This is a genomic window from Paenibacillus sp. EZ-K15, from assembly GCF_002573715.1.
GTDB lineage: Bacteria > Bacillota > Bacilli > Paenibacillales > Paenibacillaceae > Paenibacillus_AQ.
In genome coordinates this window covers 204,911-320,253 of record NZ_PDHM01000008.1, presented here as the reverse complement: position 1 = coordinate 320,253, position 115,343 = coordinate 204,911, and the positions used below count along the sequence as shown (strand labels likewise).

Genomic DNA, 115,343 nt, shown 5'->3' with positions numbered 1-115,343 from the left:
AGCCTTTATATTTGTAATAAACGCTATAAACATAGGTTTTGTCTTCCATTGCTCACATGCTGTTCCACTGACGGTTCTGTTAACGACAACTTATGACCATTTACCTACACGCGGGACTTTATTCCTTTGTCGAAGCGGAAGTCCTTTGAACAGCTTGGACTTTTCACGCTTCCGTTGTTCCAGCAGGTTCTTTACCCCTCGCATCAACATTCGGTACCGCATCTCATCTTCGTGTCCGTATTTTCGCATTTCGTCAAAATACTCGTCTGTCATCCTATCACTCCAGCTGTATAAGTCTATAGAACTAGAGTATAGGACCGAACTATACAATTTCTAAACAAGACTCGGTTGCATGCTAAGCCGTCGGCTCTGACATGGCTGAGCTGCCGGCAGCCTCCACCTGCCGTCTTCGCCGAAGGAGAAGAGCCAAAGGGATGGCCAATGCCACCAGCCCGCTTGCCATCAAGAAACACATCATCGATGCTCCGTGTGTAAACCATCCGATGCAGCCACTCAGCGGTTTCCCCGGAAGTGCCGCTACTGAAAATCCACTGCCACGCTCTGAGTCCATCTTTCCAATGAGTATAGTCGGAATTAAGTTGTTGATTACTCTATCACCCAGCATTCTCTTCTACAAGACCATATAGAGAAGTTCTATCCTCGCTTCTTGATTCTCTATTAGAGCCCTTACCCCTCGGTAATCATGGCAGCGCAAAAACCACGATCCACGGATTCGGATCGTGGCTGCTGCATCCCAAGATCGCCGTTTGTCTTGGAAAATTAGGCGTCAGACCGCTTGCCCCTGCCGCTCCGCCGGCACAGCCGAATATCGGGCCAGCTCTGCCTGCAGCTCGTTTAGCGCGTCATCCAGGCGTTCTCTCAGCTGCTCCGTGATGTCGTAACCGCCCAGTTCGAGGCGGGTGATCCACTGATCTACGGCAAACACCCCGCTGAGAATATTGGTTCCTCCGAGTGCGGATACCACCGGCTTCAACGCATAATCCACTGCGAGCAAATGCGCGATGGTGCCGCCGATGAATAGCGGGAGCACGACTTTGCCTTGCAGACCTTTTTGGGGAAGAAGATCCAAAATCGTTTTCAACGCCCCTGAATAAGAAGCTTTATACACCGGGCTGGCAATGATCACGGCAGCGGCTCCTTCAACCGCCGCTATGGCCTGCTTGATGGCCGGACTATTGAAATCGGCCCGCAGCAAATCCTTAGCCGGTAGATCCGCTGCCGAGATGAATTCGATCTCGTAGCCAGCAATGATCAGGCGATCCTCTACATATTGCGTTAATCCGAACAAACGGGACCCTCGCGTCGGGCTTCCTGCTATAAAAGCGATTTTCGTCATTGGTTTTCCTCCTTATTCGTAAACGTCATGTAGGGCTAGACGCACCCATATTCGAGTCCCATGCACCAGGACATCTTCATCCAAATCGAATCGGGGCTGGTGAATCGCATGCACAATCCCCCGATCCGGATTCCCGCAGCCGATGAAACCAAAAGCGCCCGGGACCTGATCCAGATACCAACCGAAATCCTCGCCAGCCAAGCTGGGTGGATGGAGCACATGTACCTTCTCCTTGCCCAGCACTTGCCCTGCGGCTTGCGTTATACGACGCAGCGCGGCTCCGTCGTTGACCACGGCCATCCATTCACGAAGCTCCAGCTTATAGCTGCCGCCTGCTTGGTCCGCAATGGACGCGGCCAGACGCCTTAAGCCCTCCGTAATCACAGCCACGATGTCCTTCTGAAACGCCCGGAAGGTTCCCGCAAGCTCGCTTTGCGCAGCGATGGCATTAATGGCGCTGCCTGCCTGAAGTGTGCCGAATGCCAACACTCCATCATCTGATCCAGTTCCACAGCCGCCGTCATGCCCACCGCTCCCTTTTAGGAACGGACAGCAACTGCCTGATCTTTGCTGTGCCGGTTCTCGGGAACGGGCAATCCCAAATTGCCGCGCAGCGTGTCGCTCTCGTACTCGGTTCTGTAGATGCCTCTCTCCTGCAGAAGCGGGACGACATGGTCCACAAAATCCTCCAGCCCGTTCGGCACCGCCGCAGTAATCATGAAGCCGTCGGCTGCGCCTGCTTCGAACCAAGCCTGGATCTTGTCTGCCACCTGCTCCGGCGTGCCGATAAACCCGCCACGAGGTGTGGCCGACTGCAGCGCCACTTGCCGGAGCGTGAGCCCTTTCTCCTTGGCGTCCCTTTTGATTTTGTCGGTACCGCTCTGGAAGCTGTTCTTGCCCAGGTCGCCGAGCTCAGGGAACGGCTCATCCAGCGGATACTGGGAGAAATCGTGATGCTCGAAGAAGCGGCCGAGATAATCCAGGGCATTCTCGATGGTCACCAGACTGGCTATCTCCTCATATTTGCGCTCGGCCTCTTCGGCCGTGCTGCCGATAATCGGGCTGATGCCGGGGAAGATCAGCACTTCATCCGGATTCCGGCCGAATCCGGCCGCCCGCGCCTTCACGTCCTGATAAAAGGCTGCCGCATCCTCCACAGACTCATGACCGGTGAATACCGCATCAGCTTCTTTGGAGGCATAGTTCTTGCCGACCTCAGACGATCCCGCTTGAAAGATAACCGGCTGTCCCTGCTTGGAACGGGCGATGTTCAGCGGCCCCTTTACGGAGAAGAACTCGCCTTCGTGATTCAGCGTGTGCATTTTCTCGGGATCGAAAAAAACGCCCGTCTCCTTATTCCGCACGAAGGCATCATCCTCCCAGGAATCCCATAATCCCCGGGTAACCTCCAAATACTCCGTTGCAATCCGGTATCGCTTATCGTGTTCCGGATGCTCCTTCTTGCCGTAATTCAGGGCTGAGCCCTCCAGCGGAGAGGTGACGATGTTCCAGCCTGCGCGTCCGTTGCTGATCTTGTCGAGCGACGCGAACTGACGGGCCACGGTGAACGGCTCGCTGTACGAGGTGGATAACGTACCGACAAGACCGATGTTTTGGCTGACGGCAGCCAGTGCACTCAGTATGGTGATCGGCTCAAAGCGGTTCAGAAAATGCGGGATCGATTTTTCGTTGATATACAAGCCGTCCGCAATGAAGATCAGATCGAACTTGCCCTCCTCGGCTTTTTGAACCCACTGCTTATACAGCTCAAAATTAACGCTTGCGTCAGGCTGCGCATCCGGATGCCGCCACATGGAGGTTCCTCCGCCCACACCGTGCAGGAGCGCCCCCAATCTCAATTGTTTTTGCTTTGCCATATTCCATTCCTCCTTATCGATCTTAGCGCCATCTGCTCACACGGGAGCTGCAGCCAGTTTAATGCGTTCGATCTGTCCGAGATGATTCTGTACGTGGCGGGTAAACCCGCTGACGATATCCGAGACGCTGACGGTCTCCCCTTTGAAATTGATGCCGGTTTTGGCCGTATCGGCCCCGCTCAAGCGGCGAAGCAGCAAGCTGTTGTAGTGCAGCAGCGCCCGGAATGCTTCCAAAATATCCGCGGCTCTGCCTTCGTTCGAATATTGGCCGTTGACCCAGGCATCCTGATTGAACGCAGGCAGTTGGACCGTTGTCCCGGCCAGAATGTCCCGAATCCGGAACGAGATCACGATGCTGTGATCCACCAGATGGGAGAGCACCTCCTGTACGCTCCATATATGCGGTGCCTGCTTCCATTGGAGTTGATCCTCGCTAAGGCCGGCAACGGCGGCCAGCAGCTGATCATGCGTATTAACAAAGGCTTCGATAGGGAACTCACTCATTCGATCTCCTCCAATACAAACTCGATAATGACTCTCCCGATATAAACAACAACAAGAAGCTGCCCTTCACATCGCGCTGCGGTTCATGTTCGGGGCCTCATAACGGTAATGCTTGAAACATGAATCGGTGCTTCCTTTCGAATAACAGCGACAGAAGGAACTCCTTAAGGCGATGGTGCTGGTGATGGCGATGCCTCCTCACCGGAGCGGTAATGCCCGAGCGCCCGCTCCGCCAGCCTCGTGAAGAAATCGATGCTGACCGGAATCGCCCGTTCATCCAGATCAAACGCCGGATGGTGCCACTCCTGCGTGCCTGCCGTCCCCATGAAAACAAACAACCCGGGAACCTCACGCTGGTACACCGCAAAATCCTCTCCGGCCGGCGAAGGAACCGGTATCACCGCCTCATATCCCGCTTCGGCAGCAGCGACATAACCGAGCTCCGCCAGCTTGCGGTCATTATGGACCGGCGGCGGTCCCTCGATCCAGCGTACGGCAGCCGTCGTTCCGAAAGCTGCGGCCACGCCTTGAACCACCTGGCTGAATCGTTCAAGCACCTGCAGTCTGACGTCGTCATCGAAGGTGCGTATGGTCCCTTCCAGCAGCGCTTTATCCGGGATCACATTCCAGGCGGTCCCGCTGTGCAGCTTCGTGACACTGATGACGGCGCTCTTCAGGGGGCTCACATTCCGGCTTATGATCGACTGGAGCGCCGTAATGATATGCGATGCGGTCACGATCGGGTCAAGGCCCGCTTCCGGCACGGCCGCATGGGACCCCTTGCCCGCCACTTCAACCACGAAGCCGTCGGCGGCGGCCATCAGCGGGCCCTCCTTAATGCCGATGGTCCCGACAGGCAGGTCCGGCTTGTTATGCATGCCGAAGATCGCCTGCACGCCTTCGAGTGCCCCGCTGTCGATGACCTGCCTCGCTCCCTTGGCTTTCTCCTCGGCCGGCTGAAAGATCAGCCGCACGGTTCCTCTCAGCTCCTGCTCCCGCTGCTTCAGGGCATATGCCGTCCCGATCAGGGCAGCCGTATGAAAATCGTGCCCGCAGGCATGCATTTTGCCGGGAATCGTCGAGGCGTACGGAAGCCCTGTCTCTTCCTGGACCGGCAGGGCGTCGATATCCGCCCGCAGCGCAATGATCGGCCCCTCTTGAAGTCCGCCGACTTCTGCGATTACGCCTGTGGCTAGCGGATACTCCGTAACCCGTATCCCGGCTTCCTCGAGCCAGCCCCTAATCAGCCGCGTCGTTTCGCACTCCTCGTTCGACAGCTCCGGGTACCGGTGCAGATGGCGCCGGATCTCAATAATTCGATGGATGTCTATATCGGTGGATAAAACATGGCTTGGCATTCGTAAAACCTCCTAAATAGTCACGTACCTATGACCGATTCCATTACGCTTCGGCAGGAACCTCAGCCAACGCCTCGCTCAGCAGCTCGAATGAGCGGATTCGCTTGGCAAAGGGCTGGATATTGCTGGTGACGATGATTTCATCAACGCCCGAAGCCTGTTGAAGCCGGAGCAGCTGTTCACGCACGGTCTCCTTCGTACCTTTGGTGATGAACGGCTCCTGTTCCTCGATCGTGTACGGCTCACCTGCCTGGCGTCCGAATTCTTCCGCCTGTTCCCTCGTTCCCAGTGCCAGCGTCCGGCCGCTGGCTAAATGAATCTTCACCAGCTTCAGCGCCCCTGCCAGCTCCGCCGATTCCGCCTCCGTATCGGCCACGATCACGGACAGTGCAACAAGAATTTCCGGTTCCCTGCCGTGGGAGTAGTCAAACGTGCTTCGGTAAACACGAATGGCTTCCAACGCCGCGGATTCCTCCCCGTTGATGAAGAGGGAGAACACATAGGGCAGGCCGAGTCCAGCCGCAATTTCCGCGCTGCCTGCGCTGGCCCCCAGCACGTACAGCTCGGGGGCGGTCTCCGGCAGCGGAGCGGCACGCAGCCCGGCGAGCGGATGATCCTCTTCCAGCGTGTTATGCACAAATTGGCTAAGCTCGACGATCTTATCGGTTAACGACTCCTGCTCCTGCACGCCCCGCTGCAGCGCCTGCGTGCTGCGCGGCAACCCGCCAGGCGCGCGCCCGATGCCCAGATCCACGCGTCCCGGCGCGAGCGCGGCCAGCACGTTGAAATTCTCCGCTACCTTATAAGGACTGTAATGCTGCAGCATGACGCCGCCGGAACCCACGCGAATGGTTTGGGTTTTAGCTAACAAGTAAGAAATGAGCACTTCCGGCGAAGACCCTGCTACTTGGTCCGAATCGTGATGCTCGGATACCCAGAAGCGCCGGAAACCGAGCTCCTCTGACTTTTGAGCAAGCTGCACGGTATGCGTGAACGCCTCCGCTGCCGTTTCGCCCGGATATATTGGACTTTGGTCAAGCACGCTTATCGTGATCCCCATATTGGTTGACCTCCTAAATGCTGTAGTTAAGCTCAGGCGTGATCCGCTTCAGGAACTGCTTGGTTCGTTCTTCCCGCGGATGATGGAACAGCTCGGACGGAGTCCCCTGCTCCACAATCACGCCTTCGTCCATGAACACAACGTGGTTCGCCACATCCCTCGCGAAGCCCATCTCATGCGTCACCACGATCATGGTGATCCCTTCCTTCGCGATTTTGCGAATGACCGCAAGCACCTCGCCCACAAGCTCCGGGTCGAGCGCCGACGTCGGCTCATCGAACAGGATCACCTCCGGCTCCAGGGCCAATGCCCTGGCAATGCCCACCCGCTGCTGCTGCCCGCCCGAGAGCTGACTCGGATAGGCATCCAGCTTATCGGCCAGACCGACCTTTTCGAGCAGGGTGATACTCCTCTCCCTCGCCTCGGCCTTTGGCATTTTTTTGACAACGACCAAGCCTTCCATCACGTTCTCGATCGCGGTCTTGTGTTTGAACAGATTGTACTGCTGAAACACCATGGCCGATCGCTGGCGGAGTTCATGAATTTCCTTCTTCGTGGCCCGCTTGCGATCGAGGCGGTAATCGCCGATGGCAATCTCGCCGCCATTCGGCTTCTCAAGATAATTCACGCAGCGCAGCAGCGTGGTTTTGCCCGAACCGCTCGGCCCCAGGATCACCACCACTTCCCCTTTGTTTACCGTCAGATCAATCGATTTCAGCACCGTGTTCTTGCCGTAGGACTTTGAAATATCGGTCAGTTGAATCATGCGACGCCCCCCCGATTGTAGAGATTGATTCGTTTCTCAATGACTGCGGTCAGTCTTTCGATGAGGAGTGTAAGCCCCCAGAAAATAGCTGCCGCGGCCAGGTAGGATTCGAAAAACTTCCAATTGGTCGATGCCACGATCTGCGCCTGCGCGTTAATGTCCACAACCGACACGGTAAATGCCAAGGTCGAGCCGTGAAGCATGCCGATGACCGAATTGGACAGGTTTGGTAGGCTGACGGCCAAGGCTTGGGGGAATACGATCCTGCGCAGCGCCTGCCACGTCGTCATGCCGATTGAATAAGCTGCCTCCAGCTGCCCCCGGTTTACCGCGAGCAGGCCCGAGCGGATCACTTCCGACATATACGCGCCTGCCGTAATCGAGAACGATAGGAACGCGAACCAGATCATCGGGATGGAGGATGACTTAAAGCCCCAGCCCATCTGAGCGGACAGCGCATCCACCAGCACCGGCAGCCCGAAATAGATCAGCAGCAGATGCGTCAGCATGGGAGTGCCCCGGATAAAGGTCACGTAGGCGGCAGCGATCTGGCTGAGTACTGGCACTTTATAGATCCGGGCAAACGCCGCGATCAGCCCGATCATAAATCCGGCCGTAACCGATACGACGGTGATCAACAGCGTTGTCGGGATCGCGGACAGCAAGTTTACGAATGCCGTCCATATGAAGGATGGATCGATTTTCATAGCTCCGCTCCTCCTTTTTCAGGTCTCATTCCGGCGATGATGCGGCGGTAGGCCCCTTTCTTTTGTATACGGAATCTTTCACGGGCTGCCGACTCCGGTACCTCATGGCGCATCAGACGCCGCTTCGCACGCAGCAGCAGCTTCTCCAGCGTAAAGCTGATGACAAGATAGATGGAAGCCAGCGCCAGATAAGCTTCGATAAAGTGCTGGGTGATATTGCCCAGGGTTTGCGCTTTTCCTGTCATCTCCATAAGCCCGAGGGTGAAGGCCAGCGAAGTATCCTTCAGCAAGGCAATCACCATATTCGAAAATACCGGAACGGCGATTGCGAGCGCCTGGGGGAGGACGATCCGAAGAAAGGCTTGATGTCCCTTCATCCCCATGGCATACGCCGCCTCTACCTGACCTCTGTCCACCGCCGTTACCGAGGCCCGGATCATCTCCGACATGAAGGCTCCGGTATGAAGCCCGTAGGTCAGGATCACGAATACCATGACAGGCGCCCGGGACATGTCGATATGAACAAGCTTCAGGATCTCCGGCAGACCATAATAAAACAAGAAGAGCTGGATCAGGATCGGCGTTCCCCTAAAGAACGAAATGTACACCTTGGCGAACGCGTTCAGCACCGGAATCCGGTACAGGCGGGGAAGGGCAACCAGAAATCCGACAACGATCCCCACCAGCAGAGACCCTGCCACGATCAGCATCGTGACGCCTAAGGTCGACAAGAGTTTAGGCAAAAAGCTAAGCACATACGAGAAATCGAACGGTGCACCCATGAATCCTTCTCCCTTCTTGCATGGTCATCTCATCATGGATTCGACGACGTAAAGTCGTCTCCCAGCCATTCCTTGCTCAGCTTGGTCAGCGTTCCATCCGATTTAAGCTCCCTGATCGCATCGTCAACCGCATCCGACAGCTTCTGGCTGTCCGGGTCGTCTTTGCGGAATACGAACAGGATGTCAGCCTCCGACAGGTGATCACCCGTTGTTTTCAGCTTTCCTTGCGGATCGATCAGCGGCAGCGTAAAGTCCGCACCAACGGTTGCATCCACCCGGCTTGTCGTAATCTGGCTTACGGTATCATTCGCCGCACCGTTCTGATAGACAATATGGATCGCATCGTTATTGTCCTTGTTGTAGTTTTCCAGAATCTGAGCAGCCGCACTGGTTGCACCGGTTAGCACCTTTTTCCCCTTCAAATCATCCAGCGATTGAATGGAGTCGTTCTCCTTAGCGACGATGATTTTATTTCGCCAATAGGCGTAAGGCTCTTTATTAAACAGGTACTTTTCCGTTCGCTCCGGATTCTTCTCCATCTGGTGAGCTACAAAATCAATTTTCCTCGTTTCCAGGCTCAGCAGCAGATTGGAGAACTCCTGGGTCTGCAGCTCGAACTCATATTCCGGCAAACGTTTATCGATCTCCCGCACCAGCTCAACGTCAAAGCCGGTCAGCTTGCCATTCTCGTCAATAAAGCAAATTCTCGGGAAGGCCGTGCCCGTGCCGACAACAATCTTCGTTACTTTTCCTTCCGTTGCGTTCACCGTGCTGTCCTTCTTCGCTTCTCCGCTCTTCGTGTCTGCTCCGCATCCGACGATCACCCCTGCCAATGCGATGACAACAGCTGCTAAGATTGATTTCTTCACGACCTCATCCCCTTTCGATCTTGTCCCCATCCACAAATTAATAATTCCTATAGATTTAGTGAGGTTTATGTTGTCACTAACTTTACCGCGATTTGGGGAACGCGTCTAATAGAGTTTTTCTATTCATCCATGCAAATCATCAATAGGACAATTCCCGACCGAGCTCCAGCAAAGAATCCAGAAACTCATTATTCTGTCCGTTCAAGGAGATGAGATGGGTTTGCAGGGAAATGCCTGCCGTTTCGGCTATATCCACGGGAATCAGGCTTCCCTCGGCTACCTCCTGCTGAGCGCAAAGACCCGGTAGAAAACAGATCCCCGCCCGCCCCAGCACGAGCTTCTTCGCCGTCTCGGAATTATCCACCTGAAACACGATGTTCGGCGGCTGTTCCAGACTCTCGAATACCCGGTGAATCCGCAACCAGTCCAGCGAACCGCACTCGAAGAAGACCAGCGTCTCGCGCCGGATATCCCGAATGGAGGCTCTCCCGGCAGCAGCGAGCGGATGATCCTTATATACATACAAGCGGATGGGGTCCTCGAAAAAGGGATAGGATTGAAACGCCGGATTCATCAGCTTGCGGACGAAAGCCAGATCGATGTCCTTGGACGAGAGCTTGCCGGCCAGCTCTTCCGTCGGACCTGTTGTCAGCTTGAAGTTCATCTCGGGAAACCGGCGGTTGAGCACCATAAGCAGATAAGGCATTAAGTAATTGGATACCGAAACGGTGCTTCCGATTCTGAGCTCATTGGGCATGGAAGCTTTCGATTGAAGGTGGTGCTTTCCTTTTTGAAAGGTTTGGAGGATCTGCTGGGCATAGGGGAGGAATTGTTTGCCTTTGTCGGTCAGATGAATCTGTTTACCCAAACGGTCGAACAGCCTGCAGTCGAGCTCTCTCTCCAGCGACTGGATGCGTGCGGTCACCGTAGGCTGGGACAGAAAAAGGACGTCTGCCGCCTTATTGAAGCTGCCGTAATGATTGATGTAGACAAAGGCCTCGATATTTTCGATGTTCAAGCTGACACCTCCGGACATCATTATATTATACTTACTATTCCAATGAATATAGATGGTTTTAGAGCCGCAATTTCCTTATAAATTATCCTTATCTTAGGCAGTTGGCAAATTATTGTCAATCCAAATATGCTTATAGATTTTTTTAATGACAGCATTAATATTTTTGTTTTCCAATGTGTTTAATGGGAATAAGCTGCTATACTAATCTCACCTTATCAGGATATGACCGTATCCTCTGAAATTATAATGACCTAAAAAAGGAGTGGTAGCGATGAATTCAATGCAGGAAGTGATCATACGGGATGCTCATGAGTGGGAACGAGAGGCTGTTGCTGCTGTAATGCTGGAATCCTATCAGCAGTATGCCTTCGATCTGTCTACGCAACGATGGGAGGAATATCGGGATTCCATCAGGAATTCCGCGTACAGCCATGCGCCGCATGCCCGGATCGTCGCCGAGCTCGGCGGGGAAATCGTCGGCAGCGTCCAGCTCTTCCTCTCCTCGGAGGATGCGTACGGAAAACCGGAAATGGGGATCCACTCGCCCATTATCCGTCTTCTTGCCGTATCTCCGGGTTCCCGGGGACGCGGCATCGCCACGCTTCTGATTCAAGAAGCTGCCCGCAGATCGATCCAGCTCGGCGCAACCACGCTGAACCTTCATACCTCCGACATGATGGCCTCTGCGGTGAAACTCTATGAGCGGCTTGGCTTTGAGCGGGCATATGATACGGATACGTTCAACGGCGAACATCTTGTCAAAGGATACCGGATCGAACTGCCCGGCTCCCTGCTCCTACAAAGCGCCGTGTGAAATAACAGGCCAAATACGAATAACCGGACATCTTCTCCTGCATTGGGAGGATGAGTCCGGTTATTTTTTATATGTACATTTATGCGCCTGCGCCATCGTACTCGCTCGATTAAGTTCCAATTGTTGTACAGCGAATATTCGTTTCGCATCGGATCGACAGGTATTATACAATAACAAAAAAGGGGGCGTCGCTCATGTGGAGTAAATTCAGGTTGAACAGTCCGGTTTGGGCAGGCCTCGCCGCCGGTATCATCCTCGGACTTTTCCTGAAAATCGTAGAGCATTTCACCTCATTGAAGGTTTACACGCTGCTCCTAAACATTGACTACGTACCTGTCCTGAATGAGCTGAAGCTCTCCGAAATTATCGAGTTTGCGCTGCACCTCATCATCTCCGTCCTGCTGAGCATCGCTCTGACCATCTTTTTGAAGCAGAAGAATTGGACCCGCTGGCGAAGCTTGTCTTGGGTTTCCTTGGTCTGTTTGGCCGTAGGGCTTCTCCTATATCCGACCACCGTTTTGTCTGACCGTACACCGGAGTTATCCGACCTCGCTGCTCTTCTGTTCTGGCTGGCCGGTCATCTACTGTATGGTGTTGCATTAGGCTGGCTGCTGACGGGTTCACGCGGAGCCTCTGACTAGATCGGGAAAGCAGTCTTGCGAAAACGTCGGTTATGGATTAACGCAAAATGACCGCCCCACTGAAATAGGAGCGGTCACGCTATGAAACCGAATGCGCAAATGCCGCACTCATGCTATTGGATCCTTCACTTTGGCAATGCTTCGCTCTCGGATTCCTCATCCTCGACGTTTGCGTCGTCACCGGATGCCGCTACGCCATCCATGAAGTCTTGAATCTGACCGCTGTTGCGGGTCAACGTAGCAACGGAAACCTCATGCTTCTTCGCGATATCGGACTTCGTTGTTGAAATGTTCAGCGATGAAGTTACTATATATTCTAACGCACTTGCATATCCGCCCTGTTTACGGTACTTCGGATTGGCTTCTCTGGAGAAGCTGTTCCAGACCATCAGGAGGCTGAACACTTGAAACAGCTGCTGATCATCCTGCAGCTCATAATCCCGGCAGATCTGAGGAAACACAGACTCGGCAAGCTCGCGATGCTCATCAGCGTTCCAGTCCATCCATCCCAGCTTGTCGTTAATCATCTGACGCAATTGATCGACCTGTAGCTTAGGCTCTTCTGCTCTCGCACCAGGGAACTGGATGACTTTACCGTATACCGTGCGTTCATCTTTTTCAAGACAACATCTTTTGTACTTTTTCCCGCTTCCGCAGTGACATAGATCGTTTCTTCCTAGCTTTTTCATTTCCTAGCTCCTATTTGAATGATTTCTTCTATTATACATGGAAAATATGAAAATGCGCATCTCAAGCCTGTAAACCCTTAAGGCATGCCGGCCTTCCGCGTCATAACACTCTCTTACAGGGGGGGCTTCCGATAAGAAGGTGTCCAGGCAAGTTAGATAGCAAAAAAGCGCGGGTCCCCTCTATGAAAGCCGCGCCCCTTCATATTATTCTATATTATCGTCATAACGCAAGTAGGATGTAACAAATTTGTTAGAACCTATAATAGACTTGTACCATTTTTGGTAAAGATTCCATAGATCCGCGCCATAAGGCTCATTGACTTGGCCCAAACGTCACAGATAGCGACTTCATTCCGTAACCGTACTACACCCATACGCCAACATTGGAACCTGTTAACTTTTGGATCGCCCTGCTGCAGCGGCTCTATCGCCAATCACTTGCCTTAGCACAGGCTCAAGCCCATCCGCCATCAGCTTAAAACCGAGGTCCGTCGGATGAACCCCATCTACGGTGGCTTCCCCAGGATCATCACCTAACAAATCCGATCCATCCACAAACGTTAAGCTCTGATCTCCGGCCTCGGTCAGTTCCCGGATGAGTTCCATCTGGAACTTCTTCCGCGCGAGCCGCCCTTCGAGAATCTCCGGCTTAAACGACTCGGCTCCATGGCGGATGCGGGATATCAAAATGATAGGGACCTCCGGGTGAACCTTGCGGTAGGTCTCGATATACCGCGGCAAGGTCTGCCGATAAGACTCGGTGCCCCCGGAGTTCCCCTCGTAATCAATGATGAGACATGCGGGTTCCGAAATTTGGGCTGCCAGTACAGCAAGCTCCGACTCCCCTTTTCCATTGCCTGAGAATCCCAGATTGATAAACTCCAGATGGAGCCTGCGGCTTAAGATGTTCGTATACGACATGCCGGGCCGTGACGCACATCCGCCTTGCGTAATGGATGTTCCGTATACAATCACCTTTTTGGAAGAATCATAGGCTTCCGGTGCCCAGACCTCCGCTCCTGGTTCAAGTCCAATCCATATTTCCTCGACGCCCTGGTATAAGGGCATATTCAGGAGGAACGATCGTGCCTCGCTTGTCTCGGAATCAAAGATGCTGCTCTCATACTTCACCTGGCCGGCCTGAAAACGAGCCGTTCCCGCATGCAGCCACTGACCAGGGCCGCCGATATACGCATCGACGCCGCACTCCCCCGTTGGCGGCATGTGGTACATGCCGGATCCTGCGGTCAGACGCACGCGGACCGACACGCTCCTCGAATTCGTGCGGAAGCGGATCTGACCACCCGATGTGCAGTTCGCTAACACATCCACCTCCGGTCGGATGGGAACATCAGGTACCGCAGGCAGCCTGCGATATTTATGTTCAACGTCAAGCCAGGCAAAGCCCGATACTTGGAAAGGCTCTTCTTGGGGGGAATACCATAATCGTTCACCTGCTCCATCGTTCTCGATCTTCATGTTCTGGTCCAACTGATAAGGGGATACCTTCTCCGTTTCAGGGGTATTGTTCTGCACAGCTCTAGCCTCCCTATGTAGTTAGGAATGAATAGGATTCGAAACTGCTTAACTTCTTCTCAAGAGCTATATAGCCTCAACCCCTCCGGTTGCAGAGGCATCGAGCCCTACCAAGCCTTCTTACCGGTTCCAAGCCGTGACGACCTCTTCCTTCAGCTCCTTCAGCAGCTCTTCCTTGTCATCCCGGTAGAACATGTTATAGGTGTCGAACGGGATCATCCGTCCGTCGGGGTGCATGATGTGGACGCAGGATTTCTTAACAGAGCGGACGTCGAAGTTATGGGCGTCCAGGAACTGCATGATAATGACCCGGAAGACGTTGTCATAGGTTATCTGCTCCGGCACGGCGGCTAGCGGCAGACAGCAGAGCAGGCTCTTCAGGGAAAGCGCCGAGGATTGCGGCGAGTGTCCCGTCGACAGCAGCTCAAACATTTTGCCGCGGATCACGGGATCCTGCTCAAACACAATCGTGTTGCTGTCGCCCTCGAGTAGGATTTCCGGGTCGATCATTCGTGTCAACGGCAGCACTTCCCCGCCCAGCTTCAAGGCGTAACCCATGGCCAGGCAATCCGGGTGGCACGGCACCGGCAGAATGTCCGCATCCGTAAATACCTCGGACTGGTCGATGATCATCCGCCGCACTTCGCTCACGGTCAGCCGGTCGGTTGCCGGATCATACCCCTCCAGCCGGCCCGCAGCCTGAATCGGCTGAATGGTGACGCCGCGCACCGCTTTTTGCTGAAGTCCATACTGAATGATATCTCCGATCTCGCCGTCATTGAGGCCTTTCTTCAGCGTGACGACCAGCGTCGTGGATATGTTGAATTCATTCAGATGGTCGATGGCTTGCTGGCGGATGCGTCGCAGATCGGCCCCTCTCAACTCCTTCAGCACATGCGCCTCAAAGCTGTCGAATTGCAGGTAAATTTCGAATCCAGGCATGTATTCGGCCAGCCTCCGCGCAAAATCCCGGTCCTGGGCAATGCGGATGCCGTTCGTGTTCACCATTATATGCTTGATGGGACGGCTTTTGCACATGTCCAAGATGTCAAAGAAATCCGGATGCGTCGTCGGCTCGCCGCCGCTGATCTGCACGATGTCAGGCTCCCCCTCGTTCTCCACGATCCGGTCGAGCATGAATTCGATCTGCGCAAGCGACCTGTAGGAAGTACGATGCGGCGACGATTCCGCGAAGCAGATCGGGCACTGCAAATTGCAGTGGTCCGTGATCTCCAGCAGCGTGAGGCAGCTATGCTGCTCATGGTCCGGGCAGAGTCCACAATCATAAGGACAACCGTACCGGATCGGCGTATTCCAGACAAGCGGCATTTCGGAAGGCTTGATAAACTTTCGCGTCTGATGGTAATAATCGGCCTCCGTTGCGATCAGCACTTTCTCCGGACCGTGTACGAGGCATCTTTTGAGCATATAGATCATGCCGTTCTCCTCGATGATCTTGGCTTCCACTTTGCGGTAACAGGTCGTGCATATGCTATTCGTCAGTTCATGATACAGATAAGGGCGGTTTTTTGGCATAATCAAGACTCCTTTGGTCAGCTTGGAAAATGGGAACCCGGTATCGATCGGCGAAGCCGATTTCTGCCGCCGATCAGCCACGCATAATAGATGAGGCCTGCGATGCAGGCTAATTGGATATTGTTCAGTCCCAGGTAAGGATGCGGCGTCGGTTTGATCCAGTCGATCACCAGGCGGAAGAGCAAATACCCGGCCATGAACCATTGAAACATCCGCCCGGACACGTAGCCCTCGCGAGTGGATCTGCCGCGGCTTTGGCGGTACAGCGGAATCAGCAGTAAGGCCAGTACGATGAGAAACAGGATCTCATACAGCTGAGTCGGATGGCGATAAACCCCGTCGCCGAAGTCCACGCCTGTGAACCAGGTCGTCGGCGTACCATAGGTATGGTCATCGAGGCCAGTCAGAAAGCAGCCAATTCGTCCGAGTCCCAGGCCCAGCATCAGCGGGTATACAAAATCATCGCCCGTAGAATGCTTCCATCCTACCCAGCGCTTTGTCAGCTCCACGCCGATCAATCCGCCTAGAAGACCGCCGACAATCGTCTTGCCACCCCATAGCAGATGGAATTGGCGCAGCTGTTCCCAGGTGGCAGCCGGATCCTCCAACCAGAATAGCAGCTTGGAACCAATGGCCGCGCCGGCGATGATGCCAGCCAGAATCTGCAGGCTCATCAGCTTTGTCATGCCGCTCGGCCTGCGGGTCCATAAATACACGCGGAAGCCGATAAAGTAGGCCAGCGATTCAAACAGCACGTGTGGATGAATCCGCCAGGAACCCAGGTACACATAAACAGGAAACTCCATCTGTCCACTCCTTGATATCAAAACTTGAATTGGAAATGCGATTTAGCCGGAAATAGGAAAACGTTATTTTAATAAGAAAACAAGATTGCCCCGCAAATCGTCAGCAGCAGCAGCGCAAGACCACCCAAGATTGCCAGTATGGAGACGATCACGGTCACCCATACGTTCCTAGGCTGTCTCGGCGCGCCGGGACCGGTATTCATTTCACCGCAGCGGTAGCGGCAGCGACCTGTTTCCGGATTATGACATTCATCGCATACCGGCTTCCCGCAGCGCGTACACTGAGCGACGGCCGACCTTTCAGGATGATTCATGCAACGGTAGACTTCCATCCAATCACCTCACTTGGCATTCAATCCCTATATTCCCATTGTAAACGTTGCCGCAGAATTAGACTACCACTTACATTACGACACTTATCCAGTGATTATGAGTAACATTAGGCACGCACACCCAGCTGCGAAGATGCGTCAGGCGCGTTAACAATAAAAAAAGGCAAGCCATCTTCCTAATGAAAGCCAGCGTTTGCCTATCACTTTTGATCGGTTCGTTTCTATCCCCTTTTGATGCAGCTTACTACCCTAACTCCTCAACGTCCGTTGCTTCGAACGTGAGTACTATGGGATAGCGGCAATTCCTCTTTCATGAGGATAGATCCTCCCACCGCGCCCACATCTCTTGCGGATTGAGCTCATACACCCCGTTGTCCCTGAACATGAAATGATGCATGATGAACTCCCGGCGAAGAGTTGCAAAGTCCTCATGGTAACCCAGAATAAACTCGTTGATTTCCTTCTCGGTATACTTACGTCCCTTCTCAAGCCGGGATACCATATGCGTAAGCACGATGAGTTTCTTCTTCAGCTGGGCAGGGATGCTCTTCAACTTCCCGTCGGATGTGAAAAAATGGTTCAGAACAGCGTCCCTCGTCCGCTGATCTTCTTCCTCCAAGCGCTCGGGGACACCATCGGGCCTTACTCTTTGGTAGATTAGATTTTCCGTAGCAGTTGCACTATTTTTGATGAAATAATGGTTTAACGAGAAATAGATCGTGTTCTTATCCCTACGCTCTTTGATCAGGCTCGCCTCCCGCAGCTTCGCTGCATGGTGCGTGATCGTTGCCGGCGTGACGCCGATCTTCTCGGCCAGTACCTGTCCGTTCAATTCACCTTCGGCTAGCAGGATCAGCATTTTGATTCGCGTCGGATCCGCAAGCGCCTTATGATAACTAACCACCTTATTCAATTGCATGGATATGTTCACTCCCTACACAATTTGACGAACATCTAATTTACATTTTGTTAAATCAGATATTATCCCATCCGAAATTCAAAGTAAACCTCAATAGTACTTTAAATTCAGCAAGTAGGTGGCGGAGGCCAAGTCGGAGGAAAGTCCCCATACCATTTTCCGAATCCATTATAGGGATGTCAGCGTGAATTACGACGAATATGACAGCCTGGACCATAAAAGGCGGCAAGTAACGCCTGTACTTCATTCACAGGACATGAAATAGCCCGCTCCATTGTTGTAAAGGAGCGGGCTGCTGCATGACTATCGTTTCTCAAGTTTCGTATTCACATCCAGTTAACCTACGAACCGCATCTTACACGACAGCTGCGTCGACTCTGGACTGATCGGCATTCTGGCATCTCTTGCATACCTTCAGCGCCGTGCCGTCCGACTTATTGGCGACGTAGAGAAGCTTGATGCGAGAAGTGCTGCATACCGGGCATGTGCCGCGGCCACGTGATGGCATACTCCATAGTGCGCGGCCCCGTTTTGTTTTGGCCATGTTTCATATCCCCTTTATTTCATAATCTCTTTAATGTTGTTGCGAACCCCTGCACACAGCTTGTACAAGATTCGATTTCTCTTTGTTATACGAATCGTAGGAAATACAGCCTGGATATCTGTGCAACTCCATTATAGGGGACGGCCTGCCGTCAAATATAGGGAATAAACGCTTATGAACTCTTTTTTACATACGGTACATCACATCGTGCCCAGTGCTTCATGAGGTCCATTTCCGCTGTATCACGGGTACATTCGAATGGAAACTGAGCTGATACACGTCGGGATTGGTTAACACCTCCCACTCGTCGAAGCCGATCCGGTTATCGTAATACTTCAGCAGAAGCGAGATCAGGTTGCCATGCGACACGATGACAGCATTCTGGCTAGAGTTCTGCAGGACCTCCTCCACCACAAGAACGGCGCGATGCATGGCTGTACGACTTGATTCCCCGCCTTCATAACACAAATCCAAATCATCATAAGTTTGGCGAAGCATCTCCCGCCAAGTAGGCTCATTGCGACCCGATAGAACCCTCTCCGTTAATCTCTCATCCATCACAACTTCCACACCAATGAGATTCGCCAAGGGTTTTATCGTATCGCAGGCTCTACGGTAAGGACTCGAAACAATATGATCAACCCCTTTATCAGATAAAGACTCCGCAAGTTCAAGCGCTTGCTGAATACCCTGCACGGTTAACGGAGCGTCGGCGGCTTGTCCCTCAGCCTTGCAGTGTCGCACAATAAATACGTTTTTCATGAAATCAGCACCTCCTTTATAACCCAATATTACTCTTGAGCCCTTGATAGCTTCCTGACTCCGGAAATCCGTGCTGAACGATCGTCATAAACTTCTCGGAGAACCCGTGACTTGCTAAATCTGCGATTGGGACCAGGACCACATCACCTATGGGATTTAAATCGAACTCGTTCGACGGAAGTCGGATCTCACCCTCCAAGCGTTCCAGCAAAAAAGTAATATGTAACAGTGAGGGCGATGAATCCGGCTTATCGCATAGATATAGGAGTTTCTTCACTTTTGTGGTCAGTCCAGTTTCCTCTTCCATTTCCCGAACGATGGCTTCTTCCAGGGTTTCCCCTTGCTCTACCCTTCCTCCGGGAAGCGACCAGCCACGTTCTGATGAAACGCTCTGTTTGACGAGCAAAATACGTTCGTTTTCAATCAAGATTCCGGTCACTCTGACCTGCAACAGGTTGCTCATTACCACACCGCCAATTCGTTGGATTCTTCTTTCCATGAAAAATACTTAGGTCAGCTTGCAACGGACATTCTCCGCTCTTTGCACACTCTCCTTCGTCCACGGCGGTGCCTTCGGGTGATTCATGATCTCGGACAGCGTCATCCACTGCACTGACTCGACCTCGTCCGGGCTCTTGCTGTAAGGCGTCCCCTTATCATACTCGCACAAGAATACCATGTTGATGACAGGACGGTTATCGTTCGTTACAAAAGAAGAGCTGTAGACATACGTGACGTTCTCCTTCACCTCGACGCCAACTTCTTCGTAAAGCTCCCGCTTCACCGTGCGCTCCAGAATATCCAGCGTGTGCCCCTCCCTGTCGACTTTGCCTCCCGCTAACGAGAGTGTTCCGCCCGCATGCTCTTCCTTCATGCTGCGCGTAATCATCAGCCACTTCCCGTTCTTGCAGACGGCCCCTTCCACGTTGACGATAAACATGACACCCCTCCTCTAACAGGCTATTTTCTTACTTTACACGATACGGACCGTTGTTGATAAGGTGGAACGACGCTGCCTAAATGAATCAGCTCTATTTACACGGGTATTCCATAATTGTTCTCGGCATGTAACAAGACAACTTTTGTTATTTCTAACCTATTGACTCTCACCTTACAGGAGACCGCAAAATAGGTTCCAGCATTGATTCAGTAAGGAGGAATATCACCATGCCAAGCTCTATCCGTTTGCTCCACAACGGCTTCGTCCGAGCGATCCTGATTTCCAATGTATGCTCTCAACTCGGAATATGGATCCGAAATTTTGCGGTTCTGCTGTATGTCATGGAAATGACAGGCGGGAATGCTTTTGCCATTTCCATGATTTCCGTCGCGGAATATGGACCGATCTTTCTGTTTTCGTTCATTGGGGGTGTGTTCGCCGACCGTTGGCGTCCCAAAGCAACCATCGTATGGTGCGAGATACTCAGTGCCTGCTCCGTCCTCATCGTGTTTCTGATGCTGGAATCCGGCTCGTGGGGCGCTGTATTCTTCGCGACCTTATGCTCTTCCATCCTGTCGCAGTTCGCCCAGCCCTCCGGCATGAAGCTGTTCAAAATCCATGTACGGGACGAGGATGCTTCAATTGGCATGTCGCTGCTGCAAACGCTGTTCTCTCTCTTCATGATCATCGGTCCGATTCTGGGCACATGGGTATTTCAGCAATGGGGCATGTCGGCTGCTCTCGTGCTAACGAGCGGATTGTTCATGTTATCTGCGCTAGCCATGCTGTTTGTGCCTAAAGACCAAGAGGCGTCTATAAACACGACAACAGCAGTTCCCTCCGTTCTTCATGATATGGCGGATGGCATTCGTTATGTTTTATTCAAAAGAGACCTGCTGCGGCTAAGCCTATGCTTCATGGTTGTGGGACTTGGGGTGGGATTGATCTCCCCGCTCAGCGTATTTCTGGTAACCGAACGCTTAGGCTTGTCCGCTCAGGACTTGCAGTGGATTACCATCCCTTACGGTGTAGGCGAAATCCTGGGTGGAATCATAACGTTTATGCTCGCATCCCGAATCGCTCCCGGACGGTTACTGATGATGGGACTGATCGTGAACGGCGCAGGCATTCTCCTGCTGGGTCTGTCGACGGTCCTCTGGCTGACCATGCTCTCGCAATTCCTGATTGCGCTGCTGCAACCGGCTATTTTTATCGGGAACTATACCTTGGTCATGCAGCAAACGGAACAAGCCTACATCGGTCGAGTCACCGGAGTCCGTACGCCGCTCATGACCGGAGCCATGCTGATCACAATGGGATGCTCGGGTCTATTAAAGCAGACCATGTCACTAACCTACGTATACGTTTTAGCTGGCGCATGTTTTCTCGCCGGATTCTTGATGATTCTTCCACTTCTTCGTCATGGGAATCACATGATGTCAGGACGTGGTGAAGCAACCGAAACCTAACATCCCCCACAGATAAAAAACCGAGCGAAACGAAGGCTTCTCCAGACTCGGTTATTTGCTTTTTCCAGCCTAATACACCTTAATCCGCGTCGTCTTCTTCCTCAACCTTTAAGATTCTTCCCGATTTTGCAAGAATTTCGACTTCAAACAATCTGTTGTCGGACGTCAGAATAAATATTTCATAGACCAACACGCCATGCTCCAGATCCATATCGACATGAACAATTTGGCCCGGAACACGGGCAAGTGCAATTTCTTGAGCTTGCTGCATAGAGATTCTCTGCCTGGTCATCGGCCCAGGTACATGATAGTAATTTCCGTACATTCGGAAGTAACCCCCTCAATAAAAATGTCCGCTCATGTACCTTATGAGAGGGGCTACTCCTTGGTGCCTATTGACGCCGTTTAACATTCACATTTTTCGTATCATAAAGGACGTTCTACCGCTATTCGATTATGAATCGTTCCCCAATTACACATCGCATCGAGCACAGGCAGCAGCGTGATTCCATATTCGCTCAGAGCATACTCCACCTTTGGCGGAACCGAAGGATGGATGGTCCGAACAACAAGCCCGTCACTTTCCAATTCCCGCAGATGCTGGGTCAGCATCTTCTGCGTAACCTCGGGTATGTCCTTCTCCAAATCACTAAAGCGCTTGGTGGATTCCATTAGATGCCATAAGATCAAGGGCTTCCACTTCCCCCCTATGACATGCATGACCGTTTCAATGGGGCATTGACTAATGTCAGCTTTAGCAGATGTTCTCATATTAGCCCTCCTCTATGGCTTACTTTAAAGTAAGCTCCTTACTCGAAAGTGGGTTCTTATCACGATTCTATGTTGCATGTTAGTCTAAAGTCAATTCAACCGGAGCATGACAGGTAACGTTATTCAGCAGCCTAGATGCTTTCGAAAAATTTAAGGAGGATTATTGTATGAATCCATATGGTTCCAGCACATCATGGCAATCCAAGGATTGGGGGCCGCGCGCTTACTCTTACTGGCTGGTCGCCTCACTCTCGCTGTTTCTGCTGTACCTCGGTGTGAACACGTTTATTCAGCCGGAGGCCGCCATTCAAGGCTTTGGTTTAACTCTTTTTCATTCTTCAGATGCAGCCATCATCTACATCAAGGCCAATCGAGATTTATACATCGGGCTGGTGATCGCCGCCTTATTGCTCTTTCGTCTGCGTAAAGCATCCCTTATCCTACTCATTCTCAGCATAGAAATGCCTATTGTAGATGCCATATTAGTTCTGCGTAGTGACGGAGCCGCTCCAGCCAGCGCGTGGATTCATATCGGCACCGTTATTTATATATTAATCGTGGCCTGGGTATTATTCCGGGAGGAACGATCCGTTATAATGAATCATAAGAGTAAACATCCCCAGTATTTTCCAAAATAACGGATCGAGGTGAGTTGTGTGACAGGAAAGACCCTTGTTCATCATGGGTACCTCGCGGGACCGCCCCGGATTTTGCAGACGGTTGTTTTAGGTGGATTAGCACGGCTAGCTGATCTTCTGAAATACTCGAGTATAAGGATGATTCCAAGCAGGAGGTGCCTATGAGCTATCACGGATCTGATTTTTATGACAACGACACGAACTTTGAGAAGTACATGGAGCGGCGGCAAGGGCAGGAGAATGCCAACGATACACTAGAGAAGCCGGTCATCTGGCAGCTGCTTGAGGATATCTCGGATCGGCATGTATTGGACCTAGGGTGCGGCGATGCAGGCTTTGGTATGGAATTGCTCAACAAAGGTTGTGCTGCGTATGTAGGGATTGAAGGCTCTCGTAATATGGTGAAAGCCGCCTCAAGCAACCTGGCTGATTACAACAATGGAACCGTTGTGCACATGAGGATCGAGGAATTTACATATCCCCGCGATTCTTATGATTTAGTGCTCTCCAGGCTCGCCATTCATTATCTGCAGGATATCGAGCGTGTCTTTCAATGCATTCATCAGTGCTTGAAGCCAAGCGGCAGGTTTGTCTTCTCCGTCGAGCATCCCGTCATTACCTCTACGCTACAGCCGTCCGGCACAAGAACGAACTGGGTCGTGGACCATTACTTCAGCGAAGGCTACCGGGAACAGCAATGGCTCGGAGGCACCGTTCAGAAGTACCATCGAACCGTCGAGGATTACTTCAGGGCGATGCAGGAAGCAGGCTTTATCGTGGAGCAGCTTAGGGAATCCAGACCCGTGCGAGAACATTTCTTGAACGAGGAAACCTATGAGCGCAGGCGCAGAATTCCACTGTTCCTGTTTCTAGCGGGGAGAAAGAGCACGTAACTCTCATTCCATTTCGAAAAAAAGCACCCTTTCTTCCACTTCACAAGTGGGAGAGGGTGCTTTCTGAGTCACTATCGTTATTTCTGCTTACGAGGATCTACCGGTCTTGCTTCCCTTATTGAATCCCTCGGACTTGCGCTTACGTGCTTGGCCATCCTTGGGTTTCTCGGCAGCTTCCGATTTGAACTTACGTGCCATCTCTGAATACGGATTACTGACGGCTTCCGCTTTCGGCTTACGTGACGAATTCGCGTTCGAATGGCGAGCCGCATCTGTTTTCGGTTTACGAGCCGTGTCGGTCTTTGGCTTGCGGGTGGTATCGGCCTTCGGTTTAGCAGGTCTAACTGCTGCTGATTTGGCTTTGCCGGACTTGCCCGAGCCCGATTTCGGCGATCGGTCTACCTTGGCTGCTCTTAATGATCCCGACATCGGGAAAGCATGGTCCTTCACTTCGGGTATGGACTTTCCGATTAACTTCTCAATATCGCGGAGAAAAGGCACCTCGTCCACTTCGCAGAACGATATCGCCGTTCCGCTCAGTCCCGCACGCCCCGTCCGGCCAATCCGGTGAACGTACGTTTCCGGAATGTTCGGAAGATTAAAGTTAATGACATGCGACAGCTCGTCGATATCGATGCCTCGGGCGGCAATATCTGTAGCCACCAGAACCCGGGTCTCCCCGCTTTTGAAATTTTTGAGTGCAGTCTGGCGGCTGACCTGCGATTTATTCCCGTGAATGGCTTGAGCCGAGATGTTCACCTTCGTCAGGTCGCGCACAACCCGGTCAGCGCCGCGCTTTGTACGGGTAAAGACCAAGGCCGACACGATGGATGGGTCCTTCATCAGCTCATTCAATTGCTTCTGTTTGTTTCCTGTTTCCAGCAGGTACACCGATTGCTTGATTCGTTCGGCTGTAGAGGAAACCGGCGTGATTTCCACTTTTACAGGGTTTTGCAATAATGTTTTGACAAGTTGGGTGATCTCCGCAGGCATGGTAGCTGAGAAGAACAGCGTTTGTCTTTTGCTCGGCATTTTGGCGATAATTCGTTTTACGTCATGAATAAAGCCCATATCGAGCATCCGGTCAGCCTCATCCAGCACCAGGATCTCCACATGCTGCAGATCGACACGCTTCTGATTCATAAGATCCAGGAGTCTGCCTGGGGTAGCAATGAGGATGTCCGCTCCTTGCTGTAGCGCCCGCTCCTGCGTTTTTTGCGAAACGCCGCCAACAATGGCCGTCGAACGCAGCTTCGTGAACTGACTGTAGGCTTTCACGTTATCTGAAATTTGCAGGGCAAGTTCCCGGGTCGGTGACAACACCAACGCGCGAATACGGCGCGACATGCCCGGTTTAGGGGGTTGTTCGTTCAACAACTGGATCATTGGTACCGAAAAAGCGGCGGTCTTCCCTGTTCCGGTCTGCGCGCAGCCCAGCAAATCTCTGCCGGCCAACACAGCCGGGATCGCCTGAGCCTGAATAGGCGTTGGCGTCTTGTAATTCTCCTTCGCTAAAGCTTTGAGAATCACGGGGGATATATTTAAATCTTGAAATGTCATGGGGTCTCCTTTAAGGTGAATACCTATATTGTCTCATCACGTAACATAGGGCATCTCATGATCGAGTTTCCACAAGCCGTTCCTTTACGTCATAACACATAACGATACCATACATCGGTATAAAAAAAGAAGCGGAATTTTTCTCCGCCTCTTGTTTAAGCCCCAAACCGCTGCCGATACCCGCATTTTCTGCATAGCTCCTCAACGGCTTCCCGGCGCGAAAATCCCTCCACGAGATTGTTTGCCCGCTCCCCGTCAACGATGTCCGAGAAGGACTTCTGATGGATATTGCCCAAATTGATGACCCCTTCCCCATCCAGACAGCACGGCACGACCGTCCCGTCTACGAGAATGGCCGCCTGGCTGCGAAGCGCATGGCAGAAGCCTTTGCCTTCATCCTCCGGCGCTGTCAGACTTGGCCACTGGAACTCATAATCCTGGTTCAGATAGACACGGTCGGCGACCTTCACGCCACCGCCGGGTTCAACCTTTTCCTCGATTCGGTAATCCAGATTAAATTCCTGCTCCAAAATTTCGAGTGTCTGGCGGTTGCGGCTTTTCTCCAGGTTCGTTTGGTTGTCCTGCGTCAGATTCCACAATCGGAACGAGAAGATGACTTTATGCTCCTCCGCGGCACGAACAAAGGATAGGATTTCCCGTAAATATCCCTCGCGATTTGTTGAACCTTCGTGACCGTCGAAGCTGTGGAGCGAGAAGTTCATCTGTCTTAAGGCTGGCTTGCCCAGCAGCTTATGCCGGTTCTTCGCGATCAACGTACCGTTGGTCGTAATGTTGACCTTGAACCCTTTTTCATGGCTAATATCCAGCAGCTCATCGATCTTCGGATGGAGCAGCGGCTCCCCCTTCACATGCAGATAAATGTAACTCGTATGCGGCTTGATCTCGTCCAATCTTCTCGCAAAGTCTTCGACCTTAATGAAGTTGGCCTTACGCTCTGTCGGCGGGCAGAACGTGCAGGCTAGATTACAAATACTCGTAATCTCTATGTAAACTTTCTTAAACGTCTTCAAGATGTTATCCCCAATCCCGATGTCTATGATGGCATGGCGATTTGCTAGCTAAGTCGCTTGCCAATCCTTCATATCGTACCATAGGCGGGCCCTTTACAGCTACAATTACAGATGCTATCTGATGCCATTGTATTAAGCGAAACGAGGGAGATCACCTTCTTTGCTCTAATTAACGTTCATCGTTTATGTTTAAATTCATCACTCATCTGCATCAACCCATCTTTTTGAAAAGTAGAGGTGCAATTTTTTTCTTGCTCTGACCATCGTTTGAGCTAAAGCTTGTTCCGTTGTTTCTAGCTCCTGTGCAATTTCTTTATATGGTTTTTCTTCGATGTAATATAGAAACAAAGCTTGACGATACTCGGGGCTTAGCTCATTTAGAGCTTCAAGTAGTATCTCTTTCCGAATCTGATCTTCCACTTGCTCGGCTACCGTAGGGCGTAAAAAAGGGGCCTTCATATCAATAACGACTTGAGGATCTCTAAGATGATGATATTTTTTATTTTTTTTTAACAAATCATAGGCATAATTCCTAGCTATTTTAATCATCCAGGCTTTCAAATGCTTAGTGTCTTGCAGTTGAGGGGCTTTAACCACCACTTTATAGAACGTCTCCTGTACAACATCTTCTGCCAGTTCATGACTTCGTGTCAGAAAATAAATGTCCCGATAGACCAAATTCCGATAAGCTTCATAGGCTAATTTTTGGGTGTCGTGGTCTAAATCATAGAAATTAGTGCGTAAGAAATATAACCATTGTTCTTGCTCCACGTGTACCCTCCTCCGTTTTATTTTATTCATTAGCTGCTTGACGAAATTTTAAATCAAGCAGTTTACCATTACAGTAAAATATTAGCATATATTTACATGTTTTTCCTTATATATGATCGTCGAAAAAATTATATTTTTAAAAAAAGCGTCATATGTTGCTAGGATAAATCGTTTTAGTAGTAGATTAGCTCTATTGGATACATACATCGTTCAAGCTACCTTACTTATCTCAAGCAAGGTAACGAACAAGAAGCTTTGAACCTACTAGATACTTGCCATAGAAAAGAGGGGTAGCTCATATAGAGGAGGCGGAGGTGAGTTCTTTTATATGGTTGTTTGAATAGCTAATCTAGTAATTAAAAAAATATTAAATTTAAGGAGGATCATTCTCTAATGAAAAAACTTTTTTCACTTGTCCTTACAATGGTTCTGATGTTGTCACTTTCGGTATCCGCTTTTGCAACCTCAGAAGGAGAAGAAGCAATCTTTCCTTCTGGAACATCCATTACGGTCAGACCCATGACTCCGGAAGAGATCGTCCTGTTTGAGCAAAGAGCGAATGGAAACCAGGACGTAGGTCTCTTTGACGTTGGTATCTTGTCTGATAGCTGGAGTGGAAATGTGAGTGTCCCTATTAATACGGATGGAACCCAAGGAGCAAATGTGGGCCATGCATTTATTCCCTCTCCGGACAGATATGTTTCGATAGCTGTAGGGAATTTGCCAGGCACTATGCCATCCGTTAATTTAAGCATAAAAAGTCAAACCAATAGCAGTGTCAGTTGGTGGCAACCAAATATAGCTGGAAATTCGATTGTTACCATTGACACAGGCAGCTATAGTAACCATACGTTCCAAATTAAAACAAGCACGAACGAGGCTAATTCAAGAAGTGCAGCTTTTTCATGGTCGACCCATTCTGAATAACCCCAAAAAAAGCACTGCCCTAAAGGCAGTGCTTTTTTCAAAAATGGCGGTTTCTTATTTATCAAAATCATACTCAGCGAGTTCTTCTGGCGTCAATGTTGCTCTTAATTCCTCTTCAGTTTCCTTCATTGAAGCTCTTTCTTCAGGTGTCATGGATCTGACCGTAATGGAAGTGCCCGGGGGAATCTCATTTGGATGAGAATATTCATGATCATACTCAGCAAGCTCCTCGGGCTTCAACGTGGCTCTTAATTCCTCTTCAAGCTCCTCCATTGAAGCTCTTTCTTGAGGTGTCATGGATCTGACCGTCATAGAAGTTCCCGGTGGGATTTCATTTGGGTGGGACTTCCTATAACCATCGTCTACAGGTAGAGCTGGTTCTACATTTGCTTGAGATTCAGCACCACTTTTTTCATTTGCACCTATGTTTTTAGGTGCAGCCACGGTTTCATTGCCTTGGGAATCAGTGATTGTTTTATTTTCTGCTACAACTGCAGGACGAGCTTCTTCTGGCTGAGTTTCAACATTATTTCCTTCATTCTCAACTACAGCTACAGGACGAGCTTCTTCTGGATAAGTTACAACATCGTTTGCTTCATTTTCAACGACGGCCTCAGAAGGTACCGCTTCAGGAGCCGCTTCTGTTGGTTGAGCTTCAGCATGACTCTCCTTATTCCCAATGACTTTGGGCGTATTGCTAGAAGCCCATGCCGCTGCTGTTGTGCTAATTACAGCAACCAAAAACACCGCTGTTATCGTGAGATACAGTGTTTTCTTTTTTTGTTTCTTTACATTAAGCATCATCATTAATCTCCTTTTCAATTGTTTCCCGTCACCGGATAAGGAGGCACAAAATTGCACGGGTAAGTTCCTTGATCCTACCATAACGTTTAAGATCGTCTCCCCATAGCGTTTTCGCTCGGCATAAGACATCTCTTTTACGACTTCTTCATCACAAGACAGCTCGCTCCATGTGTGAATGTCCTTGCGCAGAATGTGCACCAAGGGGTTAAACCAATGTAAGGCGCTGGCTCCGAGCGTGAACGCTTTGACCCATAAATCTTTCCGTTTCAGATGGATCAACTCATGACGGATCACCATGTCCATGTTAACTGTATTCTCTATAGGGAGATAAATAGTTGGTTTCCATAGGCCGACAAGAACAGGACTCCGAATGATGGAGCTGTAGGCAAGCCGGACGTTGCTTTTCAGACCAAGGGCTTCCTTGATGAAAGGAAGCTGTTTAGCTGCTTCGCTGCTAATCGGAACGGTGGTACGCGTATGTTCTAGTTTCTTTAAAAATCTGCGATAACAATACATCTGCCATGCAGCAAAAGCTATAGCGCCGATTGCCCATAAGATAATAAGGGGAAGGGCTACGTTTGCTGAAATGGTCTGTGTTGGGACGAGCTGCTCCGAATGAATCCCTGAATATGGACCGGACACCGCATGTTGCACAGTAGAAGGTAACTCGTTCACGGAGGGGATGGTTGCTGTTCCATTGAATACAAAAAACGGTGAAATCCACTGCATACCAAGGACTACGGGTAAAAGATAAAAGCCTACTGCCATTTTGCTAATCCCATAGCGCCACTTTGTAGGAAAGGCATTGATGGGTATGATCCGCAGTACAAGAATGCAGGCTACGACGGCACTTCCAGCAACGGTAAGGGTAAACAGCAATTCAAGAATAGTATTCATAAGCCCCCTACTTTTGCGAAAACCATTGCTTCAGCTCTGCAATATCTTCATCTGAAAGCTTTTCGCCGTCATACAAAGCTGAAATTAGATTTTTAACCGAGCCTTGATATAATCCGTCCAAGACGTGCTGTGTTTCCATGAGCTTATAATCTTCAGGCGAAATGCGAGGCATATATTTATTTGTCCGTCCATGCCTCGTAACCGTAAGCGCCCCTTTGTCCACTAAGCGTGATAGGAAGGTGGAAATGGTTTGCGCTTTCCATTCTCTTCCTCTCTGGGCAAACAGACTTAGCAGTTCGGTGGATGTGACAGGCGGTGTACACTCCCAAATCACCTCCATTAGCTCCATTTCAGTATCCGATAATTTTTGAACTTGATTCACGGTGAACACCTCTTTACGTCGTTATGCGTCCATAACGAACTTAATCACTACACGGTGTAGTGATTATAAACTACTACATCATGTAGTGATATGTCAAGCGAAGATGAGTTTAAATTTACTACTGCATAGAACTTATACGAAAAATCAAAGAACCGCGCGGGAGCGCGGTTCTTTTAAACATGCAGCTACAAATAATCGAAGGCACGGGAATCCCCGGGTCCCCTTATTTTTACTCGCACAGATGGTTGTGCTAACGCAGCTTATTTTGAATCGTTGTCGTCATTCTCTGCAGCATCGCCAGCTTTGTTACCCAATGCTGCGCCTGCGATACCACCTGCAATCGTGCCGATTGGACCCAATATGGAACCTACAGCAGCACCTACGACACCACCACCTGCAGTCCCTAAGGCTTCTCCAGCGTCAATATCCATTTTGGCGTTGTCGCGGTCAGAATCAACCTTTTGATTACGATCATTTTTATTAGCCATCCATCTCACTCCCTCGACATTGTGATAGGAACAGCTCCATCTTGCCAGACGTTGTTCCAAACCATATCTTGCCCTAACGGATCTGAAAGAATTCTTTAAAAGTATACCTGCCCAGATCTCTTTCCACTCCAAAATAGGTTGCGTATTTTAGACGATGTTTGCGGATTATGGGATTATGTAAACGGTACCAACCTTGCTACAATGAACATGCAATTACGAAATGAACTTTTGTTCAAGGGGGATTATACATGAAAAAGCTATCGATTTTACTGTTAACCTGCGTGTTGATTATGGGTGCGCTTAGCGGTTGCGCAAGCGGCGAGTCCGATTCGGGATCGTCCAATAAACTCGTCATCTACAGTCCGAATAGCGAGGAGATCATCAAGACCATTATTCCGATGTTCGAGAAGCAGACCGGGATTACGGTTGAGCTTGTAACGGCTGGTACCGGCGAAATTATTAAGCGCTTACAGTCCGAGAAGCAGAACCCTTACGCTGACGTGATGTTCGGTGGTTCTATGGCCGGTTTCCGCGAAAATGAAGCTTTATACGAACCTTACGTATCACCTGAAGACAAGAACCTGATTGAAGGTCACCGTAATACGTCGGGCTTTGCTACTCCTTATATCTCGGATGGCAGCGTGCTGCTCGTAAACAAAAACCTGATCGGCGATATCAAAATCGAAGGCTATGCGGATTTGCTGAATCCGCAGCTCAAAGGGAAGATTGCTTCCGCTGACCCGGCAAGCTCAAGCTCCGCTTTCGCCCAGCTAACCAATATGCTGAAAGCCATGGGCGGCGATTATGAGAATGAGCAAGGATGGAACTACGTTGGTCAACTGATCGAGAACCTGGACGGCAAAATTGCAAGCGGTTCCGGTGCCGTTCACAAAAGCGTGGCGGACGGTGAATATGTAGTCGGCCTTACCTATGAAGACCCTTCCAGCACCTATGTAAAGAACGGCGCTCCGGTAGAAATCGTATATCCAAAAGAAGGCGCCGTTTTCCTGGATGCCGGATCCGCCATTATCAAAGATGCACCGCATATGGACAACGCCAAGAAATTCATCGACTTCATTCTGTCACAAGAAGCGCAGGATGCGTTCGGTACGCAATTAACGAACCGTCCACTTCGCCTAGATACGAAGCTTGGCGACCACATGAAGCCCTATGAAGAGATCCACATGATTGATGAAGACACGGACTATGTAAGTGAGCATAAATCCGAGATCGTTGAGCGTTATGTCGATTTGTTCACTAGCGTTAAATAAACTATAGAATCAGGTGACAACCATGAGCGTAACCATAACCATTAAAGACTTAATCAAAAAATACGACGACACAACCGTCATTCCCGAGCTCTCCCTGGAGATTAAAAAGGGTGAATTCTTCACCCTTCTCGGGCCTTCCGGGTGCGGCAAGACGACACTGCTGCGCATGATCGCCGGCTTCAACAGCATTGAAGGCGGAACCATTCATTTTAACGAGCGTGTCATTAACCAGGTGGAACCGGGCAAGCGGAATATCGGGATGGTCTTTCAGAGCTATGCGATCTTCCCTCACTTAAACGTTAGAGGAAACATCGCGTTCGGACTGGAGAATCGGAAATTATCCAAGGCAGAGATTAACGCCAAGGTGGATAACATCTTAAAGGTCGTTCAGATCGAGCCCTATAAAGATCGCATGCCGAAGAACCTGTCCGGCGGCCAGCAGCAGCGCGTTGCGCTTGCCAGAGCCATCGTCATCCGCCCGGATGTCCTGCTGATGGATGAACCTCTATCCAACCTGGATGCCAAGCTTCGGGTCGACATGCGTAACGCGATTAAAGACATTCAGAGAGAAGTCGGGATTACCACCGTCTACGTCACGCACGATCAAGAGGAAGCCATGGCGGTATCCGACCGCATCGCGGTCATGAAATCCGGCGTGATTCAACATCTCGGAACGCCACAGGAGATTTACCAGCGTCCTGCGAACGTATTCGTTGCAACCTTTATCGGTCGAACCAACATTCTCGAGGGTACTTTAACAAAATTGGCAGACAGCTATGTCCTGCACTTCGGCTCCGGCTATATGGAAGAGCTGTCTAACATCGAGGTTCCGAAATCCGATGCCAAGGCAGATACGCTAAACGTTCAGATCTCGGTTCGGCCGGAAGAGTTCATTCTGACCGAGGACCAAACCGGCATGAAAGCGACGATCGTACACAGCGTATTTCTGGGGCAGAACACCCATTATTTTGTAGACTTGGCGTCCGGTCAACGCGTGGAGATCACACAAGAATCGAAAACGTCATATATCCTCGAGCCTGGTCAAGTTATCTATCTCAAGGCCAAAAAAGAGAAGATTAATGTCTATGATGCGGCAGGGGAACTGAACTATACAAGGGGCGCTCGGCTATGAGAGAGACGCGCAAACGATTTGATGTCTGGACCAACATTTCGTTACTGATCTTTGTGTTCTACATTCTGTTTCTGGCCCTGCCTTTATTTACGATGCTGTTTAAGAGTGTGTACAACGGTACGACTGGCGATTTTTCCCTCGCCTATTTCACGAAGTTTTTCAGTAAGCCCTACTATTTAAACGCTCTGTTCAACAGCGTTAAAGTCACCGTCAGCGTAACCTTGCTAGCCGCCATTATCGCAACGCCGCTGGCCTACATCATGGCAACGGTGAAGATTAAAGGCAGTTCGGCCATTCGGGTCATGATCCTGATCTCCTCGATGTCGGCTCCTTTCATTGGAGCTTACTCCTGGATCCTGCTGCTGGGCAGAAGCGGTGTCATTACGAAATTCGTTAGCAACACATTCGGCATTACGATGCCGGATATATACGGATTTACGGGGATCTTAGTCGTCTTGACCTTGCAGATGGTCCCTCTTATCTTCATGTATGTATCAGGCGCACTGAAGAATATGGACCAGTCGCTAATGGAAGCAGCCGAAAGCATGGGTTATTCAGGCTTTGGCAAAATGCGCAAAGTGCTCCTCCCGCTCATTACGCCAACCTTGCTGGCGGGCGGCCTGCTCGTCTTCATGCGTGCGCTTGCCGATTTTGGTACGCCGATGCTGATCGGTGAGGGATACAAGACCGTTCCCGTGCTGATCTTTAACGAGTTCATCAGTGAGGTCGGCGGCGATGACGGTTTCGCGGCGGCGATCAGCGTCATTGTCGTTCTGTTCGCCACAACGATATTCCTGCTGCAAAAATTCGTAGCCAATCGTAAATCCTTTACGATGAGCGCATTGCATCCGATTGAAGCCAAGAAGAAGAAGGGCATCGGCAATATCGCGGCTCATGCCGTTATCTATCTGTATACGTTAATCGCACTGCTGCCGCAGCTCTATGTCATTTATACTTCGTTCCTGAAATCCAACGGCAGAATCTTCGTCGAAGGGTTCTCGCTCCAAAGCTATCGGGATGCCTTCAGTAATATTGGCGGCGTCATTCTGAACACGTTCTTCCTGGCGATCGTGTCGCTGGTCGTCATTATCCTGTTAGCGATACTGATTGCTTACGTAACCGTTCGAAGAAAGAATGCGCTAACGAATACGCTGGATATCTTCACGATGTTCCCGTATATCGTTCCCGGCTCCATTCTGGGGATCGCTCTATTAATCACTTTCAATAATAAGCCGCTGGCCTTGAGCGGAACAGCCGTCATCATGATCATCTCGTTTGTTATCCGGCGCCTGCCCTATACGATTCGATCCAGCGCGGCCATTCTGCATCAGATTAACGATGGGATTGAGGAAGCAGCCATCAGTCTGGGGGCTTCCCAGATGAAGACGTTCTTCAAGATTACGCTTCCGATGATGGTGGCAGGCGTAGTCTCCGGCGCGATCCTGAGCTGGATTACCATCATTACCGAATTAAGCACTTCGATCATTCTTTATACAGGCAAGACCAAGACCGTAACGGTTGCCATATACACCGAGGTCATCCGCGGTAACTACGGCGTGGCGGCAGCTCTATCCACGATTCTTACCGTCATTACGGTAGTGTCGCTGCTCGTCTTCCTGAAGCTCTCCGGACAAAAAGAAGTTTCCATGTAAATGTGATGAATTCATAACGTAGACTACATCCAAGTCGGCACCTGCAGCATGAGGGGGCGGCTTGGATGTATTTGGATGATCTGCGGATACTGCCAGTCAGTATAATAGATTTGAAGGCCTTATCGCAGATGGAGGGCAGCATGAAACCTACACATTATCGCAACTTCAAGGAATCGACCCGGCATTTATTTCGCATCTATACGATGATCCCGTTCTCCATCTTAATCGTATTGTTTTTGGCGTTCACGATTATTAATGGCAGAATGAACCTAACCCAAAAAACGACCGAAGCCGCCCAGTCTATCAGTCAGTCCATATCCGGTGTGTATCAACAGTACTATGAGGAGATTAATCGGATGGCCGTCTCTCCTACCGTGATCAATTACGTAAGCTCGCATCTGGGCAGCGAACAAGTGTATTCCGCCTTTTATGATTTCAACAACCAGCAGAAGGTCAAGAGCATTTTTCATATCGTCAATACGGATGGGGTCTTCCTGGCAAGCTCCGCTCCAGCAGATGCGCTGTATTCCAATTTCGCCTTCGGCAATCTCATTCATAGGATCGATCAGCGGCCCGGCGACACGCTAACCGAAATGAACAGCTTTCGTTATTCGCATGATCGCGATACGAGTTATACGTTTGGCAAAGCCATCGTTAAGGACAAGCGGACGATAGGTTATATCATCTACCAGCTGTACGAATCCGACATTCAGAAGATGATTTTCGAACAAAATAATGAGATCGCCATGATCACCGATGAACATAACACCATTATTGCCACGACCAGCAATGTGACCAAAGGCGTTCTCAACAAATTCAGCCCCAAGCTCGATAACAAGGGACATGTTCTGCTAAACGAAGGCAAGTACTACATGTATGCCAAGCGGATCCCTGATACACCGATTCAAGTCATTACGCTGAACTCCTATAAATCGGAGCAATACACCTACTATACGGTCTCTTTCTTTGTTCTTGCTGCCAGCCTGCTGCTGTGGGTGTTGATCCAGTTCCTGGCGAACAAAATGTCGACGCGCAATTCCGAATCGATCGATAAATTAATTCATGCCTTGGCACAGCTGCGCGAAGGAAACTTCAATGGCTATGTCGACATTCAGACGAATGACGAGTTTCAAATTCTGGGCGATGAGTACAATGTGATGCTGGATCGGTTGAAAGAGTTGATCGAGAAAAATAAAGAGCTGTCCGAGCTCAGCACGATTATTGAGGTGAAGCAGCTGCAATCGCAATTCCACCCGCATTTTATATTCAATGTACTTGAAACCCTGCGTTATGCGATTAAAATTGACGCGAATCAAGCGCAGGATATCGTGCTGATCCTATCCAGGCTGCTTCGTTACAGCATCGGACCTGATCGCAGCGTCCAACTGAAGAATGACATGAGTTATGTACGGGATTACCTGAAGCTGCAGCAAATTCGGTTCAATGATCGGCTGGAATATCGGATTATCGTAGCGGAGGAAACACTGGATGTATACGTCCCCAAGCTTCTGCTGCAGCCAATTATCGAAAACGCTATCAAATATGGCTATCAGGATCAGAGCCATGTGCTTATCGAGATCCATATCTACACTTCCACAGACAAGCTGATTCTGGAAGTCCGCGATAACGGGCAAGGCATGAGTAAAGAGAGACTGCAGGAAGTGAATCAGATCCTGCAAAGCCAGACAAACACGACGCAGCATATCGGGCTGTACAACGTTCACCGACGTTTAGTGCTTCTATATGGCGAAGGATCCGGTATTCACATTGACAGCGCACAAGGAAGAGGCACCTGCGTGGCACTTACGATTCCTTACGAATGGAGTGGATATCATGTTTAAAGTTCTGCTGGTCGAAGATGAGGATATGATTCGCAGGGGGATACGCTTCAGCATCGATTGGCTTCAATACGATTGCATCGTCATTGAAGAAGGGCTGAATGGACAGGATGGCTATGAGAAGATCTGCGAGCTAAAGCCGGATATCGTCATAACCGACATCACCATGCCGATCATGGATGGCATTTCGATGATTCGGGAAGGATTGCAGCAGCATACCTTCAGCAGCATTATTATTTCCGGATATAATGAATTCCACCTTGCGCAGCAGGCACTCCAGTTAGGCGTGACCGAATTTCTAGTGAAGCCCTTAGAGGATGAGCAGCTGGTAGCGGCACTGGAATCGGCCAAAGCCAAGGTGGATTTAATCCGCAAATATGAAGTGATCTCCAATCATCCGCAGGAAAAGGAAGAGATTCTAAACAGCAAATTTCTGGAGAAAGAAACCAAAACCTCGAAATACGTGGCCAAAATGATCGCCTATGTACAGGAGAACTATGCCAAAAAGATCAGCATTCATGACCTCGTGGAGGAGATCGGTTTAAGCGCCTATTACCTGAACCAGAAATTCAAGGCTGAGACCAGCTATACCTTCAACGAGTTTCTCAATCGCTACCGCATTCAGAAATCGATCGATTTACTGAAGTCAGGAGATAACAAAGTCTACACCATCGCGCAGGATATCGGATTTAGTGATTACAAGTATTTTATAAGTATCTTCAAAAAATACGCCCACGTCACGCCGAGTCAGTATCAGGAGTATTTCGAGGAGAAGAATGGATAGCATGAGAATAACCTGTGTCGATTGGTTCCCCGAGATTATCTAGTTAGCTATTAGAAAAACCCTGATCTTATCAGAATATCCTGATGCATAGTCTGGATGAACAATAATCACGCAATCTCATTAACGATTGCGTGATTATTGATCTAATGGGGTATTGTAGCAGAGGATGCTTCAGCTCTACTTCTGGCTCCGCGCGATCTTCAATCAGCGAGACTTTTCGGTTTTGGTTTTGGTTTCGGGTTTGGCTTTTGCTTTGATTCGATTACAATCGATACGGTTGCAATATTCGAAACTTGACTTCCATCGCGCACGCGGAATGTAAAATGGTCTTCGCCTGCTGCATCAGCAGCTGCCGCATATTCGAAGCGCCCCGCCGCCGCATCAATCAACTTCACAACCCCTTTTTTGCTCCGATCCACAATTTCGAATTGCAGTTTGGCGCCCTCTGGATACTCAGCCTGCAGGTTGCCTTTCTTTCGTTTGCCTGCCGTCACCATGAATGAAGCGTCTGCTGCAATTGGAGGCGTCTGCTGCTTGTCAAAGATCCACTGCATAGAGCGAAACAGGCTTGGGCGCTTTTCATTCCCGATCCCGGATGCCCATTCCACCCAGCCGCGCCGGCCGTTGCCGTCATTGTCATTAACCAGCAACGAGAAGCTGATAACCTCGCCCCGATCAGGCTTGATTGGCGTAAGCTCCGACCATGGCAGCGCAAGCCTGTAAGTGGTCAGCTTCTGTTCTTCATCCCGGATCACTTCGGCCTTCGCCCGCTGCACGGCCTCCGCTATTTTCCCTTCCAGGTTGCTCCAGCGGTATACCTGCGCGCCATCCGGCGTATCCGCAATGCCGAATTCATAAAACCCTTGGCTCTCGCCAGGAATGCCCGGCGCGATTGCAAATTGAATACTATCATTATTCCAAATATTGGCCTGCCCTTCAGGAGCGGCATGAACGTCGTCCTCGACTTCGGCCAGCAAATAAAGATTGTCCTTATCGTGCTGCAGTGAGATATGGCCGGTTAAATCGATACTTCCGCTATGACCGGATAACAGAACCTTTTTCCCATTAGACAAATCAATCGTGGGAGGGACTTCGGCTTGGCCTGATTCAGTCTCTGTGTCAACCGCCGTCCCATTGCCTTGCAGGATAGGATTAAAGCTGATATTTCCTGCAAACTCGAACGGTAAACCCGACCCGAACTCGACTTTGACAGCAGTCTGCAAATCCGTTCCCATCGGGGCAGCCTCAAGCGGAATAATGAAACGGCGCTTTTCCCCCGGCTTTACCTGCTCATTCCATTGCTGCTGACCGGACTGATCGCCTGCCGACCACACGGCTCCGTTGACGGATAGATTTTTTGTTTTGCTGAAATTCTCAATTTCCAGGTCTAAGGATCGGTCCAAACTGCCGTCTTCCTCCAACGTCAATGTCGGCCTGACTTTTACTTCATTTGCTTCTAAAACGGTAATAGAGTGGCGCAATCTGCCAATTGTTTGTTCCCCGTCCTTGATAGAAACAACTACTGAACGGAAAGAAGCGTCTCTCGCCGGCAAAAGGGTAATGCGCTCCTGAGACTTACTGCCATGAGAAGCTGCAATTGGCTGACTGACGCCTTCTGCTTCCAAGTCAACTTTGAACTCACCTACTGAGTCCTGGTTAAACAATTGAACGGTGAAACCTGCTTCATCTCCAATAAAGGTCTCTTCTCCAGTAATCGAGAAGGTATGATCCTCGACGATTCCACTCAAATTTCCTTTTATATATAAAATTTCTCCATTCAGCGTTAAATAGATTTTTCCGTTATGCGGCACAAATTGCTCGGAATGTCCGGTTATATCCGTAATCAGCAGCGGCTCGTTCGTTAAGACGGCAACATTCGTATCCTCAACTGCCCACACCGCTCTGAGCGCTTTGCCGTCCTGGTCAAACAAATAGCTTTTGATATCGCCTCCGTAGGTCTCCTCCTCCACAAATGCAGCATTCGTCAGTTCTCTTGCCATCGCGGCATACGCCACGTAAGCCGGCTTAGGTGTATGTGCGCCAAGTGGATCGTCTTTAAAGCGGATCAGCCCGAAGTTATGCTCGTTATAATCGGCTTGCAGACCGTCATTCATCAAGTTGTACCACACGATGCGTTCAACCCCTTGAGATAAGGCGATGACATAAGCCCGTGCCAGAAAATCGGCCTGCGTTTTCTCGTCTACGCCAATAGCAGCCTGGTGGGTCGGCCAGCCAAACTCGGAAATCCAGATCGGCTTCAGCTCTCCCCCGTTATATTCACGAATAAGCAACTTCAATTGCTCCAGCTCAGCCGCCATTCCCTCTGGCGCGCGATCCTTCACCACAGCGCGTCCATAGCGGTAAGGGTGGACAGCAATATTGTCGAGGTAGTCTATACCTCCAAGCTTTAATACTTCCTCTATCCACTCCAGATCAATACCGGCCGTAACCATGCCGCTGACTGTAAAATCAGGATGGTTTGCTTTCACGGTCTCATAGGTCTTTTTCAGCAGCTCGTAATAATACTCCGGCTTGGAGTCAGCAGGACTGTTGCCTCTTTTGCCGAAGCCGCCGTTAAATTCGTTGTACACCTGCACGCCAACCAAATGATCCTTGTATTGATTAATATAAGCGTTTACATAATTGGCAAACCCCTCACGTCCTGCATCGGTATAAGGCGTCGCATTATTATCGTAGAACGGATTATTGTATCCGCTTACAAACATACTCTTCAAACCTTCCGCTTGCACATGGGACATAAACCGTTCCGGCTGCGGAGTAAAAGTATACTGCCCCGGCGACTTTTCGATCGACCATTCATAGCCTCCGCGCGCAGTCCTTGCTCCTGCATATTTGATTAACCGGGCCAGCTCGCCGCTCCAGCCAAACGACTCTCGATGCAAATGCGCAGCAATACCGAAGGGCGAGTCGCCAACAGCGTCCCAATCATAGTCAGAAAGAAGGGCAAACGTCGTCTTCAATCTTACCGGCCCTTCACTCCCTGACAATGCAGACAAATCAAGCGAATAATATCCCAGCTCCAGGTCAGGTAAATTAATTTGCCCGCCTCCGTTCGGAGTCAGTACGATGCCTTCACGAACCAGCTGGCCGTTCAAATCGTAAACCTGCCATGCCACTTCCGGAAATCTGGTGGCTACGGTAAAAGTTACAGGTCCATTATCCAAATAAATATTGCCCAGCACGGACTGCTTGATTTTCAAATCCGGTAGGTTAAGCTTGGCTGTCATCTTATCAACCAGCATGCTCGCCGTCAGCTTCCCGTCCTTAATATCATTGCGGTCTATCATGATCGCTATTTTTTTTGCGGGGGCATTCCATTTGCCGTTAGCTGCGCCGCCCCAATACTGGCCGGAAGTTACTGAGTTGACAACTACCTGCTGCCAGTCTGCCGTATCTTGCAAATTAATCTTTTGCTGAAAGGTCTGACCTGTTGCATCGGTCGTACGGATGCGCACCGCCGTGAGCTCCGATGTTCTCACCCAAAACGCATATTGCTCTAATTCCAGTCCTTCAAACTCTTTGCGCATCGCTGTATAGGCAGCCTTATCCTTGCTGCTCTGCCTAAAATCAGCATTCAGCTTCCCCGCATGCTGGCCTGTGTACGCATCCTCAAGCTCAATAACCTCAAAGCTTCCTTGTATATTCGGCTGCTCGCCAAATGTATAATCCCACTGGTCATCGGCCATTTCAAAATCACTGATTGTATAAACAAAATCAGTCACGGCAGGGGGTTCTACAGCTCCATCGGCTTTAGCCGCAGAGCCCTCTCCCAGCATAAATAAATTCATCAATAAGGCAAGCACTACTACAGATGATACAGTTTTATAGGAAAACATAGTTATCCTCCTGTTCATTTATTGGACTCCCGCTCCTGAACTGTCAACGGATACTTATTGAGGGTATAGCTTTGTGGCTACCGGCAGCTCAATTCGCTCCACCTCCCCTTCCACAAATTGACCGCGCAATTGCAGCACAAAACGGATCTGCTCAGCACGCGCCTCCCGAACGTCCTGTAGTTTCTGCATGACGCAGATTGCAGCCGCTGTTCCGGCTGCCTCGCCGATTGCGCTGATCGAGGCCATAATCCGGTAGGAGCTGTGCGCCTCATGCGTGCCGCTTATGCAGCGCGAGCTAAGCAGCAAATTGCTGCAACCGCGCGGGATAAGACTGCGGTATGGAATGTGATAATAGCCGGGAGCAGGGATGCTCTCCAGTCTTGTCGGCCCGCCCTCCGGATTGTGAATGTCCAGCGCGTAGGCACAAGCGGCAACCATATCGTCAAACTGTCTCGTTCCGAGACAATCCTCCCCCGTCAACTCATATTCACCTACAATGCGTCTGCCTTCCCGTACACCCAGCTTAGGCGCAACATAATCCAGCCTGGCAGCGCAAAATGCCGGATGCCCGGTAATCGCAGCAAAGAGCTCCCGTGCCTGCCTGCCCCCTTCTTCCATTCCCCGAACGACTGAATCCGGCTCCGTCGGGTCTACATCCAGCACCGAGGTTGAATTGAACAGCAGTGCGTCCTCGTTCGGATACGGAAAACAAGTTACCGATTGCCTGGGATTGCTCGTACGATTCTCTGCTTTCAGCGCCAAATAATAGGGCAGCAATTCACTGCGCAAGGAATGGATTCCTGCCCATGACCGGTAATTTTGCTCTTTCAATAATGCTGGAGCAAAGCCGCTCACTTTAAAGGTAGCGGTCGCAGACTGCAGCTTGCCATCGCCTTCCCGGCCAAGCCGGTATTCAAGCCCGGCCAAATAAGATAAATTGCCATCCGCAGTGGCATCAAGATACACTTTTGCCTCAATGACCGCTTGCCGCTCTCCCTCAATATGCAAACGGGCAATTCTTCCCTGCTCCATATCTGCCTTAACGACTGAACTTCCCGTCCAGACAGACAATGTCGGCTCTGCCGCCAACAGCGACACATAAGTTGCTTTCAGCTCCCGCTCATCATAGGTAGGAACCATCTGTTCGCTATAATGCGTGTAGGCAGCGGGAAACAGCTCCCGATGGATGCCACTCGTCACCGGCCTTCCTCCCGAATCGCGAAAATTGCATATAAGCGACACGCTAGAGAACACCCCAGTACCGCCTACTTCCGCCCGCTGCTCAATCAATAGGACACGGCATTGCAGCCGCGCCGCTGCCAGGGCGGCACTAATGCCGCCCACTCCTGCCCCTGCAATGACAATATCAAACTGCTGTACTTCACCATTCATCTTTAGTAATACTCCTCTCTGTCAGCAAGCTTAGTTCCCCTGCTTGGCAAGCAATTCCGTATAGTCGCGAATAATTTGTTCGCCGCCTTGCGTACGCCAACGTTCTATCTCTTTGTTATATCCGGCTTCATCGATCGCTCCCGTAATGAATTTGACGCGGGCGTCTGTAATGATTTTGTTCAGCTCCGTTCCTTTTTCTACTGCGGTCTGGGAAATAAGCGGCTCTGCCGGATTGGTTACCGCAATCGCTTCGTTGTCCTTCATCATGGTGCGAAACTTGTTATCCGCCTCGCCCTTGCCCTTCCAAATCATGAGCGCTCCATCATAAGTAGGCAGCTGCTTCAGCGGTGATACTTCATTGCTATATGCGGTCTGATCGGAGATCGTCGGTTCGCCGGTACTGTCCTTCGTATGATGAACGCCCTCAATTCCCCAAGTCCAATTAAATATCATTTCGTCATCCACGATCTTATCGAAGAAAGCAAGCAGTTGCTTTAGCTCTGCCTCTGTTTTCACCGTCGCTTTTGGGAAGAGGAAGACGCCGAAATAGCCGGTAGTAGCAAAAACACGCTCGCCTTTCGGCCCTTTGATCCGGCTGACAATGTCTACCTTCGCATCCGGATTGGCCTTCTTCATCTCATTTCCGCCCGTAATGATAAAATCCAATGTCGTAAACATCATGCCGGCTTTGCCTTGATAGAACTGCTCACCCTGCTTGCCCGCTTTGGTCGCAGCAAAATCTTGATTCAAAAGCTTCTCATCATACAGCCGCTTATAGAACTTGAGCGCCTCCATATTTTCCTCCGTCATAAATTCAGGCACAGCCTGGCCGTCCCGCACTTCCCACTGGTTCGGGGCACCAAAGAAGGAAGCGATCGTTCGGAAGCCCGATAGACCGGCCGCCCCCATTCCGCTATTGGAATCTTCAGCCTCTACAAGACCGAATGTATCCTTCATGCCATTTTTATCAGGATCATCCAGCGTAAAAGCTTTAATCACGTTATACAGCTCATCGATCGTCTGCGGCTGCTTGAGACCGAGATTGTCCAGCCAATCCTGCCTAAAAGCGATCCCTTGGCGCGCCAATGCTCTGGCTCGATAAAGGCCGTATACTTTACCATCAACAGAGATATTGTTCAGTACGAGCGGGTTGGCATTATATTTGCTTAAATTAGGATAATCCTTAAGGTAAGGCCCTACCTCCCAAAACATGCCTGAACGCTGAGCGTTTATGATCGAGGAAGACTTGGGATCCTGTACCATCAACACTTGCGGCAAATCGTTGGAGGCGATCGATACATTGACTTTATCGTTGTAAGCCGAACCGGGAATCCATGTAATATCCAGCTTTGTGTTGGTGTATTCCTCGATTTTTTTCACGAACGGATTGTCTGCGCGCGGCGGCTCCGGCGACGAATATTGATTCATCATCGTAATATGCAGCACATCCCCCGCTCCCGAAGTACCTGAATTGCTGCTGCACCCTACTAACATGGATACAGCCAAGCTTGCTGCAAGACCAGCCATTGCGAGCTTATACCTCTGTTTTCCCACTTTCGTTTCCCCCTTCAAATTAGATCCTAGTTTATTAAAAGATGAGCATGCTCATCCTTTAACCGAGCCGAGCAGCACCCCTTTGGCGAAGTGCTTTTGCAAAAATGGATAGACGGCCAGAATCGGAGCAGTCGAAAACACGATGACGGCCATATTAATAATCTTTGACGGCGGCGGCGGAGCTTCGCTCAGATCGGACAACCCTTTTTCCGAGAGAATAACGATTTGCCGCAGCAGCACTTGTATCGGCCATTTGCTAGAATCATTGATGTACAATATGGCACTCAAAAACGTATTCCAATGATTGACCGCATAGAAAAGCGCAAATGTCGCAATTGCCGGCATCGAGAGCGGGATCACGATCCGAAACAAAATCCCCGGGTCGCTGCAGCCGTCAATTTTGGCCGATTCCTCCAAGCCGTCCGGCAGCTGCTGGAAAAAGTTCTTTATAATAATTAAATTGAACGCGCTAATTGCACCGGGCATGATGAGCGCCCAATACGTATTGGTCAAGTGTAGTCCTTTGACGATGAGAAAGGTCGGCACAATGCCGGCATTAAAAACCATTGTAAAAATAATCATCAGCATGATCGGTTGCCTGCCATACAAATCTTTACGTGCCAGCGGGTAAGCCATCAGTACTGTCATGAGCAAATTGACTAACGTTCCGATCACGGTAACCCCGATTGTAACCCCTAGGCTGCGGAGCAGAATGGGTGTTGACAAAATATACCGGTAGCCTGTCAAAGAAAACTTAGTCGGAAATAGCAGAAAGCTTTTGGCCAATACCTCCTCTTCCGTTGCAAAAGAAATCAAAATAATGTACAGAAAAGGAATGATCATCATAGCGGCGATCAGGACGAGCAGCGTCATGTTCACCGCATTAAACAGCCGGCTGGCTAAATTACGGTCATAGGTCAATGCTAGTACACCCCTTCCTCGCCAAACTTTTTCACAACCCAATTCGAACCAACGATCAGCACAAAACCAACCACCGACTTGAACAGACCAACCGCTGTACTAAAGCTGAATTGTCCCTGCGTAATGCCTGCCGTATAAACAAAGGTGTCGAACACTTCTCCAACTTCCCTATTGATCGCGTTCAGCATGAGAAAGATTTGTTCGAATCCGGTATCCAGGAATGTACCCAGCCTGAGAATAAATAAAATGACTATCGTTGAGCGGATCGCTGGCAGCGTCACATGCCATAGCTGACGCATTCGCCCTGCGCCATCCATTCTTGCTGCTTCGTACAGCTGCGGGTCAACGCCAGATAAGGCGGCGAGAAAAATAATGGTTCCCCAGCCCGTTTCCTTCCAGATCACCTCAAGCGTAATCATCGAGCGAAACCATTCGGCGCTGACGAGAAAATTGATTTTGTTGCCTCCCATCGCAGCGATTCCTTCATTAATCAGCCCGCCATCCACTGTAAAGAACGTATAGGCAATGCCGACTACGACAACCCATGACACAAAATGCGGCACATAAATAATCGTCTGAATGCTCCGCTTGAACGCTTCACGCCTTACTTCATTCAACATTAAGGCAAGCACAATCGGTGCCGGAAAAAAGAAAAGAATATTGTAGCAAGCCAAAATCAACGTATTTTTGAGCAGCATCCAAAATAGCGGATCTGCATACAGCCGTTCAAAATGCTTCAAACCCACCCACTCGCTTCCAAAAAATCCGAGAAACGGCTGATAATCTTTGAACGCCAGCAGCAGCCCCCACATCGGCGCATACTTAAATAAAATGAAATACAGCAAGCCTGGTAGCAGCATCACATACAGCCATTTGTCACGCAGCAGCCGCAGCTGCCATCCTTTCGAAAAGAAGACCACCCCAAGGCCCTCCTGATTATGATTCATCTCTACTCCACCTTTGCCTCATATCGTGTTTATTTGTGCTAATCTCACGATAATCGGCGAAAGCGGCAAGCGTCTATAATCGGGATATAATCCATAGACAGGGAGGTTGCTGTACGGCACTGAGTAATCATTAGAACGTCATCGATAATCATCGGCAATGCGCACATACAAAGAACCTCCGGCCAGCAGCGGAGAAATACATCCGGCTAGTCGGAGGTTACGGTCAGTTATGCGGTTGATGCAATTGCCGATATTGTCCAGGCGTCATGTTCTCCATCTTGCGAAAGAACCGGATAAAATTTTGCGGGTTCGTATACGTAAGTTTTTCGGCTATCTCCCCGATCTTCATATCGGTTTCTATCAGCCACCGTTTCGCCTTCTCCAGGCGGTAATGCTGCAAATATTCACTAAAGCTGATCCCTTGCTCACGGCTGAAAAGCGGCCCAAGATGGTTAGGGTGATAATTAAGCTGCGCTGCGCAAGCTTCCAACGTCAATTCTGTATCAAAACGAAGATGAATCATCTCCAACACTTGATCGGACACATGCCTGGCGTGCGATTTTCGCTGCTGCTCCAATTGCAGCATAATCGGATGTGTTACTGTTTCCCGCAACCACAGCTTGATTTCCTCCTGAGTCTTCAATGCGAGCAGCGTTTCAAACAGCTGCTTTTCTTGATCCAACGGCACCGGCGCCGCTGACGTCTCGCTATCCGATTGCCCTAGCTCTGTCAGCATGGCATACAACCGAACAAGTGATAGCTGATATTGCCGCCAATCCGCACGCTCCTGAAAAATCGCTCCGACACATTGCTCCAGCAAAGCATCAGCCTGCTCACGCTCTAACAGCTTTACCGAATTGTACAGCTCCTTGGCGACACGCTGAGGGAACACGCTGGCAACCGGATCGCCATATGTAACATCATCAATAAATAAAATCGACTCCATCCCATTACGAATCCGATAATGAAGCGCTTCAATTGCTTGCTCGCTGGAATCAGCCGCCTCGATTAACCGCTTCTGCGGACGGCTAATGCCGATACTTACTTGCAAGCCCAAATACTCGCGTACCGCTTGCTGAATGCCTTCTGCCCAACCAAAAAGCTGCACCTTTTGTTGTGCTTGTGAACCGTCAAGCCCTCCAACTATCGTAATTTGCGACTGCTCCAATAGTACGGGATCAAGCCGCTCTTTGTCCGGAATCAGTTCTCCCGCAATATTAGCAATGGCGAACAACAGCAAATCACGATCTCTCTCTTCGTAACGGGAATCTTCGAGTGAGTCAATCTGAATGGCAAGCGCAGCATGCCACGACCAATCGAGCGGATAATGATATTCCTCCAAATAATCCCGCAACTGCGCTTCACGCACTTCACCGTGAATCAGCTTAATAACAAAAAACCGCCTCAACTCACGCATCTGACCAACGACCTGTGCCGACAGCTTCGATTCCGATTGCAGCATCGCCTGTACCCGGCTGCCAATCAGTGCAAATTCATCTCCCTTGTCTTCTTGGGGTGCATCACCAATACGCTCGGCAACAGCACGGACTAGCTGGCGAACCGGCCGGTAAAACGACTTGGAGCTGAATAAAGAAAAGGCAGCAGTCAGCAGCACTAGCAGACCACAAACTGCCAGTGTCATCCAACCTATCGAACGTGAATCACGTGTAATGTCTTTAATCGAAATGGCCGAAATATACGTCCAGCCATTATAATTGGATTTGCGCATAATAACACTCGTATCATCGCCTGCCAGCTTAACATTATAATGCCCTTCCTCTTCATGCTGCTTACGAAGCAAAGGAACAAGCTCCTCAAACTTCGATGACGACGGATGACTTTGAGTCAAGACCTGGTACTCTTGATTAAATACGACCATACTGCCAATCCGATTGTCGGCCTCCAGAAGACGAGCCAGCTCTGACTCGGCGATTGTCACAATGAGCAGCCCCTCCGCCTTCAGCGAGTTAAGCGGAATCTTTTTGACCAAGCTGATGCTCGGCGATGAATCCGTCGTCGTATCATTTGTCACCCAGGCAGAGAACGATGGCAGCGTCTCATAACGAAGTAGTTTCTCCATCTCTTTGACATCATCAAATGTAAAAATATTGTTGTTATCAATCCCCCATCTCCCATTCAAATTAAGCACGGTCATATTGCTAACAGCCAGTTCGAACGTTTGACTGCGAATCATACTTTGATACATCTCACGGTACAATTGATAATCCCCGCCTGAATAGGGCAATGACATCGCATTCACGACAATTGGTAAACTAATATATTGCGTAACAGAATGGTCGATCGTTTTTAAAACCTGTTCCATCCGAAGCTGCATTTGCTGCAGTGTTTCCATTCTGCTCTGATTGACCTTTTCCTGCACGATGGACGATGATTTGTAGTAAGAGACCGTCCCTACAATGATGACTGGAAGCGTTCCGATCAGCAGACTAAACATTAGCAGCCGAAAATAATATTTGCGTGAACGTAGTTTCATCATTTCTCCTTCACTAACTCGCCAGATCTTCATTACATTATAGAAAACGGACTGTACGGAGTCTATAATCAACATATAATCTTTAAGAAGGGTGATGCTGGAACATGGCTTGTTCAACTTCAGAAGCCATAGAAGTAGCACAAAAGGATAATTCAGACGCTAAAAAGGATAATAAGTAAAAAGAGGATCGATAACACCGATCCTCTTTTCATTCAAATGCATTTATGTACAACGTCCCTTGTCGAAATAGAATTCATTTAGCCGTGCACGCCCGGGGTAGAGTTTCACCTATTATTCCTGTCGTTCATAAAGCCGGTACATGGATAGCTCACCACTCATCGTTACAGCTTGCGCAAAGGCTTCCTTCACGTCCCGTCCCTGCTGAACGATCTCATAGAACAACCGCAGAACGAACATCAGTGCATCGTTGCCGTCCGGATAGTCATCCGGCCCGATATACATCTTGCAGCCCCGCTCCAGGAAAGCGTCAGCCAGTGCTGGATCCCCCAGCGAGCAGCCGTTCGCGATCACCGTCTTCCCGTCCAGCTTCGCGTAACGCAGAATCTCGCCCGCTCCGAAACCGCCCTTCGGCTCATCATCCTGGTATACCTCTTCGCCAAGCTCCGGCATGATCAAGCTGCCTTCATCCCCGTGAAAGTTCAATAGGATCATATCGGTGCCTTCATATAATTCATCACCCGACAAGACAGAGATCAGATCATTCGGCCTCCCGATCCAATATGTAAAAACGCGCACCCCGAAATACTCCAGAGCCGCCCTTACGGCTTGGCTCTCCATATCGCAATCCGGTCCGACGACCAGAGCGACCTGCATAACCGGCTTACTCACTACTACATCAACTCCTGACAATTATACTTGAATTCGGATGTATTTATTGAAACTATGTTGTTACAAGAATTTAAACTATGATTATACTTTTCTCAATATCATCCACCATTGTTTATCATACGATTCGACTTCAATCTCTTCCAGACCTAGATTTGCTTCGCTAATCCAGCTTCTAGCCAGTTGGATATAGTTGCTGTGAAATTCAGAGGAATAACCCATTTCATCATATCCAGAATAAGTAATATTATCGAATATCATGTATCCTCCTCTTCTTAACTGCTTATGGCTTGTGTCAATGATTTGGATAAACTCATGATAGGCTGCATCCTTCAACATGCCTTTTCTATGATAATCCATAACAGCTTGCAACATTAGAGGTTCTATTGTCCACCAATCATTATTTACTGTATCAATGCCCTCACGATTGGCGATAATCGTCTGGATGATATCGTTAATAGCGTGATGAAAAGCAACAACGTGAAAAGAAGACGCTGGATAATATAAACCAATATTTGCGGCATCGTCCTCAACAACCTGTATGTTTATGTCCATTCCTTTCGTTTTCTCCTGAAAATTTTGTGTCAGCTCCCTGTTGAGATTGGCCGTCACATAGGTGCCCATGTTTTTGGAATAAGCGTCTAAAGCCTTTGGAATGTAAACAATATCACCTGCACCAACTTCCAAAAGACTTAAAGCACGGGGCATATTCAGCTCCATGAAGAGATTCTGCCAAGAGGCTGAATAATACAATTGAAGATATTCGAATACCCTCTGCTTGGATATACCTATCGGTACGGCTAATATGTCTTTCAATTTATTTTCCATTTGGACCGCGTTCATCTGTTCTAACTCAGAAATCATGTCCTGTGAAAAGTCACGTTTTAGAATATCGTTAAACACGCCGGCACTTATTTTCTCTGCTAGTGTCTGCATATTCATTAGCGTATCCCTCTCTTCGTATAGTTTCTAGAGTATATTCGAATTCATGATGTTTTTTCCTCTTTTTATTATTAAAAAGGAGAATCGTGCATGATGATCGCTGTCTGTATGAGGAAAATAAAAGACGCCGTCAAGTTCCAATAACCGGAAGATTTCATCGTTCTTGAGTTTCTTTGGAAACAAACAGTGACTTTAATTCATATGAGAATTATAAAATTCCCATAATCCCAAAAATAAAAGACCCTGCACTATATAATGTGCAGGGTCTTACTTTTCAAATTACTTACTACATTTTAATCAATTTCTGTATCCATTTGATCGTTATTTCATCTTTTACCTCTGTACTCAAATCGGAAGGAAACTGTAAATATTGTTCTACCTCAGGCATTTTATGCAACTGACTATGCACAATAGGATCAGCATTACTGTCAGCAGAATAATATTGAGGAAAGCGGTAATCTTGTCCTTCAAGTGATCGATAAACATAAAAATTGTACTCGATACCATCAACTACACAAAAGGCATGACCTTGAATTCGCGGATCGCACCAGACATGAGTCCCTTTTAGCTTTTTTAAAGAAAGTAAAAAACCGTTCTTCTGAGCTTCCGTAATATGATAATCATCCAAATAATACTTAGATGATATTCGATCAAAGTTCGTATCGATGATCTGGTAGTTCAAAATCACTTCGGCCCCCTTTTGTAGAATGGGGTTAAAATAATCCTCTTGGATCCCGCCCTTATACTTTGATAATCGGCTCTTTACCAAGTAGTCGATATTACTGTGGTCTAAATTACGACCAAACGTTAATAAAAATCGTCGTTTATCCAATTTTACTCTGAACCCCATTTTGGAAGTGAATTATGGTATAAATCAACATTACCTTTATGGTCAGGCCAATTATCTTTTGTATGAAAATGCCACCGAGTATGATTTCTAGATTGGGAAGTGAAAACATCTAGTCTCAAATATTTTATACCATCTTGTCCAAAGAAAGAAATTATATGTTCTCCTTGATTAATCCCATTCCTAAAATCGCAAAGAACCCGAGAGAGGCACTTTTTTCAAAGTATCCCTCTCTCGGGCCATGTTCAAAAAAGTAAATATAGCGGTTCTGGCGTTTCACTTGCCAACAGCTTGAGCGTTAGCTCACAATATGCGTTCCAGCCTGTTTCTTGATGGCATCGCTTAAGCTTTCCGGATTCGTAATGATGACTCTGCGTCCGGGTTTCTTTAGAAAATTAAGACTCGCCTCAATTTTAGGAAGCATGCTGCCTTTCGGAAAATGCCCCTCTTTCATATACTGTTTAATCTCTTCAACGGTGACCTCTTCCAGTGCCTTCTGATCCGGGGTACCGAAATTCACGAATACTTGGGGCACGCCCGTTGTAATAATCAGCGTTTCGGCATCTACCTGCTCTGCCAATAAACTTGTGGCAAAGTCCTTATCGATCACCGCATCGATGCCTTCATAGGTATGGTCCTTCGTCTTGATAACAGGAATACCTCCTCCGCCGACGGCAATCACGATACAGCCGGACTCGATCAGCGAACGGATGGCCTCCTTCTCGACAATATCAATGGGAGCAGGTGAAGGAACAACCCTTCGATATCCGCGGCCCGAATCCTCAATCATCACCCACTCGGGATGCTCGCGCTTCAATTCCTCGGCTTGCTCCTGGGAGAAGAAGGAGCCGACCGGTTTGGAAGGATCTCGGAAATTATGGTCGGCTTCGCTGACCTCAACCTGTGTGATGATGGTCGCTACCTTTTTCGTTATGTTGCGGTGGATAAACTCATTCGTTAACGCCTGTTGAATTTGGTAACCGATGCCGCCCTGCGTGTCCGCCACGCAATTCACGAGCGGAACGGCATTCATGCCGATGACCTCTGAAGCAACCTCGCTCCTTCTCAGCTCGAATCCAACCTGCGGCCCGTTACCGTGAGTAACGACCACGTTGACGCCTGCTTGCACCATGTCTGCAATGTTGGCTGCAATTTCACATACTGCCTCGTATTGATCCTTAATCGACTCGCGGCCATTATCCTTGACTAACGAATTACCGCCAATGGCTACAACTACAAATTTATCCATGACTAACCTCCTGGTCGATCAGCCGATAATTCTGGCTGAGTGATCCTCTATAAACGAGCCGTAAGGCGCGCCGTAAATAACGAGTCCAAGAATTCCATCTTTCCTGGCACGCCAGAGACCGTAGTTGTTCCGTAAAGATGTGTTTACATTCGAATGGAATTATCGTTTTGCAGCAGCTGTTATGGTTTCTTTCAAACTTTTGGCTCTACTATGGTCCGGATGAATAGCCTGTGCTTGTTCAATCCACGTCATGGCCTGATCCGGCTGATTAAGCGCTAACAGGCTGCTGGCTTTCTCGCAGTAATAATCCGCATGATCGGGGCCGCATTGCATGGCCTGATCCATCTCCTCGATCGCTGCCGCATAGTTACCAAGCAAATTTAAGGATTGGCCCTTATGGTAATGATATAACCCATTGGTGCGATCATGCGTGATTGCATTGTCTATCGCATCGGCAGCCTCTTGGTGCTTACCGAGCGATCTCAGGCTGTTCGCCTTGTGAAAGGAAAAATCATAACGCCAAGGTTGCTGCGCTAACAGCTGATCCATCACGATGACGGCTTCCTCGTGCCTGCCCAATTCCCTTAAATAATTGGATTTATGATAGCGGTAGAACGTCTCCTCCGGCTTCCGCTCAATCGCTTTGTCATATTCGGCAATGGCTTCTTCCGGACGTTTCATCATCCGATAAGCATTGGCGGTATAGAAATAAAAGTCGAGATCGCCGGGATCAAGCGACAGCGCTTGATTGTAAGCAACCAGAGCCTCGTCATAATGTCCTAATTCTCCGGAACAATAACCTTTGTAGTAATAGAGGTCGGCAGGATTACCCTCTTCCCCCAGCGCGTTGTCTATGATCGAGAGAGCTTCCTCGTACTTCTCTGCCTTAGCCAGCTCTTTCACTCGTTGGATGCTATCCGGGACGCTTATACTTTGTTTGTTGAGAATCTGGATTACCTTATGCTGCTTCATCTCCACGGCATGCTGGAGAGAGGACTTTCCGTCACGATCCTTCAAATGCACGTCGGCCCCTGCTTCAACCAGAAGCTGAATGATATCGGAGTACAGCCGGCCCCCGTTTCCAAGAATGACCGCCTCCAGCAGCGCGGACCATCCCAGATGATTCACATGATTAACGGCAACGCCTGCTTCCAGGCAAATCTGAACGGTTCTTACATATCCCTTTTCGCTTGACGGCAGCAGCGTTGTTCCCCCAAACCGGTTTACGCTGGTGATATCCGCTCCTGCTTGGATAGTCAGACGCAGGATTTCATGAAAACCGTTAGCTCCTCCACATAGATATGGGGTTAACATGGTGATATCTCTTGCATTCACGTCGCTACCGGCTTCGATTAACCTTTTGGCAAGGGAGATCTGATTTTTCTGTGTTGCAGCCATTAGCGCCGTCCGGCCCTGGCTGTCCTTGTGATGAACATCGGCACCACGCTCCAATAACCGCTCTACCGCAGCCAAGTCTCCTCGGTCGCATGCCAGAATGAGTTCGTCATTCATCGCTTCAGCATTCATCGAGTGACCTCCTCATTTTATGTTTTCAACCCTTGTACTTCGGACTACATATTCAGACCTGCGCATTCCGGCATTACTCTGACTTCAATTGGTTTGCCGGATCGCGTAGATCGGAAAAATGCTTATATACAAACAGTGCCGCAACCATCAGGTATGCGTATACGAACGGCATCAATGCATCTTGGGCAAATCCCACCGTAGGCGCATGGATAATGCCGAATAGGGATAGGACGGCTGCGATGACCGCGAACACGGCAGCCCGCAGCGGCTTATTCAAGATGGCGAAGATAGCAATTGATCCCCAGATCAAACTGCTGAGCGGTGCGCCGTTCCCCAGATGATTCAGTCCGTTATAATAAACGCCTTTGCTTAACAACAAATCGATGCCAACCTTGGAAGCCGTCGTCTCAGCGGCATTAAAGATGTTATTGGCAAGCGTTAAAGCCCAGTTGGCGATCCAAGGGAATAAGGTGATGAAGATAACGGGCACTTCATTCTTAGGTGTCTCCCTTACAACCTGATTGGCCGTGACCACGCCCACATAGACCAGGATCGGTACAATCGCGACAACCGGAATGATGGACAGGAGCAGCGCTCCAATTCCAAAGAGCGAGATGATTAACATGGCAAAGCCGGATGCAATCGTATACCCAAGGCCCGCGCCGATGGATTTCCAGCCGGCGTGCCCGATGTACACGGTAACCGGGAACGGGTTGCCTGTGAAGGCACCGATACTGGAAGCCACACCGTTCGTCAGCATGACGTTCCGGGTATTATAAGGATCTCCCGCAGCATGCGCGCTCTCGATATTTTCTAAGTCAAAAATATAGTTGGCGAGCCCCAAAGGAATGGCCGATGCCAGGTACGGCAGCGCATGAGGTATTCCTTGAAACAGGCTTGTAATGTGAACTTCAGGCGGATTAAAGCCCAGTGTAGACAACGCCGTCGTAATCGCCTCTGGATTTTGCAATCCGAATACCCAAGCCAGAACGGTACCGGCAATGAGCAGCAGAAAACCGGTCGGGATTTTTTTGAATATTGGAGATTTACCAAACCAGTTGATAAAGATGATGACCAGTACGATAAAAGCGACAATCGGTGTTTCGAATGATTGCAGCATCGGGTTCATGGCAAGCAGCAGCAATCCAAGGCCGGACAAACAGGACAAGAGAACGGTCCTTGGAATTACTTTTCTGAGCAAATCGCCCAAGAAGGAACCTACAACCAGGATCATGGCTTCGAAGAAGCACCATACCAGACCGATCTGGAGCGCAAATGTCGCATCATTGGTCTGTCTGAATACGGGAATCAGCACCAGAAAAGTAACGGTAAATATCGATGGGGCGCTCGGACCTGACGGCAGCGCGGTAATGTCGCTGCGGCCCGTTTTCTTTGCCAGACTATATCCAAACCAACCGTAAGCCATGCTTGCGATAAAAATAGCGAATCCGAAGGCAGGGACTACTCTTCCGTAGACCATATCTTCCGGAAAACCTACAACAAAAATCAAAAGTGAAATCATGGTCAGCAGATTGGTTAGATTATTGGCAAGCAAGCCGAAAAACGCAGCCCAATCTCCTTTTTTCCATAACATTTTCATGAGTACCTGATCCATATAAATGCCTCCTTAGATCATTACACTTATAGTGCGTGTTCAAAAAGGTCGGTTTTCAGCACCGAGAAGATTGGATAAAGCTAGGGACGTCAGGAGCGGAGCGTACGTTTTGGGTACGTGAGCACCGGAAGGACCGGCTGAATTCAAGATTCGATGCCGAACCAACTTCCCGATTTGCCTCGTGATCAAAAGCGGACTTTTTGAACAACCTCTTATAGAACTAGCATCAGGTACCCTTCAGGCATTAGCGCATGCCTGAAGGGGCACCGTTCTATGACTGAATGCGCTGGCTAAGAGCTAGTAACGCCTGTTCAAAACAATCCACCGGAGGATGCGTGATACCCGCTCCAATCATTCCGATTCCCGGGTCTTTATGCGCGATGGCCGTGTTGATCACCGGCATGATGCCGGTTTGGGCCACTTTACGAATATCTATGCCCGTTGGAATGCCGCTAAAGTTCAATAAAGGAATGGTAACGTTCGGATTTTCCGTGGTCGTAATCTCCTTCATCTTGACCGAATAATTCATGGCTTCATCCACGGTTCCGCCGACAAGCGCCACAATCGCCGGAGCGGTTGCCATCGCAAATCCGCCGATTCCGTAGGTTTCCGTAATCGCGCTATCGCCGATATCAAGGCCCGAATCCTCCGGCTTATACCCTGCGAACATGGGTCCAACCACCTTTTGCGCCGGTCCGGTGAACCAGGTGTTGCCTGGCATGCCGCTGACGCGAATGCCGAATTCGACGCCGTTGCGGGCCATGGTGGTCACGATGGTGCTGTATTCAATCCCATGCGCCGCATCCAGCGCGCATTTACAGAGCGCCATCCAGGTCGGGCCGGAGAAGTAATCGCTGCTTGCCACAAAATCAAAAACCTCGATTTGCTGCTCCGTAGGGAAGTCGGTCCGCAGAATCAGCGGCGTTAACGCTTGGATTAACAGCGTCGTGCCGGCATTGTTGCGGTTATGGCATTCATCTCCCATATGAAGCGCCTGCGACAGCATCAGACGAAGGTCAACGCCATTCTCAGAGAACTTCATCGCATCCCGGAGCATCGGGCCAAGCACGTCCCTCATCCAGTTCAGTCGGGCGATGACCGTTTCGTCGTTGGCACCCATCCGCAGTATTTTGGATAACTGCTCGCTCAGGTTCGTATACGCGATATTGCCGTATGTCCGGTTCTCCACGATGTGCATGAACATGGAGGCTGAGGTTACCCCCGCCATCGAGCCTACGCAGTTATGCTCATGGCATGGCGAGAACGTGATTTCACCCGATGCCGCAAGTTCCGCCGCTTCATCCAGATTGCTGGCCAAGCCTTCGAAGACCAGTGCGCCCGTGACCGCGCCCTTCATCGGACCGCTCATTCGCTCCCACGTAATAGGCGGACCTGCGTGCAGGATCGTCTTCTTGGTCATGCCCGGCACGACATTGATCGCCTGATCGAAACCGATCAATACCGGCTGGGAGTTGATGATCCGCTCCACGGCCAACTTGTTCGCCGCTTCGATTTTCTCCTGAATTTCCGGCTGATCCAGCTTGTCAAGCAGTGCGATCACTTCAGGCTTGCCACCGCCCGGCGGTTTCCACTCCAGGTGGGAGACCTTCCCTTTTTGCTTCAAAATATCGTCTTTAAACATTTCCAGACCCACATTGATTACGTGAAGCTCGCTGTTAAATAGCTCGTTGATTCTACTCATGTCATACTCCTTTCTCGACGAAGCCTCTGGCAAGAAGCCCTGTATTCGTACTGCTGCTGGCATAAGTAACTCCCGCAGATACCAGTTTATTTAACTGCTCTTCTACAGACGGTGTATCGAGATCCGTTCCCAGTACATAGCCGATAATCTCCAGATGTCTTCCTTCTTGTTCAGCCGCCTGCTTGGCTTCCACGATCGCCGGGAGCATGACCCCGACCGGATCCTCGTGCGCTCCGTATCCAAGAACGAAGTCCATCACGATAACGCCAACCGACGGATCTTTAGCTTCCTGCTTGAATCTGGCAATCCGGGAAGAAGGATCGATCATCGGATGAGGCTTGCCGTTGGTGAACTCGTCATCTCCGAAATCGATAAACGTGTGGCCCTGACTGACGTGAACATCCTGCAGCCGGTACTTCGGATCCTTCGGAATATTGCTGTACACATCCTCGTATTGCTCCATCGCCAGGTACATGGCTTCGTCGCACAGCGTTCCGCCGCAGAACAACCCGCGGATATATTGTTGCTCCGGCTTCAGCTTGGCCTTGACCTCCTCGATGAGAGGCAGATTCAGCGGATGCTTATCAATGGTGCTCTCGTCGACGCCCGACAGGATAACGGCTTTCAACGCCGCTTCTTTGGTCGTTTTGGCAAAATGTCCGCCGGCCTTCACGACCGCTTCTTCCGTTCCGCCGATAAAGCACACCACGACAGGCTTGCTCATGTTCTTGATCTCGGCGAGCACCTTCCCCTCCACGCTCTTGGCAGGCGGCTTCGAGATCAGGACAATGACCTTGGTCGCTTCATCTTCATTAAGCGCTCTCATGCCGTCCAGCATCATAATGCCGCCAACGCGTTCGCTTAAATCGCGTCCACCCGTGCCGATCAGTTGGGAGATCCCGCCGCCAAAATCATGCACCCGAACGCTGACCTCCTGGCTTCCCGTTCCGGATGCGCCTACGATCCCGATGCTTCCTGGACGCACTTTATTGGCAAAGCACAGCCCCACGCCTCCGATGATAGCCGTACCGCAGTCCGGTCCCATCATGAGCAAACCGCGTTCATGCGCCATGTTCTTGAGCTCGATCTCCTCTTCCACGCTGACGTTATCGCTGAACAGCATGACGTGGAGATCATTCTCCAGTGCCTTTCTGGCTTCTCTGGCTGCGAACAATCCGTTTACAGAAATGACGGCCAGCTTGGCCGAAGGAAGATTTCTCGCGGCCGAGTCGATGGTCGGGAACGTGAGTTCACTGTTTCCTGCCTCGCTTCCCTTGCTGTTAAATAGGGCTTCGACGCCTTCGTAAGCGCTTTCTACGAACTCCTCAGAGACCGCTTTAATGACGATCATCAGATCGCTTCCCTTGGCTTCCTCCAGCTCCGGGGTCATGAGACCGACATTGGCCAGTACTTCCTTGTTCATCTGCGTTCCCATTGCGATAAATGCCTGATCCACGCCATCTAATTGATTCGCTTTGGTTGACAGTGACATCAGTGAGACGGAATCAAAGTACGTATTCTTTTTAATCACAACTTTAGTCGACATGCTTTACCTCCCATTTCTTTCTATGCTAAGCTTCAAGCCATTCACCAGCCCGAGCGCGATATCCGTTCCTGATGTAGAACCGATATCGAGTATCCTGGATAAGCTAGTTATAACTTCAGTCTTACTGCCATGGATCATATGGTGCATGAACTCTCCAATGGATTCCCTTACCTGGCCACTTGCGGCTTTCTTCAAAGCCATATAGCTAATCGGATTGCTCCTATCAGCCGATGCTGCCACAACTTGTTCGCACACATGGCCGATCTTGAACAGCGGACCATTCGTTAGATTCATAACGGCAAACAATCCGACCAAGAAATCGTCGCCCGACGGAGTCAGACCCGGGCCCAAGCCTATTAGTTGAATTGCATAATGAGATGCAAGACTGACTTCGCCTTTGGATAGCGCTTCAAGAAGTCCCGTGGAGCGCTCCCTCAGCAATCTCTCCATTTCCTGATCAAAAGGATTTCCGGTCTCTGCCGATCGCTTCATCCCGCCAGCTTTGCCGTGAGCTTCAATCCATAACTGCGCTGCAGCTACATGGTTTCTTAAGATTTCTTCGTCTTCCGGATAGGATGGGAGCTTGCTCCGCCATACATGGACTTGCTGAAGCATAACGGCTGCATTCTTCCCTACGTATAACCGATCTCCCTCCGCATAGACCTGATCTCCAATCGCCAGACCCCGTTTGGAAAAGCTGTCGATGTCCGTGACCAGCGTATTCGGAGCGTTGCCCACGTTGTCAGTGGCAATCGTATATAATTCACCGTTCGGACACTTCAGATTCACCGTTCGATCAAAGATGCTGTGTACCGTCCCATGAAATTTCAAGCTTCTTATTTGTTGAAGGAACCCCGCATCGCAAGAGATGGCGGCGCTTACAACACAAACGGCTTCTGTACTGGTTCTATTCCCGCAGCTTTCCGTTCTATCGCCTCCCTTAGCTTACAAATGGACATGTTGTCTTTTGTCAGGCTATCCCTTTGAATGCGTCATTCACCTTAGATCGGCCATGCCTTAGTTGTGGATAAATGACCTTAGATGCTATACTGAATTCAAAATTAGCCAGTATATAAACGTCGAACGTATAACAGGTGAATGACTCTCCATAGCTAAAAGGATATTTTGTGAATTATATCACACTTAAAGTTATGAAGCCTTCCTGACACCCTTATTGTAATCCAGGGCTCCGCTGCGGTCATTGTACAGCGATACTAAAAACCTAGCGTATTCGCTGTGCACATTGCACAATGAAGAACAAAAACAAAGGTGTGTGTTAAGAATGCTAACCATCAGGGACATCCTTCAGATCAAAGCGATCGAAGGCATTAAGCTCGTTGCAGGTGCGGCAGGAATTGATCACCAAATATCCATTGTGAATATTATTGAAAATCCGGATGTATTCGATTGGCTGGCATCGAACGAGCTGCTCCTGTCCACCGGATATATTTTTAAAGATAGCGAAGAGCTGCAGAACCGGGTCATTCATGAATTGGCCGAGAACAATTGCGCGGGCCTGTGCATCAAAATGAAACGTTATTTTGACCGAATTCCGCAAAACATGATCGAACTGGCGGACCAGTATGGACTTCCACTGCTGGAGCTCCCTTTTGAATACACCTTGTCCAGGGTGATCGCGATCATTAATGAGATGACCAATGCCGACTATGATGCGCTGAATCGCAGATCACTTGACCTGCATAATGCGCTGTTCAAAATCCCGCTGGAAGGAGGCGGTATCGAACAAATTTCGGCCGAATTAGCCGACATCGTCCATAATCCGCTCCTGATTCTCGACAGAGACTGGAATCTGCTCTGTTATACGGACCATCCGAATAATAAGACACCGCTGCATGAGTTCTTGTCGCTCCAGAAGAACAGACCCATCTTCCCGTCCGAATTTACTGAAGCCATCCCGCAATATGTAAGCGAAATCAAGAAATCGATCCAGCGCGACTACGATCATAAGGGGCAGTCGTTCAAATGCCGTATCATGCCGATCTCGGTGTCCAGCCATGTGTACGGATACATCGTTGTCTTTCAAACCATTCGCAAGCTAACGGAATTGGATAATTTGGCTTTAGAGCACGGATCCACCGTCCTTGCCCTGGACCGAATGAAGGCAAAAGAGCTGGAGGAAGTGAAGCTCAAAATCCGGCATGACTTCTTTGACGACTTGCTGTCCGGCAACATTACCTCGACCGAGACGCTGCATTCGCAGTCGGATCTACATGGGCTGAATATCAACTATACCTATTACTGCATGGTCGTTCATATCGAACCGACCCTGCTGGAAAGCTACAAAGATATCGTATACCGCAAATACGAGCTGGAGCATATGGTGAAGAAGTGTGTCAACCTGATCCACGGCTTGTCCAGTAATGCGAACGGGGAGCTTACGTGTTACTACCGAAGCCAGCAGATCATCATATTAGTCGGGAAGAATGAGAATAAACCGCCGGTAACGGTCAACGAAACGAAAGCTTTCGCGCATGAGCTGGTCGAGCTATTGACCCGGGAAATGAAGAAAACGCAGTTTCTTATCGGTATTGGCAGTCAATATAAGACATTCTCTTCGCTTCATCGAAGCTTCTTCGAGGCCCAAGAAGCCATGCGATTGATGCAGCGATTTAAAGACATTCGGATCATATCCCATTTTGAAGATTATGCCGTCTATCATTTTCTCGATTCCAATATCAAGCCTGCCGAGATGGAAGAGTTCTTCCACAACACGCTTGGCATCATCCATCACCATGATCAAACGTTCAACACCAGCTTTATCTCTACGCTGGAATACTATTTCATGCACAATCAGAACGTAACGGAAGCCGCCAAGGCGATGTTCATCCACCGCAACACCTTTATCTATCGCATCGACAAAATCAAAGAGCTGCTGAATTCCAACTTAAAAAACGCAGACGAGTTATTCCAGATTCAGTTGGCGCTCAATCTCTATCGGCTGCTGAATAAAGGATAGGCCACATTGAACGCCCTGCTGAAATCCATATACAATAAAACTAATTTCCAGGCAAAGGATTCGATACATAGATGAATACATCAACCTTGTGGAATCAAACGCTGCATCTTGTTTCGCATGCATGCCAATGTAGAGATGGATCTGCTCGTAATCCGGAAATTCGCGGTCGCCCCAGACTCGCCGCACCGTTGCCGCATCCAGCCCATTGATCCGTTCCGAATCGTACAGCTCCATCAGCGGCGCCGTCATGCCGCCCAGCAAAAATTGACGCAGCTCGCGCTCCGGCGTCGCATCCATACTGCCTGAGCTTCCGCCGGATGACCTCAACATCCACGTCATCCGGGTCGATCCCCTGCTTCGCAGCCAAAGCCGCGCCAATGCCCACGCCTTCGCCGACGGCCATGCAGGTCGGCATCACCCGGGAAGAACCGAATACGACGGGATCGACGCTAATGCAGCGGCCGCTTAACATCAGCCGTTTGATGTCTTTGGCTATCGTCGCCCATAAGTGATGCCGTAAGGGCCAGCAAGAGACCTAATGACGGTGGAGTCGCCCGAGCCGCTGTGTGTAAACATACCCCCAAACAGGAAAAAATCAAATTTTCTTCCTTTTGGGGATGCAAGATATCATTAGCTTGATGGGCATGTGGTACTCTCCCTACTCACGAAAAAAATCGATTCACTTTCAGCCGAATTGCTATTTTATTCAGATGTTATACACATCTTATCCTGTGAGTTTTGTGGATAACTTCAGGAGTGAATGTGGGGCAGCGTTCCGCTTGTCAGCTGTACCGTCGCTCACAGCCTGTGCTAGCTGGACGGATTACAGATAGATCGATAATTGTACGCAAGCAAACAAGGAGAACATCATTGTCCCCCTTGTTTGCTTGTATTATGAAGCCGGCCATTATTGGGCCAGCACTTTCCTTACGGTCTCCAGCAGCCGTTCTTTATGGAACGGCTTTATGACAAAGTCTTTGGCCCCAGCTTGTATGGCGCTAATGACCATACTCTTCTGCCCGATGGCGGAGCACATAATGACCTTTGCCTTCGGGTCATGCTTCTTGATCGCCCTAAGGGCTTCTACCCCGTCCATCTCCGGCATCGTAATATCCATGGTGACCAGATCGGGTTTTACCCGCTTGTATAGATTGACCGCTTCTTCTCCGTTGGTCGCCTCGACCGCGATCTCATGTCCGGCTGTCCGAAGCACATCTTTCAACATTTGTCTCATAAAGGCTGCGTCGTCCACAACCATAATTTTGCCCACCTGCATGATCGTTCCTCCTTTTAAACAATGGCAGCGTCTTTGCCTCTTGGCATATATACGCTGCCATTACCACTCCTATTTCCCTACCATCACCAGTGTATCAAACGAATCTCACAAATTTCTAACCAAGTGTTATTCCCGCTAGAAATGCCACGATCAGGCGCCAGTGTGACCATGCAATACATTCCGTACATTCTTCAACAATCAACGATCCCTGCGTTAGAGGTAGAGTTAGAGATAATGACTCTGATACTTTGGAGGAACTCGCCAACTCGCCTCGCTTAGCAAGGAACATCCTCGCCCGGATCGGATATGACGGTCAGCATAACAGCAAGCAGACAGGAGCCCCTTTCAGTAAACGAAGTATTTTTTCGAGGTGACACTATCCGAAAATAAAGAAGAAGCTGCCGCTGCAGCTTCATAATACCAATCTTGTGCATCGAGGTTCAGAAGGAAAAATAACGATTCGTTAACGTCCCCCCGTCATGATGGGTTCATAGAACGGAATTACATCTTGAATTGCCGCAGTTTTTGAATGAACATTTTCACTGCCATCGTGTCAGAAGACTTAGGGTCCAGCAAAATGGAAAAATAGCGGGCAAAACGCTGCCCTTTAACGGAAATGCTGCATAGTTCACCGGATTCGAGCTCCGTCCGTATCACCCACCGGGAGAGAAGGGCCAGACCTAATCCGGCCACCACTGCTTCTTTCACTCCCTGATTGCTGTTAAAGATGAAGGAGCGTTTGATGCAAAGGCCCAGTTCTCCGATAAATTGATCGCTAAACGCCCGTGTACCGGAGCCATTTTCTCTGAGTACCCAAACCTGGTCTTGCAGTACACCCGGTTCAATGATCTTTTGCAAGCTTAACGGATGATTGCGGGGGGCGACCAAAACCATTTCATCCTCCATAAACGGGGGAGTGACCAAAATATCCTTATATTCGACATTGCCTTCCACCAGACCGATATCGAGCTCGTTGGCACGAACGGCTTGAGCAATTTCATCTGTATTGGCTATCTTTGCCTGAATGTCAACATGCGGGTATTGAAGAACGAATTCAGCTAACAGATGGGGCAGTATATATTCGCCTATCGTAAAGCTCGCCCCGACTTTTAACGACCCGGTAACCTCACCCCGCAAAAGGTGAATTTCCTCCTTGGCCGCTTCGTACGTGGTTAGAATCTGCTTTGCCCGTTTGTACAGGATATCGCCCGCCTCAGTCGTCTTCACGCGGTGGGGGGAACGGTGCATAAGCTTGACCCCGAATTCATTTTCCAAATTGCGGATATGCTGGCTGACACTCGGCTGCGAGAGGTTAAGAATCTCTGCGGCTCGCGAAAAATTGCTCTGTTCCACAACCGTTACATATACCTTTAGTGTTTCTACGATCATTGCTTGTTCCTTTCTTGTTCTACGCGTCTGCTGTTATTCATATCCTTCCAGTCGCCCCTAGCATGATTAGGCTAACCGCAGTTACGACAAACCAAACGATAAGTCCCAAAATAATAGGCTTGATGCCGGCCTTCATCATTTTGCGGAAATCCGCGCTTAGGCCAATCGCAGACAACGCCATGACAATCATAAACTTGGCTAAGATATCCAGAACATGCAGCGCTTGTTCACTAAATAACCCTAACGTATTTAATAAGGAAGCGGCAAGAAACCATACGATAAACCAAGGAAATATTTTTGCAAAGCTGTAAGAGACGGTTTGCCCCGCCGTTGCCGCCCGTTTTTTACGTACCCCCATTAAGGCAGCCAGCAGAAGCGAAATCGGAATGATCATCGTCGTCCGTGTCAGCTTGACAATGGTAGCGTAATCTCCGGCTTCATTGCTATATAAGTAACCGGCGGCCACTACTGACGAGGTATCATTAATCGCAGTTCCGGCCAACAAACCAAAGGCGTTGTCTGACATGTCAAGCCAATGGCCGAGCGGTGGGAACAGAAGAACCGCAGCAATGTTGAACAAAAATATGGTCGAAATAGCGTAGGCAATCTCGATTTCTTCGGCCTCGATAATCGGCGAAACGGCCGCAATTGCGGAACCGCCGCAGATGCCTGTTCCAGCCCCGATCAATGTTTTAAGCCTTTCCGGGATATTCATCATCCGTCCGAACCCGTAAGCCGCGAGGAAAGAGGCAGCTAAACTGACCATCATCAGTGAAAACGATTCCGAGCCCGTCTGCCATACCTGCGTCAGGCTTAGCCCGCAGCCAAGGGCAATAATGGACCACTGCAGCACTTTTTTGGAACAAAACCGGATGCCCGCTTGCGTACTTTTCGGCTTGCCTACCGTATTGTTGATCATAACGCCCAGGACGATGCCAAATACAGGACCGCCAATGATGGGCATTAAGGAACCGAGCCAGGTAGAAAATAGGGCGAGTACAAACACGAATAATAACCCTGGCCCGGAGCTTTGAAGCCATTTCATAAATAATCTCCTAACGCAAAATAATTCACCGGTGTTCCTTCATAGTAAGGAGAATAAATGGAAAAGGCCAATACGGATCCTCTATGGTGAAGATAGGTAAAAGTAATGATAGACAGCGGGAAAGCAAAAGGAAAAGATCGATGATCTATCCAGCAATATCGGTGATAATTCCGATAGGAACGATTGGAATCCTTTAACTCAGCCGTAACATAGCGTTCGTCATGAGGAAGCGGCTTGCAATCCAGGGGCACGTCGGCCCGTTCAGCCTCGGCCCTAACCAGAGGCATCGCCGAACAACATAATTTCATCTTTTTGAAAATAGGAATACTGCCGCAAAATTGCGGCAGTATTCCTATTTGAGGTAGATTTTTTGCTGAGATCAAGAAGTAATCATAAGATCCCAGCAATTAAGAGATTCATTTGGCCAACAATCACATGTATGAAGACTTGACTCATACACCTATGTTATTATACTTGTAACAATTCCCCAAAACTCTTCTATCTTGGAGGGATTACTGATGCAATCAAAACTCGGCAAACCTGTCGGACTGTTAAATGTAAATAAGGAAACACCCAAATTTTCAGTTTCCCTTCACTCGCCCTCCGATGATCTAACCCATTTTATCGAACATTATTGGGTTGTCCGCTGGGATCTTTGGGGGCAAGAACCGCACCTTCAGGAAAACTTGTCGCACCTCTCCGTTCATCTTGTGTTTGAAAAAGATAACTCCCGAATTGTGGGAGTCGTGAAAGGACGATTTTCCGTTCTTCTTCGGGAACAAGGTGCAGTCTTCGGCGTCAAATTCCGACCCGGAGCCTTTTACCCTATTTTGAAAAATCCCGTTTTATCCATAACAAACCGTACGGTACCTTTCCATACAGCCTTCGGAATGGGCAGTCAATCGCTAGAACAACAGCTTTTTTCTCAGGAAACTGCGGAACAGATGATTTCTCATGCCGAGTTTTTTCTTCGGAAACAGCTCCCTGAACCAGATATCCATATCGATTTCATCAATACCATCATCCAATGTGTCATTTCCGATAGAAGCATTGTCAAAGTTGAGGATATTGTAAACCGCTTCTCCATTCCAACGAGGCAGCTTCAACTGTTATTCCGTCAGTATGTGGGGATCAGTCCCAAATGGATCATTCAGCGCTTCCGACTCCACGAAGCAGTAGAAAAAATGAACCACGGGGATATTCCAGACTGGTCAAAACTTGCTCTGGATCTTGGCTATTACGATCAAGCCCATTTCATTAAGGATTTCAAATCCATCATTGGAAAATCTCCAGAAGAATACACCAAGCTGAATAAATCCTAGTAATTCAGTTTCATTAAATCGGATGTTTGTATAACTCTACCACATTGCCATCGGGATCCCGTAAATGGACGACTCTGGCATTCCAGTCCTGTCGATCATGTGGCTCGTTAAGGAATAACACCCCTTTATTCTTCAAACCGACGTAACCTCATCGATTTGATCCACCGCAAAACTGAGTAAGAATTTCGATGGTGACTCCACGTCGGTTGGCAGATTTTTTTCGCCAATCACTTCAGATATTTGATGACGTGAAAATATTTCGATTTTGGTTTCGCCGGTATTAAACGATGCGAACTCCATCCCCTCCGCGTAGTATCCTAATGCAAACTCCATCACATCTCTGTAAAACGCTACACTACTATGAATATCATTGGTGATCAATCTGATTTGTGACAGTTTCATTGTTTCACTACCTCTCTCTCCAGAATGGGAAAAACCGATATTACAAGTTTTCCTATGCCGAATGTAACAAAATCGCGAAATCCTGTATTGTAAAAACACGAAATACTTGCCGCGAATTGTGATATTATCTCCTTATCTACAGTCTAGTCAATGTTAATCGCCTTTCCCCTATGTTATCCTCACTTAAAATGTTGAGCCTCATCATATCATCTGTACTATTTAGTGGCTTGTCTTTCTCTTTTACAGGCTCAATAACAAATCTACAATCGTTAAATATCAACCCTATCTTTTTTGAAATCTCCTCGATTGTTTTCAATAAATTCTCTTTGAAAATTTGTATATTCATCTGTTTTATTGCTGTCCCTGACCATTAATATCTAGCATTCCTGCCGCTAGAACAGCCGAACCATTAAATCGCTTAATCTATACATATTTTGGATTTTCATGGATTAAACATGCGAAAAAGCTCATTCCTAACTCATATTTAAGGAATAAGCCTTTTATCAATGATCAGTAGGTTTGTTAGTTGTAAAACATTATAAGCTTAGTTCACGCACTTTATTATCTAATACTTGTATATTCTCACTTTTTAATAGTTGAGGATTTAACACAAATATAAAATTTAATAGCTTGCTTGCATTTATTATTACTTCCTCAACAAAAGAAACTGTGCTGATTATACTTCCCTTCCATTGTGAATATTTAAATTCCTTGTATGGTTTATAAATAAATAGATCTATTATTGATTCTCGATCAACATCCTCTACTAGGCTCACACTTAGCTCTTTTCCTTGCAAAATAAATTCAAGCCATAAGTTTGCACTATCTGGAATTCGATACGCAACATAATTATGCTCCTTTATTTTTTTTGCAATCGTTAATAAGTCAACAAACCATCGAACAAGCCTTTCCTCGCCAAAAGGACAATCATCAAAGAACAATCCGTATTTATTGCCGTTAAAATTTAGTTCAATGATCCCTTCTATATCTTGTTTTGTCTGGTCAAATTGTTTAGCAGACATTTGTTTAATCTCATCAAAATTATCATATGCTTTAAAGGAAATAGTAAACATGTCCTGTCACCCCTAATCTAATAAATCGCTTAGTTTATACATATTTGTTCCATAAACAGAATCCACATTTCCATTTCTAATAAATACTTTAATTGGCTCACCAAAAACAGTAACAGTATGCAAACCATCGGTTACTCCCTGCTGTTTTAATTGGTTAACAGCCAACGTAGAAGCTTCAGCAATCTTATTATCCGACCATTCTTTATTAAAGAAAGATTTTTTACTTAACATTTCGTTAATTTTATCATCCGACATCTTCTTTTGTAGAAATGGGAGCTGATTCTTTGTGCTATTCACAGAATGTCTATTAAGAATATGATCAACTAAATTTTGACTTAAATCACCACTTAATGACGCAGATCTCGTCGTCCCCTCAACCTTCCCCCCATCCCCACCCGAATCATGCTTCAGGTGCGGGTGAGTCTTCACGCCGATCCGGCGTGTGGCCAAGCCAGCCAGGATCATGGCAGCCTGCTGCCCCATATAATTGGACGCGCCGCCCGAATCCTCGATGTCTGCGGCAAATTTCTCCCGGGTATCGGCATCAAAGATCATTTTGCCTCCCCAGACCGCCGTGTCGATGATCTCTTCCGCTGTCCCGATGGTTGCATTATAGGCCATATCCTTTGCAGTGCCAAGCGGGTCTTCTACCAAGGATGTCGCCGTATCCTTTACCGAATTTGCCACGGACTTCGCCCCGGTCTGCAGCCCCTGCCAGAAGTCCCCTGCATGGTCCCAGAACGTTTTGGGCTCATGAGCAGCGCTCGCTGCAGCTGCCGCAATCATGAGATCTTCATGCATATCGGCTGAGATAAACCGAAAGGCAATGGTTTTCAACTCCTGGTCGATGATCCGAAGATGTTCAATCGTTTTATTCATTTCGCCATGGGCGTGCTGAAAATCTTCGAAAAACCGGGAACGGGTCGTTCCTTCCCATGAAGACATCATATACGTAATCTGCTGGTCCAGCCGATTCTTGGTCGTTTCCAGTTCTTCCGCTGCCCTGGCGGCTTCCTCCGATACCCGAATCAGCACCTCGGGCGGAACGAGTATTCTAGGCATTGGCATCCTCTCCAACGTTTCATTGGACCTTATTGTATCCGTCTTCTAGGATATGGAAAAGGTTCCAGAGTCCTTCATATCAGAGGCATTGGAGTGTGCAATTTGGAAGAAGCAAGTCATTCATGTTCCAATATGGTACAGAAGCCCCAATATACCTCTGTCGACTCTAGTATAGTGACAGCCTTGGTTGGCATGATATGTTTCCCTAATAAAAACAGCCATAAAGGGATACCTTCCATGGCTGTCGCGCTTGCTCATATTTCGTTTCACTGACCCTCAACTAGCTCTTAATAAACACAATTTTTACGCCAACTACCAGCTCCTGCTCATTCACGGCCTTATACACGCCGTATGCACCATCGCCCATGCCGGTACGAGATACGACGCCCCCATCCAGGACGCCCGCTTCTTCTCCGCTCTCGGTGATGTCACAGCAGGCATAATACCATTCCGTATCCGTATCCGAGCTATCCGATGCTGAATCCGCATCCGGAATTCGGTACTTTTGTATATCAAAAATCCCGGCCTGCCCGCTATCCACCCCAGCTACAAAAGGACACTTGATCCATTCCAGGAATACTCCCTGTTCAGCTGCAGAGTGATGGTAAGCCGTTAGCTTGGCGTTGGCTTCGCCCCAATCCGGGATCTCCACCTTCTCCACTTCCCCAACCCACGTTCCATTCAAAACAGCTTCCAACACGCCCATGATGATAATGTTCGTATCCAATTCATAACAAGGATCCGCGACAACCAATTGTCCGGAATTCACTTCAAAATTGCCCAGTTGAATGATCAATGAAAATTACCTCCAATAACTCCGTATGATGGTTCTATTTTAGCACGTATGATGGGAAGTGTTTAAATGGTGTCCGAGTGTCAGACGACAAGAACATATAGACATTGCCGAAATTGACACTTGGCCAAAACTTGTAGCGTTGGCCTGCTTCTCTAAGTCACATTTTTGCGCATGTTTGAGGCGTATACCGGCTTCACCGTCATGTCATATGTGCGCGATCGCAAGCTACATCATGCTGCCGAACGATTAAGGAATAGCCATGATAAATGATAATTCTGTTACAAAAGATTTGATTATGAAAGGTACAGCAAAGGCAGACGTCTCATTTAGCCAAGAGGAAATGCAAAGATATATGAAAGAATGAGAAGAATAACAATACAGAAATAAATGAGATTCCACAACAGGGGGGTGTTCCCAGACTCCCAGCAATAGATACCTGGAAAATTACTATTCATGGTGAAACGAAAACACGGCAGCCAGTCGATCGGCTGTCATTCGTCGTTGAACTAACGGGCAGCATTGCATAGTAAAACACTTGAATGCACTTTTAACAAATAAAAAGACCCCTTATAAAAGGGATCTTTGGCCAACCTACATCATAAGTACGCTAAAATGTAATTCAAAATGGGAATCGTTTTGAATTGATTGAGTAGTTATGTTCGGCTGCCCATTTCACAAGGCCATTCCAGAAATTGTCACAAGCTGAAACAACCTTTGAAGGTTTTGCTAACTCTCCAGACATAACCATTTGCAGAACATTGTCGAATCCTTCTGGACGACTAGGTAGTTTCAAAGCCTCCGGTAGAACCATTGAGCCAGTAGAGAAAAGCTTTTGGTTGTGTAACCCGACTAACATAGCTCCATATTGGGCAAACTCCACTGCCAAGTACGGCAAGTAGGTATGTGGGCCATTTAGACTTACATTTCGTAGTTTTCCAACAAATTCGTACATTTCTCCTACAAGGACTTCATTGATTGCACGTCGAAAATCTTCCTTTGTTGGTGACTCGGCAGCTTCCTTTAATCTTGGGAAAAAGCCTTTAGGGTCATACAGACAAAGTTGGGAAAAGAATGGCCCATGCGTCAACGGCCAGTCTCCTTCAACAGTAGAGGCGGTCTTAAGGAGAACATCCGCACTACAGACATTCACTTCTGCTTTCCAAGGCCCTGCCGACCATTCATAGCTAAAGTCTATGGACTCATTTGATTCACTTAGTACGCAAAACATCTCAATATCCGAGAAAGGGCCGTCCGTACCTCTGGAAACAGAACCGTAGACCCCAATGGCAAGGATTTTTTCTCCGTATACCTCGTGTAATCTCGAAGCAATTTCGTTGCAGGTTTGAAGTCTTTCGGTTCGAGAAATATTCATAGGTCCATTCATGTGCATTAGCGTGCATCTCCCTTTGATTTATTTGGGTGGTAAGCCACTAACACATGGATGGAGGACCTCGGGCTTAACGGGGGACTTTTTTTGGATGCATTATATTTCCTCCCACAAGGTTTTCTTATGGAAATTGTACCCAAGCAAATTTATTTTAGCAAGATGTGGAGCGGCGTTTTACAAAAAACTTGCCGTTATAGACAGCTCGGTTTGGTCTACATATGTCTAGTAAATTTTATGAGACAAAACAAGGCCGCGAACACTAATAGCGTTCGGGCCTTTATTTCGTTATGTCTAATTACCCTGAGCAGACACCGGTCAAATGCCCCCTATAGCATTGCTTTCACATGGTCGAGCGAAACCTTGACACTCTCATAGCCATCGATCTTAATGCGGTCCTGCTCAACAACGACCCACTCATAGCCCGAGGACTTGGCCTTGTCGATAATGCCTTTCAGATCAAGTATGCCCGTTCCTACCTCTGTCATCTCTTTGTCTTCCTTATTGACCATGTCCTTTACGTGAACCGTCTTGCAGCGCGAACCGAAGCGATCCATGACCTCCACAGGCTCACGGTCAGCATGCGTTGTCCAGAACATGTCGATTTCAAAGTTAAGTTCCGCTTCCGTTGTTGCTTCTCGCAGCATTTCGAGTATGGGTTGATCACCGAACTCATTCATGAACTCATGATAATGGTTATGATATAGAAGATCCATACCGGCTGCTCTGATCTTCGGACCCATCTCTTTCACGATCGCGATCAGGCTATGTACGTCTTCCATCGATTCGATCTTATAGTAAGGGATAACGATATAGGAGGAACCGATCACTTGATTGTAAGCAATCACTTCATCCAGATGATCCAGCAGCTCCTCCATTCGCGTATGGCTGCCCATTGCTTTCAGCCCCGTCTTATCCAGTATCGCCTTCATCTCTTCTGCCGGAATATCAGCAAATCCCGCAAATTCAACGCCATCATAACCGGCCTCGCTTACCTTTCTAAGCTTCGCAGCGAAATCTTCCTGATCGTAATCGCGCAAAGTATACAGCTGTAACGCAACCTTCAGAGTTGTCATGCCTAATCCGCCTCATTTCTGATGTTAAGTTCATGGCATAGATTCCAGCAACATCATAGCACAATCATATGATAGGTAAATCAACAAATGCGGCTTCCCGGACAACAAGTCATTTTTTCAATCATTTAAGACATTATTTTTACAGATACGCGTTCACCTTGTTTGTTAAGATATTAAACAAGATTCTACTAGAGAAGGGTGTTGTCAAAATGAAACGAATACTGTCATGCGCACTGGTTATTATAACAGCGCTTTCAATCCTTACTGGTTGCGGAGGCAAAGATGCGGGAACTGGTGCTAAGAACGAGGGACCTGCCGCTGAAGGAGACTTGAAGGAAAAGGAGCTTGTGAAGCTCAACGTTGTGATGATGGGATCCAGCAAGAAAGATACCGCCGAGGTCGTGGAGGCCGTTAACAAAATCACGAGAGAAAAGCTTAACGTCGAAATGGACCTTACGTACATTGCTTACGGAAGTTATGTACAGCAGACAACGATGATGATGGCCTCCGGTAAGGGAGTGGACTTGCTTCCGATCTACATGACGCCATTGGCTACGGTTGCCAACAACGGTCAGATCATCCCGCTTAACGATTTGCTTGAGAAGTATGGTCAAGACCTCGTTAAAGAAATCGGTCCTGAGTACATCGAGAGCGGACGCATAGGCGATGACATTTACGGCATTACGACAGGTCGCGACCTTGCCAAGGCCTACGGCTTCCAAATGAGAAAAGACTTGGCGGATCAATACAACATCGATTACGCCAATATCAAAACACTCGATCAGTTGGAAGAAGCGCTGACAACGATCCGCAAGAATGAACCTGACGTGATCCCTGTCGTTCCATCGAATGGTGAGCTGGTTCGTAACTGGGGCTGGGATACGCTCGGCGACGATATGACCAACCTTGGTGTATTGATGGATTTTGGCAAGGAATTAAAGGTTGTCAACTTGTATGAAACGGACTTATACAAAGATTTTGTTACACGCATGCACAAATGGTATCAATCCGGTCTCATCATGAAAGATGCGATTAACAATACGGAAAGTACCGGCACGCTGATGAAAGCAGGCAGCGCATTTGGTGGATTTGCCAACCTGAAGCCTGGATTTGCCGTTCAGGAGACAAGAAATTGGAACACGGAAATCGTCGTATCCGAAATCATTCCTCCTTATACAACAACCTCTGACGTACAAATGGCTACATGGGCGATCAGCAGCGGCAGCGAACATCCTGAAGCCGCTATGAAATTGCTGAATCTGATGTATACCGATCCTGAAATTGTGAATCTCTTGATCTACGGTATTCAAGACAAGCACTATGTAACGGTTGGCGATGCTGTGAATGGACAATCCATGATCGATTTCCCTGAAGGCGTGAATGGCGGCAACAGTGGATACCCGCCGACTGGAGGCTGGATCTGGACGAACCAAACCATTGGTCATGTATGGAAAGGAAACCCGGCCGATTATTGGGAAGTTCAGAAGGAATTTAACAATACTGCCATCCGCTCTGCAGCATACGGCTTCACCTTTGATTCAAGCCGTGTACGAAACCAGATGACGGCGGCGTCCAACGTCGTTGCTAAGTATCACGAAGCTTTGATGTGCGGGGTTCTTGACCCTGAGACGGCGCTGCCGATCTTCCAGAAGGAACTGAAGGATGCCGGCATTGACGACATTATTGCCGAGAAGCAATCCCAACTTGATAAGTGGGCTGCTAACAATAAATAATCTTTTTTTCGATTATTGGCTGAAAGGAGAATGGCCATCATGGCGGCACCAAAGGTAAAAAGAGCTGGAAAAACCAGTATTAAACGCTTTATTCCCATGTACATCATGATGATTCCAGGCCTTATTTACCTGCTGATCAACAACTATGTACCAATGGCTGGCATCATCATCGCGTTTAAACATATTAACTGGAATAAAGGCATCATCGATAGCCCGTTTGCAGGCCTAAGCAACTTTGAATATCTCTTCAAGACGAAGGAGGCATGGATCATTACCCGAAACACCCTGGGATACAACCTTGCTTTTATTATTTTGGGGACTGTCTTAGCCGTTGCCATTGCCATAGTCTTAAATGAAATTCGTTCGAAGTTTTGGAAAAAGAGCTACCAAACGATTATCCTGCTGCCTTATCTGATTTCCATTGTTGTCGTAAGTTATCTTGTATTCGCCCTGTTTAGCTCCGAGTCCGGTTTTATCAATCACTCCATTCTGGAGCCTCTCGGACTGAAGAGCATTTCATGGTACACGGAGCCGAAATACTGGCCCTATATCTTGACGATTGTGCATCTATGGAAAACCGTCGGGTATAGCTGCATCATCTACTACGCGACCGTAGTCGGCATTGATCGGGGCTACTATGAAGCGGCTGTAATTGATGGGGCGAACCGGTGGAAGCAGATCGTTCATATCACATTGCCTTCTCTGAAGCCAACGATGATTACGCTCGTGCTGCTTGCAATCGGAACGATATTCTATTCCGACTTCGGACTGTTCTACCAGGTACCGATGGATTCCGGTCCGCTTTACGATGTTACCAATACGATTGACACCTATGTTTATCGCGGCTTGATCAAATTGAACGATGTGGGCATGTCCTCTGCCGCAGGTGTGTACCAATCGCTGGTCGGATTCACGCTTGTCTACATCGCCAATCGACTCGTTATTAAATTCAGCAAAGAGAACGCGCTATTCTGACGCAAAGGAGATTCGAACATGGTTGATAATAGTAGAGCGTTTCAGATCATAGCGAATATTCTAATGTTCTTGTTCATGATATTCTGCTTGTTTCCGTTTGTACTGCTAGTCGTCTCTTCCTTTACCGATGAGGGCACACTGATCCGGAACGGTTACTCGCTGTTTCCCGAGAAGTTCAGTTTGGAAAGCTATGCGTACATGTATGAAAGACTCGATACGATTGTACGTGCCTACGGCATCACTGTCTTCGTCACGGTTGTCGGCACGGTTACCAGCTTGATAATCACCGTATTGCTGGCTTACCCTCTCTCCAGAAGAGATTTGCCCCATCGCGGAAAATTCGCTTTCTTCGTCTTTTTCACGATGCTGTTCAACGGCGGGTTAGTACCTACCTATATTATGTGGACCCGCTATTTAAACATTGATAATACAATTTGGGCTTTGATCATTCCCGCCCTGCTGCTCAATGCCTTCTATGTCATCATGATGCGTACGTACTTTACGACGACCATACCTGACGAAGTCATTGAAGCCGGAAGAATCGACGGTGCCGGAGAATTCCGCATTCTCTTCCGCATCGTTCTCCCCATGTCGCTGCCGATGGTCGCGACGCTGTCGCTCCTCATTGGACTCAACTATTGGAACGACTGGAGAAACGGTCTGTATTACTTAACGGATCATAGCTTGTTCAGTGTACAAAATATGCTGAATACGATGCTGCAGGATGTTAGATTCCTTGCAAGCGGGGGAGCTGGCGGCAACGCTAGTGAAATTGCATCCAATATGCCTAGCGTAGGGATTAAGATGGCGATCGCCGTCGTCGGGGCTTTACCGATTATGATGGTGTACCCATTCTTCCAAAGGTATTTCGTAAAAGGGATTACGGTTGGAGCCGTTAAAGGTTAGACCTTGCTTTCTCACAAAAAAGGACAAGAAGCACAGCATGAATGTTCATCACCTTGCTGGCCTATTGTCCTTTTTTTGAAATCATGATTTTCATGGAAATAACTTGTTCAGCCTGATCCAGATGTCTTACGTGATATAATATACAAACATATTAAATCCTAGGTGACCACATCATGAAAAGAAGGTACAGCGCTTCATTTAAAATGAATATATTTCGCGCATTATTGGTGATTACGTTCCCGCTAATCGGGATGCTGCTTGCGTTCAACTTCTATTCCTATTACGCGTTTAATGCGAAATTTGTCGAATCGAATCAGCAATCCTACGCATTATACGCTCAAAATTTGCAAAACGATCTGGATGCCATCGATAATTTTTTATCCAACGTTGCCGTAAGCGATTACAATTATGCAACGCTGAGCAGTCCTGTCAGCGCGCTTCGGGCTCATGTTGCGTCTCATGAAATTATGACGCAATTCAATACGGCTCTGAACTCGTATGACTTGGCTAACGCTTTTTTTATATATAGTGCTATCAATGACACTTATCGCGACATTTTTGATAACGGGTACAGTTATGAAACGAAAGAAGCCATTCGGCTGCAGATGCGTACATTGACGCAGCAGGCAGAGAACCATTATAACGCGGGTTGGCTCGCTTTCGAAGTTGAAGGTAAAGCCTATCTTTTCAGACTGCTCGGAAAAAACGGCACGTATGCCGCTGCCATGGTGGATTTTGATCAGATCCATTCGATGGATCTTGTGCAAAAAGGAACCGAGGTGATTTACGCCAACAATCAAGGCGCTCCGCTGACGAATAAACCATTCGTCGCAGACCACGAGCTCCAATTAAACGAATATAACAACAACTTTATCATGATCAGCCAGCCCATTCAGAATACGAACCTTCAATTGATCTTTGCTGTACCGAAGCCGGATGTATTCAAGGGAGGGCTTGCTCTATTGTTCGCGCTGTCCTTGTTCACGATTATACTTGTGATCATCAGCTTATTCTTCTTCAACCGGTCGCTCCTCTCTCCTTGGCATCGCCTGATGACGAGCATTGGCAAAGGCTCAGCACAGGAGCTAAGAGAAGAATACCGCATCGAAGAGTTCAAGCAGGTAGGTGCAGCATTTAACCATTTGACAACCCAGGTCAATCACTTGAAGATTGTCGCCTATGAACATGAGATTGAACGGCAGAAGGCAGAGCTGCAGCATTTGCAGCTGCAAATTCGCCCCCATTTCTTTCTGAACTGCTTGAAAAGCCTGTACGGGATGGCCCAGCAGCAAAGCTACGAGCGCATTCAGCATATGATCCTGGCGATATCCAACCACCTACGCTACAATTTCAAGGATAATCTGCAGCTTGTCTCCCTTCAGCAGGAGCTAGATCATGTTCTGAACTATATTCGGATTCAGCAAATTGCTCATCATGTTCCGCCGCTGTGTGAATACAGCGTCGATAGCGCCTTGAAGGATTTTACGATACCGCCTCTATCCATTCAGGCCTTCGTGGAGAACAGCATCAAATATGCAACGAAGCCGAATGAACAGCTGCGGGTCGAGATTAAAGCGATTCTGCTGGAGAGTGACGATGGAGATTATGCGGATATCACCATTCAGGATAATGGCGACGGCTTTACGGATTCGATTCTGCATGAGCTGAATCATGGGGACAGCAGCTTCTATAAGGATGCCCATATCGGAATCAGCAATGTGCGTCATCGCTTGTCCATGCTGTACGGGGAGCGGGCCATGCTTGCCTTTTTCAACACAGAGAAAGGTGCGGTTGCCGAAATCATAATCCCGATCCATGCAAGAATACAAGGCAAGGAGGAAGCTTATGAACGTTCTAGTGGTGGATGATCAATATGATGTTGTGCAAGGAGTTATAGCAGGAGTCAATTGGCAGGAGCTGCATATCGATCATGTGTATCCCGCGTATGGCCCGGACGAAGTCAGAACACTATTAAATCATCATCATGTACATATTATGCTGTGTGACATCGAAATGCCGCTGGAGAATGGACTGGAGTTGTTCAAATGGGTAAAAGCTCAATTCCCTGCCATTGAGTGTATCTTCCTGTCTTCTTATTCCGAATTTGAATATGCGCAGGAAGCCATTCAGCTTGGCTGCTTCGATTATATTCTCCAGCCTGCCAGGTACGAAGATATTCAAGCATCCATTGAGCGTGCGATCCATAAGATTCATGCCAATACCCACATGCGGCAAATTTATGAGTATGGTGCCTATTGGCGGCAAAATGAAGAATTGCTGCTCGAGAACTGTGTCCGCAGCTTCATGCTGGATTCCCGAATGCATCCGCAGCAGCTGCTGCGAGATTTGAGCAATATCCATATTTCCGTCTCTGCTCACGCCCAATTCGGTTCCATCCTGATCCAGCTTACGAATTCAAATCCGAACATAGAGACCATAAAATATGAGCTGAGAAGTATCGTATCGAAGCTCATAGAGCCTTATAACCTCGACCTGCTGTTCGTGCAGCTGGATCAGGTGAATTATTTGACACTTCTTTATACGGAGGGTGTATTCGATGCCCCCATCTCGGAATTGATGAAGCAATTTATCGACATGGCACAAAATGAGCTCGGCTGCTCGGCTGCCTGCTATATTTCGGATATCGGGGAACCGGAAAAGCTTAAACTACACTATAAAGCACTCTGCCATATGCGGCAGCAAAATGTCGCTTTATACAGCAAAGTCTTTACGATGCAGCATCTGAACAAGATCAAGGATAGTTCCTACTCCTTTCCCAACATGCAGAACTGGTCCATGCTCATATCCCATAACAGCATTAAGAACGTGCGGGATCAGATCCATAGCTACCTCCTTCAGCAAAAGCAGTTGGGGATTATGTCTGCTGAATTTCTGGCCAGGTTTCATCAGGACTTTATCCAAATATTCTTGACAGCGGTTAACCAGCTGAAGCTGGAAGTGAACGACATCTTTTTTGAGCAATATCCTTATGCCGACTATATCGAAGCTTATACATCACTGGATAAGATGATCGACCTGGTCCATTTCACGCTTGATTATGTTCAAGAGCATGCCGGAGAGGCTGACCATGCCCTTTCCCCCATTGAACGAGCCATTGATTACATCAATCAGAACATCGAGAAGAACTTCAGCCGTGCGGAAGTAGCGGAAGCCATCTATCTGAACCCGGAATACTTATCCCGGTTGTTCAAGAAAGCGAAGGGCATATCCCTGAATGACTTTATTATCACGCGGAAAATGGAAATCTCGAAATCATTGTTAATGAGCACGCACATTCCAGTGCATCTCATTGCTTCCAAGGTAGGTTACTCCAACTTCTCTTACTTCTCCCAGGTGTTTAAAAAACACTGCGGCCTCACCCCGCTCGAATATCGGCAGCAGCAGGGCTGAAGGGGGGAATGATGGATAGATTTAAGCGAATATTGAAATTAAAGCAGAGGGATCTAAGAATCTTAGAAGATTCTCGGGTCTCTCTGCTTGTTCTCTTCTTCTCACTAATACACAACAATCTAATAAGCTCCAAATCTCTGCCGATGCCCGATTGTTCTGTGTAGCTCTTCAATAGCTTCTTAAGGCTCTTGGATCGTGGATTAAATTGAATCCATACCAAGTCGCGCGATAATATTCTTTTACCGTGACTCCCGTCCTTGCGGCTCACCCGTTTGGACCTCGGAATGGAGATTATCAGGCGTTATTTTCGAAAGTAGATCTTCCAATGTGTTGGTCCGTGGTTTGATGACAAGATGACCATCTTTAACGTCAAGATCGATTTCTGATCCCTCCTCAAGCCCTATCTCCATAGCCAGTGCCTTAGGGATGCGAATCCCTAAACTGTTCCCCCATTTTTGAACTTGCGCCATGCTACCACCTCACACAAGTGTTATATGAAGTATGAACATTTTTTTGGAATGAAGTCAAATTATCGACCTTTCGATAAATAATACATAGATCCTTTGATTACCTCAGACTTATTTCACAACAACAGCATTCCTGAAGGCAAGATTCGTTTCCTCTTTCCGCTTCCTCCTGCACAACCACCACAAAAAACGCACCTCCCTAGAGAGATGCGTTTTTCACTGGCTCTATGCTATAAACCACGTGTTACCTGTAGCTTGCAGGATTACTCCGGGATATTTCCCCCGGCCACCCGATCGCCGGAATTTCCGGATGGATCGGTTACTTCGTCATCTTCGCCGGCATGAATGATCAGCGAGCGTCCCAGTACGGAGTTCGGCTGGTTCTTTTCAAGAGTTCCATGCTGAATGATCATCTCCGCTTCAACGGTGCCGTCTGCACCTACGACCAGATTCGGCATATCGCCAACATGGCTTCCTTGCGGATGCTTAAGGCCATGGTGCTTGTCGGTCGGATTAAAGTGCCCACCAGCAGATTTGAAATCCCCATCTTGGATCGCGTTCTCATGCACATGGAAACCATGCTTGCCTGGTATGAGGCTGGATGCGGTAATCTTCACTCTCACCCCGTCATTGATCTGCTCCAAGGTAGCGGAACCAACAGACTCCCCCGCCGCATTGTACAGCTTGACTACAGGATGCCCCAGAGATTCCTTCCTGGAAGCCTGGCCCCAGTACACCGGTTGGTTAACCGGATCCGAAACCATGCGAGCGGGTACATCGCTGCTGCCGGTAGGAATCTTAGAATCCGAGTTCGCCGTCCCTTGTTTCGCAAATGGTCCGTCAGTGGTGGAGTCGTCCTTGCCGTTAACGTAGTGGCTTATTTTAGACATCGTGTGTTTAATCGCATCTAAGGTTCCTTCGGGATTCGCGGCAGCGAACAAAATCCCTGTAAACAGCAGGGCTCCGGCCACAAAGGCGCCAGCCATATATTTTAACTTGTTGGTCTTCTTTTTCACTTCATCGCCTCCTGAATGATGTTATTCATTCATCTCCCAATCCCCTGATTTTATACGTCTAAGTCGTTATTTTATGGGATATGAGGCGTTCGGCGTTGGTCATTAATTCCAAAGATATTTACAAATCGATACGCACTTTTTCACTTCTCCCGCCCACATTCTATTCACACAGCTTCCAACACGCCTATATATCAAATTCGTATCCAATTGTTACTAAGGTTTAATTAAAAAAAACATATTCTCAACCTTTCAAATTTAAATATCGAATATAATAAAATCTTCTAACTAAATAAAATGGCTGAAATAGACTTGACCAAAGTCATACTCAAACAAGAAATAGATAATTACACCACCTATTTTTATTCAGAAAAAGAAGATGATGAACATGTGACTGCGGCTATAAAGAAAGATTGGAAAGAATATTTTTGAAATGGGTCACGTTGGTTACTCTGTTCAAAATACCGGTCAATATACAGTTAGTCGGGACAATGCACTTGATGAGACTTATATAAAAATTAATGTATCTCCACCTTCTTTGCGGTATGTCCTCGTAAATGAAATTTATTAAAATCCCCTCTATAAACCAATTTTGGAAAAAAGGAAGAATCCTGACGAAATTATTGACCAATGGTGTATTTATGCATTAAGTTAATACTATAATTCATTTTCCTGAATATGGATATGGATCTGGAGGGTGATACCATTGGTTCCTACAGACATCTCAATCAGCACTGAACTCGTTAAATACATAGAAAAAGAAAACTTAAGTATCTCTTCTTTTGCGAACCGTGCAGGAATCAATTCCGGAACGCTCAGCCGTTTCATTAACGGTCAGCAACAGCTATCCGTTTCTGGCCTTGATTTAATAACGAAAGCGATGAATCTTGAAGAAGGTTACTTTTATACTGCCTACGCTAATGAGTCATCCCTGAACTGGAGGCGACTTGGTCCTTTTATTATGAGATGTGCTGAACTCGGTAAACTCGAGTGTATTTCTCACACTGTAGATATGATGGTGGATGTCCAGGCTTATGCTCCCCAACTATTCGACAGTGCAGAAGTGTTATACCATAAAGGTAACCTAGCAGCGGCACTGATCATCTACAAGAAAGTAGCAGAGGGTGAAAAATATCGGCATTCTGAGCGATTAGGTTGGTGCCAATATCGTATCTTTACCTGCTCGTTAAACTCCGATCAAGAAAATAACTTAAACTGCATCATCCAGTTTGAGGCCTATGTTCAAAGGCTTCCGGAAGCCGTACAGTTGGAGGCTCTAGAAGCCCTAACCAACACTCTACTTTCCCTCCAAAAGTGGGATAAAGCTAAACACTATGCACGGGAAATGGGAAGAATTTCGAGATTTCTTTATACCGTACATAATCATAAAATATCTAAAAGTAAGAAGAAAAATGTAACTCCTAAAAAACCTTTATTCGGTTATATCCTTTACTCTGATTTGATACTAGGCTCAATTGCAGCAGAAAAATCTAATTATAATGAAGCTTTATTTTATGTTTCCTGTTATGAAAATCAATCATGGATTGTGGAATCAGATGCAGTTTCTGAGGGTATCAAGAAAAAATTTACCAATTGGGCCAAAGGAAATCGCTATCTTTATCAATTAATGAATGGCAACTTTCAAGTAATCGACGAGTATATTGAGTATATTTCTTCTCTTGAAAATGAAATATTAAGAGCACTCTTTAGAATTGTACACGCAGCTATTGTATATCATTGGAATATTGATAAGTATCTAGAACAATATGAGAGTGTTATAAGAGAGTATTATGAACAAGGATGCGTGGTAGGAGACTATAACCAACAAATAATAAATGATCGGTTTGCCAACTTTCTCGCCGAAATTGGTGAATATTATATAAATCAAGGAAATATCCATAAGGGCACAAGATTTATATTGGATAGTTTAAATGTCTCGTATAAAATTAATAATACAGCTAATATAGTAAAGTGCTGTTCGACAATCGAATATATTCGGCATGAGATCGACCCGTTAGATCTACTAAGATACTCCCAATTAATGAAGGAGGTTCATAATCGTAATGAGAAAAAAGTGGACGAAAATTGCTTGCATTCTTAGCTTCATATGTGCATTCGTATTTATTAACAATTTCACTATTACTGCCAAAGAGGAGCAATTAAAGCCCACTTTTCCTCCCCACATAATTAAAGCAAATAGCCATGGTGAGGGTGGGGGCTGGTAATATCCTGAATTGCATCGGTGAAGGAGGCAGCTTATGCTGCCTCCTTTGTCATTGTCTTTTTTCTGGACCCGTTGTAAAGTAGGCACATTTACAATATGGCCAGAGCATCTTCGAAGCGGAAAGAGTACAGATGCATGAATATGACCATATATCTGCATCAATGGATTGTGCATCGCTATAGTTCGTATCAATGTCAAACAGGCCCTGCGGGTAATCCACTGCATACCAGAATAAGCGGAATAGCCATGTGGAGAAGTCTTCATTACAATTCCCCTTCAAATCTCAAAAATAATGGCAGCTTCGAGTTATTCTGTGAGGGCCAGCTGATATCCTCTTGTTTATACAAAAAGACTGCGGATAGTATCTTTCATGAAGAATCAGCCCCGATATCCCCAAGACAATTCCGAATGACCGCAATCGTGTGGTTCCTGACCTGTCATCATGATGAATTTTTCGATATTGACTTAGGCTCGCATCTATTCGCCTTTAAACTATGGACTTATCTTTTTTAACGGACTATAATGACAAAAGCGCTCCAAAAAACGAACATTAAGGCGGTAAATATGAGTAAATATATGTTATTATTTCAAGGGACTTCTTTTTCAAGCAAATCGCCCAAAGAAATTCAAGTATTGAGAGACTATCTTTATTGCATCAACACGGACGGCATAATTGAGCGAATCGTGGCACCGGAAGAAGCCGACTATCAATCCCTGCTCGATACGTATCAAGGCAGCGACAGCTTTCATCGATTAGAGGAAGGACAGTATTTCTTGCCTGGTTTTGTCGACTTGCATGTTCATGCCCCGCAATGGGCTCAATCCGGAACCGCATTGGACATTCCGCTCTATGATTGGCTGAATACCTATACCTTCCCGCTGGAATCGAAATTCTCCGATCTGGAGTTTGCGCAAAGAGTTTACGACGATGTGGTAAGCACCCTGCTGGCCAACGGAACAACGACGGCCCTTTATTTTGCCACGGTGCATAAAGAAGCCAGCTTGTTGTTAGCCCAAATCTGTGCGAGCAAAGGCCAGCGCGGGCTTGTCGGAAAGGTCGTCATGGACGATCCCGAGCAGAATCCGGATTACTACCGCGATACGGACACATCCACGGCACTGGCGGATACCGAAGAATTTATTATCGCTGTACAGGAACTCGCCAAGACCACGAAACAAGGCGTGTATCCCGTCGTCACTCCACGCTTCATTCCAAGCTGTACTGATGAGGGGCTGAAGGGGCTAGGCGAGCTGGCAGCTAAATACGATACGTATGTACAATCCCATTGCAGCGAAAGCGATTGGGCGCACGGGTATGTGAAAGATCGATTCCAGAAAAACGATGCGTTTGCCTTGCATGATTTTGGCCTACTGCGCGATAAATCGGTCATGGCTCATTGTAATTTTCTCGATGATCAAGATGCAGAATTGTTCGCTGACACTGGCACCGCGATCGCCCATTGCCCGATATCCAACGCGTATTTCGCCAACAGCGTCATCCCGGTCGCCCGCTTCCATGCCAAAAATGTCGAGATCGGCCTAGGCTCGGATCTATCCGGCGGCTTCTCCCCCAGTCTCTTCGATAATATAAGACAAGCCGTGATGTCTTCCAGAATGCTGGAAGATGGCGTGAACACCTCTCTTCCTGCGGAAGCTCGCGGCGTGCCCGAGTCGCGGATTACGGTCCATGAGGCATTCTATCTGGCTACGGCCGGGGGCGGTAATAGTCTGAGCTTGCCGATCGGTCGCATTCAAGAAAACTACGTGTGGGATGTGCAGGTGATCGATACGAGACTTCCATCTGCAAAGCTGCCAATTTTTGATGAGTTTGAAGACATACAAGATATTTTCCAGAAAATCATGTATTTGGCACGGCCTGAGCATATCCGCGAGGTGTGGGTGCAAGGGGAAAAAGTTCATACGCGTTAAGAAAGATAGAGGTTGTTCAAAAAGTCGTCTTTTGATCACGAAGGGAGTCAAGAAGTAACTCGGCATCGAATCTTGAATTCAGCCCGGGTCTTCCTGTGCTCACGTACCCAAAACAGCAGATGCTTTCGAAGGCGTTTTCTGCGAAAACGTGTAGCTCCGCTCCTCAGCCCCTAGCTTCATTCAACTGAAGCGTTTTGAAAAAACGCACATCGGAAGCATAAGCTTCGGTGCTGAAAATCCGACTTTTTGAACACGTACTTAAAGCAATTCATCCTAACATTCGAGGTGTCCAGCGGAGTGAAAACACAAGCAGAAGAGCAAAATGACACGCAAACAAAATCACAGCATTTAACGGTTCCGCCCGACGGCAAAATTTCATTCGGGAAATCCGCCATTCTCGGTTTACAGCATGTCGTCGCGATGGACGTCTATGTCGTCCCTTTCCTGATTGCCATGCTAATTGGCTTGGCGCCCAATCAGTCCAGCGCATTAATTCAATCCACGTTTATTGCTGCCGGGCTTGCCACAATCGTGCAAACGTATTTCTGTATGAAGCTGCCGATGGCGCAAGGTCCTTCCTATGTTCCACTCGGTGCGATTGTCGCCATTTATGCCGCCAGCGGCGGCGGGGAGATGGGTTGGAGTTCCGTGCTGGGCGCGAGCTTAATTGGCGCGATCCTCGTGATGATTTTGGGGTATACGGGAATTTTTAATAAAATCGTTACATCCTTCATCCCGCCCATTGTCGGGGGCACGATCATCTTCATTGTCGGTCTGTCGTTATTGCCTGTTGCCATCCGAGACAATATCTATGGCGCCACGGATGCTACCATCAATCAGAACGTGCTGCTGGCCCTGATCTCAGCTGGTGCACTCATCCTCTTCGTAATCCTGGGTTCTTTGTTCAGAACAAGAGGCGCGATATTCCGAGTTACGTCCGTCATGATCGCATTGATAATCGGATGTATCTCGGCCAACCTTATGGGTGTCTTGGATTTCAGCGCTGTCGCGAACGCCAAGTGGTTCAGCATGCCGCAGATTCCGTTTAAGGATTTTGGCTTTTCGTTCGACTTCTCGGCGATCATCACCATGATCATTATTTATCTCGTACTGCTGGCGGAAACGACGGGTACATGGTTTGCCATCAGCAACGTCATTGATAAACCGTTAACGGATAAGAACATTAATCGTGGCGTTATTGGTGAAGGGATTAGCTGCCTAATCGCTTCAGGACTCGGCTCTACGCCGGTTACCGGCTATTCCACGAATGCAGGGATTATCTCCATCACGGGTGTGGCCAGTCGTCGAGTCTTCCTTGCGGTAGGTGGATGGTTTGTCCTCTTCGGCTGCTCCGGCAAATTAGCCGCACTGATCTCCTCGATCCCAACCGCCGTCATCGGCGGCGTATTCGCCATCGTCTGCGGCATCATCTCGATTAACGGGATCCAGGTCATGAAGAACGTAAAAATCGGTGAAAAAGAAATGTACACTATCGCCATCCCGATGATATTGACACTAGCCTTAGTGCTCATTCCGAAAGATTTCTTGTACACGTTGCCTACGTTCGTGCAGTATTTGCTGGGCTCGCCAATTCTGGCTGCTTCACTTGCAGCGATCTTGTTGAATAAATTGTTGCCGAGTGCGAAGTAAGTTGTAGAGCCATCGGAATCATACACATGCTAAACGGGACTGCCCCCAAAGAAACTACGTTCAGCGTAGGCATTGAGGGCAGTCTTTTATATATGAACTTTTTGCAGTTTATAGTTCTTCTACCTGATGAAGTAAGGGTTTCGGGGATTTTTTTCGTATCCATACCGGCAAAAGTTGTGGAGTGGCAATTCCAAGCAGAACAACGATTATCCCAACCCATCGAAGCACCGATACCTCTTCATGCAGAACTAACACCGAAGCCACTACAGCGGCCGGTAACTCTGCCGCACCCAGTATGGCCCCCAAACCTGAGCCCAGCTTCGGAACACCGATGGAAAAGAAAAGGACCGGAATAACAATCCCTAGCAGCCCTAAAGGAAGACCAAACTTCCAAAGTCCTTCTGCAATCGCACCATCATAAATGAAGGAAGGCGAAAAAACAATCAAAATAATGATCATGGCACTAGTGGTCATATATAAGCTTTTATTCACGGCAGGAACCTGTGTAGCCACTCTCCCGCTTACAAATATATATAAGGCAAACGACACAGCTGACATTAAGCCGAAAATAACACCTTTTGCCGTTATCCCACCAACGCTTGGTTCAAGAATCCCCCCTGCTAAAATCGTACCTATAAGAAGGATGATCATCGAAATGCATTTCTCACGACTAGGGAACTTTCTATCGACGACTGCCTCCAGAATTACCCCAATCCAAGTAAATTGAAATAAGAGTACGATCGCAATCGAAGCAGGTAATTCCTCCACGGCATATCCGTAGAATATACCCGTTAAACTGATGGTGATTCCAGCGCCTAATAGCGAGAGCGACCCCAGCTTTTTCCGGGAAAATAATAATACTAGCAGGAGCAGCATGCACCATCCAAAAAAGTACTGTGATCCTACCAACTGCTGCATTTTAAATCCGTCATTCATTCCAAGCTTGATGATTGTAGAAAGTGATCCATAACTACATGCACCTAAAAAAACAAGTAAAGCATATTTCAGAAACCTCATATTCATTGTAAGCCTCTTTCCTTTCTGGTAAATAACATAATAAAGCCCCTTGTCAGTGAAATGACAAGGGGCGAATGAAACCAAAGAATATTTCTTTGACAAAATTCCGCCACTCCATCCATAGGATAGAGTTTGGTTTATTTAATTATGCAATCCATTGCAACAAGAGTTATATTATGATAGATCACATACGATGTCAACTGGAAAATCGGTCAAGCCGTTTCAAAAACAGAATGGACCTTGGTTCACTAGAATCATTTAAAGTCATATCCGCAAAATGACCAAACAACATAAAGAAAATAATAGCTAGTATCAATAATAAAATTAAATAGAAGATCAGCACAATTCTAGCTGCGAACCAGTTAAAACGCTCATAAACTTGGCTTGCTATAGCTTGAGTCGGTCCGAATAACGGAAAGGACAAAACCATCAAAAACTCTAAATCATGGACAATCCATCGGTAAAATCTATTCCCAAGCGTTTTACTAAACAAATATAAACAAGCAAATAGTAAATTAAAAACAGTAAAAGCCCCAATTACACCAAATACAACGGTAATAATATTAACCATGCATATAACATCCTTTACACCGGCTTTTTCATTAGGATATTTACGAATCTAATGAGAATCAACCTAAGCACATCATTCATAAAGTCCATCTAACAATCCCATGGTTATATTGTACAGCAGCCCTGTTCTAGCCCAAACCGGAACTTCAATGATCCCTCCATAGTATAACAGTCTAACGTAATGACTTATCCTCCAGCTTACACCTTACATAAAATGCTCCGCCAGGTCTTTCTATCGGACGCCTATGCACTACCATAACAAAAAAACGCACCTCCATGTGAGATGCGTTTTTCACTGAATTTCAAATGTTACAAACCGCATGTGCTGCAACTTGGCAGATTACTCCGGGATATTTCCGCCCGCCACACGGTCGCCGGAATTGCCCGCTGGGTCGGTAACATTGTCATCTTCGCCGGCATGAATGATCAGCGAGCGCCCCAGCACCGAGTTCGGCTGGTTCTTTTCAAGCGTTCCATGCTGAATGATCATCTTCGCTTCCACGGTGCCGTCTGCGCCTACGACCAGGTTCGGCATGTCGCCGACATGGCTTCCTTGCGGATGCTCAAGGCCATGATGCTTGTCGGTCGGATTAAAATGCCCACCGGCAGATTTTAAATCCGTTCCCTGAATTGCATTCTCATGCACATGGAATCCATGCTTGCCTGGAGTGAGGCCGGATGCGGTAATCTTTACCTTCACCCCATCATTGATCTGCTCTAAGGTAGCGGAACCAACAGACTCGCCCGCCGCATTGTACAGCTTGACCACGGGAAGTCCCAAAGAGATCGTTCTGGAAGCTTGCTCCCAATACACCGGTTGGCCTACCAAATCAGATACCATGCGAACAGGCACATAGGTCGTGCCGTTGTGAATAATGGAATCCGGGGCTGCCGTCCCTTGGTTCATGAATTGACCAGCTGGTGTAGATTGGTCCTTGCCATTGACGTAGTAGCTTATTTTAGACATCGTGTGTTTAATCGCATCTACGGCTCCTTCGGGATTGGCAGCCGCCAGCGAAAATCCAGAAAACAGCATGGCACCAGCAAGAAATGCTCCGGCCATATGTTTCAACTTGTAGGTCCTCTTCTTCACTTCATCGCCTCCTGATGATGGTATCCATTCATCTCCCAATACCCTGATTTTATATATCTCAACCGTTATTTAGCGGGATTTGGGGCTTTCGGCGTTATTCATTGATTCCCAAGACAGATATACGATCGAATAACCTACCTAAACTAGCACTTTGTATAATCTCCAGCTACTGAACAGAAAAAGAAACTGGTTCCGATAACGGCGTTAACGCCCCTCTTGCAAAATGAGTTCTCTTTTCAGGATTTGTACCTACTATGATCGTTCCCTCTTCCTTATGATCAAATGCGAGACTAACCGTCATAATTTTATCCATCTATATGGACTCCTTTACCTTTCATCAATGTATAATGAAAACCCACCGACAGTATTAACCTCCAGTGGGTCTTTCGTTCTAAACCCCCTAATATGTTGTCATCTTGCGCATTATTTCAACTGAAAAATTGTAGGTAGTCTCCAGGCTCGGTTAAAAATTCAATGGCTAAACCAGCAATCGCTATTAACACACCATATAGAATATTAACTTTTTTTTCACTTATTTTTGTTTTTTCAAATACAACCAACAACGATATAAGAATAACTAAATAAGCTATATTTTCAGCACCACTAACCAAATTAGATAAAACCATAGAAATTCCTAGTGCAAATACGAACAAGGGAATCCTTAATTTTATCATCTTCATTTCCTATGTTCACCTATTCCGGTTGTCAGCTTGATTCCACGTCTGTAAAAGTGTGAATCACCGAGACTGTTCCTGTCAATTCCTGATCCCCATATTCATCGAACAAACGCACTTTGGCGACACGACAGGAGATTGTTGGCTTAGCGTATTATTTCCATCAAATTGGCGACCCCACCAGTCTTTTTTTTGCGTGAAGCAAAATCGACGATCAGTACGATGTTTGATTTTCAGTTTTGAACGGTGCGCGGTGCATAAGCGCAAAGAAAGACGCGCACCCCTTCAGTGATAATACGTTTGGTTTGTTCCTCCTCCAATGTCCCGGTTTTCGGTTGATTAAATACCAATAAAAACGTTAATGCAGCGAAGTGCTTTGCAGCCATTTGAGGATCGGGCACATTGAGCAATCCGGTTTGTCCAAACTCTGTAAACCTCCTGATAATTCCCTCTTCCGTCGCGTTATCCAGCTTTTCAAAAAACGAATCTGGCAGATTGGCGGCTTCCATCATAACCAGACGGATCAAAGCCTTGTAATCGGACGAACCGTTCGCAGAAGCTACGATTTGTTCGCAAAATAAGATGAGCGTCTGCTCTAGATCCTCAAACTCCAAGAGATGGTCTGAAATCCCTTGCTCAATCATGTCCAGAACTGCTGAACTGGTTTCTTCCACAACGGCAAGCAGTAAGTTCTGTTTGTCGCCATAATAATCATAAACTGTCCGTTTGGAAACTCCCGCTTTGGCGGCGACCGCATCGACGCTGGAACGATCAAATCCCTCCGACAGGAACAGGTCTCGTGCTGCCGCAATAATTTTAGCTCGTTTGTCTGCAGAGCCTTTGCGAATTGTCTTGTTTTCCATACTATCCATTCTTGCGTTTCCCCCTTATGGCTATACAATCAGAAATCGAGTAGAGTTCCGCTTTACAAATTACACTGCACGGTGTAGTATAACGAACATGGCGAATCAAATCAATGAACAAGGAGGTTTCTATCCATGAACACCATGCTGTCTTTTGTTGATGTTCTCATTGTCGGGGCCGGGCCCACAGGGCTTACACTTGCCTGCGACCTTGCCCGTCGAAACATTGGCCATCGTATTATTGAACGAAGCACCTTCTATAGCGTAGCTTCTCGCGCCAAAGGGATCCAGCCCCGATCTCTTGAACTCGCCGATGATTTGGGGGCTGTTCCCTATATTATTGACACAGGAATCGTGAATTTGCCTGTTCGTTATTATACCGCAAATGGCGGGAGCGTTGACAAGCCATGTATAACCGTACCAGCCAGCGCCGAACTTGAGACACCCTTCCGTGATCCGGTCTGGATTGCTCAATTTGATGTGGAAAAAGCATTGCGTGATCGATATGCAGAACTTGGCGGTCAAGTTGAGTTGGGCGTGGAAGCTGTAGGGCTCGTTCAGGATTCTGATGGCGTTACGGTAACCATAAGTACGCCACAAGGAACAAGGCAAATCCGCGCTCGATATGTAGTCGGCGCTGACGGAGGCAAAAGCAATATCCGCAAGTTCATTCATTTGTCGCTTGTTGGGCAAACCTACGATAATGAGCGGTGGTATCTTGGCGATGTACGACTGGAAGGGCTGGAGCGTGACCGTATCCATATCTGGACTTCTCCGGAGGGGATGATCGGGGTGACGCCGCTGCCGAAAACCGACATTTGGCAGCTGCAAGCTACCATACCGGCAGACATCAAAGAACCAGAGCAGCCTTCGCTAGAGGCGTATCAAGCCATGTTTGACCGTCGAGCCGGTGCCGGACGTGTTCGGCTCACAGATGCTTCCTGGCTGTCCATCTACCGGGTCAACGTCCGCGTGGTCGACCATTATCGCAACGGCCGCGTCTTCCTCGCCGGCGACGCGGCACACGTTCATTCCCCGGCAGGTGGCCAGGGCATGAACACGGGGATGCAAGACGCCTACAACCTCGGATGGAAGCTCGCTGCGGTATTGCAGGAAGCAGCGGACGCAGCCTTGCTCGATACGTATGACGAGGAACGCCGTCCGATCGCTCAAGCAGTCCTTCAGGACAGTTCCAAGAAGATAAGAGCGGTCACAGAGACGGTGACGGAGAGCGGATCGTTGTCCCAATCCATGAGCAGCATATCCGACGATCTGACGAGCGGACTTCTCATTTCCTACCGATCAAGCTCTCTGACTCGACCTACAGCTCGAACGTACGTCAGCCCTCCATTGCCCGGAGATCGTGCTCCTAATGCCACGGGTCTTCAAGGCACAGGGTTTGCCGAAAGTGTCTTTGACCTGTTGCGCGGCCCGCACTGGACGCTTTTGGTCTTTGCAAAATGTACTGATCCTTCCCTGAAGAATTTCGCCAACGACGAACTCCATGTGCATTGCATCCTGCCATCGCATGTGGAGGGAGGGGAAGGCATAATCGACACAGCAGGGAATGCCTATCGAATTTACGATGTGGCAAGCGAAGAACTCGTATTGATTCGTCCCGACGGTTACATCGCGCTGCGCACCTCCATTGAGGATACCTCATCGATCTCGCATTACATGAATTCTATTTATCGCGGAAACTGATTTGGACAAGGCCGGCAGGCATCTTTTCAACATCTCAGGTAGCCGCCGGCTCTTTTAAGAGATCAGAGAGTATAAACTTCCGAGGCTAAACATCCTGATCTCGCAAAAAAAACTTCCGCTAAATGCGGTCTGTCTTCTTAGAATGTACGTCGATAGACGTTTTTCTTATTGAACGCGTTTAATTGAGGCTACGGGAAGGACTGTTACTATGGAAGATATTATTCGAACTGTTAACCTGACAAAGCAATACGGGAATAAAGTCATTGTAGATCGCGTTTCGATTTCCGTTAAGAAAGGAGAAATCTATGGATTCTTGGGGTTGAACGGTGCAGGGAAAACGACAACCATCCGAGCCCTTCTTGGCATGAGCAAGCCTTCTTCCGGAGAAGTGTATTTGTTCGGTCAGCAATGGACCCACGGGAATTCCGATTTGTCGAGACGGGTAGGTTATATGGTGGAAGTACCTTACGCCTATCCTCATTTTACAGTTAAGGAAAACTTGAATTTGATAGCCAGGTTGCGAGGATTACCGGTTCCAAGGGCAGTTGACGATATAATGAAGCAATTGAAATTGGCTGAATATGCGGAAAGCAAGGCCAAGGATTTGTCACTGGGCAACGCGCAGAAACTTGGTTTGGCCAAAGCGTTAATTCATAAGCCGGACGTTCTGATTCTCGATGAGCCAACCAATGCACTTGATCCCGCCGGAATTGTCGAGATAAGGGAAATGCTGAAAACTCTGGCATCCCAACATGGGGTTACCGTGTTTATATCGAGCCATATCCTCGAGGAAATGTCCAAATTGGCTTCTCGAATCGGCATTATTCACAAAGGCGTGTTGCTGGAAGAACTGACAACAAAAGACTTTGAAACAATTCGCCGTAAGCAGTTGATGATCGGAACGAAGGATGCTCGGAAAGCTCAAGCTATTCTTTCAGACTCCGGGTATGCGGTACATTCGACTTCGAATAACTGCTTTGTGCTACCGGATGATCATGCCGTGAAGCATCCCGAAGATATTGCAAGATTGCTTGCTCATCATGAAGTGCCGCTCACCATGCTGAAAGTTGAAGAAGAGAATTTGGAGCGTTATTTTCTCAAAGTAATCGGGGTTGAGGAGGAAAAACCGAATGAGACGATTGTTGACAGCCTGCAGCGTTGAGATTTACAAATTGCGTCGATCCTTTGTTTTATGGGGCACGCTTCTGTTTATCTTGTTCGTCACCACGTTGTTCCTGGGACAGCCCGATTGGCCTTCCTATTTTGAAAAGATTGCGTTTTTGTATGCATCCGTGTTTGGGCTGATGGGATTTGGATTGATAACAAGCTGGACATTTGGCCGTGAGTATTCCGATCGGACACTCAAGGATTTGCTCATTTTGCCAATATCGCGCGGCAACATAGCGATTGCTAAATATGTCGCAATTGTATTCTGGTGTTTTGTGATGATGTTGATCAGCTTTGCTTACGCCGTAATACTGGGTTTTGTTTCTGGACTGCCTGGATTCTCGTTTGCGAGTGTACAACATTATTTGTTCCTAATACTTACAATTGGCGCTCTCCACCTATTAATAAGCGCACCTCTTGCACTGTTGGCCTGCATATCGCGCGGTTATCTGGTGCCGATCGGCTTTGCGTTTACAACTTTGATGCTGGCATTGGTATTCGGATCTACTGCCATTGGCACTTATCTGCCTTGGTCTGTACCTGCGTTGCATCTACAGGAAAGCGGAGTCGCATCATTTCCCTTGGCGGGTATTAGTTATTTTCTGGTATTTTTAATAGGACTGGTAGGCTTCATTGGGACAGTTAAATGGTTGCAAAACAGGGAGCAACGATGATTTACGAGGAAGACTTCTGCATAGAAATCCATTTGGAAGGAGATTATTCACGCTCAAAGTGCCTTCTAACCCTTTGAAAATCACAATCGAAAAAATAAGGAATATTTAAAAGCTCTGATCTCCCTATGTAGGAGGTCAGTTTTTTTGTAAACGAATGTGTAAAAAAGCATGCTTTTAGGGACAAAAATAATCCGTGTCACGCTGCTTCGCTTGCAGCGATCTTGTTGAATAAATTGCTGCCGAGTGCTAAGTAAGTTTTAGAGCGAGGCCATTGGAGTTGTATATAGGCTAAACGGGGCTGCCCTCAAAGAGACTATGTTTGTCGTAGACTTTGGGGGTGGCTTTTTATATATAGGTGTTAGTGATCAAATCGTATAAGCTATCATTTAGATTTCAAATTTGCATAAATGCAGACTTCCGATATCAGCAACGAATCCGGTATAGGCTATTGAGCCAAATTCTCTAAAATGGACCTTAGACCCAAATGAAAAAAGATCCCCCCAGCGCCTCCAAGAACCCATAGAAACGCATTCGAATTCATAAGGCGATTCTTGAATTTTTGCAGCTTTTTCTCTGTTTTTTCGGGGTAGAGCTTATACCAGAACAGTAGAAGGAGCGATGGCAGCACCATCAGCATGTTGTACACAGCCAGTGTCGGGAGCCAAACGGACAGCGATAATTTGTTATATGTCATTAATCCCAACATCCCCCAATAAGGGAGCGCCTGCGTAACCTCTAGAAAGAAAACAACAATCGCTGCAATGATAATAGCTTTCACGCTCCATTCACTGCCGATTTTTTGGAAGATGCGTGCGTACATGTTGCTGCCTTTGTTTTTCGTCAGTTTCGGCCAGGCAAAACTCAAATAGATGAACACCAAACCGATGACCAGCAGAACCGTTCCTACGAATAGGCTCTCCTTTAGCTGATTGAAAACATCAATGACCGATTCGATTCCAAGCATGAAGATAATGCCTAATAAAAAATAGCTTCCCTGTGTAATAAGCAAAAAAATGGAAAGCCGGTTGATCTTCTTTTCTGATTTCATTAGCATTAAATAAGCGGTTGCCCCCAGGATTCCCGGAGCTAATGTATCTATTAAAGCGAGTCCTAAAAAAATTCCCCATAATGCGAATAAATGGAGTTCCATAAACACATCTCCTTTTTTAATACATTTGACTTAATAAAATCATAATAATACAATTGACTTAAAATAACAAGGAGGCTCACATATGCCTAAAATGGTTAATCACGACGAACGGAAAGTACTCATTGCAGAAGCAGCCTTCCGAACCATCAAACATTATGGCATAGAAAATACAACGTTACGAAAAGTTGCCGAAGAAGCAGGGTTCTCTTTGGGCTCCATCCAATATTATTTCCCTACCCAACGCGATCTTTTTATATTCTCTATGGAAGTGATCGAACAACGGGCCTTGGAACGGATCGTGGGTTCTGTTCAAGATGGGGACCCTGCTTTGGAAGGGGTCGTTAGCATGTTGAAACCGTTCATACCTTCAAGCGACCAAGATCAAAGAGTGGAGATCGAGAGCTGGCTAAGCCTCTCGCTAATAGCTTTAAAAGAGCCGGAATTGGGGCAGATCAGCCTGAATCTTCACCAGAAAACTTTGGAATTTATGATTCTTGTGATTACGATTCTGCAAAATAACGGTTTGATGAATGATGGTATCCATGTTGATTCGGAAGCAAAAAACTTATTCGCTTTTATTGACGGACTGACACTCCAAGCGATTCTATACCCTGGGATTTACGACAATGAAATGATTGAGAATCGGATTGAACATTATGTACGAAACATCTGCGACAGAAAACGCTAAGTGTTGAATATACTGCATGACGGTATCGCCGAGCATCAAAAAAAGCAGTCCAAAACTGAAATACAGTCTGGCCTGCTTTTTTGGATTCAACATCGTATAACGAACACTTTTATTTTCGATTCACTTTACTTTTAAATCCTGTGATTAAAACATCTAGACACTCCACATGTGTCGAGTGCTGAGCGTAGCACATTACATTAAAAGAGAAACCGCAACGTAGCAAGCACAACAGATACAATCGCAATGCCAATCAAAACAGCAACTTCAAAGCCATATTCCGTAATTGGCGCTTCTGTCCACGTCTCCCGCAGCAGTTGAACGACGTAATAGAGCGGGAGTATTTTCGCTGCCATATTGAAGAACCGTCGGCATCATCTCCAGGGATTCTTGTTTCAGAAGGATACATATTTCATAGGGAATCCGTTGGATTAGCTGCAGGGAGAGCTTTTTGTTAGATGAATGGACTACACTTGGTTGGACAGAAGAATTATGGGCCAGCATAAAAAACAAAGCTTGAGAGAGCGATACAATAGGCGCGCTTCGTCCATTATGGTATAATTAACCATAACAACAGAATGGCTAATATGGGCGGTCGGCTAGTCTCCCGGAAGGGAGGTGATGCCTGTGGAGGTTAAGGATGCTCTGACATTAATGATCCAATTCGGTTCGCTGCTTGTCACGCTGGTCGGGTTGGTCGTAACCATTGTCTTGGCATTGAACCAAAACAAAAAGAAATAGGCCGCCCGTAGATGGGATAACGACCTATTTCTTGTCCCTATAACTGCCTACCGCCCTTAAAAGCGGCTGTTGTTAGGAGTGAGGATGTTAGCAGCATCCTCACTTCACTTTATTATATACATATTGTACCATAATATTACCCAGTATTGTAAACACAGAAAAGTTCGAGTTATTCAAAGACGTGTGAGCACCAAAGATAGCCGGGAAGAATCCTAGTAGACTCCCATCCCCTGAATTTGAAGTCCATCTCTACCATCCCTTCGTTTTATCACCCCACGAATTGCGAAGTGTAACCGTGAATTTTACATCCGGCAATATGTTAATGATTTGCTTCATCCGTCCGCCTCCTTCTTACTCCCAATTCCATTAATGCCCTGACAGATTCGTTCGAAATGCAGGCAAGTTGGTTGCTTTCCCCATCTCCCTCAGCAACTTCTCCAAACTAGTCTGCTCAAAAGACGCCAGATATACGGCCAGCGGGTCATCCGCCTCCTCTTCCGATCCGGAGAGTTCAAACACAATTAGAACTTCGTCCTTCACATAGATTTTCCATGCATTCAGCTCTGACCCCTCGTCTATCTCATGCTCCCGCTCCAGACCTATGCATCTGCAATAGTCGGACAAGCTCCACATGCCCTCATCGAAAATGGCCCAATACGGAAGCCGATCCTCAACGCCTAACTGAACGAGTGCCTTACCAGCGAGAAAACGTTGAAGTGATCGATTTTCCAGCTGCCAGTCGGGGGAGTTCCACGCGCAGAGATAGACCGGTGGATCCTCTTGTTCCAGCTCCTGAATGCGGATCCCGCAATAGATCACGGACTCCTCCACTTGATAGAAGACCAGGAATGCCTTGTCTGTCGTAAAAAAAGTGTCATCGGGAATGAACACCTCCTGCATCGGTAGCGGTTCATATTGATTATTGCACCCCTGGGTGAAATACGGGGAATGTCCCAAAATCTTATAATAATCCCGCAGGACAGTCGGCAACGGAAAGCCCAGGCTCTGTTCCTTGGCCTGAATATCCGCTTCCGGAATGCCGTGAGCCTCCTTATGATGCTCTCCCAATATACGGAGAAGTCCTTCAATCGTCGCTTCCATTAATTTGAGTTAACCTCCTCGACGTCTACATCCTTTAATCAAGCTTCCGGAACTCCCTACACAACGAATCCAATCTAGTTTGTTCAATTCTTTTTAATCCGTGCTCGTTAACGTTCAAAGTTCAAAATAATATTAGACACTCTTGTCCCCACACATTTCATGTCATATAAGATTCGCCCTGATTACCACGTAAGGATCACGAATTTAATAAGGTTGAGGCTGAGACCTTTTTCCAGCCCTCAAGTCCAATTAAATTTAGTATTCGTTCTTTCTCTGAAGCATCATATTTTTCTGTGTCTTTTTTAAGACTCCCTTCAAATTCCTTCATGTACTGCTCATTGCTCGTATCAGTAACGTACATATAATAGACATCTTGAATGGTATCTCCGTTACGAAATTGATACTGAAAAACATACATTTGTTTTATTTCTTGGGCATTAGGCAACTCTTCAGGCTCCCCACTCTGTGCCCATTGTGCAGCAGTCTTTAGCAAATCAGGATCACTTTGTACATTGATCAGTTCAGGTTGTACGCGACTGGAGTCATTACGGTACATATAAATATTTACGATATCCAATTTTCCAGACTCTTCTTCTATTCGATCCTGGTTTCTTGACGAACAGGAAGTTATGATCAAAGCAACAAGAACAACGCATAACAAAACTTTTTTTAAGTTAATATGAATCACCCCTATAAAATTTTTTTGAATGAAGGAAGGATTTCCCATAAAAAAGAAGAATATGTAATTTGTATTAGTATTATACCATATTTAGCCAAAAGGAGTTGGGATTTTGAAGAAGTTATTTTTATCGGTCGTTGCCTTAGTCCTATTGATGCCAAATCTAGCATCAGCTGATCAAATCGCTGTACCACAACAAGAAAAGCTATCCTCTATTAATCAGATCAAGGAATACGTTTTGACAAGCAGAGACGTGAACGTTATGTTGTATGATGAAAACGGGAATATTATTAATGAATTCCATAGTGATGGGAATGTTGTTGATTACCAGTATGATGCAACCGGCAAAATGATATCTTCAACAGATTCGTATAACGGAATGCAGATCTATGAGCTTGACGAAGAAACTAATTCTCTAAGTATTAAAACATATGCAAACTCAGCTTTTGTAAATGAAAAGAAACTTGTTAGTGAAAATGAGCTTCCATTAGATATATCAGAAGACAATACTATTCCCAATCCCATAGTTCCCTTTGCATATGAAAGCACAGTTATTTCAGGAGTTAATATGAATACTCTAATAACAGATGCTGATTTTATCAATTCTTCAACCATGAGCTCATCAGCTATTCAGAAATTTTTTGAGGACAGAGGCTCAATATTGAAAAATGTTGTTTTAATCTATTATTTAGATTCGAGTGGCAAACCATATTTTAATGGTCATACCATTAATGCGGCTTCAGCTATTAGTTCAGCTGCCACAACAAACGGAGTTAATTCCAAGGTTATACTGGCAACACTGCAAAAGGAATCTTCTCTAATTTCTGCTACACCAGGGTCCGTTGATTATAGCTCTCGACGGTTTTATTATGCAATGGGTTATGGAGCAACCGATTCTGGTGATGATCGATCAAAAGGCGGATTTAATTATCAAATTTCTGGTGGGACACAAACTCTTAAAAATCGTTATACCCAATCACCATCATCTGGATACCCAATAAAGCTACCTGATGGCACTGTTACAAGTATTAATTTTGGTAAATCTGTAACATCCGGCGGAGTTACATATAAAAACTATGTTTGGGTAGATAATAGAGCCACCTATTCTCTTTACCGTTATACACCACACACCATCGACACTTCGCTTTTACCAAGTATCGGGGGTGGAAATTACCTTTTTGTTAAAATTGCAACTGGTTGGTGGGGCTCATCATCACCTTGGAGATGATTTTTAATAATCTGGAATAATTCAAACTCAATATTTAGGTGTCACTCTATTTCCGGCAAATTCTAAAAATCTTCCCAAACTAGTTCTCTTCTGCACTGTACCATGGCAAACTTACTACTCACTGAACGATAATGCGGAAATACTTTCGTCCTTTCCGAGCAAAGTGATCGGGACATTTTTCAGTTAGAATTCTCAGTGCAAACGATAAACAGGCGATAATTTCTCAGGAAACAAAAAAAATCCTGACCCCCGCTTTAAGCGGGGGGTTCTGCATTCATATGGTTCACTTTTTATTCACTTACGTTAATTCAGTGCTATTGGTCGAATACACATCTTGCATTGTGTTCTCCGAACTACGAGAATAAACTCAGTACGGACAGATCTTTGCTTTTTCGAAATTCCGGTTGACGAAACTAAAATCGAGAAGTATAATCAAATCCATATTAAACTTATAGGAATTATTAAACATTAAGATGCCGACCATTCAAATGGAGGTCACAGCTTCAGCAGATATTCTGCTGGAGTTGTGGCCTTTTATTTTTGATCATCCTATTTTTGAAAGCTAGGTGAAGTTGAAGTGATGAGAAAGTTCATGTCCAATCCGTTGATCGGAAAATGCATGCCTTGGGTTCTCCCCATCTTACTAATCGTTGTGTGGTCCATATTATCCAATCTCGATGTGATATCCAGGAAGATCCTTCCCCTGCCTCAAGACGTTTTATTTTCTTTCAAGGATTTGCTGTTGTCAGGAGAATTAATTGAACATATCTCCATCAGTTTTCAAAGAGCATTCATAGGTTTCTTAATCGGCGGGGGGATCGGTCTTGTACTGGGCTTTATGAACGGCTTGTCGTCCATCGCTGAAAAATTGTTAGATACAACGATTCAAATGGTACGCAATGTTCCTCATCTGGCGATGATTCCACTAGTCGTTCTATGGTTTGGCATTGGCGAGGAGTCGAAAATATTTTTGGTCGCGATCGGCGTGGTATTCCCGGTCTACATCAATACCCTGCACGGCATCCGCTCCGTGGACAACGGATTGATCGAAATGGGGAACGTATACGGGCTACGCTACGCTTCACTCTTCTGGAAGATCGTTCTGCCTGGCGCACTGCCTTCCATTCTAGTAGGACTCCGCTATGCATTAGGCATTATGTGGTTGACCCTAATCGTATCCGAAACGATTGCTACGAATTCGGGCATCGGCTTTCTAGCCATGAATGCAAGAGAATACATGCAAACCGATATCATTCTGCTTACCATTTTGCTTTATGCCTTATTTGGAAAGCTGGCCGATTCCATCGCTAAGCTATTAGAGAAGCGGTTCTTACAATGGAACCCGAATTATCAAAAGTAAGCTCTGAAAGGATGTGTCGACCCTGAATCCCTCTACCCATGGTGTACACCTACGTATATCCAGATTACAGAAAAGCTTTGGCGAACAGACTGTGCTTCGAGGCATTGAGCTAGACGTGAAGCCAGGAGAGTTCATTGCCATCATCGGGCGAAGCGGCTGCGGGAAAAGCACGTTATTGCGCGTGATCGCCGGATTGGAACCATCCACGTCGGGAGGAATATGGATCAATGACCATCCGGTTCATCATGTACATACCGAAACTCGGATGATGTTTCAAGACGCCAGGCTGTTGCCCTGGAATAAGGTCATCGATAATGTAGCGATCGGACTTCGAAAAGAAGACCGTCATAAAGCCGAAGCCGCTTTAGAGCAGGTTGGACTCGGTGCTCGGGCCAATGAATGGCCGTCCGTGCTGTCCGGCGGTCAGAAACAACGAGTCGCCTTAGCAAGAGCGCTCGCCAGCCATCCCAAATTATTGTTGCTCGATGAACCTTTAGGAGCGCTGGATGCATTGACCCGCATCGAAATGCAGCAATTAATCGAATCGTTGTGGAAGCAGCAGCAATTTACGACCGTCTTGATTACCCACGATGTCGAAGAGGCTGTCGTCTTGGCCGATCGCGTAGTACTCATTGAGGAAGGCCGGATCGCGATGGATCGAATTGTCCCCTTCTCACGTCCGCGTCAACGGGGAAATGCCGAAGTGGCAGCATTCATCGATAACATCCTTAAACGGGTCATGGGCGTAACCGAAATGGAAAGCCGAAATGAAGCAGAAGACCTCCCCTATCCCTTAAAGAAAGGGTCATAGATTCTAACATAAGCCCGCTTGTAAGGCTTAATGGATAACCATTTCTTGAAGGAGGTGGATCAAAAGCGAGCGATGACAGGACGTGAAACCGTAAGAAAAAAGTCTATCGACGTACTCTCAAAGAAGACAGACCGCGTTTAGCGGTAGTTTTTCTTGCGATATCAGGCAGCAGATCCTCCGAAGTTTATACTTTCTGATATCGTAAAAAAAGAAAGGAGCCCTGAAGCATGCCTAACATCGATAACCCGCAAAAAAACGCTAAGGAAATCATCATTACACGCTGCCCGGTTCCGACAGCAGCCAGTTTGGCTCTTGACCTAGGGCTGCTTCATCAGGAGCTTGAGAAGTCCGGATGTACGGCGGCGGAACTAACGAGAGACACCCGTCAAGCTTTGCCTGATGCGCATTTTAATCACACCTTGCCTTTCCTGGTGCGGGAAGGAGGAAACATTCCGGCTTTATGGGCGCGATCAACCGGGAGCGATACGCGGCTTATCGGACTAAGCTGGGTCGATGAATATCAAGCCATCCTTACCCTTCCTGACTCGGATATTCAGGGGCCTGGCGATTTGCGCGGAAGACGAATCGGGATTCCTCGTCATCGTTATTTAGAGATTGATTTTCGAGCTGCTCAAGCGCTTCGCGGTTTTCATAATGCGCTCTCGCTGGCGAATCTTACGCTGGATGACGTCAACATCGTGCATCTTGAAGCGGTTCGTGAAGGAAGAAGGGATTCGTGGAATACCGAAATCGAGGCGCTGCAGCGACGTGAGATCGATGCCGTTTTTGTCAAAGGAGCTACCGGGCTTGAGGCCGCCCGTACGGTCGCCGCGAAGGAAGTGATCGAACTTGGGTTCCATCCGGATCCGCTAGTGCGAGTCAACAACGGCGTGCCCAGAACCGTGACGGTCGATACGGCGTTGACGGAGCAGGAACATGTCGTGGAACAGATTCTCGCTTCTCTGCTTCGCGCTGCGGATTGGTCCAAAGATCATCCCGATGATTTCATTCGGGTCGTTACGAAGGAAACCGGCGCTTCATCCGAATATGTAGCCTCCGCTTATCGTAATATTTCGCTTCGACCGGCACTACGCGATGATTATTTAACGGCGCTTGATGCCCAAAGCAGGTTCCTGTTCGAGCATGGTTTCCTCCCGAATCCCGTGAACGTATGGGATTGGATTCTTCCAGAACCGTTAGCCGCGGCTGAACAAAACATTGCCAAAGGAGTGTCCCTCACATGACTCAAAGTAAAGCAGACGTAACCATCGGCGTTCATCCTAATAATCATTCGTTATTTGTATTGCGCCGCTTGGGCTTTTTAGAAGAGATTCTTAAAGACCTTAACGCATCCGTTGCCTGGATCGATTACACCGATGGAGCGAAGACGCCTCTGCGGATCGCTTCCGGAGAAATCGACCTCGGAGGTACAGGGTCTACGCCGCCGTTAACCGCGCAGGCTTCGGATATCGATATTGTGTACGTTGCAGTATCCAATCCACGTACAGCTAGCGGAGCCTTAGTCGTTCGCAAAGCAACGCCGGTGCAATCCGTTACGGAATTGAAAGGTTTGCGTGTTGCGCTTTCCGAAGGGTCATGGCATACAAGTTTTCTGGCAACCGCGCTAGATAAGGAAGGCCTTCTTTATGATGATGTCGTTCGAGTTGATATAGGCAATGATGGGGCGAATGCATTGCTGGCCGGAAACGTGGAGGCTTGGGTCGGCAACGATCCGCAGCTTACGGAGCTGCATAACAAAGGGCTCATTCGTACGCTGGTGCCGCTTGAATCCCATATCTCTCATCGTTCCGTATGGTTTGCCAGCCGAGAGTTTGCGACGAATCGGCCGCAATTGCTCAAGGCCGTAGTCGAAGCTCTGCAGCAAGCCGATACATGGATTCAAGAAAATACGCGCGAAGCGGCGGAGCTTTTTGCCCGAGACTTGCCCAATGGCCTTCCGTGGATTCATGGGAAGCCGCGCTTCGGCGGAGACCTTGGGGGCTGCAGCCGATTACGGAAGAATTCATAACTGAACAACAGCGGGTTGCCGATCTTTTAGCACGCCAGCACGTTTTGCCCAAAGAAATAGTCGTTTCAGAGGCGGTTTTACCTGTCCCCGTAGAAATTGGAGGAGAATAAAGTGGCAGCAAATGAAAAGAACGTTGAGGTGTATTGGTATTTAACAGCGCCGGATGGCCGGAGCCCATGGTCAACGGATGGTGCGCGCAAAATTGATTTGCCTTACCTAAGGCAGATTGCCTCGGCTGTAGACCAATTAGGGTTTACCGGCGCATTGCTGGCAACGGGTCCGCATGATACGTGGGTGCTTGGATCATCCCTCATTTCCAGCACGAACAACATGCGTTTTCTGATCGCTGTTCATCCACCGTTGATTTCGCCCGTGCTGGCCGCGAAAATGACGCAAACCTTCGATGATTTTTCCGGAGGACGTGTATTATTAAACATCGTGAACGGAAATACGGCCCAAATGCGCGCCTATGGTTCAACGCTTGGGCATGATGAACGTTATGCTTACACGGATGAATGGATTGAAGTATGGAAACAAGCGGTGGCCGGAGAAAGCCTTGATTTCCATGGCAAGTATATCACGGCTGAAGGCAAAGCCTTACAGCTGACCTCCACGCAGAAGCCAACGCCGCCTCTGTGGTTCGGCGGATCGTCGCAAGCGGCTCACCTCACGGCGGCCAAGCATATCGATACGTACCTGAGCTGGGGAGAAACGCCTCCGCAAGTGGCTGAAAAAATTCAAGATCTTCAAGCTTTAGCTGCCGAGCAAGGCCGTACCATGCGATATGGCATCCGGTTATATCTGATCGTTCGCGATACGGACGAAGAAGCTTGGCAAGAAGCGGATCGGCTGCTCAGGACAATGGATCGGCAAACGGTGGAACATATGCAAACCATCCTTCGAAATAGCGATTCAGTGGGACAGCAGCGCATGCTTCGCAATCACAACGGCCAAATTCCTGAAGACCCTCGGGAGCTTGAAATTTATCCGGATTTGTGGGCCGGGATGAGTCTGGTAAGACCAGGTCCGGGTACAACGATCGTTGGCAGTCCGGCAACCGTTCTGGCGCGTTTGAAAGAGTATCAAGATGCGGGCATTTCAACCTTTATTTTCTCCGGTGTTCCGCTGCTTGAAGAAGCTTACCGTGTAGGAGAATACATCCTGCCCCATCTACGCATTGACCGTCAGGCCGTAACGACGCCGAAGCAAGAAGAACAGGAGAAAGTCTTCACTTGGGCTCACAACATCCACTAAATGATCAGGCAAAAAGGGAAGTGTCCTATGCGAAAAATAAGCTTTCAATTACTATTAGTATTTCTGTTAGTTACGTTATCGGCTTGTGGTAAAGCCGGTCAAGCGAAACAAGCCAATGCTGAGGATGAGGCCGTACCCGTACGTCTCGGCATACTGCGCAGTGCCCAGCCATTAAGTTTATCTGAAGAAGGCGGCCCCCTCTATAAAAGACTGGAAGCAGCCGGAGCGAGCATTGAAAAAACCGGCGGTTTTGCCGCCATGTCTCCAGCGATCGAAGCGTTAAACGCGGATTCCATCGATATTACGATCGGCTCGATTACGGCAGCCATCAGTGCCCTTGTCGGAGGCTCATCGGAATTCACCATTTTTACCAAGCAGCAAGGCGATCTTCATAATCAAGGCATTGTGGCCAAGCCGGAAGCGGGCATTAAGGGTCCTTCCGACCTTCGAGGTAAGAAGATAGCTGTAAACCGTGGCGGCACGGGCGAATACCTACTATACAAAGCGCTAGAGAAAGGCGGACTCGATGCAAGCGAAGTCGAAATCGTTTATCTTCCGCCAACGGAAGCGGGACCTGCCTTTGAGAGCGGGCAAGTCGACGCTTGGGCGACATGGGGTTCGTTTACGGCCGTTGCGCTCGTCGACTTCGATGCAGAGCTGGTCATTTCCGCAGGCGACATCGAATCCGACAATGATACGGTGTATATTGTGCGAAATGGCTTCCTGAAGGAGCATCCTGAACTCGTGTATGAAGTGTTCGAAGGCTTGAATGAAGAGTCCGCGCTTCTGTCCAAAGACGTGGATCACACCGTCCAATTAATTCAAGATATCCAAGGTGTCTCCGATCCCGTCGCTCGTCAACAACTAGAAGGCTCTTTATTCCCGTTTGACCCGATTGATGACACTGTCCGCCAACGTTGGCAAGAGGTGGCCGATTATATGTTTGAAAAAGGGATTATTCCAAATGAAGTTGATGTCCTATCCAATACGGTAGATGTGACGACGTTGAAGTGAACCCGCTTGGGCTAAGAGGATAGGAAACCGTCGGACGAAAGGTAAAAGTCTAGTTGATGCAACCCTTCGAGGGCACGAGGTCTATTAGAGACTTGGTGTCCTCTTTTTCTGTTTTAACGCTTGTCTTAGAATTGAACCCAAACAAAAAGAAATAGGCCGCCAGCGGATGGGATAGCGACCTATTTCTAGTCCCTGTAACTACCCAGAGCCTTTAAATAGCCCCATCTCATCGGTTATTGGGCCATAAATCACTCACTTGAATGTATATACAACAGAACCTACTTGAATATCCTTTGCTGTTATATTCTTACCGATAGAAATACCTATGTTTTTTTTATTTGCCATCGAAGTTGAAATCTGTATCGATTGAACTTCTTGTATAGTTTCATGATCATCATGTTTTAAGATGATCCGATCCTCTATCATCAATTCAATTTCGGGATACGATAAGGAATCAAGTTCAGGATTTATACCTACTAAGATCGTCGCCTCCTCTTTGTGATCAAATGCGAGACTAACCGTCATAATTTTATCCATCTATATAAACTCCTTTACCTTTCATCAATATATAATTTATCTTTTACATCTCGCCACTTCAAACCTCCATGATGCAATCTAGTAATTTCATCCCTTACCGTAATTTTCAAGGATATGTTCCGGCAGTAGCTAGAAAGAACAGACCGTTTGTCTCGTCCACCTTCGAAATCCGATTTTATTGATGGTGAGCATTTTCGTCTTAAAGAACATGGTTAAGCAAAATAATAGGCCGTAGACTTTACCCTCTACGGCCTTTCCCATAACTACCACACTACTCCAAACTATTAAACTCATTCATACGTGCAAGTTTTACAAGATCAGACTTCGGTAATCCGAGTTCTCTCAATTTTGTCCTGCAATAATACCGCGTTGAATACCTTCACCAAAGGGACGCCAACTGAGATGGCGCCCTTGTTTTGCCATTCGCCCATCAAGGCGTTACAATAAATCCCACCTCTTGTCTGTCCCCCATCAAGTGAGGCCTTACATCCGTAAAGCCCTCACCCGACTTACGCAGGGCTTCCAAAATAACCTGAGCGTTATACCCATCGTAGAAATCATAAATGAGACCGGACTCTCCATGTAAAATCTGAATGATTTGCTTCAGGATCGGCAGCGGGCTGACGAGGTCGTCCACAGGTACTGACTGCAGATGGGTATCCTTGCCGCTTCGGTACAGATTGCACCAGTTCTCCAATGCCAAGGTTCCTTCCTCACCGTGGACTACCAGGGAGACACGCTCATCCCCTTCCCGTTGGTCGGTTCCCGACAGACGAATCTCGATATCATTATGTAATCTGAGAACGGCCTGGACACGGCTTTCGGACTGATTCGAATCCGGCGGAAACTCGATCTCGCTCTTCACATGCGTAATCGGTCCGAACACCTGCTGGATCATCTGGATCCAGTGAATGCCAACCTCCAGAAGATATCCGCCCTGCTGTCTTGACGTAATCCAAGGATTCTGCTGCCAGGCCCTGGGCCACTGCGGAAACTCCAGGTACAGATCCATGCTTTGGATCTGGCCGATCACCTGCTCCTCAAGCAATCCCTGCAGCTTCAGAACGGCCGGGTCAAGCGGAAGCGAGAAATGAACCGCATGGAGCCTATTTGCCTTCTCGGCCAGCTCCACCAGACTCCGGGCTTCGGTCAGGCTGTTCGCCAGCGGCTTCTCGCAGAAGACATGGATGCCTTTCTCAAATGCGATCCGGGCCACGTCATAATGCAGGGACGGCGGAACCGCGATATACACCAGGTCAAGCGTTACCTCGTCCAGCAGCTGGCAATAGTCGGTGTACAGCCGTGGACCAATCCCTGCTTCTGCGACTTCCCGGAGCAGACTGGATTCATCACTGTCGCAAACGGCGACTAGCTCGATCTTCTCCGTATATTGCGGCAGTAAGCGGTGAATCATATGCCGTCCCATGTGCCCTAAGCCGATGACGGCCATTTTTTGTTTGTTCATCCTGTTCTCCTATTCATTCGCGATTGAATTTTTCCATTGAATGCCACGTCCCTTATTATAGTTCAAGGTGTTGCTGCCCGTACACTCAGATATGCGGAAACGGTACTACTCCGTTGTTCCTTTGGACCAGAACGCTTGGCCTTTTTTTGTATGCTGTCAGCTGTTTAAACCATTTTTTCAAAACTTTTTCTCAACTTCTTCTTCGCTCGCTGAACTCGTTTTTTACAAGCCTCTACAAAAATTCCCATTTCTTTAGCCGCCTCCAACATCGAGTACTTATCCAGAGCACTCTGGGGCATTTGCGATGATTCTAAGGAGGAAAAAACGCAATTCCACTCATGACTGAAGTCACGAGTGTCCTTACTCAAAGCATGAAAAAAGAGCTATGGCCACCAACACTACGCCTTTGTGCTCAAATAGACAGCTATGTCCTGGATAAGATACGTTCCTGCTTCTTGACTCCCATTGAAGGCTTGAATAACCAATCGAATCGACTTAGCCTGCTCTACTTGGGCAAACCTGACTTCGTGCGTATCTAACTCATCCTCACGTTGGCTCCATGCGACCTGCCCTGACTCCCCCACTTTACGCCAATCGGTTACACCATCTGGAGATACTTCAATATCCCACTGTGTCGGACCTTGCTTCAATCCAGCTCGTGTCGTTAACGATACCGTATCAAATGCTTGCGGTTCCATCCAATCCAAATAAATATAGTGAGGTAATGACTCTTCCGGTTTGCTGATTAAAGCGGTATTCGAATCGCCGTCATTGATATAACATATATGCGACTGTGCATTATACAAATCTCCCCAGGTAATATCGTTACCTACACCGCTAATGGCAAACCGGGCGAGATTGCCTTCTTTGCCTTCCAGCGGAGTGAGCTCCATAGGCATCCCTTCACGCTTATACACCCTTAAATAATCTACGAGGAACTCCTTCGGATACGGAATGGATCGATCCAGGTCGCCAATCCATCCCCCATCGCCATCATTAATCTGGAGCAATGTAACCATCGGATAATCCGGTGACTGATCGATTTCCCAATATAGCTCATGATCCAGGTAGAACTTCATACCGGATTCATCCCACTCAAAGCCGTATACGTGAAAATCTTCAGATAAGTCTACATCTGTACGATACGGAATATGGGCGTACTTCAACTTCGTATCACGTAATGAATGAAGGGTCGTATTCAGTAAACGCGTATCTTTGCCTAACATTTCAAAAATGTCGATTTCAGCATTTTGCTCCTTCTCATTTTCGAACCCGATCATCCACCAAGCTGAATTAAGCCCGCTCCCTTTCGCCACCTTCGCACGTACCTCGAAGTAACCATATTTCGTCACAAGGTTCATGAAGGCACGATCATGATGGTTTAGTCCGAGATCATCACCGTAACGGTGTAGTCCATCTCGCATCCCCGTAACAATAGCGGATACGCGCTTATGCTCATCAGGCAGTTGTAAAACGATACAACTATCACGTAATTGATAGGTCGCCTCTGCTTCATCTAACGTCTTCCAATGGGATAACCCGTAGGGTGAGAACTTCGTCTGGTCGAGCGTTTCCCCATCAAATTCTTCATGAAATACGAGGGTCCAGCCTTCCTTATGCAACATATCTGTCATGATTTTACTCGCTCCTATTCCGTACGTCTATTTTGTCTGAAACTCTCTTACTCTTTATTCTTGGCATCCTTAATCTTGATCGCTGATTCCTCTTCAAGCACCCGAATAAACTCTGGGATGTTCATGTCCGAGGTCGCAAACTTTTGCATAGCCCCATTCAAATCAACGTATTTATCCCACACACTTGCTCTAGCAGGAGGGAGCGCAAACTGATTTTGGAACATCGCCATTACATTTTTGCCTTGATGATCTGGATTGTCGGCACCAAACTGTTTGCGAATTTCCACATCGGATGCAGCCGGGATCGTGCCTTTTCTTGTAGCCTTCGTTTGATTCTCTATTGAAATAATGGCTTGAAGTACTTGCAGCGCTGCTTCTTTATTCTCGCTATACGGGTTAATTACGGTAGGCGCCGTATGAACCGCTGGAGCCGTTTGTGGGATGTCGGACCAGGATGGAACCGGCAGAATGTCCATGTCTTTCTTGAATTCTGCTCTTTCCTCCGGGGTCTCCCCTCCAAACCAAGTCAGGAAACCATGCCAGTTGATTTCCATCGCAGCTGTTTTTTGCATAAACTTATCCGGTTCTTCCGGATTGTAGATGCCTGGGATACTATATATTTTTTTCATCAGTTCCATATATTTCGTAAACTTCGGATCTTTAGACAATAACAATTCCCCGGTATCAGGATCTGTCAATGTTATAGATAGTTGTAAGAGAGCAGCATCCACCGTATCCGAGCCGAACTCCAATCCTACGTATTGATTTCCATCACGGGTACCTGTCGTTTTCTTAGCAAGGTCAATGATTTCATCCCAAGTCATGTTGTCTTTCGGATAAGGAACACCGAATAAGTCGAATACTTCTTTATTGTAGAAGAGACCATAAATCCCTCCATTGCCCGTCAATCCGATCAACCGTCCTTCAGGGTCTTGGGAACGAATCAGGGCTATGAACGAAGGGTCAACGGTGCTCAAATCGATCCCATACTCCACTACCATCTCATCTAGCGGCTGTACCATATCGAGATCGAGCAGCACATCCACCCCAAGGTTGGGCGTTAGTAAGTCAACCACCGTCCCAGAGCTGTTAATCTCCTGGATCCCTTCAGCCGTTCCATTCCAATCGACATATTCAAATGTAATATGGGGAACAAGCTCCTTCATATCTTGAACAAAATTGTTCTGGAAATTTTCTTCGCCCCATTGGGTTGCTACCTTTAACGTAACAGGTTCATTCGAGAATTGTTTCACTTCTACAGGCTTGGGCTTCTCTTCTTGCTCTTCTATATTCGCATTCGTTCCCTCTGTTGACTCTGTTGTATCCGGCTTATCACTTGCTGCTTCACCGCCTCCTCCTGATGAACATGCCCCCAGAACGAGGAGGAACAAGAGACACATCATTAACAGCAGGCCTAGACTTTTCCGACTACTTTTTTTCATACATAACCCCTCCTACTTCATCAAATCCATAATACCGATGTGAAAAGAATGAATTAAATGAATCCAAAAGCCATTCGATCCGGACTTCTTACATTTTAATAGGCTAATACTGAATTGAACTTGAACTCCACTAGACCTCGGAAGCGTTTTCAAATCGATCTAATTCATAGTTTACTCGGCAAACCCTTGGAAGTATTTAGCCCAGAGTAACACTTTTATAACAAAAATCCCCCCTGTTAATCTTCTAGGGGGGAGACGATATCGAGTGACGATATGAGTGTTGCATTAAACTGACTTAGGCTGATTCCCATTCGTTTTTTGAACATTCGACTAAATGAATGCAGTTCCGTATATCCGACCTGGTTCGCAATCTCACTGATCGTAAGATCAGTTTCAAGCGCAAGCTGCTTTGCCTTCTCTATACGAATCATAGCCAGGTAATCAGACGGTGTCATACCGTAACACTTGCGAAATTGCCGTATAATATAATTTCTGCTCAGCCCCGTCATCTCGCTTAACGTATCTAAACGAATCCTCATACTATAATTTTCTTTAATGTAATTACAGATTTTCACCATTTTCGGATTGATTTTCGTGGTTAGCTTTGCTGCTCCATCCACAGGGTTAGCCAAATCATGCAATATTTGCAGCAATAGTCCTTGCGCAAGCATATTGCTTGACAAGGTATGCTGCTGGATTGCCTGAATTAAGGGGATGAGTTTGCCTAGTAATGATCCATCTGGATCGCGCCCCCTAATGTAGTCATTTCCAAACATGAATTCTATAGGTGACTTTGACATTCCAAAATGAAATGAAATGGTTATTCCCACGTATGGCTCGTTTCTAGATGGTTGCAATGAACGAACAGCACCGGGTCGAATGATGTAAATATCCCCTTTTCCAAGCGGACACTTAACGCCATTCATAATATTATCTGCCTTCCCATCGACTCCATATAGAAGCTGGTATTGACTAATCTGTTGAGGTATCATAAACCAACCCGCTGGAGGTTTGTACATATGGGCAAGCGTTATATACGGTGGGTAATAGAATTGATCCTGCAATAAGGGGATCGTTTCCTCTGGATTCAAGACTGGAAGCTTATCATACATCACGATTTCACCTTCTTCACATATTGGCTGATAATCAGCAAAATAGTCCAACAAGTGCGCAAAGCTATGCAGAGACTCCATCTCTTTTTCAATATAGAATGAAGGCATCCGGATTTCCACTTATGCATCGAATGGAACCCACCTTGGCAAACGCTTACATTCAAATGAATTGGAGGTCTCTACATGAAATTGGTAAAGAAAAGCTGGACCATTCTTTTACTATTTGTGATGTTATGCACCCTTGTCATCGCTTGTGGAAATACGAACGAACACGATGCAATCAATAAAGAAGTTAGCTCGGTAGAAGAGAGCCCGGCACCGAACCAAGAAACCAATGTAACCGAGGCGTCGAAAGACTTGCCGCCAGTAGAAGGAACACCCACGGACCCTGTTACAGTAACTGTGGCATTTCCGTGGGGAGAAGAAATATTTAATAATCGATTCCAAGAGATTGATGAGAAGCTGCCCAATGTAAATATAGAAATGGTGGCATGTGAGTGTAAATCCGCGTCGCTGCAGGAGTTGTTTGCAAGCGGAATCAATCCTGATATTATTTTTCCGAACCATGGGATTAGTGAAATAGAACATTTAGACGTCATATATCCGCTTGATGAATTAGCAAAAAGCCACGATTTCGATATCCATTCGTTAAATCCAAGTCTCGTCTCCTATATTCGATCACTAGATTCTGAGGGAAGGTTAATCGGTATTCCTGATGGAACAGGCTATCTGTCCCTCTTCTACAATAAGGAGATATTTGATTTATTCGGCGTGCCTTACCCTACAGAGACGATGACTTGGGACCAGGCATTCGACTTGGCTAAAAAAATGACAGGACAGCGCAATGGTGTTTCTTATCTCGGACTTGAACTCGGCGGCTATGGGAACACAGGGGATGGCGCCGCAGTACCGCTCAATGAACTTGCAGTGAATAAGACAGATCCGGACACAGGCGAAGTGCTCATTACGAAAGATCCTGCATTTACGAAATATTTAGAACTGATGAAGAAGTATTATAGTATACCGGGTGTAAGATCTGAAGAAGCGAAGAACGCCGATTTATTCGGGCAAAAACAAGCTGCAATGACCGTTACTTGGACCGCATACTTCGTTCATGGAAATCCGTTTGAAGATGTAGAATATTTAAAGGACAAAATAGCGATGCTGTCTGTGCCTGTATGGGCGGATCAACCAACGATTGGCCCTGTTTTAGGGACTACACCGATGGTCATTTCCAGCTCCAGCGAACATAAAGATGCGGCATTCAGCGTGTTGAAGGAATATGTATCTGTTCCGAATCAGACGAAAATCGCTCAATCGATGGCATCCGGCCCTGTGCTTACCGAGGTTGCCGATCAGTATGGTTCCGGAATAGATAATTATGCTGGGCAAGATGTCACTTCTGTGTTTAAGCTAACTCCAGCAACCCATAGTGGCAGACAAAGCTTATGGGATCAATTTGTCAAACTTGACCTCGCAAAGTTTGCTGATTCCGATATGAATGTACAGGAATTTCTAAGAATTACGAAAGAAGAAGGCGAAGCAGCAGTTGCAGAGGCCAGAACACAACTAGAAAACACGAAATAGTAATACACGAACGATGTGATCCCCTTTAAGTAGATACTCAAACCATCTCTTGCGAAGAGAGATGAGTGAAGTGAACTTGGAGGGGATATGTTGTTTGACTAGTTGAGTTCAGTGGATCCATGTAAACCTTGCGCCGCTTGTTTACGGAATTCGGAAGGCGAGCACAGCCTATATTTTCTAAATACTCTGTTAAAATAGTTAATATTATTAAATCCCACCCGGTGAGCAATTTGTGTAATGGGTAAACTAGAATTCATAATCATCTCCTCCCCTTTTCTAATTCGGCATAGATTAACATACTCTACAAACGTTTGTCCGGTTATCTTTTTAAACGTCCTACAGAAATGATAAGGGCTCATCCTAGCGAGCTTCGAAATATCGTTCAGTGTGAACTGCTCTCCGTAATGTTCTTCTACATACATCATGACGTCACGAAGTTCCTCGATCCTTCTTCGGTTTACTCCTTCCGCTTTACTGTTACTAACCTCATAACCATATACTCGTGTCAGTGTCACGATAAGCCGATAGAGATAGGATTTGATGACCAATTCGTATCCACTCTTTTTCGATTTATATTCAGCAGCAATATTTAGAATCAATTCTTTCAAGTCATTATAGTTATCATCCTCAGCTCGTAAACATCGGGGAAATGACAGCTTCCCATTCAATAACGGTTCATGAACGATGTGCATCGATTCCGCAGTTAACAGAATGGATTTATTGATTAAAACCGCATAATATTCCGGAACTTCTTCCTTCTCCATTAAGTACGCCCCATGAATTTGGCCTTCTTCAATCAAGATTATATCCCCTTCTTCTCCCACATACGAATAGCCTTCTATAAAAAGCTGCATCCGACCTTTTACGACGAAGATAATCTCCATAACCTGATCATGCCAGTGAGAGGAGAACAGGGCATTGCCATAGGGCTGTGCTTGAAACAGATTAAACGGAAGATAGTTGCTGATTAGGTAAGCCGGTACATTCGTGGGTGCTGCAAATGATGACATGGGACATTCTCCTTTCAAAGCGTCAAGAACCTGAGACGCTGACCTCAGGTTCTTAACAACATACTTAT

Annotated in this window: 108 protein-coding genes and 1 pseudogene; 34 read left to right on the top strand and 75 right to left on the bottom strand. The window is 47.6% G+C overall.

Annotated elements, in window-relative coordinates; genetic code table 11:
* Nucleotides 1-90: 90 nt before the first annotated feature.
* From CRG97_RS06005 to CRG97_RS05945, 13 genes are all read right to left on the bottom strand, one after another.
* The gene (locus tag CRG97_RS06005; protein WP_098742201.1) at nucleotides 91-273 is read right to left on the bottom strand and encodes a hypothetical protein; all 183 of its coding nucleotides are present in this window, start codon (nucleotides 271-273) and stop codon (nucleotides 91-93) included.
* A gap of 82 nt (nucleotides 274-355) precedes the next feature.
* The gene (locus tag CRG97_RS33005) at nucleotides 356-571 is read right to left on the bottom strand and encodes a hypothetical protein (RefSeq protein ID WP_153047484.1); all 216 of its coding nucleotides are present in this window, start codon (nucleotides 569-571) and stop codon (nucleotides 356-358) included.
* A 216-nt stretch (nucleotides 572-787) separates the two neighbouring features.
* Entirely contained in the window at nucleotides 788-1,357 is a 570-nt protein-coding gene (ssuE, locus tag CRG97_RS05995) for an NADPH-dependent FMN reductase (protein WP_098742199.1), read from the bottom strand.
* Between the two features lie 12 nt (nucleotides 1,358-1,369).
* On the bottom strand, nucleotides 1,370-1,843 hold the full coding sequence (locus CRG97_RS05990; RefSeq protein WP_237566313.1) for a M20/M25/M40 family metallo-hydrolase: 474 nt from the start codon (nucleotides 1,841-1,843) through the stop codon (nucleotides 1,370-1,372).
* 53 nt (nucleotides 1,844-1,896) lie between these two features.
* A complete protein-coding gene (locus tag CRG97_RS05985; protein WP_098742198.1) occupies nucleotides 1,897-3,234 on the bottom strand; it encodes an LLM class flavin-dependent oxidoreductase in 1,338 nt (445 codons plus the stop codon).
* A 36-nt stretch (nucleotides 3,235-3,270) separates the two neighbouring features.
* Nucleotides 3,271-3,738, bottom strand: a complete 468-nt coding sequence (locus CRG97_RS05980; protein WP_098742197.1) for a DinB family protein — start codon at nucleotides 3,736-3,738, stop codon at nucleotides 3,271-3,273.
* 164 nt (nucleotides 3,739-3,902) lie between these two features.
* On the bottom strand, nucleotides 3,903-5,096 hold the full coding sequence (locus CRG97_RS05975) for a M20 peptidase aminoacylase family protein (RefSeq protein ID WP_098742196.1): 1,194 nt from the start codon (nucleotides 5,094-5,096) through the stop codon (nucleotides 3,903-3,905).
* A gap of 43 nt (nucleotides 5,097-5,139) precedes the next feature.
* Nucleotides 5,140-6,156, bottom strand: a complete 1,017-nt coding sequence (locus CRG97_RS05970) for an LLM class flavin-dependent oxidoreductase (RefSeq protein WP_098742195.1) — start codon at nucleotides 6,154-6,156, stop codon at nucleotides 5,140-5,142.
* Nucleotides 6,157-6,169: 13 nt separating this feature from the next.
* The gene (locus CRG97_RS05965) at nucleotides 6,170-6,922 is read right to left on the bottom strand and encodes an amino acid ABC transporter ATP-binding protein (protein WP_098742194.1); all 753 of its coding nucleotides are present in this window, start codon (nucleotides 6,920-6,922) and stop codon (nucleotides 6,170-6,172) included.
* Nucleotides 6,919-7,629, bottom strand: coding sequence for an amino acid ABC transporter permease (locus tag CRG97_RS05960; protein ID WP_098742193.1), 711 nt, complete (start codon nucleotides 7,627-7,629; stop codon nucleotides 6,919-6,921). The genes CRG97_RS05965 and CRG97_RS05960 overlap by 4 nt, the downstream gene beginning before the upstream one ends.
* Entirely contained in the window at nucleotides 7,626-8,411 is a 786-nt protein-coding gene (locus tag CRG97_RS05955) for an amino acid ABC transporter permease (protein WP_098742192.1), read from the bottom strand. Before CRG97_RS05955 ends, CRG97_RS05960 begins: the two co-directional genes overlap by 4 nt.
* 32 nt (nucleotides 8,412-8,443) lie before the next feature.
* Complete coding sequence (locus CRG97_RS05950) at nucleotides 8,444-9,280, bottom strand: transporter substrate-binding domain-containing protein (RefSeq protein WP_098742222.1); 837 nt, start codon at nucleotides 9,278-9,280, stop codon at nucleotides 8,444-8,446.
* 139 nt (nucleotides 9,281-9,419) lie between these two features.
* Nucleotides 9,420-10,298 (bottom strand): LysR family transcriptional regulator, encoded by an 879-nt coding sequence (locus tag CRG97_RS05945; RefSeq protein ID WP_098742191.1) that lies wholly within the window; start codon nucleotides 10,296-10,298, stop codon nucleotides 9,420-9,422.
* Nucleotides 10,299-10,569: 271 nt separating this feature from the next.
* Here CRG97_RS05945 and CRG97_RS05940 point away from each other — a divergent pair, with 271 nt between their 5' ends.
* Nucleotides 10,570-11,112, top strand: coding sequence for a GNAT family N-acetyltransferase (locus CRG97_RS05940; protein ID WP_098742190.1), 543 nt, complete (start codon nucleotides 10,570-10,572; stop codon nucleotides 11,110-11,112).
* Between the two features lie 194 nt (nucleotides 11,113-11,306).
* Nucleotides 11,307-11,753 carry a hypothetical protein gene (locus CRG97_RS05935; protein WP_098742189.1) on the top strand — a complete coding sequence of 149 codons (447 nt, stop codon included), beginning with the start codon at nucleotides 11,307-11,309 and terminating at the stop codon, nucleotides 11,751-11,753.
* Between the two features lie 125 nt (nucleotides 11,754-11,878).
* On the opposite strand, the gene CRG97_RS05930 is transcribed toward CRG97_RS05935, so the two are convergent.
* From CRG97_RS05930 to CRG97_RS05880, 10 genes are all read right to left on the bottom strand, one after another.
* Complete coding sequence (locus tag CRG97_RS05930; RefSeq protein WP_098742188.1) at nucleotides 11,879-12,442, bottom strand: YecA family protein; 564 nt, start codon at nucleotides 12,440-12,442, stop codon at nucleotides 11,879-11,881.
* Nucleotides 12,443-12,835: 393 nt separating this feature from the next.
* Nucleotides 12,836-13,978, bottom strand: a complete 1,143-nt coding sequence (locus CRG97_RS05925) for an SGNH/GDSL hydrolase family protein (protein WP_237566312.1) — start codon at nucleotides 13,976-13,978, stop codon at nucleotides 12,836-12,838.
* A 120-nt stretch (nucleotides 13,979-14,098) separates the two neighbouring features.
* Complete coding sequence (locus CRG97_RS05920) at nucleotides 14,099-15,514, bottom strand: radical SAM protein (RefSeq protein ID WP_098742187.1); 1,416 nt, start codon at nucleotides 15,512-15,514, stop codon at nucleotides 14,099-14,101.
* A 17-nt stretch (nucleotides 15,515-15,531) separates the two neighbouring features.
* Nucleotides 15,532-16,320, bottom strand: coding sequence for a prolipoprotein diacylglyceryl transferase family protein (locus CRG97_RS05915; RefSeq protein ID WP_098742186.1), 789 nt, complete (start codon nucleotides 16,318-16,320; stop codon nucleotides 15,532-15,534).
* A gap of 68 nt (nucleotides 16,321-16,388) precedes the next feature.
* Nucleotides 16,389-16,634: a hypothetical protein gene (locus tag CRG97_RS05910; RefSeq protein ID WP_237566311.1), complete on the bottom strand. Its 246-nt coding sequence runs from the start codon at nucleotides 16,632-16,634 to the stop codon at nucleotides 16,389-16,391.
* A gap of 328 nt (nucleotides 16,635-16,962) precedes the next feature.
* Nucleotides 16,963-17,571: a DUF2087 domain-containing protein gene (locus tag CRG97_RS05905; RefSeq protein WP_098742184.1), complete on the bottom strand. Its 609-nt coding sequence runs from the start codon at nucleotides 17,569-17,571 to the stop codon at nucleotides 16,963-16,965.
* A gap of 355 nt (nucleotides 17,572-17,926) precedes the next feature.
* On the bottom strand, nucleotides 17,927-18,115 hold the full coding sequence (locus CRG97_RS33545) for a hypothetical protein (protein WP_074961888.1): 189 nt from the start codon (nucleotides 18,113-18,115) through the stop codon (nucleotides 17,927-17,929).
* Nucleotides 18,116-18,334: 219 nt separating this feature from the next.
* Nucleotides 18,335-18,877, bottom strand: coding sequence for a histidine phosphatase family protein (locus tag CRG97_RS05890; RefSeq protein ID WP_098742182.1), 543 nt, complete (start codon nucleotides 18,875-18,877; stop codon nucleotides 18,335-18,337).
* Between the two features lie 16 nt (nucleotides 18,878-18,893).
* Nucleotides 18,894-19,340 (bottom strand): NUDIX hydrolase, encoded by a 447-nt coding sequence (locus CRG97_RS05885; protein ID WP_098742181.1) that lies wholly within the window; start codon nucleotides 19,338-19,340, stop codon nucleotides 18,894-18,896.
* 45 nt (nucleotides 19,341-19,385) lie between these two features.
* Nucleotides 19,386-19,817: an NUDIX hydrolase gene (locus CRG97_RS05880; protein ID WP_098742180.1), complete on the bottom strand. Its 432-nt coding sequence runs from the start codon at nucleotides 19,815-19,817 to the stop codon at nucleotides 19,386-19,388.
* A gap of 227 nt (nucleotides 19,818-20,044) precedes the next feature.
* Between CRG97_RS05880 and CRG97_RS05875 the strand changes: the two genes are divergently transcribed.
* The gene (locus tag CRG97_RS05875) at nucleotides 20,045-21,286 is read left to right on the top strand and encodes an MFS transporter (protein WP_098742179.1); all 1,242 of its coding nucleotides are present in this window, start codon (nucleotides 20,045-20,047) and stop codon (nucleotides 21,284-21,286) included.
* Between the two features lie 79 nt (nucleotides 21,287-21,365).
* Here CRG97_RS05875 and CRG97_RS05870 read toward each other — a convergent pair whose 3' ends face one another.
* Both CRG97_RS05870 and CRG97_RS05865 read right to left on the bottom strand, forming a co-directional pair.
* A complete protein-coding gene (locus CRG97_RS05870; protein ID WP_098742178.1) occupies nucleotides 21,366-21,611 on the bottom strand; it encodes a PepSY domain-containing protein in 246 nt (81 codons plus the stop codon).
* A gap of 101 nt (nucleotides 21,612-21,712) precedes the next feature.
* On the bottom strand, nucleotides 21,713-22,057 hold the full coding sequence (locus CRG97_RS05865; RefSeq protein ID WP_098742177.1) for a winged helix-turn-helix transcriptional regulator: 345 nt from the start codon (nucleotides 22,055-22,057) through the stop codon (nucleotides 21,713-21,715).
* A gap of 167 nt (nucleotides 22,058-22,224) precedes the next feature.
* On the opposite strand from CRG97_RS05865, the gene CRG97_RS05860 reads away from it, so the two are divergent.
* Together CRG97_RS05860 and CRG97_RS05855 are read left to right on the top strand one after the other, a co-directional pair.
* On the top strand, nucleotides 22,225-22,695 hold the full coding sequence (locus tag CRG97_RS05860; protein WP_098742176.1) for a DUF4267 domain-containing protein: 471 nt from the start codon (nucleotides 22,225-22,227) through the stop codon (nucleotides 22,693-22,695).
* 161 nt (nucleotides 22,696-22,856) lie between these two features.
* The gene (locus CRG97_RS05855) at nucleotides 22,857-23,588 is read left to right on the top strand and encodes a class I SAM-dependent DNA methyltransferase (protein ID WP_098742175.1); all 732 of its coding nucleotides are present in this window, start codon (nucleotides 22,857-22,859) and stop codon (nucleotides 23,586-23,588) included.
* An 87-nt stretch (nucleotides 23,589-23,675) separates the two neighbouring features.
* Here the strand turns inward: CRG97_RS05855 and CRG97_RS05850 are convergent, their stop codons facing one another.
* The 3 genes from CRG97_RS05850 to CRG97_RS05840 all read right to left on the bottom strand — a co-directional run bounded on the left by CRG97_RS05850 (nucleotide 23,676) and on the right by CRG97_RS05840 (nucleotide 26,950).
* Nucleotides 23,676-25,148 (bottom strand): DEAD/DEAH box helicase, encoded by a 1,473-nt coding sequence (locus tag CRG97_RS05850; RefSeq protein ID WP_098742174.1) that lies wholly within the window; start codon nucleotides 25,146-25,148, stop codon nucleotides 23,676-23,678.
* Between the two features lie 155 nt (nucleotides 25,149-25,303).
* Nucleotides 25,304-26,179 carry a radical SAM/SPASM domain-containing protein gene (locus tag CRG97_RS05845; RefSeq protein ID WP_098742173.1) on the bottom strand — a complete coding sequence of 292 codons (876 nt, stop codon included), beginning with the start codon at nucleotides 26,177-26,179 and terminating at the stop codon, nucleotides 25,304-25,306.
* Between the two features lie 198 nt (nucleotides 26,180-26,377).
* Complete coding sequence (locus tag CRG97_RS05840; RefSeq protein WP_237566310.1) at nucleotides 26,378-26,950, bottom strand: RNA polymerase sigma factor; 573 nt, start codon at nucleotides 26,948-26,950, stop codon at nucleotides 26,378-26,380.
* Between the two features lie 393 nt (nucleotides 26,951-27,343).
* On the opposite strand from CRG97_RS05840, the gene CRG97_RS05835 reads away from it, so the two are divergent.
* A complete protein-coding gene (locus tag CRG97_RS05835) occupies nucleotides 27,344-27,877 on the top strand; it encodes a hypothetical protein (protein WP_076322740.1) in 534 nt (177 codons plus the stop codon).
* A gap of 54 nt (nucleotides 27,878-27,931) precedes the next feature.
* Here CRG97_RS05835 and CRG97_RS05830 read toward each other — a convergent pair whose 3' ends face one another.
* From CRG97_RS05830 to CRG97_RS05820, 3 genes are all read right to left on the bottom strand, one after another.
* Nucleotides 27,932-29,578 carry a M56 family metallopeptidase gene (locus CRG97_RS05830; RefSeq protein WP_098742172.1) on the bottom strand — a complete coding sequence of 549 codons (1,647 nt, stop codon included), beginning with the start codon at nucleotides 29,576-29,578 and terminating at the stop codon, nucleotides 27,932-27,934.
* A gap of 7 nt (nucleotides 29,579-29,585) precedes the next feature.
* A complete protein-coding gene (locus CRG97_RS05825) occupies nucleotides 29,586-29,960 on the bottom strand; it encodes a BlaI/MecI/CopY family transcriptional regulator (protein WP_098742171.1) in 375 nt (124 codons plus the stop codon).
* Nucleotides 29,961-30,220: 260 nt separating this feature from the next.
* The gene (locus tag CRG97_RS05820; protein WP_098742170.1) at nucleotides 30,221-30,448 is read right to left on the bottom strand and encodes a glycine zipper domain-containing protein; all 228 of its coding nucleotides are present in this window, start codon (nucleotides 30,446-30,448) and stop codon (nucleotides 30,221-30,223) included.
* Between the two features lie 248 nt (nucleotides 30,449-30,696).
* Here CRG97_RS05820 and CRG97_RS05815 point away from each other — a divergent pair, with 248 nt between their 5' ends.
* The 5 genes from CRG97_RS05815 to CRG97_RS05795 all read left to right on the top strand — a co-directional run bounded on the left by CRG97_RS05815 (nucleotide 30,697) and on the right by CRG97_RS05795 (nucleotide 37,125).
* The gene (locus tag CRG97_RS05815) at nucleotides 30,697-31,719 is read left to right on the top strand and encodes an ABC transporter substrate-binding protein (RefSeq protein WP_098742169.1); all 1,023 of its coding nucleotides are present in this window, start codon (nucleotides 30,697-30,699) and stop codon (nucleotides 31,717-31,719) included.
* Nucleotides 31,720-31,741: 22 nt separating this feature from the next.
* Nucleotides 31,742-32,851 (top strand): ABC transporter ATP-binding protein, encoded by a 1,110-nt coding sequence (locus CRG97_RS05810; RefSeq protein WP_098742168.1) that lies wholly within the window; start codon nucleotides 31,742-31,744, stop codon nucleotides 32,849-32,851.
* Complete coding sequence (locus CRG97_RS05805) at nucleotides 32,848-34,503, top strand: ABC transporter permease (protein ID WP_076322735.1); 1,656 nt, start codon at nucleotides 32,848-32,850, stop codon at nucleotides 34,501-34,503. Before CRG97_RS05810 ends, CRG97_RS05805 begins: the two co-directional genes overlap by 4 nt.
* A gap of 140 nt (nucleotides 34,504-34,643) precedes the next feature.
* Entirely contained in the window at nucleotides 34,644-36,344 is a 1,701-nt protein-coding gene (locus tag CRG97_RS05800; protein ID WP_098742220.1) for a sensor histidine kinase, read from the top strand.
* Nucleotides 36,337-37,125 (top strand): response regulator transcription factor, encoded by a 789-nt coding sequence (locus CRG97_RS05795; protein ID WP_098742167.1) that lies wholly within the window; start codon nucleotides 36,337-36,339, stop codon nucleotides 37,123-37,125. Before CRG97_RS05800 ends, CRG97_RS05795 begins: the two co-directional genes overlap by 8 nt.
* Before the next feature lie 200 nt (nucleotides 37,126-37,325).
* Here the strand turns inward: CRG97_RS05795 and CRG97_RS05790 are convergent, their stop codons facing one another.
* The 15 genes from CRG97_RS05790 to CRG97_RS05715 all read right to left on the bottom strand — a co-directional run bounded on the left by CRG97_RS05790 (nucleotide 37,326) and on the right by CRG97_RS05715 (nucleotide 59,395).
* Complete coding sequence (locus CRG97_RS05790) at nucleotides 37,326-40,982, bottom strand: sugar-binding protein (protein WP_161952919.1); 3,657 nt, start codon at nucleotides 40,980-40,982, stop codon at nucleotides 37,326-37,328.
* 54 nt (nucleotides 40,983-41,036) lie between these two features.
* Nucleotides 41,037-42,374, bottom strand: a complete 1,338-nt coding sequence (locus tag CRG97_RS05785; RefSeq protein WP_098742165.1) for an FAD-dependent oxidoreductase — start codon at nucleotides 42,372-42,374, stop codon at nucleotides 41,037-41,039.
* Nucleotides 42,375-42,404: 30 nt separating this feature from the next.
* Nucleotides 42,405-43,928 (bottom strand): extracellular solute-binding protein, encoded by a 1,524-nt coding sequence (locus tag CRG97_RS05780; protein WP_098742164.1) that lies wholly within the window; start codon nucleotides 43,926-43,928, stop codon nucleotides 42,405-42,407.
* A gap of 51 nt (nucleotides 43,929-43,979) precedes the next feature.
* The gene (locus CRG97_RS05775) at nucleotides 43,980-44,849 is read right to left on the bottom strand and encodes a carbohydrate ABC transporter permease (RefSeq protein WP_237566309.1); all 870 of its coding nucleotides are present in this window, start codon (nucleotides 44,847-44,849) and stop codon (nucleotides 43,980-43,982) included.
* Nucleotides 44,850-44,851: 2 nt separating this feature from the next.
* Nucleotides 44,852-45,796 (bottom strand): ABC transporter permease, encoded by a 945-nt coding sequence (locus CRG97_RS05770; protein WP_098742163.1) that lies wholly within the window; start codon nucleotides 45,794-45,796, stop codon nucleotides 44,852-44,854.
* 223 nt (nucleotides 45,797-46,019) lie between these two features.
* Nucleotides 46,020-48,293: a helix-turn-helix domain-containing protein gene (locus CRG97_RS05765; RefSeq protein ID WP_161952918.1), complete on the bottom strand. Its 2,274-nt coding sequence runs from the start codon at nucleotides 48,291-48,293 to the stop codon at nucleotides 46,020-46,022.
* A 288-nt stretch (nucleotides 48,294-48,581) separates the two neighbouring features.
* On the bottom strand, nucleotides 48,582-49,139 hold the full coding sequence (locus CRG97_RS05760; RefSeq protein WP_098742161.1) for a delta-aminolevulinic acid dehydratase: 558 nt from the start codon (nucleotides 49,137-49,139) through the stop codon (nucleotides 48,582-48,584).
* A gap of 81 nt (nucleotides 49,140-49,220) precedes the next feature.
* Complete coding sequence (locus CRG97_RS05755) at nucleotides 49,221-50,078, bottom strand: hypothetical protein (RefSeq protein ID WP_098742160.1); 858 nt, start codon at nucleotides 50,076-50,078, stop codon at nucleotides 49,221-49,223.
* Nucleotides 50,079-50,364: 286 nt separating this feature from the next.
* Nucleotides 50,365-50,910, bottom strand: a complete 546-nt coding sequence (locus CRG97_RS05750; RefSeq protein ID WP_098742159.1) for a hypothetical protein — start codon at nucleotides 50,908-50,910, stop codon at nucleotides 50,365-50,367.
* Nucleotides 50,911-51,223: 313 nt separating this feature from the next.
* Nucleotides 51,224-52,174: a carbamate kinase gene (gene arcC / locus CRG97_RS05740; protein WP_098742158.1), complete on the bottom strand. Its 951-nt coding sequence runs from the start codon at nucleotides 52,172-52,174 to the stop codon at nucleotides 51,224-51,226.
* A 159-nt stretch (nucleotides 52,175-52,333) separates the two neighbouring features.
* Nucleotides 52,334-53,701, bottom strand: coding sequence for a tetratricopeptide repeat protein (locus CRG97_RS05735; protein ID WP_098742157.1), 1,368 nt, complete (start codon nucleotides 53,699-53,701; stop codon nucleotides 52,334-52,336).
* Nucleotides 53,702-53,774: 73 nt separating this feature from the next.
* Complete coding sequence (locus tag CRG97_RS33540) at nucleotides 53,775-55,316, bottom strand: xanthine permease (RefSeq protein ID WP_098742156.1); 1,542 nt, start codon at nucleotides 55,314-55,316, stop codon at nucleotides 53,775-53,777.
* Nucleotides 55,317-55,587: 271 nt separating this feature from the next.
* Entirely contained in the window at nucleotides 55,588-57,018 is a 1,431-nt protein-coding gene (locus tag CRG97_RS05725) for a YlbE family protein (protein WP_098742155.1), read from the bottom strand.
* Nucleotide 57,019: 1 nt separating this feature from the next.
* A complete protein-coding gene (gene fdrA, locus CRG97_RS05720; RefSeq protein WP_098742154.1) occupies nucleotides 57,020-58,564 on the bottom strand; it encodes an acyl-CoA synthetase FdrA in 1,545 nt (514 codons plus the stop codon).
* Nucleotides 58,565-58,567: 3 nt separating this feature from the next.
* Nucleotides 58,568-59,395, bottom strand: coding sequence for an oxamate carbamoyltransferase subunit AllH family protein (locus CRG97_RS05715; RefSeq protein WP_098742153.1), 828 nt, complete (start codon nucleotides 59,393-59,395; stop codon nucleotides 58,568-58,570).
* A gap of 451 nt (nucleotides 59,396-59,846) precedes the next feature.
* Here CRG97_RS05715 and CRG97_RS05710 point away from each other — a divergent pair, with 451 nt between their 5' ends.
* Nucleotides 59,847-61,541 (top strand): PucR family transcriptional regulator, encoded by a 1,695-nt coding sequence (locus CRG97_RS05710; RefSeq protein WP_098742152.1) that lies wholly within the window; start codon nucleotides 59,847-59,849, stop codon nucleotides 61,539-61,541.
* On the opposite strand, the gene CRG97_RS33535 is transcribed toward CRG97_RS05710, so the two are convergent.
* The 5 genes and pseudogenes from CRG97_RS33535 to CRG97_RS05690 all read right to left on the bottom strand — a co-directional run bounded on the left by CRG97_RS33535 (nucleotide 61,488) and on the right by CRG97_RS05690 (nucleotide 65,251).
* The gene (locus CRG97_RS33535; RefSeq protein WP_237566308.1) at nucleotides 61,488-61,880 is read right to left on the bottom strand and encodes a hypothetical protein; all 393 of its coding nucleotides are present in this window, start codon (nucleotides 61,878-61,880) and stop codon (nucleotides 61,488-61,490) included. The two genes, CRG97_RS05710 and CRG97_RS33535, sit on opposite strands and share 54 nt — an antisense overlap.
* 25 nt (nucleotides 61,881-61,905) lie before the next feature.
* Nucleotides 61,906-62,013 (bottom strand): annotated as a pseudogene (locus CRG97_RS34185) (FAD-dependent oxidoreductase); the annotation flags it as partial.
* Nucleotides 62,014-62,448: 435 nt separating this feature from the next.
* A complete protein-coding gene (locus CRG97_RS05700; protein ID WP_202618874.1) occupies nucleotides 62,449-62,817 on the bottom strand; it encodes a response regulator in 369 nt (122 codons plus the stop codon).
* Nucleotides 62,818-63,318: 501 nt separating this feature from the next.
* The gene (locus tag CRG97_RS05695; RefSeq protein ID WP_098742150.1) at nucleotides 63,319-64,206 is read right to left on the bottom strand and encodes a LysR family transcriptional regulator; all 888 of its coding nucleotides are present in this window, start codon (nucleotides 64,204-64,206) and stop codon (nucleotides 63,319-63,321) included.
* A 37-nt stretch (nucleotides 64,207-64,243) separates the two neighbouring features.
* Nucleotides 64,244-65,251, bottom strand: coding sequence for a YeiH family protein (locus CRG97_RS05690; protein ID WP_098742149.1), 1,008 nt, complete (start codon nucleotides 65,249-65,251; stop codon nucleotides 64,244-64,246).
* Between the two features lie 518 nt (nucleotides 65,252-65,769).
* Here CRG97_RS05690 and CRG97_RS05680 point away from each other — a divergent pair.
* Nucleotides 65,770-66,573 (top strand): helix-turn-helix domain-containing protein, encoded by an 804-nt coding sequence (locus CRG97_RS05680; protein ID WP_098742147.1) that lies wholly within the window; start codon nucleotides 65,770-65,772, stop codon nucleotides 66,571-66,573.
* A 132-nt stretch (nucleotides 66,574-66,705) separates the two neighbouring features.
* Here CRG97_RS05680 and CRG97_RS05675 read toward each other — a convergent pair whose 3' ends face one another.
* The 6 genes from CRG97_RS05675 to CRG97_RS05645 all read right to left on the bottom strand — a co-directional run bounded on the left by CRG97_RS05675 (nucleotide 66,706) and on the right by CRG97_RS05645 (nucleotide 72,366).
* Nucleotides 66,706-66,975, bottom strand: coding sequence for a VOC family protein (locus tag CRG97_RS05675; protein WP_237566306.1), 270 nt, complete (start codon nucleotides 66,973-66,975; stop codon nucleotides 66,706-66,708).
* Nucleotides 66,976-67,511: 536 nt separating this feature from the next.
* Nucleotides 67,512-68,048, bottom strand: coding sequence for a hypothetical protein (locus tag CRG97_RS05665; protein WP_098742145.1), 537 nt, complete (start codon nucleotides 68,046-68,048; stop codon nucleotides 67,512-67,514).
* Nucleotides 68,049-68,060: 12 nt separating this feature from the next.
* A complete protein-coding gene (locus CRG97_RS05660; RefSeq protein ID WP_237566305.1) occupies nucleotides 68,061-69,110 on the bottom strand; it encodes a WXG100 family type VII secretion target in 1,050 nt (349 codons plus the stop codon).
* A gap of 280 nt (nucleotides 69,111-69,390) precedes the next feature.
* Nucleotides 69,391-69,906: a DUF4241 domain-containing protein gene (locus tag CRG97_RS05655; protein WP_098742144.1), complete on the bottom strand. Its 516-nt coding sequence runs from the start codon at nucleotides 69,904-69,906 to the stop codon at nucleotides 69,391-69,393.
* Nucleotides 69,907-70,525: 619 nt separating this feature from the next.
* Nucleotides 70,526-71,296, bottom strand: a complete 771-nt coding sequence (locus CRG97_RS05650; RefSeq protein WP_098742143.1) for an ANT(4')-I family aminoglycoside nucleotidyltransferase — start codon at nucleotides 71,294-71,296, stop codon at nucleotides 70,526-70,528.
* Between the two features lie 323 nt (nucleotides 71,297-71,619).
* On the bottom strand, nucleotides 71,620-72,366 hold the full coding sequence (locus CRG97_RS05645) for a sugar phosphate isomerase/epimerase family protein (protein ID WP_098742142.1): 747 nt from the start codon (nucleotides 72,364-72,366) through the stop codon (nucleotides 71,620-71,622).
* 209 nt (nucleotides 72,367-72,575) lie between these two features.
* Between CRG97_RS05645 and CRG97_RS05640 the strand changes: the two genes are divergently transcribed.
* The 5 genes from CRG97_RS05640 (at nucleotide 72,576) to CRG97_RS05620 (ending at nucleotide 79,391) form a co-directional block, all read left to right on the top strand.
* Nucleotides 72,576-74,099: an ABC transporter substrate-binding protein gene (locus tag CRG97_RS05640; protein WP_161952917.1), complete on the top strand. Its 1,524-nt coding sequence runs from the start codon at nucleotides 72,576-72,578 to the stop codon at nucleotides 74,097-74,099.
* A gap of 39 nt (nucleotides 74,100-74,138) precedes the next feature.
* Nucleotides 74,139-75,074: an ABC transporter permease gene (locus CRG97_RS05635; protein WP_098742140.1), complete on the top strand. Its 936-nt coding sequence runs from the start codon at nucleotides 74,139-74,141 to the stop codon at nucleotides 75,072-75,074.
* Between the two features lie 18 nt (nucleotides 75,075-75,092).
* On the top strand, nucleotides 75,093-75,980 hold the full coding sequence (locus CRG97_RS05630; protein ID WP_076326497.1) for a carbohydrate ABC transporter permease: 888 nt from the start codon (nucleotides 75,093-75,095) through the stop codon (nucleotides 75,978-75,980).
* A gap of 173 nt (nucleotides 75,981-76,153) precedes the next feature.
* Nucleotides 76,154-77,848, top strand: a complete 1,695-nt coding sequence (locus CRG97_RS05625) for a sensor histidine kinase (RefSeq protein WP_098742139.1) — start codon at nucleotides 76,154-76,156, stop codon at nucleotides 77,846-77,848.
* Nucleotides 77,826-79,391: a helix-turn-helix domain-containing protein gene (locus CRG97_RS05620; RefSeq protein ID WP_161952916.1), complete on the top strand. Its 1,566-nt coding sequence runs from the start codon at nucleotides 77,826-77,828 to the stop codon at nucleotides 79,389-79,391. The genes CRG97_RS05625 and CRG97_RS05620 overlap by 23 nt, the downstream gene beginning before the upstream one ends.
* 239 nt (nucleotides 79,392-79,630) lie before the next feature.
* On the opposite strand, the gene CRG97_RS05615 is transcribed toward CRG97_RS05620, so the two are convergent.
* Nucleotides 79,631-79,861 carry an AbrB/MazE/SpoVT family DNA-binding domain-containing protein gene (locus CRG97_RS05615; protein ID WP_098742137.1) on the bottom strand — a complete coding sequence of 77 codons (231 nt, stop codon included), beginning with the start codon at nucleotides 79,859-79,861 and terminating at the stop codon, nucleotides 79,631-79,633.
* A gap of 260 nt (nucleotides 79,862-80,121) precedes the next feature.
* Nucleotides 80,122-80,874: a superoxide dismutase family protein gene (locus CRG97_RS05610; protein ID WP_098742136.1), complete on the bottom strand. Its 753-nt coding sequence runs from the start codon at nucleotides 80,872-80,874 to the stop codon at nucleotides 80,122-80,124.
* Between the two features lie 694 nt (nucleotides 80,875-81,568).
* Here CRG97_RS05610 and CRG97_RS05605 point away from each other — a divergent pair.
* From CRG97_RS05605 to CRG97_RS05595, 3 genes are all read left to right on the top strand, one after another.
* The gene (locus CRG97_RS05605; RefSeq protein WP_237566304.1) at nucleotides 81,569-82,972 is read left to right on the top strand and encodes a helix-turn-helix domain-containing protein; all 1,404 of its coding nucleotides are present in this window, start codon (nucleotides 81,569-81,571) and stop codon (nucleotides 82,970-82,972) included.
* Nucleotides 82,973-83,659: 687 nt separating this feature from the next.
* Nucleotides 83,660-85,024 carry a guanine deaminase gene (guaD, locus tag CRG97_RS05600; protein WP_098742134.1) on the top strand — a complete coding sequence of 455 codons (1,365 nt, stop codon included), beginning with the start codon at nucleotides 83,660-83,662 and terminating at the stop codon, nucleotides 85,022-85,024.
* Nucleotides 85,025-85,321: 297 nt separating this feature from the next.
* A complete protein-coding gene (locus CRG97_RS05595; protein ID WP_098742133.1) occupies nucleotides 85,322-86,674 on the top strand; it encodes a uracil-xanthine permease family protein in 1,353 nt (450 codons plus the stop codon).
* A gap of 108 nt (nucleotides 86,675-86,782) precedes the next feature.
* Here CRG97_RS05595 and CRG97_RS05590 read toward each other — a convergent pair whose 3' ends face one another.
* The 6 genes from CRG97_RS05590 to CRG97_RS05570 form a co-directional block, all read right to left on the bottom strand.
* Nucleotides 86,783-87,691, bottom strand: coding sequence for an EamA family transporter (locus CRG97_RS05590; protein WP_098742217.1), 909 nt, complete (start codon nucleotides 87,689-87,691; stop codon nucleotides 86,783-86,785).
* A 196-nt stretch (nucleotides 87,692-87,887) separates the two neighbouring features.
* Nucleotides 87,888-88,262 (bottom strand): hypothetical protein, encoded by a 375-nt coding sequence (locus CRG97_RS05585; RefSeq protein ID WP_202618873.1) that lies wholly within the window; start codon nucleotides 88,260-88,262, stop codon nucleotides 87,888-87,890.
* 339 nt (nucleotides 88,263-88,601) lie between these two features.
* Nucleotides 88,602-89,354 carry a superoxide dismutase family protein gene (locus CRG97_RS05580; protein WP_098742132.1) on the bottom strand — a complete coding sequence of 251 codons (753 nt, stop codon included), beginning with the start codon at nucleotides 89,352-89,354 and terminating at the stop codon, nucleotides 88,602-88,604.
* Nucleotides 89,355-89,520: 166 nt separating this feature from the next.
* The gene (locus tag CRG97_RS33195) at nucleotides 89,521-89,667 is read right to left on the bottom strand and encodes a hypothetical protein (protein ID WP_202618872.1); all 147 of its coding nucleotides are present in this window, start codon (nucleotides 89,665-89,667) and stop codon (nucleotides 89,521-89,523) included.
* A gap of 115 nt (nucleotides 89,668-89,782) precedes the next feature.
* Entirely contained in the window at nucleotides 89,783-90,034 is a 252-nt protein-coding gene (locus CRG97_RS05575) for a hypothetical protein (protein WP_098742131.1), read from the bottom strand.
* 227 nt (nucleotides 90,035-90,261) lie between these two features.
* Nucleotides 90,262-90,900, bottom strand: coding sequence for a TetR/AcrR family transcriptional regulator (locus CRG97_RS05570; RefSeq protein ID WP_098742130.1), 639 nt, complete (start codon nucleotides 90,898-90,900; stop codon nucleotides 90,262-90,264).
* Between the two features lie 126 nt (nucleotides 90,901-91,026).
* Here CRG97_RS05570 and CRG97_RS05565 point away from each other — a divergent pair, with 126 nt between their 5' ends.
* The 3 genes from CRG97_RS05565 to CRG97_RS05555 all read left to right on the top strand — a co-directional run bounded on the left by CRG97_RS05565 (nucleotide 91,027) and on the right by CRG97_RS05555 (nucleotide 94,436).
* Complete coding sequence (locus tag CRG97_RS05565; protein ID WP_098742129.1) at nucleotides 91,027-92,595, top strand: FAD-dependent monooxygenase; 1,569 nt, start codon at nucleotides 91,027-91,029, stop codon at nucleotides 92,593-92,595.
* Between the two features lie 208 nt (nucleotides 92,596-92,803).
* Nucleotides 92,804-93,757, top strand: a complete 954-nt coding sequence (locus CRG97_RS05560) for an ABC transporter ATP-binding protein (protein ID WP_098742128.1) — start codon at nucleotides 92,804-92,806, stop codon at nucleotides 93,755-93,757.
* Nucleotides 93,726-94,436 carry an ABC transporter permease gene (locus CRG97_RS05555; RefSeq protein WP_098742127.1) on the top strand — a complete coding sequence of 237 codons (711 nt, stop codon included), beginning with the start codon at nucleotides 93,726-93,728 and terminating at the stop codon, nucleotides 94,434-94,436. Before CRG97_RS05560 ends, CRG97_RS05555 begins: the two co-directional genes overlap by 32 nt.
* A 445-nt stretch (nucleotides 94,437-94,881) precedes the next feature.
* On the opposite strand, the gene CRG97_RS05550 is transcribed toward CRG97_RS05555, so the two are convergent.
* Nucleotides 94,882-95,586 carry a GAP family protein gene (locus CRG97_RS05550; RefSeq protein WP_098742126.1) on the bottom strand — a complete coding sequence of 235 codons (705 nt, stop codon included), beginning with the start codon at nucleotides 95,584-95,586 and terminating at the stop codon, nucleotides 94,882-94,884.
* Between the two features lie 82 nt (nucleotides 95,587-95,668).
* Here CRG97_RS05550 and CRG97_RS05545 point away from each other — a divergent pair, with 82 nt between their 5' ends.
* The gene (locus tag CRG97_RS05545; protein WP_098742125.1) at nucleotides 95,669-96,274 is read left to right on the top strand and encodes a TetR/AcrR family transcriptional regulator; all 606 of its coding nucleotides are present in this window, start codon (nucleotides 95,669-95,671) and stop codon (nucleotides 96,272-96,274) included.
* A gap of 197 nt (nucleotides 96,275-96,471) precedes the next feature.
* Here CRG97_RS05545 and CRG97_RS05540 read toward each other — a convergent pair whose 3' ends face one another.
* Nucleotides 96,472-96,627 carry a hypothetical protein gene (locus tag CRG97_RS05540; protein ID WP_237566303.1) on the bottom strand — a complete coding sequence of 52 codons (156 nt, stop codon included), beginning with the start codon at nucleotides 96,625-96,627 and terminating at the stop codon, nucleotides 96,472-96,474.
* A 271-nt stretch (nucleotides 96,628-96,898) separates the two neighbouring features.
* Between CRG97_RS05540 and CRG97_RS33525 the strand changes: the two genes are divergently transcribed.
* The gene (locus tag CRG97_RS33525) at nucleotides 96,899-97,012 is read left to right on the top strand and encodes a putative holin-like toxin (protein ID WP_237566302.1); all 114 of its coding nucleotides are present in this window, start codon (nucleotides 96,899-96,901) and stop codon (nucleotides 97,010-97,012) included.
* Nucleotides 97,013-97,378: 366 nt separating this feature from the next.
* Here the strand turns inward: CRG97_RS33525 and CRG97_RS05535 are convergent, their stop codons facing one another.
* Entirely contained in the window at nucleotides 97,379-98,113 is a 735-nt protein-coding gene (locus CRG97_RS05535; RefSeq protein WP_098742124.1) for an SMI1/KNR4 family protein, read from the bottom strand.
* Between the two features lie 196 nt (nucleotides 98,114-98,309).
* A complete protein-coding gene (locus CRG97_RS05530) occupies nucleotides 98,310-98,690 on the bottom strand; it encodes a hypothetical protein (RefSeq protein ID WP_098742123.1) in 381 nt (126 codons plus the stop codon).
* Nucleotides 98,691-98,904: 214 nt separating this feature from the next.
* On the opposite strand from CRG97_RS05530, the gene CRG97_RS05525 reads away from it, so the two are divergent.
* The 7 genes from CRG97_RS05525 to CRG97_RS05495 all read left to right on the top strand — a co-directional run bounded on the left by CRG97_RS05525 (nucleotide 98,905) and on the right by CRG97_RS05495 (nucleotide 106,488).
* Nucleotides 98,905-100,020, top strand: coding sequence for an RHS repeat domain-containing protein (locus tag CRG97_RS05525; protein WP_098742122.1), 1,116 nt, complete (start codon nucleotides 98,905-98,907; stop codon nucleotides 100,018-100,020).
* Between the two features lie 580 nt (nucleotides 100,021-100,600).
* On the top strand, nucleotides 100,601-101,380 hold the full coding sequence (gene ssuC, locus CRG97_RS05520) for an aliphatic sulfonate ABC transporter permease SsuC (protein WP_098742121.1): 780 nt from the start codon (nucleotides 100,601-100,603) through the stop codon (nucleotides 101,378-101,380).
* Between the two features lie 13 nt (nucleotides 101,381-101,393).
* Nucleotides 101,394-102,191 (top strand): ATP-binding cassette domain-containing protein, encoded by a 798-nt coding sequence (locus tag CRG97_RS05515; RefSeq protein WP_098742120.1) that lies wholly within the window; start codon nucleotides 101,394-101,396, stop codon nucleotides 102,189-102,191.
* A gap of 227 nt (nucleotides 102,192-102,418) precedes the next feature.
* Complete coding sequence (locus tag CRG97_RS05510) at nucleotides 102,419-103,435, top strand: ABC transporter substrate-binding protein (protein WP_098742119.1); 1,017 nt, start codon at nucleotides 102,419-102,421, stop codon at nucleotides 103,433-103,435.
* Complete coding sequence (locus CRG97_RS05505) at nucleotides 103,432-104,220, top strand: ABC transporter substrate-binding protein (protein ID WP_237566301.1); 789 nt, start codon at nucleotides 103,432-103,434, stop codon at nucleotides 104,218-104,220. Before CRG97_RS05510 ends, CRG97_RS05505 begins: the two co-directional genes overlap by 4 nt.
* A 111-nt stretch (nucleotides 104,221-104,331) precedes the next feature.
* Entirely contained in the window at nucleotides 104,332-105,474 is a 1,143-nt protein-coding gene (locus CRG97_RS05500; protein ID WP_098742118.1) for an LLM class flavin-dependent oxidoreductase, read from the top strand.
* Nucleotides 105,475-105,501: 27 nt separating this feature from the next.
* Complete coding sequence (locus CRG97_RS05495; protein WP_098742117.1) at nucleotides 105,502-106,488, top strand: ABC transporter substrate-binding protein; 987 nt, start codon at nucleotides 105,502-105,504, stop codon at nucleotides 106,486-106,488.
* A gap of 252 nt (nucleotides 106,489-106,740) precedes the next feature.
* Here the strand turns inward: CRG97_RS05495 and CRG97_RS05490 are convergent, their stop codons facing one another.
* From CRG97_RS05490 to CRG97_RS05470, 5 genes are all read right to left on the bottom strand, one after another.
* Nucleotides 106,741-107,025: a hypothetical protein gene (locus tag CRG97_RS05490; RefSeq protein ID WP_098742116.1), complete on the bottom strand. Its 285-nt coding sequence runs from the start codon at nucleotides 107,023-107,025 to the stop codon at nucleotides 106,741-106,743.
* Between the two features lie 430 nt (nucleotides 107,026-107,455).
* Entirely contained in the window at nucleotides 107,456-108,490 is a 1,035-nt protein-coding gene (locus CRG97_RS05485; RefSeq protein ID WP_098742115.1) for a Gfo/Idh/MocA family protein, read from the bottom strand.
* Nucleotides 108,491-108,888: 398 nt separating this feature from the next.
* Nucleotides 108,889-110,124: a family 16 glycosylhydrolase gene (locus CRG97_RS05480; protein WP_098742114.1), complete on the bottom strand. Its 1,236-nt coding sequence runs from the start codon at nucleotides 110,122-110,124 to the stop codon at nucleotides 108,889-108,891.
* Between the two features lie 47 nt (nucleotides 110,125-110,171).
* Nucleotides 110,172-111,566 carry an ABC transporter substrate-binding protein gene (locus CRG97_RS05475; protein ID WP_098742113.1) on the bottom strand — a complete coding sequence of 465 codons (1,395 nt, stop codon included), beginning with the start codon at nucleotides 111,564-111,566 and terminating at the stop codon, nucleotides 110,172-110,174.
* Nucleotides 111,567-111,802: 236 nt separating this feature from the next.
* Nucleotides 111,803-112,786: an AraC family transcriptional regulator gene (locus tag CRG97_RS05470; protein ID WP_098742112.1), complete on the bottom strand. Its 984-nt coding sequence runs from the start codon at nucleotides 112,784-112,786 to the stop codon at nucleotides 111,803-111,805.
* 75 nt (nucleotides 112,787-112,861) lie between these two features.
* Here CRG97_RS05470 and CRG97_RS05465 point away from each other — a divergent pair, with 75 nt between their 5' ends.
* Nucleotides 112,862-114,265: an ABC transporter substrate-binding protein gene (locus CRG97_RS05465; protein ID WP_098742111.1), complete on the top strand. Its 1,404-nt coding sequence runs from the start codon at nucleotides 112,862-112,864 to the stop codon at nucleotides 114,263-114,265.
* 98 nt (nucleotides 114,266-114,363) lie between these two features.
* On the opposite strand, the gene CRG97_RS05460 is transcribed toward CRG97_RS05465, so the two are convergent.
* The gene (locus CRG97_RS05460) at nucleotides 114,364-115,275 is read right to left on the bottom strand and encodes an AraC family transcriptional regulator (protein WP_098742110.1); all 912 of its coding nucleotides are present in this window, start codon (nucleotides 115,273-115,275) and stop codon (nucleotides 114,364-114,366) included.
* Between the last annotated feature and the right edge of the window lie 68 nt (nucleotides 115,276-115,343).

Coding starts and splice junctions, on each gene's coding strand:
- CRG97_RS06005 (WP_098742201.1), bottom strand. CDS start 273: ATGACAGACGAGTATTTTGACGAAATGCGAAAATACGGACACGAAGAT.
- CRG97_RS33005 (WP_153047484.1), bottom strand. CDS start 571: ATGGACTCAGAGCGTGGCAGTGGATTTTCAGTAGCGGCACTTCCGGGG.
- ssuE (WP_098742199.1), bottom strand. CDS start 1,357: ATGACGAAAATCGCTTTTATAGCAGGAAGCCCGACGCGAGGGTCCCGT.
- CRG97_RS05985 (WP_098742198.1), bottom strand. CDS start 3,234: ATGGCAAAGCAAAAACAATTGAGATTGGGGGCGCTCCTGCACGGTGTG.
- CRG97_RS05980 (WP_098742197.1), bottom strand. CDS start 3,738: ATGAGTGAGTTCCCTATCGAAGCCTTTGTTAATACGCATGATCAGCTG.
- CRG97_RS05975 (WP_098742196.1), bottom strand. CDS start 5,096: ATGCCAAGCCATGTTTTATCCACCGATATAGACATCCATCGAATTATT.
- CRG97_RS05970 (WP_098742195.1), bottom strand. CDS start 6,156: ATGGGGATCACGATAAGCGTGCTTGACCAAAGTCCAATATATCCGGGC.
- CRG97_RS05965 (WP_098742194.1), bottom strand. CDS start 6,922: ATGATTCAACTGACCGATATTTCAAAGTCCTACGGCAAGAACACGGTG.
- CRG97_RS05960 (WP_098742193.1), bottom strand. CDS start 7,629: ATGAAAATCGATCCATCCTTCATATGGACGGCATTCGTAAACTTGCTG.
- CRG97_RS05955 (WP_098742192.1), bottom strand. CDS start 8,411: ATGGGTGCACCGTTCGATTTCTCGTATGTGCTTAGCTTTTTGCCTAAA.
- CRG97_RS05940 (WP_098742190.1), top strand. CDS start 10,570: ATGAATTCAATGCAGGAAGTGATCATACGGGATGCTCATGAGTGGGAA.
- CRG97_RS05935 (WP_098742189.1), top strand. CDS start 11,307: ATGTGGAGTAAATTCAGGTTGAACAGTCCGGTTTGGGCAGGCCTCGCC.
- CRG97_RS05930 (WP_098742188.1), bottom strand. CDS start 12,442: ATGAAAAAGCTAGGAAGAAACGATCTATGTCACTGCGGAAGCGGGAAA.
- CRG97_RS05920 (WP_098742187.1), bottom strand. CDS start 15,514: ATGCCAAAAAACCGCCCTTATCTGTATCATGAACTGACGAATAGCATA.
- CRG97_RS05915 (WP_098742186.1), bottom strand. CDS start 16,320: ATGGAGTTTCCTGTTTATGTGTACCTGGGTTCCTGGCGGATTCATCCA.
- CRG97_RS05910 (WP_237566311.1), bottom strand. CDS start 16,634: ATGAATCATCCTGAAAGGTCGGCCGTCGCTCAGTGTACGCGCTGCGGG.
- CRG97_RS05905 (WP_098742184.1), bottom strand. CDS start 17,571: ATGCAATTGAATAAGGTGGTTAGTTATCATAAGGCGCTTGCGGATCCG.
- CRG97_RS33545 (WP_074961888.1), bottom strand. CDS start 18,115: ATGGCCAAAACAAAACGGGGCCGCGCACTATGGAGTATGCCATCACGT.
- CRG97_RS05890 (WP_098742182.1), bottom strand. CDS start 18,877: ATGAAAAACGTATTTATTGTGCGACACTGCAAGGCTGAGGGACAAGCC.
- CRG97_RS05885 (WP_098742181.1), bottom strand. CDS start 19,340: ATGAGCAACCTGTTGCAGGTCAGAGTGACCGGAATCTTGATTGAAAAC.
- CRG97_RS05880 (WP_098742180.1), bottom strand. CDS start 19,817: ATGTTTATCGTCAACGTGGAAGGGGCCGTCTGCAAGAACGGGAAGTGG.
- CRG97_RS05875 (WP_098742179.1), top strand. CDS start 20,045: ATGCCAAGCTCTATCCGTTTGCTCCACAACGGCTTCGTCCGAGCGATC.
- CRG97_RS05870 (WP_098742178.1), bottom strand. CDS start 21,611: ATGTACGGAAATTACTATCATGTACCTGGGCCGATGACCAGGCAGAGA.
- CRG97_RS05865 (WP_098742177.1), bottom strand. CDS start 22,057: ATGAGAACATCTGCTAAAGCTGACATTAGTCAATGCCCCATTGAAACG.
- CRG97_RS05860 (WP_098742176.1), top strand. CDS start 22,225: ATGAATCCATATGGTTCCAGCACATCATGGCAATCCAAGGATTGGGGG.
- CRG97_RS05855 (WP_098742175.1), top strand. CDS start 22,857: ATGAGCTATCACGGATCTGATTTTTATGACAACGACACGAACTTTGAG.
- CRG97_RS05850 (WP_098742174.1), bottom strand. CDS start 25,148: ATGACATTTCAAGATTTAAATATATCCCCCGTGATTCTCAAAGCTTTA.
- CRG97_RS05835 (WP_076322740.1), top strand. CDS start 27,344: ATGAAAAAACTTTTTTCACTTGTCCTTACAATGGTTCTGATGTTGTCA.
- CRG97_RS05830 (WP_098742172.1), bottom strand. CDS start 29,578: ATGAATACTATTCTTGAATTGCTGTTTACCCTTACCGTTGCTGGAAGT.
- CRG97_RS05820 (WP_098742170.1), bottom strand. CDS start 30,448: ATGGCTAATAAAAATGATCGTAATCAAAAGGTTGATTCTGACCGCGAC.
- CRG97_RS05815 (WP_098742169.1), top strand. CDS start 30,697: ATGAAAAAGCTATCGATTTTACTGTTAACCTGCGTGTTGATTATGGGT.
- CRG97_RS05810 (WP_098742168.1), top strand. CDS start 31,742: ATGAGCGTAACCATAACCATTAAAGACTTAATCAAAAAATACGACGAC.
- CRG97_RS05805 (WP_076322735.1), top strand. CDS start 32,848: ATGAGAGAGACGCGCAAACGATTTGATGTCTGGACCAACATTTCGTTA.
- CRG97_RS05800 (WP_098742220.1), top strand. CDS start 34,644: ATGAAACCTACACATTATCGCAACTTCAAGGAATCGACCCGGCATTTA.
- CRG97_RS05795 (WP_098742167.1), top strand. CDS start 36,337: ATGTTTAAAGTTCTGCTGGTCGAAGATGAGGATATGATTCGCAGGGGG.
- CRG97_RS05790 (WP_161952919.1), bottom strand. CDS start 40,982: ATGTTTTCCTATAAAACTGTATCATCTGTAGTAGTGCTTGCCTTATTG.
- CRG97_RS05785 (WP_098742165.1), bottom strand. CDS start 42,374: ATGAATGGTGAAGTACAGCAGTTTGATATTGTCATTGCAGGGGCAGGA.
- CRG97_RS05770 (WP_098742163.1), bottom strand. CDS start 45,796: ATGAATCATAATCAGGAGGGCCTTGGGGTGGTCTTCTTTTCGAAAGGA.
- CRG97_RS05765 (WP_161952918.1), bottom strand. CDS start 48,293: ATGATGAAACTACGTTCACGCAAATATTATTTTCGGCTGCTAATGTTT.
- CRG97_RS05755 (WP_098742160.1), bottom strand. CDS start 50,078: ATGAATATGCAGACACTAGCAGAGAAAATAAGTGCCGGCGTGTTTAAC.
- arcC (WP_098742158.1), bottom strand. CDS start 52,174: ATGGATAAATTTGTAGTTGTAGCCATTGGCGGTAATTCGTTAGTCAAG.
- CRG97_RS05735 (WP_098742157.1), bottom strand. CDS start 53,701: ATGAATGCTGAAGCGATGAATGACGAACTCATTCTGGCATGCGACCGA.
- CRG97_RS33540 (WP_098742156.1), bottom strand. CDS start 55,316: ATGGATCAGGTACTCATGAAAATGTTATGGAAAAAAGGAGATTGGGCT.
- CRG97_RS05725 (WP_098742155.1), bottom strand. CDS start 57,018: ATGAGTAGAATCAACGAGCTATTTAACAGCGAGCTTCACGTAATCAAT.
- fdrA (WP_098742154.1), bottom strand. CDS start 58,564: ATGTCGACTAAAGTTGTGATTAAAAAGAATACGTACTTTGATTCCGTC.
- CRG97_RS05710 (WP_098742152.1), top strand. CDS start 59,847: ATGCTAACCATCAGGGACATCCTTCAGATCAAAGCGATCGAAGGCATT.
- CRG97_RS33535 (WP_237566308.1), bottom strand. CDS start 61,880: ATGACGTGGATGTTGAGGTCATCCGGCGGAAGCTCAGGCAGTATGGAT.
- CRG97_RS05700 (WP_202618874.1), bottom strand. CDS start 62,817: ATGCAGGTGGGCAAAATTATGGTTGTGGACGACGCAGCCTTTATGAGA.
- CRG97_RS05695 (WP_098742150.1), bottom strand. CDS start 64,206: ATGATCGTAGAAACACTAAAGGTATATGTAACGGTTGTGGAACAGAGC.
- CRG97_RS05690 (WP_098742149.1), bottom strand. CDS start 65,251: ATGAAATGGCTTCAAAGCTCCGGGCCAGGGTTATTATTCGTGTTTGTA.
- CRG97_RS05680 (WP_098742147.1), top strand. CDS start 65,770: ATGCAATCAAAACTCGGCAAACCTGTCGGACTGTTAAATGTAAATAAG.
- CRG97_RS05675 (WP_237566306.1), bottom strand. CDS start 66,975: ATGAAACTGTCACAAATCAGATTGATCACCAATGATATTCATAGTAGT.
- CRG97_RS05665 (WP_098742145.1), bottom strand. CDS start 68,048: ATGTTTACTATTTCCTTTAAAGCATATGATAATTTTGATGAGATTAAA.
- CRG97_RS05660 (WP_237566305.1), bottom strand. CDS start 69,110: ATGCCTAGAATACTCGTTCCGCCCGAGGTGCTGATTCGGGTATCGGAG.
- CRG97_RS05650 (WP_098742143.1), bottom strand. CDS start 71,296: ATGCACATGAATGGACCTATGAATATTTCTCGAACCGAAAGACTTCAA.
- CRG97_RS05645 (WP_098742142.1), bottom strand. CDS start 72,366: ATGACAACTCTGAAGGTTGCGTTACAGCTGTATACTTTGCGCGATTAC.
- CRG97_RS05640 (WP_161952917.1), top strand. CDS start 72,576: ATGAAACGAATACTGTCATGCGCACTGGTTATTATAACAGCGCTTTCA.
- CRG97_RS05635 (WP_098742140.1), top strand. CDS start 74,139: ATGGCGGCACCAAAGGTAAAAAGAGCTGGAAAAACCAGTATTAAACGC.
- CRG97_RS05630 (WP_076326497.1), top strand. CDS start 75,093: ATGGTTGATAATAGTAGAGCGTTTCAGATCATAGCGAATATTCTAATG.
- CRG97_RS05625 (WP_098742139.1), top strand. CDS start 76,154: ATGAAAAGAAGGTACAGCGCTTCATTTAAAATGAATATATTTCGCGCA.
- CRG97_RS05620 (WP_161952916.1), top strand. CDS start 77,826: ATGAACGTTCTAGTGGTGGATGATCAATATGATGTTGTGCAAGGAGTT.
- CRG97_RS05615 (WP_098742137.1), bottom strand. CDS start 79,861: ATGGCGCAAGTTCAAAAATGGGGGAACAGTTTAGGGATTCGCATCCCT.
- guaD (WP_098742134.1), top strand. CDS start 83,660: ATGAGTAAATATATGTTATTATTTCAAGGGACTTCTTTTTCAAGCAAA.
- CRG97_RS05590 (WP_098742217.1), bottom strand. CDS start 87,691: ATGAGGTTTCTGAAATATGCTTTACTTGTTTTTTTAGGTGCATGTAGT.
- CRG97_RS05585 (WP_202618873.1), bottom strand. CDS start 88,262: ATGGTTAATATTATTACCGTTGTATTTGGTGTAATTGGGGCTTTTACT.
- CRG97_RS33195 (WP_202618872.1), bottom strand. CDS start 89,667: ATGGATAAAATTATGACGGTTAGTCTCGCATTTGATCATAAGGAAGAG.
- CRG97_RS05575 (WP_098742131.1), bottom strand. CDS start 90,034: ATGAAGATGATAAAATTAAGGATTCCCTTGTTCGTATTTGCACTAGGA.
- CRG97_RS05570 (WP_098742130.1), bottom strand. CDS start 90,900: ATGGATAGTATGGAAAACAAGACAATTCGCAAAGGCTCTGCAGACAAA.
- CRG97_RS05565 (WP_098742129.1), top strand. CDS start 91,027: ATGAACACCATGCTGTCTTTTGTTGATGTTCTCATTGTCGGGGCCGGG.
- CRG97_RS05560 (WP_098742128.1), top strand. CDS start 92,804: ATGGAAGATATTATTCGAACTGTTAACCTGACAAAGCAATACGGGAAT.
- CRG97_RS05555 (WP_098742127.1), top strand. CDS start 93,726: ATGAGACGATTGTTGACAGCCTGCAGCGTTGAGATTTACAAATTGCGT.
- CRG97_RS05550 (WP_098742126.1), bottom strand. CDS start 95,586: ATGGAACTCCATTTATTCGCATTATGGGGAATTTTTTTAGGACTCGCT.
- CRG97_RS05545 (WP_098742125.1), top strand. CDS start 95,669: ATGCCTAAAATGGTTAATCACGACGAACGGAAAGTACTCATTGCAGAA.
- CRG97_RS05540 (WP_237566303.1), bottom strand. CDS start 96,627: ATGGCAGCGAAAATACTCCCGCTCTATTACGTCGTTCAACTGCTGCGG.
- CRG97_RS05535 (WP_098742124.1), bottom strand. CDS start 98,113: ATGGAAGCGACGATTGAAGGACTTCTCCGTATATTGGGAGAGCATCAT.
- ssuC (WP_098742121.1), top strand. CDS start 100,601: ATGAGAAAGTTCATGTCCAATCCGTTGATCGGAAAATGCATGCCTTGG.
- CRG97_RS05510 (WP_098742119.1), top strand. CDS start 102,419: ATGCCTAACATCGATAACCCGCAAAAAAACGCTAAGGAAATCATCATT.
- CRG97_RS05505 (WP_237566301.1), top strand. CDS start 103,432: ATGACTCAAAGTAAAGCAGACGTAACCATCGGCGTTCATCCTAATAAT.
- CRG97_RS05495 (WP_098742117.1), top strand. CDS start 105,502: ATGCGAAAAATAAGCTTTCAATTACTATTAGTATTTCTGTTAGTTACG.
- CRG97_RS05490 (WP_098742116.1), bottom strand. CDS start 107,025: ATGGATAAAATTATGACGGTTAGTCTCGCATTTGATCACAAAGAGGAG.
- CRG97_RS05485 (WP_098742115.1), bottom strand. CDS start 108,490: ATGAACAAACAAAAAATGGCCGTCATCGGCTTAGGGCACATGGGACGG.
- CRG97_RS05480 (WP_098742114.1), bottom strand. CDS start 110,124: ATGACAGATATGTTGCATAAGGAAGGCTGGACCCTCGTATTTCATGAA.
- CRG97_RS05475 (WP_098742113.1), bottom strand. CDS start 111,566: ATGAAAAAAAGTAGTCGGAAAAGTCTAGGCCTGCTGTTAATGATGTGT.
- CRG97_RS05470 (WP_098742112.1), bottom strand. CDS start 112,786: ATGCCTTCATTCTATATTGAAAAAGAGATGGAGTCTCTGCATAGCTTT.
- CRG97_RS05465 (WP_098742111.1), top strand. CDS start 112,862: ATGAAATTGGTAAAGAAAAGCTGGACCATTCTTTTACTATTTGTGATG.
- CRG97_RS05460 (WP_098742110.1), bottom strand. CDS start 115,275: ATGTCATCATTTGCAGCACCCACGAATGTACCGGCTTACCTAATCAGC.